87 protein-coding genes and 3 pseudogenes (1 of these 90 only partly in view) are annotated in these 89,830 nt (G+C 32.8%); 20 read left to right on the top strand and 70 right to left on the bottom strand.

Going from position 1 to position 89,830, the window contains the following annotated elements; genetic code table 11:
- A partial coding sequence (locus tag C683_RS02635) for an LPXTG cell wall anchor domain-containing protein (protein WP_040388598.1) occupies positions 1 to 565 on the top strand: 565 nt, incomplete at its 5' end.
- 42 nt (positions 566 to 607) lie between these two features.
- Here the strand turns inward: C683_RS02635 and C683_RS02630 are convergent.
- From C683_RS02630 to C683_RS02605, 6 genes are all read right to left on the bottom strand, one after another.
- Positions 608 to 1,033, bottom strand: a complete 426-nt coding sequence (locus tag C683_RS02630; RefSeq protein ID WP_152411682.1) for a hypothetical protein — start codon at positions 1,031 to 1,033, stop codon at positions 608 to 610.
- A gap of 12 nt (positions 1,034 to 1,045) precedes the next feature.
- Positions 1,046 to 1,360 carry a DMT family transporter gene (locus C683_RS02625; RefSeq protein ID WP_009489352.1) on the bottom strand — a complete coding sequence of 105 codons (315 nt, stop codon included), beginning with the start codon at positions 1,358 to 1,360 and terminating at the stop codon, positions 1,046 to 1,048.
- Between the two features lies 1 nt (position 1,361).
- Positions 1,362 to 1,691, bottom strand: a complete 330-nt coding sequence (locus C683_RS02620; protein WP_009489350.1) for a DMT family transporter — start codon at positions 1,689 to 1,691, stop codon at positions 1,362 to 1,364.
- A 51-nt stretch (positions 1,692 to 1,742) separates the two neighbouring features.
- Positions 1,743 to 3,005 carry a tRNA uracil 4-sulfurtransferase ThiI gene (gene thiI, locus C683_RS02615; protein WP_009489348.1) on the bottom strand — a complete coding sequence of 421 codons (1,263 nt, stop codon included), beginning with the start codon at positions 3,003 to 3,005 and terminating at the stop codon, positions 1,743 to 1,745.
- A gap of 18 nt (positions 3,006 to 3,023) precedes the next feature.
- Complete coding sequence (locus C683_RS02610; protein WP_009489346.1) at positions 3,024 to 4,187, bottom strand: cysteine desulfurase family protein; 1,164 nt, start codon at positions 4,185 to 4,187, stop codon at positions 3,024 to 3,026.
- A gap of 79 nt (positions 4,188 to 4,266) precedes the next feature.
- The gene (locus C683_RS02605; protein ID WP_009489344.1) at positions 4,267 to 5,460 is read right to left on the bottom strand and encodes a DUF5677 domain-containing protein; all 1,194 of its coding nucleotides are present in this window, start codon (positions 5,458 to 5,460) and stop codon (positions 4,267 to 4,269) included.
- Positions 5,461 to 5,573: 113 nt separating this feature from the next.
- Between C683_RS02605 and C683_RS02600 the strand changes: the two genes are divergently transcribed.
- Positions 5,574 to 5,831, top strand: coding sequence for a DUF896 domain-containing protein (locus tag C683_RS02600; protein ID WP_009489342.1), 258 nt, complete (start codon positions 5,574 to 5,576; stop codon positions 5,829 to 5,831).
- A 102-nt stretch (positions 5,832 to 5,933) separates the two neighbouring features.
- Positions 5,934 to 6,629 (top strand): DUF6550 family protein, encoded by a 696-nt coding sequence (locus C683_RS02595; RefSeq protein ID WP_009489340.1) that lies wholly within the window; start codon positions 5,934 to 5,936, stop codon positions 6,627 to 6,629.
- Positions 6,630 to 6,663: 34 nt separating this feature from the next.
- Here the strand turns inward: C683_RS02595 and C683_RS02590 are convergent, their stop codons facing one another.
- From C683_RS02590 to C683_RS02570, 5 genes are all read right to left on the bottom strand, one after another.
- Positions 6,664 to 9,759: an AAA family ATPase gene (locus C683_RS02590; RefSeq protein ID WP_009489338.1), complete on the bottom strand. Its 3,096-nt coding sequence runs from the start codon at positions 9,757 to 9,759 to the stop codon at positions 6,664 to 6,666.
- Positions 9,756 to 10,901, bottom strand: coding sequence for a metallophosphoesterase family protein (locus C683_RS02585; RefSeq protein WP_009489336.1), 1,146 nt, complete (start codon positions 10,899 to 10,901; stop codon positions 9,756 to 9,758). The genes C683_RS02590 and C683_RS02585 overlap by 4 nt, the downstream gene beginning before the upstream one ends.
- Before the next feature lie 100 nt (positions 10,902 to 11,001).
- Positions 11,002 to 12,717, bottom strand: a complete 1,716-nt coding sequence (locus C683_RS02580) for a bifunctional metallophosphatase/5'-nucleotidase (RefSeq protein WP_009489334.1) — start codon at positions 12,715 to 12,717, stop codon at positions 11,002 to 11,004.
- 30 nt (positions 12,718 to 12,747) lie between these two features.
- On the bottom strand, positions 12,748 to 13,143 hold the full coding sequence (locus tag C683_RS02575) for a hypothetical protein (RefSeq protein ID WP_009489333.1): 396 nt from the start codon (positions 13,141 to 13,143) through the stop codon (positions 12,748 to 12,750).
- Positions 13,144 to 13,267: 124 nt separating this feature from the next.
- Complete coding sequence (locus C683_RS02570; protein WP_040388597.1) at positions 13,268 to 14,554, bottom strand: conjugated bile salt MFS transporter; 1,287 nt, start codon at positions 14,552 to 14,554, stop codon at positions 13,268 to 13,270.
- A 400-nt stretch (positions 14,555 to 14,954) separates the two neighbouring features.
- On the opposite strand from C683_RS02570, the gene C683_RS02565 reads away from it, so the two are divergent.
- Positions 14,955 to 15,443, top strand: coding sequence for a PTS sugar transporter subunit IIA (locus tag C683_RS02565; protein WP_009489329.1), 489 nt, complete (start codon positions 14,955 to 14,957; stop codon positions 15,441 to 15,443).
- Between the two features lie 34 nt (positions 15,444 to 15,477).
- On the opposite strand, the gene C683_RS02560 is transcribed toward C683_RS02565, so the two are convergent.
- From C683_RS02560 to pgmB, 3 genes are read right to left on the bottom strand one after another with little or no spacing between them, the layout of a single operon-like run.
- Entirely contained in the window at positions 15,478 to 16,515 is a 1,038-nt protein-coding gene (locus C683_RS02560; protein ID WP_009489327.1) for a LacI family DNA-binding transcriptional regulator, read from the bottom strand.
- A 37-nt stretch (positions 16,516 to 16,552) separates the two neighbouring features.
- The gene (locus C683_RS02555) at positions 16,553 to 17,524 is read right to left on the bottom strand and encodes an aldose epimerase family protein (RefSeq protein WP_009489325.1); all 972 of its coding nucleotides are present in this window, start codon (positions 17,522 to 17,524) and stop codon (positions 16,553 to 16,555) included.
- Positions 17,514 to 18,185: a beta-phosphoglucomutase gene (gene pgmB, locus C683_RS02550; RefSeq protein WP_009489323.1), complete on the bottom strand. Its 672-nt coding sequence runs from the start codon at positions 18,183 to 18,185 to the stop codon at positions 17,514 to 17,516. Before pgmB ends, C683_RS02555 begins: the two co-directional genes overlap by 11 nt.
- A 260-nt stretch (positions 18,186 to 18,445) precedes the next feature.
- Between pgmB and C683_RS02545 the strand changes: the two are divergent.
- From C683_RS02545 to C683_RS02535, 3 genes and pseudogenes are all read left to right on the top strand, one after another.
- Positions 18,446 to 20,095 (top strand): annotated as a pseudogene (locus C683_RS02545) (PTS transporter subunit IIBC); the annotation flags it as partial.
- A 37-nt stretch (positions 20,096 to 20,132) separates the two neighbouring features.
- Complete coding sequence (locus tag C683_RS02540) at positions 20,133 to 20,996, top strand: endonuclease/exonuclease/phosphatase family protein (RefSeq protein ID WP_009489318.1); 864 nt, start codon at positions 20,133 to 20,135, stop codon at positions 20,994 to 20,996.
- Complete coding sequence (locus C683_RS02535; RefSeq protein WP_009489316.1) at positions 20,993 to 21,439, top strand: DUF805 domain-containing protein; 447 nt, start codon at positions 20,993 to 20,995, stop codon at positions 21,437 to 21,439. The genes C683_RS02540 and C683_RS02535 overlap by 4 nt, the downstream gene beginning before the upstream one ends.
- A 239-nt stretch (positions 21,440 to 21,678) precedes the next feature.
- Here the strand turns inward: C683_RS02535 and C683_RS02530 are convergent, their stop codons facing one another.
- Complete coding sequence (locus C683_RS02530) at positions 21,679 to 21,906, bottom strand: hypothetical protein (RefSeq protein ID WP_009489314.1); 228 nt, start codon at positions 21,904 to 21,906, stop codon at positions 21,679 to 21,681.
- Between the two features lie 65 nt (positions 21,907 to 21,971).
- On the opposite strand from C683_RS02530, the gene C683_RS02525 reads away from it, so the two are divergent.
- The 3 genes from C683_RS02525 to C683_RS02515 all read left to right on the top strand — a co-directional run bounded on the left by C683_RS02525 (position 21,972) and on the right by C683_RS02515 (position 23,607).
- Positions 21,972 to 22,559, top strand: coding sequence for a hypothetical protein (locus C683_RS02525; protein WP_009489312.1), 588 nt, complete (start codon positions 21,972 to 21,974; stop codon positions 22,557 to 22,559).
- A gap of 189 nt (positions 22,560 to 22,748) precedes the next feature.
- Positions 22,749 to 23,117: a hypothetical protein gene (locus C683_RS02520; RefSeq protein ID WP_040388596.1), complete on the top strand. Its 369-nt coding sequence runs from the start codon at positions 22,749 to 22,751 to the stop codon at positions 23,115 to 23,117.
- A gap of 211 nt (positions 23,118 to 23,328) precedes the next feature.
- The gene (locus C683_RS02515) at positions 23,329 to 23,607 is read left to right on the top strand and encodes a LexA family protein (protein ID WP_341871652.1); all 279 of its coding nucleotides are present in this window, start codon (positions 23,329 to 23,331) and stop codon (positions 23,605 to 23,607) included.
- Between the two features lie 68 nt (positions 23,608 to 23,675).
- Here the strand turns inward: C683_RS02515 and C683_RS02510 are convergent, their stop codons facing one another.
- From C683_RS02510 to C683_RS02465, 10 genes are all read right to left on the bottom strand, one after another.
- On the bottom strand, positions 23,676 to 23,873 hold the full coding sequence (locus tag C683_RS02510) for a hypothetical protein (protein ID WP_009489308.1): 198 nt from the start codon (positions 23,871 to 23,873) through the stop codon (positions 23,676 to 23,678).
- Between the two features lie 10 nt (positions 23,874 to 23,883).
- Positions 23,884 to 24,432, bottom strand: coding sequence for a sunset domain-containing protein (locus C683_RS02505; RefSeq protein WP_009489306.1), 549 nt, complete (start codon positions 24,430 to 24,432; stop codon positions 23,884 to 23,886).
- A 1,255-nt stretch (positions 24,433 to 25,687) separates the two neighbouring features.
- Positions 25,688 to 26,998, bottom strand: coding sequence for a ribosome biogenesis GTPase Der (der, locus tag C683_RS02500; protein WP_009489304.1), 1,311 nt, complete (start codon positions 26,996 to 26,998; stop codon positions 25,688 to 25,690).
- A gap of 121 nt (positions 26,999 to 27,119) precedes the next feature.
- On the bottom strand, positions 27,120 to 27,608 hold the full coding sequence (locus C683_RS02495) for a QueT transporter family protein (protein ID WP_009489303.1): 489 nt from the start codon (positions 27,606 to 27,608) through the stop codon (positions 27,120 to 27,122).
- A 72-nt stretch (positions 27,609 to 27,680) separates the two neighbouring features.
- A complete protein-coding gene (locus C683_RS02490) occupies positions 27,681 to 28,409 on the bottom strand; it encodes a 3-oxoacyl-ACP reductase (RefSeq protein ID WP_009489301.1) in 729 nt (242 codons plus the stop codon).
- Entirely contained in the window at positions 28,402 to 28,626 is a 225-nt protein-coding gene (locus C683_RS02485) for a DUF2829 domain-containing protein (RefSeq protein ID WP_009489299.1), read from the bottom strand. The genes C683_RS02490 and C683_RS02485 overlap by 8 nt, the downstream gene beginning before the upstream one ends.
- Positions 28,627 to 28,716: 90 nt before the next feature.
- Complete coding sequence (locus C683_RS02480) at positions 28,717 to 29,790, bottom strand: DUF5776 domain-containing protein (RefSeq protein WP_009489297.1); 1,074 nt, start codon at positions 29,788 to 29,790, stop codon at positions 28,717 to 28,719.
- 42 nt (positions 29,791 to 29,832) lie between these two features.
- The gene (locus C683_RS02475; protein ID WP_009489295.1) at positions 29,833 to 30,273 is read right to left on the bottom strand and encodes a universal stress protein; all 441 of its coding nucleotides are present in this window, start codon (positions 30,271 to 30,273) and stop codon (positions 29,833 to 29,835) included.
- 106 nt (positions 30,274 to 30,379) lie between these two features.
- A complete protein-coding gene (locus C683_RS02470) occupies positions 30,380 to 31,231 on the bottom strand; it encodes a DegV family protein (RefSeq protein WP_009489294.1) in 852 nt (283 codons plus the stop codon).
- Complete coding sequence (locus tag C683_RS02465; protein WP_009489291.1) at positions 31,228 to 31,755, bottom strand: shikimate kinase; 528 nt, start codon at positions 31,753 to 31,755, stop codon at positions 31,228 to 31,230. Before C683_RS02465 ends, C683_RS02470 begins: the two co-directional genes overlap by 4 nt.
- Positions 31,756 to 31,973: 218 nt before the next feature.
- Here C683_RS02465 and C683_RS02460 point away from each other — a divergent pair, with 218 nt between their 5' ends.
- Positions 31,974 to 32,177: a hypothetical protein gene (locus tag C683_RS02460; protein WP_009489290.1), complete on the top strand. Its 204-nt coding sequence runs from the start codon at positions 31,974 to 31,976 to the stop codon at positions 32,175 to 32,177.
- Between the two features lie 18 nt (positions 32,178 to 32,195).
- Here the strand turns inward: C683_RS02460 and C683_RS02455 are convergent, their stop codons facing one another.
- From C683_RS02455 to parE, 4 genes are read right to left on the bottom strand one after another with little or no spacing between them, the layout of a single operon-like run.
- Complete coding sequence (locus tag C683_RS02455; protein ID WP_009489288.1) at positions 32,196 to 32,735, bottom strand: flavoprotein; 540 nt, start codon at positions 32,733 to 32,735, stop codon at positions 32,196 to 32,198.
- Positions 32,732 to 33,421 (bottom strand): phosphopantothenoylcysteine decarboxylase domain-containing protein, encoded by a 690-nt coding sequence (locus tag C683_RS02450; protein WP_009489286.1) that lies wholly within the window; start codon positions 33,419 to 33,421, stop codon positions 32,732 to 32,734. Before C683_RS02450 ends, C683_RS02455 begins: the two co-directional genes overlap by 4 nt.
- Entirely contained in the window at positions 33,421 to 35,886 is a 2,466-nt protein-coding gene (gene parC, locus C683_RS02445; RefSeq protein ID WP_009489284.1) for a DNA topoisomerase IV subunit A, read from the bottom strand. The genes C683_RS02450 and parC overlap by 1 nt, the downstream gene beginning before the upstream one ends.
- A gap of 20 nt (positions 35,887 to 35,906) precedes the next feature.
- A complete protein-coding gene (parE, locus tag C683_RS02440; RefSeq protein ID WP_009489282.1) occupies positions 35,907 to 37,853 on the bottom strand; it encodes a DNA topoisomerase IV subunit B in 1,947 nt (648 codons plus the stop codon).
- Between the two features lie 194 nt (positions 37,854 to 38,047).
- On the opposite strand from parE, the gene plsY reads away from it, so the two are divergent.
- Positions 38,048 to 38,692, top strand: coding sequence for a glycerol-3-phosphate 1-O-acyltransferase PlsY (gene plsY, locus C683_RS02435; RefSeq protein ID WP_009489280.1), 645 nt, complete (start codon positions 38,048 to 38,050; stop codon positions 38,690 to 38,692).
- Positions 38,693 to 38,749: 57 nt separating this feature from the next.
- Here the strand turns inward: plsY and pyk are convergent.
- The 3 genes and pseudogenes from pyk to dnaE form a co-directional block, all read right to left on the bottom strand.
- Positions 38,750 to 40,162 (bottom strand): annotated as a pseudogene (gene pyk / locus C683_RS02430) (pyruvate kinase); the annotation flags it as partial.
- Between the two features lie 25 nt (positions 40,163 to 40,187).
- Complete coding sequence (gene pfkA, locus C683_RS02425) at positions 40,188 to 41,150, bottom strand: 6-phosphofructokinase (protein ID WP_009489277.1); 963 nt, start codon at positions 41,148 to 41,150, stop codon at positions 40,188 to 40,190.
- Positions 41,151 to 41,307: 157 nt separating this feature from the next.
- Positions 41,308 to 44,565, bottom strand: a complete 3,258-nt coding sequence (gene dnaE, locus C683_RS02420; RefSeq protein ID WP_009489275.1) for a DNA polymerase III subunit alpha — start codon at positions 44,563 to 44,565, stop codon at positions 41,308 to 41,310.
- Between the two features lie 123 nt (positions 44,566 to 44,688).
- Between dnaE and C683_RS02415 the strand changes: the two genes are divergently transcribed.
- Positions 44,689 to 44,868, top strand: coding sequence for a DUF2929 family protein (locus tag C683_RS02415; RefSeq protein ID WP_009489274.1), 180 nt, complete (start codon positions 44,689 to 44,691; stop codon positions 44,866 to 44,868).
- 51 nt (positions 44,869 to 44,919) lie between these two features.
- On the opposite strand, the gene C683_RS02410 is transcribed toward C683_RS02415, so the two are convergent.
- The 4 genes from C683_RS02410 to C683_RS02395 all read right to left on the bottom strand — a co-directional run bounded on the left by C683_RS02410 (position 44,920) and on the right by C683_RS02395 (position 49,771).
- Complete coding sequence (locus C683_RS02410) at positions 44,920 to 46,308, bottom strand: hypothetical protein (RefSeq protein WP_009489273.1); 1,389 nt, start codon at positions 46,306 to 46,308, stop codon at positions 44,920 to 44,922.
- Positions 46,309 to 46,320: 12 nt separating this feature from the next.
- Complete coding sequence (locus C683_RS02405) at positions 46,321 to 46,542, bottom strand: hypothetical protein (RefSeq protein WP_040388595.1); 222 nt, start codon at positions 46,540 to 46,542, stop codon at positions 46,321 to 46,323.
- Between the two features lie 81 nt (positions 46,543 to 46,623).
- Complete coding sequence (locus tag C683_RS02400) at positions 46,624 to 48,105, bottom strand: MDR family MFS transporter (RefSeq protein WP_009489272.1); 1,482 nt, start codon at positions 48,103 to 48,105, stop codon at positions 46,624 to 46,626.
- 244 nt (positions 48,106 to 48,349) lie between these two features.
- Entirely contained in the window at positions 48,350 to 49,771 is a 1,422-nt protein-coding gene (locus C683_RS02395) for an NCS2 family permease (protein ID WP_009489271.1), read from the bottom strand.
- Between the two features lie 271 nt (positions 49,772 to 50,042).
- Here C683_RS02395 and C683_RS02390 point away from each other — a divergent pair, with 271 nt between their 5' ends.
- A complete protein-coding gene (locus C683_RS02390; protein ID WP_009489269.1) occupies positions 50,043 to 50,732 on the top strand; it encodes a PepSY domain-containing protein in 690 nt (229 codons plus the stop codon).
- A 46-nt stretch (positions 50,733 to 50,778) separates the two neighbouring features.
- Here the strand turns inward: C683_RS02390 and C683_RS02385 are convergent, their stop codons facing one another.
- Both C683_RS02385 and C683_RS02380 read right to left on the bottom strand, forming a co-directional pair.
- A complete protein-coding gene (locus C683_RS02385; RefSeq protein ID WP_009489266.1) occupies positions 50,779 to 51,456 on the bottom strand; it encodes a YjjG family noncanonical pyrimidine nucleotidase in 678 nt (225 codons plus the stop codon).
- A 77-nt stretch (positions 51,457 to 51,533) separates the two neighbouring features.
- The gene (locus tag C683_RS02380; RefSeq protein WP_009489250.1) at positions 51,534 to 52,190 is read right to left on the bottom strand and encodes a hypothetical protein; all 657 of its coding nucleotides are present in this window, start codon (positions 52,188 to 52,190) and stop codon (positions 51,534 to 51,536) included.
- 59 nt (positions 52,191 to 52,249) lie between these two features.
- Between C683_RS02380 and C683_RS02375 the strand changes: the two genes are divergently transcribed.
- Both C683_RS02375 and C683_RS02370 read left to right on the top strand, forming a co-directional pair.
- A complete protein-coding gene (locus tag C683_RS02375) occupies positions 52,250 to 53,155 on the top strand; it encodes a CobW family GTP-binding protein (RefSeq protein WP_009489248.1) in 906 nt (301 codons plus the stop codon).
- 46 nt (positions 53,156 to 53,201) lie between these two features.
- A complete protein-coding gene (locus tag C683_RS02370; RefSeq protein WP_009489246.1) occupies positions 53,202 to 54,371 on the top strand; it encodes a glycosyltransferase family 4 protein in 1,170 nt (389 codons plus the stop codon).
- Here the strand turns inward: C683_RS02370 and C683_RS02365 are convergent.
- Together C683_RS02365 and map are read right to left on the bottom strand one after the other, a co-directional pair.
- Positions 54,368 to 55,336, bottom strand: coding sequence for a YihY/virulence factor BrkB family protein (locus C683_RS02365; protein WP_009489244.1), 969 nt, complete (start codon positions 55,334 to 55,336; stop codon positions 54,368 to 54,370). The genes C683_RS02370 and C683_RS02365 overlap by 4 nt on opposite strands.
- Positions 55,337 to 55,340: 4 nt before the next feature.
- The gene (map, locus tag C683_RS02360; RefSeq protein ID WP_009489242.1) at positions 55,341 to 56,099 is read right to left on the bottom strand and encodes a type I methionyl aminopeptidase; all 759 of its coding nucleotides are present in this window, start codon (positions 56,097 to 56,099) and stop codon (positions 55,341 to 55,343) included.
- Between the two features lie 185 nt (positions 56,100 to 56,284).
- Between map and C683_RS02355 the strand changes: the two genes are divergently transcribed.
- Complete coding sequence (locus C683_RS02355; RefSeq protein ID WP_009489240.1) at positions 56,285 to 56,752, top strand: flavodoxin; 468 nt, start codon at positions 56,285 to 56,287, stop codon at positions 56,750 to 56,752.
- A gap of 40 nt (positions 56,753 to 56,792) precedes the next feature.
- Here C683_RS02355 and C683_RS02350 read toward each other — a convergent pair whose 3' ends face one another.
- Positions 56,793 to 57,368: a TetR/AcrR family transcriptional regulator gene (locus tag C683_RS02350; RefSeq protein WP_009489238.1), complete on the bottom strand. Its 576-nt coding sequence runs from the start codon at positions 57,366 to 57,368 to the stop codon at positions 56,793 to 56,795.
- A gap of 180 nt (positions 57,369 to 57,548) precedes the next feature.
- Between C683_RS02350 and C683_RS02345 the strand changes: the two genes are divergently transcribed.
- Together C683_RS02345 and C683_RS02340 are read left to right on the top strand one after the other, a co-directional pair.
- The gene (locus C683_RS02345) at positions 57,549 to 58,778 is read left to right on the top strand and encodes an aminopeptidase (protein ID WP_009489236.1); all 1,230 of its coding nucleotides are present in this window, start codon (positions 57,549 to 57,551) and stop codon (positions 58,776 to 58,778) included.
- Between the two features lie 66 nt (positions 58,779 to 58,844).
- The gene (locus tag C683_RS02340) at positions 58,845 to 59,153 is read left to right on the top strand and encodes a hypothetical protein (RefSeq protein WP_009489234.1); all 309 of its coding nucleotides are present in this window, start codon (positions 58,845 to 58,847) and stop codon (positions 59,151 to 59,153) included.
- 34 nt (positions 59,154 to 59,187) lie between these two features.
- Here the strand turns inward: C683_RS02340 and tkt are convergent, their stop codons facing one another.
- The 23 genes and pseudogenes from tkt to C683_RS02225 all read right to left on the bottom strand — a co-directional run bounded on the left by tkt (position 59,188) and on the right by C683_RS02225 (position 86,090).
- Positions 59,188 to 61,191: a transketolase gene (tkt, locus tag C683_RS02335; protein WP_009489232.1), complete on the bottom strand. Its 2,004-nt coding sequence runs from the start codon at positions 61,189 to 61,191 to the stop codon at positions 59,188 to 59,190.
- A gap of 140 nt (positions 61,192 to 61,331) precedes the next feature.
- Complete coding sequence (bsh, locus tag C683_RS02330) at positions 61,332 to 62,291, bottom strand: choloylglycine hydrolase (protein ID WP_009489230.1); 960 nt, start codon at positions 62,289 to 62,291, stop codon at positions 61,332 to 61,334.
- A 93-nt stretch (positions 62,292 to 62,384) separates the two neighbouring features.
- Entirely contained in the window at positions 62,385 to 63,911 is a 1,527-nt protein-coding gene (locus C683_RS02325; RefSeq protein WP_009489228.1) for an ABC transporter permease/substrate-binding protein, read from the bottom strand.
- Positions 63,905 to 64,843 (bottom strand): ATP-binding cassette domain-containing protein, encoded by a 939-nt coding sequence (locus C683_RS02320; RefSeq protein ID WP_009488954.1) that lies wholly within the window; start codon positions 64,841 to 64,843, stop codon positions 63,905 to 63,907. The genes C683_RS02325 and C683_RS02320 overlap by 7 nt, the downstream gene beginning before the upstream one ends.
- 109 nt (positions 64,844 to 64,952) lie before the next feature.
- Positions 64,953 to 65,630: a phosphate signaling complex protein PhoU gene (phoU, locus tag C683_RS02315; RefSeq protein ID WP_009488953.1), complete on the bottom strand. Its 678-nt coding sequence runs from the start codon at positions 65,628 to 65,630 to the stop codon at positions 64,953 to 64,955.
- A 21-nt stretch (positions 65,631 to 65,651) separates the two neighbouring features.
- The gene (gene pstB, locus C683_RS02310) at positions 65,652 to 66,410 is read right to left on the bottom strand and encodes a phosphate ABC transporter ATP-binding protein PstB (RefSeq protein WP_009488952.1); all 759 of its coding nucleotides are present in this window, start codon (positions 66,408 to 66,410) and stop codon (positions 65,652 to 65,654) included.
- A gap of 9 nt (positions 66,411 to 66,419) precedes the next feature.
- Positions 66,420 to 67,229, bottom strand: a complete 810-nt coding sequence (gene pstB / locus C683_RS02305; RefSeq protein WP_009488949.1) for a phosphate ABC transporter ATP-binding protein PstB — start codon at positions 67,227 to 67,229, stop codon at positions 66,420 to 66,422.
- Between the two features lie 10 nt (positions 67,230 to 67,239).
- On the bottom strand, positions 67,240 to 68,127 hold the full coding sequence (gene pstA, locus C683_RS02300) for a phosphate ABC transporter permease PstA (RefSeq protein WP_009488947.1): 888 nt from the start codon (positions 68,125 to 68,127) through the stop codon (positions 67,240 to 67,242).
- Positions 68,127 to 69,047, bottom strand: coding sequence for a phosphate ABC transporter permease subunit PstC (gene pstC / locus C683_RS02295; protein ID WP_009488945.1), 921 nt, complete (start codon positions 69,045 to 69,047; stop codon positions 68,127 to 68,129). Before pstC ends, pstA begins: the two co-directional genes overlap by 1 nt.
- A 13-nt stretch (positions 69,048 to 69,060) precedes the next feature.
- Complete coding sequence (locus tag C683_RS02290; RefSeq protein WP_009488942.1) at positions 69,061 to 69,918, bottom strand: phosphate ABC transporter substrate-binding protein PstS family protein; 858 nt, start codon at positions 69,916 to 69,918, stop codon at positions 69,061 to 69,063.
- Between the two features lie 143 nt (positions 69,919 to 70,061).
- Positions 70,062 to 71,486, bottom strand: a complete 1,425-nt coding sequence (cls, locus tag C683_RS02285) for a cardiolipin synthase (protein WP_009488940.1) — start codon at positions 71,484 to 71,486, stop codon at positions 70,062 to 70,064.
- A gap of 106 nt (positions 71,487 to 71,592) precedes the next feature.
- On the bottom strand, positions 71,593 to 73,200 hold the full coding sequence (locus C683_RS02280) for an MFS transporter (RefSeq protein ID WP_009488938.1): 1,608 nt from the start codon (positions 73,198 to 73,200) through the stop codon (positions 71,593 to 71,595).
- A 98-nt stretch (positions 73,201 to 73,298) separates the two neighbouring features.
- Positions 73,299 to 74,183 carry a permease-like cell division protein FtsX gene (gene ftsX, locus C683_RS02275; protein WP_009488936.1) on the bottom strand — a complete coding sequence of 295 codons (885 nt, stop codon included), beginning with the start codon at positions 74,181 to 74,183 and terminating at the stop codon, positions 73,299 to 73,301.
- Positions 74,176 to 74,865: a cell division ATP-binding protein FtsE gene (gene ftsE, locus C683_RS02270; protein WP_009488934.1), complete on the bottom strand. Its 690-nt coding sequence runs from the start codon at positions 74,863 to 74,865 to the stop codon at positions 74,176 to 74,178. The genes ftsX and ftsE overlap by 8 nt, the downstream gene beginning before the upstream one ends.
- A gap of 10 nt (positions 74,866 to 74,875) precedes the next feature.
- A protein-coding gene (gene prfB / locus C683_RS02265) for a peptide chain release factor 2 (RefSeq protein ID WP_152411680.1) occupies positions 74,876 to 75,977 on the bottom strand; the annotation gives its coding sequence in 2 pieces (ribosomal slippage) (positions 74,876 to 75,904 and positions 75,906 to 75,977; 1,101 coding nt in all).
- A gap of 62 nt (positions 75,978 to 76,039) precedes the next feature.
- A pseudogene (gene secA / locus C683_RS02260) lies at positions 76,040 to 78,409 on the bottom strand (preprotein translocase subunit SecA); the annotation flags it as partial.
- A 154-nt stretch (positions 78,410 to 78,563) separates the two neighbouring features.
- A complete protein-coding gene (galE, locus tag C683_RS02255; protein ID WP_009488927.1) occupies positions 78,564 to 79,547 on the bottom strand; it encodes a UDP-glucose 4-epimerase GalE in 984 nt (327 codons plus the stop codon).
- 2 nt (positions 79,548 to 79,549) lie between these two features.
- Positions 79,550 to 81,046 (bottom strand): glycerol kinase GlpK, encoded by a 1,497-nt coding sequence (gene glpK / locus C683_RS02250; protein ID WP_009488925.1) that lies wholly within the window; start codon positions 81,044 to 81,046, stop codon positions 79,550 to 79,552.
- A gap of 23 nt (positions 81,047 to 81,069) precedes the next feature.
- Positions 81,070 to 82,254, bottom strand: a complete 1,185-nt coding sequence (rpsA, locus tag C683_RS02245) for a 30S ribosomal protein S1 (protein ID WP_009488923.1) — start codon at positions 82,252 to 82,254, stop codon at positions 81,070 to 81,072.
- Positions 82,255 to 82,377: 123 nt separating this feature from the next.
- Positions 82,378 to 83,049 carry a (d)CMP kinase gene (cmk, locus tag C683_RS02240; RefSeq protein ID WP_009488921.1) on the bottom strand — a complete coding sequence of 224 codons (672 nt, stop codon included), beginning with the start codon at positions 83,047 to 83,049 and terminating at the stop codon, positions 82,378 to 82,380.
- A 27-nt stretch (positions 83,050 to 83,076) separates the two neighbouring features.
- Positions 83,077 to 83,598 carry a LysM peptidoglycan-binding domain-containing protein gene (locus C683_RS02235; RefSeq protein WP_009488919.1) on the bottom strand — a complete coding sequence of 174 codons (522 nt, stop codon included), beginning with the start codon at positions 83,596 to 83,598 and terminating at the stop codon, positions 83,077 to 83,079.
- Between the two features lie 73 nt (positions 83,599 to 83,671).
- Entirely contained in the window at positions 83,672 to 85,075 is a 1,404-nt protein-coding gene (locus C683_RS02230) for a RecQ family ATP-dependent DNA helicase (protein WP_009488917.1), read from the bottom strand.
- The gene (locus C683_RS02225) at positions 85,068 to 86,090 is read right to left on the bottom strand and encodes a YpbB family protein (RefSeq protein WP_040388593.1); all 1,023 of its coding nucleotides are present in this window, start codon (positions 86,088 to 86,090) and stop codon (positions 85,068 to 85,070) included. The genes C683_RS02230 and C683_RS02225 overlap by 8 nt, the downstream gene beginning before the upstream one ends.
- A 37-nt stretch (positions 86,091 to 86,127) precedes the next feature.
- Between C683_RS02225 and C683_RS02220 the strand changes: the two genes are divergently transcribed.
- A complete protein-coding gene (locus C683_RS02220) occupies positions 86,128 to 86,340 on the top strand; it encodes a ferredoxin (RefSeq protein WP_009488913.1) in 213 nt (70 codons plus the stop codon).
- Here C683_RS02220 and C683_RS02215 read toward each other — a convergent pair.
- From C683_RS02215 to C683_RS02190, 6 genes are all read right to left on the bottom strand, one after another.
- Positions 86,337 to 87,056, bottom strand: coding sequence for a pseudouridine synthase (locus C683_RS02215; protein ID WP_009488911.1), 720 nt, complete (start codon positions 87,054 to 87,056; stop codon positions 86,337 to 86,339). The two genes, C683_RS02220 and C683_RS02215, sit on opposite strands and share 4 nt — an antisense overlap.
- A gap of 86 nt (positions 87,057 to 87,142) precedes the next feature.
- On the bottom strand, positions 87,143 to 87,712 hold the full coding sequence (gene scpB, locus C683_RS02210) for an SMC-Scp complex subunit ScpB (protein WP_009488909.1): 570 nt from the start codon (positions 87,710 to 87,712) through the stop codon (positions 87,143 to 87,145).
- Positions 87,703 to 88,422, bottom strand: a complete 720-nt coding sequence (locus C683_RS02205) for a segregation and condensation protein A (RefSeq protein WP_009488907.1) — start codon at positions 88,420 to 88,422, stop codon at positions 87,703 to 87,705. The genes scpB and C683_RS02205 overlap by 10 nt, the downstream gene beginning before the upstream one ends.
- Positions 88,423 to 88,425: 3 nt before the next feature.
- Positions 88,426 to 89,307, bottom strand: a complete 882-nt coding sequence (gene xerD, locus C683_RS02200; RefSeq protein WP_009488906.1) for a site-specific tyrosine recombinase XerD — start codon at positions 89,305 to 89,307, stop codon at positions 88,426 to 88,428.
- The gene (locus tag C683_RS02195; protein WP_009488904.1) at positions 89,307 to 89,771 is read right to left on the bottom strand and encodes a Fur family transcriptional regulator; all 465 of its coding nucleotides are present in this window, start codon (positions 89,769 to 89,771) and stop codon (positions 89,307 to 89,309) included. Before C683_RS02195 ends, xerD begins: the two co-directional genes overlap by 1 nt.
- Position 89,772: 1 nt before the next feature.
- Positions 89,773 to 89,830, bottom strand: partial view of a CvfB family protein gene (locus tag C683_RS02190; protein WP_009488902.1) — the 3' portion only. The gene runs 800 nt beyond the window's last position; only the last 58 of its 858 coding nucleotides appear in the window; its start codon lies off the right edge, out of view — the gene reads right to left on this strand; it ends in the stop codon at positions 89,773 to 89,775.

Genomic DNA, 89,830 nt, shown 5'->3' with positions numbered 1-89,830 from the left:
CGAAGAATCTTCTAAAGAAGCAGAAACTTCAAAGGATACTTCTTCATCCGAAGAATCTTCCAAAGAGGAAGACACTACTTCTTCTAATAAGGATAATTCTTCTATGGAAGTTCCCGTAATCTCTAAAAAAGAATGTGCTTCATCAACGGCTCATTGTGATACAACAAAAGAAGTAACTACTCCAGAAAGTACAGCTACTCAAGACCAAAAAAGTACTAATGAATTCGATTATTCCTCTTCAGTTGAAAATTCATCTCAAGAGGAAAAAATTACAGATTCTACTACAAATACAGATGATAAAGAAAACAATGTCTCTCATTTAGATCAAACAAATCCAAAAATAAAACTTCAAGATATCAAAGATGAAGTAATTGAAGACAAAATGATTTTAGAAGAGATAAATCACCATTCAGAATCAAAAGAAACTAAAGAAGATATAGAAAATGAATTACCACAAACGGGTAACAAAATTTCCTATTTGTTCCCTCTTTTAGGTACTTCACTATGTATTGTAAGTATTTCTCTACTTCTTTTATTAAAGAAACGTGCTCATAAAAAGAGATAACATAAAAAACCTCGGAAATTCATTTAGATTCCGAGGTTTTTATTATCTTCTACGTAGCCAAAAAATGAAAAAGACAATTATTAAAATAGCAAGGATTGTTCCACCACCAAAAACAATTCTACGCCACATCATTCCTGAAATAAAGCCACGGAAGAAAGCTCCTGGATGTAATCCATAACTACGATAGCGAGTATTAGTTGTTTTCTTTGTTGTTTTCTTTGTTCTTCCTGTTTTCTTTTGTGAAGATTTTGTAGAAGATCCTTTTTTAGGTGAAACAATCGTTCCTTTCACTTTAGGAACTGTTGTTTTAGGCGTACTGCGCACTCCTCCACTACGCATTCCTCCTACCTTCAATTGTGTTATCGATAAAGAGCTAGCTTCTCCTTGAGTAGAAAATATATTTCCTATCCCACAAAAGAGTAGCAAGCTCAGAACAAAGATGCCTATATTTTTTATCTTTTGTTTCATATATTTCTCCTTTTATACTGTCATTTTCAATCCAATCACAGCAATAATAATACAAATAATTCCTATCCATTGCCCTAAGTTTAAATGCTCTTTAAATAAAATTGTACCGACAAGAAGAGAACCGACCGATCCTAAAGCGACCCAAATTCCATAAGCAATTCCTACTTCTGTCATCGTCATGGCAATAGAAAGTAAAGTCAAACTACAAATTGCGACTAAAATCGTAAGGATACTCCAAGATTTCACTTTAAATCCCGCTGATTTCCGCATCGTATAGACCATAACGGTTTCACATAAACCGGCTAAAGCTAGTAATAATAAGTACACCCTATTCCTCCTTTGAATTCCATTTTACTAAAAGAATACCAAAGAATAGTAAGAGACTAAATCCAATCTTAGGAATTGTCACACTCTCATGTAAAATAAAAATACCAAATAATAGTGTACCGATGGCACCAATTCCTGTATACGTTGTATAAGCAATTCCTACTGGTAAATTTTCCATCCCTTTAGCAAAAATATAAAAACTAATTAGTAATAAAATAATAGTAATTATACTCCAAAAAGGTTGAGTAAATCCAACCGATAATTTCATTGTTAGTGCCCAAAAAATTTCTAATAAGCCGCCAACAATAATATAAATCCAATCTTTTTGCATACTTCTCCTTAAGAAAAAGAAGCACTCATGAAAGAGATGCTTCTTTATTATTTATAATAAATCTGAAAAATCTTCTTCTTCAAAAGTTTCTGCGACTAATTCTCCATCAATATTCCAAACTTTTTCTGCTTGGTGCTCATCATATTGAGCATCAATTTTTGTCACTTTAATTCCTTCTAAGGAGCGTTGAATCAATCCTTCAACATCCAATCTTGCTTCGTATTCACGAGCTTTTTCCACTTTTGGACGTGTTTTTGGTGCTGGTGGTGTAAAAATAGTACAGCAATCTTCAAAAGGTTGAATGGATAGATCGTAAGTATCAATTTGCTGAGCAATATCAATAATTTCCAATTTATCCATAGTAATCACCGGACGTAAGATTGGTGTATTTGTTACATCATTGATTGCCACCATACTATGCATGGTTTGTGAAGCTACTTGTCCTAAAGACTCTCCATTAATCATCGCTAATCCATGGCGACGTTCCACAATAGCATCACATAAACGAACCATCATACGACGAGTAACTGTCATTAAGTATCCTTCAGGAACTACTTTTTTAATTTCCTCTTGAATTTCTGTAAAAGGAACTTCTAAAAAGCTAATGCTACCCACATAAGGTGCTAGTTTTGCAGTTAATTGTTTCGTCTTCACTAATGCTTGTGGGCTTGTATAAGGTGGAGAAGCAAAATGTACTGCTTCAATTTTCACTCCACGCTTCATGGCCAAATAACCAGCCACTGGAGAATCAATTCCACCAGAAAGCATTAACATTCCTTTTCCGCTAGAACCAACTGGCAATCCACCCATTCCTTTAATCACTTGAGACATTAAATAGATTCCATCCATACGAACTTCAATACGCAATGTTACATCTGGATTTTTCATGTCTACTTTTGCATAAGGAAGATGTTCAAATAAATATCCTCCCACTTCTTGATTAATTTGGTGTGTATCCCAAATAAATTCATGGTAAGCACGTTTTGTAACGACTTTAAAAGTTTCTCCTGCAACATAATGATCTTTCATCATTGCTAGTGCAGTTTCTTTTAATTTTTCTTCATCTAATTCAATTTTCACTACTGGAGAGAAAGTTTGAATTCCAAAGATTTTTTGTAAAGGTTGCATTACTTGGTTTGCATCTGCACCATTTAATACTAAGTGCATACGGTCACGTAACGCTTGGATTTTTACTTCTGGGAAAGGACGTAATGCTTGACGTACGTTTTGTGCTAATTGTTGGATAAACGTTTTACGATTTTTCCCTTTCGTTGAAAGTTCGCCATAGCGAACCATAATTTCTGTATATTCCATCCTATTTTCCTTTCTTTTTTAAGAATGATCTTTTAATCGATGATGATATAAAGCAAAAGCTTGAATCATTTTATGTACTTCAGACAATGTATTTTCTGCGCAGAAACTTACACGAACGGCAGTGTCAGCTATGTCTTCTGGTACCTTCATTGCTTGTAGTGTATTCATTTTCAAATCTTTTTTACTAGAGCAAGCACTTGTCGTAGAAATAAAGATATGTTGCTGTTCTAAGGCATGAACTAATACTTCTCCACGAATTCCTTCTAATCCAAAACAAAGGATATGTGGAGCCGTAATCGTTTCATCAGCAGGTGTAAAGAAATGAACATCTTGATATTCACTCAATGCTTGTCGTAATGTTTGTTGTAATTCACGCTCATGTTGGCGCTTTTCTTGATTATTTGTAAATAATAGACGTAGTGCTTTTGCCATTCCTACAATTGCAGGTAGATTTTCTGTTCCGCTACGTTGATTTTGTTCTTGACCACCACCGGTTAATAAAGGAGCTAATCGGCGTCCTTCTTTCCAATAAATAAAGCCAATCCCGCGTGGTCCATGGAATTTATGGGCAGAAAAAGTTGCAAAGTCCACTCTTGGAACCAAATAATCTTTTGTTGGAATTTGTCCAATCGCTTGTACAGCATCTACATGAAAATGAATTTGTGGATAAGATTCTAAAATTTCTGCCACTTGAGCAATAGGTTGAATTGTACCAATTTCATTATTCACTGCCATGACAGATACTAAAATAGTATCTTCTCGCAATAAAGATTGAAAGGCTTCAATATCGATAATTCCTTCCTTAGTTACAGGAATTTCATCAATTTCAAAACCTAATTCTCTTAATTGAGCTGCAGTTTCTTTAATAGCTGGATGTTCGATTGCAGAGATTAGCATATGTTTTCCATAACGGCGCTTTTCAATCGCTGTTCCTTTTAAAACCCAGTTATCTCCTTCTGTTCCACCACTAGTGAAGAAAATCTCATTCGGTTGACAACCCATAGTTTCTGCAATTTGCAATCTTGCTTTTCGCAATAACAAAGAAGCTTGACTACCCAATTGGTGAAGACTACTTGGATTTCCCATAATTTGTTCACTTGTTTTTATATAAGCTTGCGCTACCTCAGGATGAATTTTAGTAGTCGCACTATTATCAAAATAAATTCGTTCTTCTAGACGCATGATGTCACGTGCCTTTCTTATATAGATTCTTTCCTATTATAACAAGGAAAAGTAAGAAAAGTAAGGGTAGTTTCTATTCCTACCCTTTTTGTTGATTGATTTTTATAAAATTTTTCTCCAACAAATGATAAAGCTCTTTATTTAACTTCGCAAGTGTTCGATGATGATACAATGTAAATCTTTGTTTTTGCATCGTATAAAAATAAGGGAAAGCAATGCCATGTGCTGGAACGGATAAATATTGTAATCCAATTTGCTTACACCAACGATCTTTGATTGGTAACCGATAAGGGGAAGAAGAAATATTTTCTAACTCTTCTTCATTTTCTTCTTTTTCTTCCCAGTAAAAAAGAAAAGGTACATTTAATTTATTCATTGTTTGGTTTAATCTTTGGATTTTCTGCTCTGCTTTTCCTTGCCATAACCCTTGATTTTGTTTTCCTTCACCATAGAAAGAAATCATGGCGTAAAGAGGACGTAACAAAACACTTATTCCATAAGAAACTCGTTTTTCTTCAATCCATTCTTTTACTGTTTGTAAAAGAGAATGAATATTTTTATTTAACATAACTAAAAACAAATCTTGATTTAAAAGAATAGATGCTTTCTCTCCTCTTTTTTTCAAAAAATCTTCTTGTTGTAGTAACTCTTCTTGCTCTTTCTCTTCGCCAAAAAGATATTTCCAAAGCCAGACAACACTTTTCTTTGTAGAAAAATCTTTCATTTCTGGAAAATAAGGACATCCATGGGTAAATTGACTATTTAAAGAATAAAAATAAGTATATAACCCCTCTCCCACTTCACCGCACAAAGCAGAAGAAACATCATGTAAATTCTCAATTGCTTGTCCTTGATAGATAGATCGATACCAACGACGAGTACGATAATCTTTGTCTAAGGTTTCCTTTTTCATATAATGCAGAGCAATTTCTGTAAATTGATCTCTCATTTGATCAGCTAAAGGCATGACAGAAAAAGAAATTTTTTTCAAAGGATAAGCAAAAATTTTACGATCATTACATTTCTCTAATTGTAATAATTGACGTCTCTTTACCGAATAATCTAACAATTTCTCTCTATCCTTAGCCTCTGATCCTGGTTGATAAATAAAAGCTAGTGAAATCAACTGTTCAAAAATCGTACGAGCTAAAAGACAACGCTCTAGCCCTTTTTCTTTTGGTAATTCCCAAAGTAATTCAGTTAATTCTTTTGCTTGTCGATAAAAAATATGGGTTCTTGCTTGTGTTTTGTTTTCTATTTGATACTTTTTCATTTTATGTCTCCTTTTCAATAAGAATAGCATGTTCTTTTTTCTTTAGCACAATTCTTGCAATTTAATAACAAAGGAACTAAACTAAAAACAAAAGAAATCAAGGAGGAAATTTTATGTTAAGTCAAGATAAATTAGATCGTATTAACGAATTAAGTCGTAAGAAAAAAGAAGGAACATTAACAGAAGAAGAAGCTCAAGAACGTAAAGGACTACACGAAGAATACTTAGCTGCTTTTCGTGGAGGAATGAGAAATACCATTGAAGGGATGAAAATTGTTGATCCTGATGGTAACGATGTAACTCCTGATAAATTGAAAAAAATCCAAGCAGAAAAAGGTATTCACCAACGTTCTGAAGAAGATAACCAATAATGTTATATTAAAAGAAAAGTCCACACTATTAGGGCTTTTCTTTTTTTATTCTTTTCATTAATGGTATAATTTTAATAGAGAATGAGAAAGGGTTGATAGAAAATGAACGAATCAAATCAAGAACCAAAAACACGTGAAGAGCAACATGAAGAAAAAGAAAAACAAAAGAAAAAGAAAATCATTATTGGTGTTATCGTTGCGATTGTTGTAATTATTGCCGGCTTGCTTCTTTACTTTGGATTGCATGCATCGGGCTCAAATTCTACCAATTCTTCTTCTACAGATACAATAAGTAGTGCGGAATCTTCTAGTAATGAAAGTACTTCTTCTACTATTGTAGAGGAAGAAACAGAGTCTTCTAGTGAATCCATAGAGCAAAAAGAAATACCTGCTTCTTCAGCAAAGGAAGAAATCGATATTCAAATTGAAGGACAACCTCAAAAAGAACAACAAAAAGAACAACCTAATAAAAAAATTGACTTAACAAAAGATGTAGATACAAAAGGATTAGAAAAAATTCCTGATTCTGATAAGGGATCAACAGCTTCCAATAATGTCCTAACCTTAAAAGGTCAAGAATTAGAAAATCAACATAATCGTATTCAAGTAAAAAATCAAGAGTTGGAAGTTACTCGATTAAATCAAGGAACAGAAATTATTCCTTTAAATCAAGTAGATTGCAATGTTGAGAAGGAAAGCAATAATCAATATAAAATTAATTTACAATGGAACAATGGAAGCTATCAGTTTGTAACGAATGATGCAGGAAAAGATTTCATTGAACAAGCTCTTAAATAAGAAAAAAGCTCAGAATAATTCTGAGCTTTTTATTTTATTTCCTCTGTTCAATTCGGCTTCCTTTTCTTTTTTTTATATCTAGTAAAGAATAATTCATTACTTGTAATTGATTAGGAATAGCTTCTTTCAATAAATCAATGTGTGAAATAATACCAATAATTCTTTCATTACCTTCTACTGCTAAATCATTTAATAGTGATAATACTTCATTTAGAGAATCTTCATCTAAAGAACCAAATCCTTCATCGATAAATAAAGAAGAGATATGGATTTTACTATGGCGATTCGTAATTAAATCACTTAATCCTAATGCCAGAGATAGAGTAAATTTAAACTTTTCACCTCCAGAAAGAGTATTAGGACTACGTAATTTTCCATTTTCATAGTCTAAAATCCAAAGAGATAATTCTTTATCCACTTTTAGCTCATAACGTTGATGTGTTAATTTTTGTAAACGTAAATTTGCAAAGTAAATAACCTGTTCAAAATATAAGTATAAAACATAGTCTTCAAAACTTTGTTGACCATTTTTACTAATCGTTAATAAAGAATAAATAGGTTCTAGCCATTGATAAATTTCGTCGTTTTCTTTTGTTTGCTCTTTTAATTGCCATATTTCTTGGAATTTGTTTTCACTCCACAATAAACGATGCATTCTTTCTCCAATAATCTTAGATAATTCTTGTTGTTGGAGCTGTAATTTTTCTTTTTCTTCTCTATCTTCTATTAACGAATGATGAGGTAAAGGTAAAGTTGTCTTCTCTAAAGCTTCTCGTTCTTCTTCTAATTGCTTTTTCTTTTGTTCATATTTTGTACACTCAATAATATAAGTAGATTCCAATTGTTTTTCTCTTGTTAGTTGCTCAATAATCTCTTTGGAAAAATGATGAATTCCTTCTTTGATCTGATATTTTTTCCAAAGGATTTCCCATTGCTCATCAATTTTTTCTTTTTTTTGTTTTAGTTCTTCTACTTGTATTGATAAGCTTTGGAATTGTCCTTCCATCAAAGTAATTTTTTGCCGTTTTTCTTCTAACTCAGATTCTTGCGTTTGTTTTCTTTGTTGTAATACTTCTTGTTGCTGAATAATTTTGGCAATTTCGTCTTTTTGTTCCTGTAAATGAATTTCTGTGATTTCTTTGTTTAATGCTTCTTGACTTAATTCTAAATGAATAGATTGAATTAATTCTTGTTTGGCATGGATGGAGCCTTCTATTTCTTGTATTTTTGAAAAAAGTATATCTTTTTGTATTTGGTAGTTTTTTGCCAATTCTTTTTGTTCTAGGTAGATACCCTTTTCTTCTTCTAATCTTTGTTCTTCTTGACTCAACTCTTTTTCTTGCATTAGTAATCTTTGTTTCTTTTCTTCTAAAAAAACATTAAATCGTTGAACAGGAGATTGTTTCTCCAATTGACAAGATATCACTTCTTGTTCTTGCACTAATTGTTGGAATTTTTCTTTTGCTTGCCACCATTGTTGTTGATCCTTTTCTGCTTGTTGACGATAAATTTGTAATTCTTCTTCGGTTACTCCTTCATTTTCATCTGCCTTGGCTTTTTTTGGATGCTCACAAGATCCACAAACAGGACATGGCTTTCCGTCTTTTAAATGTGCAGCTAAGATTACTGAATAATGTCTCAAATATTGTTCATTTTTCGTTTGCCAAAGAAGTGTACTTTCTTTCTGTTTCTCTTCTAATTTTTCTATTTCTAATAATTTTTCATTTTTCTTTTCTGCTAACAAACAATAGGACTCATAATTTTCTTTTAGTATTCTGTATTCTTTTTGTTCTTCTTGCCATTGCTGTTGTTGCTCTAAGTAAGCTTGCTTTTCTTTTTGGTATTCTTCTTCCCAAATAGAAAAATCAAGTAAAGAAGATATAAGATGATCTAAACGTTCCCATTCTTCTTTTTTACTTTTTAATTTTTCCTCTAAAAGAGCTTCTTCCTTTTCATATGCTACTTTTTTTTCTATGAATCGCAATTGTTCTTTTAATTTTTGATATTGTTGTTCTAAACTTTGTTGCTCTTTTTTTAAGGTAGCTTCTTTTTCTTTAAATGCTTCTTGGTCATAATTTTCTTGTAATTGACATAGAACTTCTTCTAGTAAAAGAAGTTGCTCTTGCTTTTCTTTCCAATCTTCTTCTTTCTTCAAAAAAGAGCTTTCTAATTCTTCTTTTTGACGATAAATTTCTACCAAAGGATAATCTTCTTCAATTCTTTTTAATACTATTTTTTTATTTTCATACTCTAACTTAGTATCTTGTAGTTGTTGCCATTCATTTACCCATTGCTCTTTTTTCTCTTGTAACTCTAAATATTTTTTCCACTCTTCTATTTCTTCTTCAATTCTTTTTTGCTGTGCTTGTTTCTTTTCTTTTTCTTCTGTTAGTCTTTGAATCTCTTCACTCTGTTTTTGATGTTGTTCTTCAATAAAATCTCTTAATTTTGATTGTGACATATGTTGCCAATTTTTCTCTTCAGATAAGAAAAATTCTTTTTGGATTTCTTGCCAGCGATCTTGCAATTGGACTTCTTGTTTTTTTCCTTTTTGTTGTATTTTTTTAAAATCTTCTTTTACACTCTCTTTTAACTCATCCAAAGAGAAAGATTTAAATAAATCCTTCAAAAATTCTTTTCTTTCTTTTTTTGTTGCAGTCAATAAATGATTAATCGTTCCTTGTTGCAACATAGCAATTTGTGAAAATTGCTTTTGTGTTACTCCAAGTTGTTCTGTAACAAATTGGGTTACTTCTGTTGCTCCTACAGCCAAGACTTCCCAATCATCGCCTTTTTGTTGTTCCAAATAATGTTTTTTCCCTTTTGCTAATCCTTTTCCACTATATTCTCGATGAATATGATAATTTGTCATTTCAATTTGGTAATACAAATCTAAAACCATACTTTCTTTTTCTTGCATGTACTTACTAACAAGATCGACCGGTTTTCTTTGATTAGAACCTTGTCCATATAAAGCACATAAAATAGCTGAAAAAATAGTTGTTTTTCCGCTTCCTGTTTTTCCATGAATTAGAAAAATATTATGTTCTTTTGTCAATTTAGCAAAGTCAACGGTTGTTTCTTCATAAAAGGAGCCAAATCCTTTTATTTTTAATTTCTGTATTCTCATAAAATCTCCTCATCTAATGACTGTAATTTTTCTTCTAAATAACTTTTTTGTGTTGAATTCAATTCTTCTCCCATCTTTTCTTGATAAAAAGTAGAAAAATAAGAAAAAAGATTATTTTCCAACGATGGTAATTCTTTATTTTCTCTCTCTTTCTCTATCCATTCTTGAGAAATTTCTTGTTCGATAGTTAATAAATTAGGGAATAGAGATTGAAATCGGTCTTTAGCGTTTTCTACAATATTTTTTTCTTGAATCACTAGTTTTACATAATCATTATCAGACACATTGAGTGCTTGTTGTTGAATTTCTTCGATTGTTCCTGTAATAGTGACTAGATTTTTTTTATATTGAATGGGAATTTCTTTATGACTAATTTGATGATTATCAATCGTTAATAAAGTAAAAGACTTTTCCATTTGTTCATCAAATGCATAAGGTAAAAGTGCTCCTGCATAACCAATTTTTTGATCAACACTCCACTGTGGTCGATGAATATGTCCTAGAGCAACATAATCAAAGTCAGAAAATAATTCTCTTGGTAATGCTTCTAAAGTTCCTACTTGTGTAATCATCTCAGATCCTGAAGCCAAATCAGAAAAGTCTTGGTTATCATATAAATCTACAAATAAATGTGTGACTAAAAGATTTATTTCGTTAGAGTTTAATGATAATTTTTGAATTTCTTTTCTTAACCAATCTATTTCTGACAATGTATCACTATATTCTTTTTTTACTTGTGTATAGTAATAGTATGGTAATAAATAAATATTCACGATATCATTACCTTTTTTTATTTGGTAATGCGCCCAAGGATATTCTAGTGTTCCAGAAATATAATATTGATGTTTAGCAAATAATGGAGAAAATAATTGTAATCCTTCTCCTTGATCATGATTTCCAGCAATGGCATATAAAGGACAATATTCTGTAATTTGTAGAACAAAATCTTCATATAGTTTTCGAGCAGCGATGGATGGACGTTTCGTATCAAAGATATCGCCAGCCAAAAGAATTCCATCAATTTCATGATTACTTACATATTGAATGATTTGCTCTAATGCTTCTTTTTGTTCTTCTAATCTAGATTGTCCATATAAAGATTTTCCTAAATGTAAATCTGCTAAATGTAATAATTGAATCATGCTTTCTCTTCCTTCAAGTGATATTTCCTTTATTTTAACATAGTAAATTAAAACAAAAAAAGAGAGTAGGAACAATCCTACTCTCTTTTCTCAAAATGACTTATTTTTGTAATTCTTTACGATTTGTTTTTGGAGCAGATACTTCCTTTGTTTTTTGTAAATGCTCAATAAATACATCAGTATCTGTTCCTAGACTACCAATAATTTTGTTATGTGCTAGAGAAGTATAACCATCTCCTCCACCACATAAAAAGTCATTTAATACTACTTGATAAGTCTTTTTATCATTTAGTGGTTGATCTTGAATACGAATTTCTTTTAATTTTTTATCTTTACCGTCTTTAATGGCAGTATATGTTAATCCTGAAAATTGTAGAGTTAACGCATCTGGTTGTTGTAATGAGCGTTCTACTGCTTTTCTAATATTTTCTCCAGAAATTTCAACGACTTGAAGGATATTGCCAAAAGGTTGAACCGCTTGAGCACTTCCCCATGTAATCGTTCCTTTTTTATCTACACCTAGATTAGCGCGAATCCCACCTGTATTAGTAATCGCTACCTGCGGATGGAATCCTTCTTTTTTCGCCATCGCTAATTGACCATCAGTGATTAAATCTCCTAGTGCAGATTCTGCATTAGTATTGCATTCTTCAGAAATTTCTTTTTTATCTTTCGTTACTGCTACTTTTTTGCTAACGATAGGTTGTACTTCTTTTTCAGCTTCTTTTACTAATTTTTCAATCTCTTGGTCTGGTTTTACTTTATCATCAACTGGAATAACTTTTGCTTTTGGTGTTGAAGAGAAATCTTTTGTTTTTGGATCGATTTCTCCAACAATATTCATTACTGCTTTCCCTTGATTTGCAGACTCAGTAACTAAAATATCTTGATAAGTTTTATTTTGTAATTGATGATCATGACCAGCAAATACAGCATCAACAGATGTTTTTGGATCTAATTTTTTCACTTGATCTAGCATTTTTTCTGTTTCTGTTTTAGACCCATCTTTATTATTCCCAGCTGCAGTGTGAGCCAAGACACAAATGGCTTTAACATCTTGTTTTTCTAACTCTTTTGAATATTTCACAATTTGTTTTGCTGGATCAAGGATTTTATATCCTTTTAAATTTTTCGACATCGTTAATGTTTTTAATTCTGGAGTCACTACACCAATGAAACCAATTTTAGCTGATTTTCCTTCTTTGTCCTTCACTTCAACGGTAGTATAAGGTTTCCATTGGAATGGAACCTTTCCTTTTGTTGTTTCGACATTTGAAACAACAAGCTGCATATGGTTTGGACCTTGTTTATAATTTTGTACAGCTTCTTTTGTCATTGGATGATTTCCATCCCATTCTTTATTGGTTAATAGACGATTAAACTCGGGTAGTCCTTCATCAAATTCATGATTTCCTAAGGTACCTACATTAAAATGAAGTTTATTCATAATTTTAATCACTGGTTCGTCTTGTAATAAGCTAGAAGCAGCAGGACTTGCACCAACAAGATCTCCAGATTCTACTCGAATGGTTTGATCTTTTGTTGCATGATATTGTTTTTCAAAATCCTTTTGCGCATTATTTAATACTGTAGCCATTCTTGCTACTAAACCAGCATCTTTCACTTCACTGCCATCTAACTGATGTAATGTACTTGTGGTATCAATTGCGCCATGAAAATCATTGATTGCTAGAACTTGTACAGGAATATTTTCCTGAGCAGCATTTTCTTTCTTTTCTTCTTTCTTCTCTTGTCCACATCCAGACAAAATAAATGTTGCTAATAAAGCACTAGATAACAAAACTACCTTTTTCATAAATCAACCTCTTTCTATGGATTTTCCATCTTATTCTTTTGGTAATAATTCTTTAGGAATCTCACAAAATGCTAGAAAATGCCAAAAATCACGACGTAAATGAGGGATGAGATGTTTTATATTGTAAAAAAGGACATAAAATAAGTCTCCAAAACCATCTGCATCCTTTTTCCAAAAAATGTGATAGGCTCCTAGCAAAATGTATAAAATTGAAACATACAAGAAAAAAAATAAAACGTACAATAACACTTGCTCTTTTAATGAAAAGTGAGACATTTGATAAAGAGCACGCAATGCTCCAACAACACAAAGGATATTAACAAAAGTTAATAAGCGTTGAAATCCTGCATCAAAATGACCTCTTTTCACTAAAAATAGTAACCCGTAACTTAAAACTAAAATACATAAACTACTAACAAATACCATAGCATCCCCTCTTTCATTAATATTAACTTAATTATATCATGGATATTTTTTATCTCCTATGATCATTTTAATTTTTGTCACAAAAAAAGAAGTTAGATAAATATCTAACTTCTTTTCATCATTACTATTTTGTTGGTAATGAATTCATATGAGCATAATCTTTACCTTGAATTTTCTTAATCATTGCGCATAAGATTAAGTATCCGATAACGATAAATACTAATGTCATGATCCAAGCTGATAAGTAACCTGCTTTGTCTACTACTAAACCAAAGACAAAGTTACCAACCGCAAATCCGACAGCAAAGAAAATACTGAATAATCCCAATGATTCACTTGATTCACGCATACCGAATAAGTCTTGGATAATAATCGCTGGACCTGACATATAAATGAATACTGTTAATCCATATAAAGCAGCCCAAATATATCCTAACCAACTCATATGTGTAAAGTAAAGAGCAATCATTGTTAAACATGATAATGTTTGTAATACAAAAGCGATTAATGCAGAGTGGAATACACCTAATTTAGCGAATAACACACCACCACTTACGTTACCAATTAAACATGCAATCGCAAAAGTAGAACCTACTGTACCTACAATTGCTGCTGGAATATGCAAAGCATCAAAGAAGTTTGCGTATTGTGAAGATTGTGCAGAAATGTTTAATCCGATAAAGAACATACCACAAGCTAAAATCCAGAAAGAAGATAATTTACGAACATTGGCAGCACCAATACCTTGTAATTGAGTCGTTTCTTCTTTTGCTTCAGCAGAAGCGTTCGCATTTTGAGCTGTAGCAACTTTATGATCGCGGATAATGAATAATAATACTACACATCCAACAACTAAAGCAGCAATCGCAGCAATTAAGTAAACATGATGTAATCCATCTACGCTATTTACTGCGTATTTGTGTAATAAGTTAGCGAAAATAGGTTGTAAGAAGAAATTACCAATTGAACCTCCAGCAAAAGCTACACCTAATGCTTGTGCTTTTGTCTTTTCATCAAACCAAGTACCGATTAAGTAAGGTACCCCTAAACCTGAATAAACAACACAACCAATTTGGATAATGGCATTCGCTAAGAAATACATAGGTAATGTTGTTACAAAGGCATTCATAAACAAACCTACACAAGAAACTAACATTGCACAAAACATAACCATACGAGTAGAGAATTTACTGTAGAACGCTCCACCAAAAGGAGAAACTAATGAAGAAGCGACAGCCCCTACTGTAAAGATTAAACCGACATTTGCTAAACTAAAACTAAAGTCTGTATGAAGATAGTGAATAAATAGTGGCGGTACGTTTTGAGCAAGCCCATAAGGAATCGCTTGTAATAACATACATCCGAAAACTATCATCATATGTTTAGCATCCATTTTCTTTTTTTCCGACATCTACAATCACCCTTTCCATCTTTAATTAAAGATGTCACATTCTTTACGGGAAAGAGGTGAGCTCTCTTTCCACTAATTATTGTATACCCAAACAATTATATTTTTCTAATAAAAACCACTCAAAAATGAGAATTTATTTTTCTTTTTATGTAATTTATTCTAATTTTAATTTTTTCACATATTAAAAGATTACCTTTAATTCCCAGTATTGCCTCTTTTATCTATCTAAATATCATCTCTGTATTCAATAATAAGTGTTATATTATTTTTGAAATTGCAATCGGTTGCTTTATCTAAAATAAAGGATTCTTACTGATATAAATATTGACAAAATATTTTATTATATTAGAATAGAATTATAAGATAAATTTGATTCTAAATGAAGAGAGAAGGATAAACCATGTTTGACTTTTTAAAACGTAAAAATAAACATAAAGAAGAATTATATGCTATTGCTGAAGGAACATTAATTCCGTTAGAGGAAGTCCCAGATGAAGTATTTTCTAGTAAAATGATGGGAGATGGATTTGCTATTCGACCAGCCAACGGAGAAATTTATGCTCCACTAAATGGTACAATCAAAACTTTATTCCCTACAAAACATGCAGTTGGAATTGAATCTGAAAATGGAATTGAAGTGTTACTACATTTTGGGATTGACACTGTAGAATTGGAAGGAAAACCTTTTGAAGTTTATGTTCAAGAAGGAGATCAAGTTACAAAAGATACTAAATTGGCTACTATGAATCTGGAAGAAATTGCAGAAGCAGGTAAAAATAGCGAATTAATGGTTATTTTTACAAATCCTGGTCAAATCGAAGAATTATCAATTCATCCAAATCATACTGTATCTGTTAAAGAATCAATCGGCGAAATCACATTAAATTAATAAAAAACAAAAAAGTGCCTTCAAGAAGGCACTTTTATTTTTTATTTGGAATTACTGTTTCTCTAACCACAATATGATGTGGGATAATATATTTTGTCAAAGAAAGTTCTGGATTCTTTAGAACATCTATAATCAATTTTGCGCTTTGTTTTGCTAATTCTTGAACATGAATATCAACAGTAGTTAGATATGGATGATATAAAGTAGAAAAGATAGAGTTGTTAATACTAATGCAAGAAAAGTTCTCTCCTACTTTATATCCATAAGTAGCTAATAAAGGAATCAATTTTACTGCTAAAATATCATCACTAACAACAATAGCTGTAAATTTCCCATCTTGTAATGCTGATACAAATTCTTGTACTTGTTTAGGATCTCGAACATCAAATCCTTCCATAGGCTGTAATTTTTGACGCTTCATTTCTAAGAAGTAGCCTTCAAATCTTTCCAAATGTACAGGTTCATGATTACGGAAACCTACAAATCCCACTTTTTCATGTCCCTTCTCAATCAAATACTGTGTTGCTGTTCTACCAACAGAAATATTATCATTATCTACGTAACGAATTTCATTTTCATACTGAGTTGGCATCCCTAACATTACAAAAGGAATTTGATTTTCTAGTAAATAACGAGTAATTTTATCATTTTCAGCAGAGTATAATAAAATAAATCCGTCTACTCGCTTTTGTTGATGCATAATTTGAACTACTTTTAGTAATTTCTCCATTGTATCTTCTGCAGCGATAGTAGCAGTATATTGTTCTTCGTTTAAATATTGACTAATCTGTGTAATGATATCCATAAAAAATGGATTTTTAATTCGTTCTGTTTCTGAATGTTCTTTTTGATCTTCCGAACTTGCAGGTGGCAAAATTAATCCTATATTTTTTGTCCATCGATTTGCTAAATTTTGCGCAGCTACGTTTGGTACATAACCTAATTCCTGCATTGCTTTTCGTACTTTATCCTTTGTAGCTTGTGAAATATTGGGATTATCTTTAATTGTTCTTGAAACTGTAGACGTTGCGACTCCAGCTCTTTTCGCTACATCTTTAATTGTAACTCCCATACTATCGACCTTTCCATAACCTATTGTTTCTTTTATTCTATATGCTAAACTGGTAATTTGTCCATTTATATAGAGATTCTTCTTTAGAATATTCAATATTCGATAATAAATTATGGTGAGCATCTGGAACTTCTTGGCATTCAATCGCTAAGCCTTGTTCTGATTGTAGAGGAACTCCATTCACTAAATGATTACTTGTCATTCCTGTTCCTGTAAATAAAACAACTGCCTCTCGATTGGTTGTGATTTCTAATTTTCTTCCACTTTCTTTTTCAAATAAGATCAATGAAGGAACAGAAGACTCTTTATTTAATAGGAAGCAATCATCTAATCCCGTTGGATATTGATTTAGAATCTCTGCAAAACTAGATTTTGTAAAAATTGGATCCAAAGGTAAAACTTTTCCTGTTGGGATTTTTTCTTCATTTAATTCTACTTGTCCTCTAGCATTTAATTGTAAAATATGAGAATGAATATTTTTTCCTTTACCACTTAAATTAAAATAGGTATGATTTGTTGGATTCCAAATTGTAGTTTCCAAAGGCTGTCCATGAAAAATAATCGATAATTGGTTATTATTTACATAATAAGTGACCATTGTTTCCACTTGAGGTAGCCCTAAATAAATAGAAGTATCTGCCTTATAAGTCACAAAAGCATAACGATCTGTACAATCCATTTTTTCTAATAAAAACTTTTGCTTGTGATATCCAAAAGATCCACTGTGAAGTGTATTTTTTCCATCGTTTTTTTCTAGTTGATAATTGCGATACTCGCCATTAGCAATTCTTCCAGCTACTGGTCCAACCGTTGCTCCAAAACAAAATTCATCTGCAATCCAATGAACTTCATCATCATAGTTAAGAACTACGTTTTCTTTTTTTCCTTTTTTATCTACAACATATAATTTTTCAATTCGAGCAGATTTAGGATGCGTAACTAAGGTTAAATATTCATTTTCAATAATAATTCGATGATCTTGTTGCTTTAAAGAAATATTATGACTCATACACTTTACTCCAAACAGAAAGAATTAACTCTGTATTTAATTGCTCTGTATTTTCTACAACATATTGTGCACCTTGTAATGTATCCTTATCTCCTACTCCAATTGCCACCATATTTGCAGCTAAAATCGCTTCGACCCCTGATTTTGCATCTTCAATGCCAACACACTCTTGTGGCTCAATATTTAATTGTTTCGCTGCAGTTAAATATAAATCTGGAAACGGCTTTCCACGTTTCACTTCTGCAGGATTTGCAATCGTATCAAAGTAAGTAGCAATCTCTAATTTTTCTAAGATCATTGGCCCATTTTTGCTAGCAGAAGCTAACCCAATTTTTATTCCTTTTTCTTTTAAATCTTCTAATAATGAATGGATTCCTGGCAAAATCGCTTTTGGCGTAAGTTGTTCAATCATCTCTAAATAAATGGTATTTTTTTCTTCCATTAAATCTTCTTTTTCTTCTGATGTATATTGATTTTCTTTATTTCCATGTTTCAAAATTAAATCTAATGAGTCTTTTCTACTTACTCCTTTTAGATTTTCATTAAATGCACGATCAAAGGAAATTCCCAATTGTTCTGCTAATTTTTTCCATGCGCGATAGTGATATTTTGCAGTATCCGTAATTACACCATCTAAATCAAATAAAACGGCCTTTACCATCTTTATTTCCTCCATTTCTTCTTTTATCTTATAGTAAGCATTTTCATCGTATCATGCAAACGGTTGCCAGTCAAACTTAGTTTTTAAAACTTTTTTTAGTTTAATATCAAAAAAATATTGAAATGTAAGCGTTTAATGTTTATAATCTAATTGTAATCACAAAGCAATCGTTTGCATTATAATCAAAAATTAATCTTATGTTTGCTAACGATTTTTTTGAAAACTTAATAAGTAAAGGAGCTTTTTATATGGGAGCGAATATTAAAAAAATCTTCTCCTTCGAATTTTGGCAAAAATTCGGGAAAGCATTAATGGTCGTTATCGCAGTTATGCCTGCTGCAGGATTAATGATTAGTATTGGTAAATTAATCGCTATGGCACAAGTAAGCTTAGCAGTTACCATTGGTGGAGTCACAGAAAATATTGGTTGGGCTATCATCGGTAACTTACCGATCTTATTTGCCTTGGCGATTGGTGGATCATGGGCTAAAGAAAGAGCTGGTGGTGCTTTTGCTTCAGGACTAGCATTTATTTTAATTAACCGTATTACAGGTGCAGTCTTTGGTGTGACTAAAGAAATGTTAGCTAATCCAGAAGCTACTGTTCATACGATTTTTGGTCAAAAAATTCTAGTAAATGGATATTTCACTAGTGTTTTAGAAGCCCCTGCATTAAATATGGGTGTATTTGTCGGAATTATTGCTGGTTTTGCGGGTGCAATCATTTATAATAAATACTATAATTTCCGTAAATTACCAAATTGTTTATCTTTCTTTAATGGGAAACGATTTGTTCCTTTCGTTGTCATTTTATGGTCTGTAATCATCGCGCTATTATTAAGCGTATTCTGGCCATTTGCACAAACAGGAATCAATGAATTTGGTAAATGGATTGCTCAATCTGGAGATTCAGCACCGTTCTGGGCACCGTTCATCTATGGTACACTAGAGCGTCTTTTACTTCCATTTGGTTTACACCATATGTTAACGATTCCGATGAACTATACAGATTTAGGTGGTACTTATCACATCTTAACAGGAGCACAAGCTGGACAAGCTGTATTAGGTCAAGACCCATTATGGTTAGCTTGGGTAACAGACTTAATCAACTTGAAAGAAAAAGGAGATATGACTCAATATCATCAATTATTAGAATCTATTCGCCCTGCTCGTTTCAAAGTAGGACAAATGATTGGTTCTTCTGGAATTTTAATGGGTGTTACTTTTGCCATGTATCGTAATGTTGAACCAAAACGTAAAAAAGTATATAAACAAATTTTCTTATCTGCTGCCTTAGCGGTATTCTTAACTGGGGTTACTGAACCGTTAGAATTTATGTTTATGTTTGCGGGTATTCCTCTATATGTAGTTTATGCATTACTACAAGGAGTTGCCTTTGGATTAGCAGATATTATCGACTTACGTTTACACGCTTTTGGTAATATTGAATTATTAACTCGCCTACCAATGTCAATCAAAGCTGGATTAGGTATGGATATTATCAACTTTATTATCACTTGTATCGTATTCTTCTTCTTAGCTTATTTTGTAGCAAACTTTATGATCAAAAAATTCCATATTGCGACTCCAGGTCGTCTAGGAAACTACATTGAAGGAAATGATGATAGTTCAGCATCAGATACAACAACTGCTACTTCTTCAACAAAACCTAGTGAAGCGAATAATCAAGTAATGAATATTATTCAATTATTAGGTGGTAAAGAAAATATTGTAGATGTCGATGCATGTATGACTCGTTTACGTGTTACTGTTAAAGATACAACAAAAGTAGCTGATGAGGAAGCATGGAAAAAAGAAGGAGCGATGGGACTTATTCATAAGAATAACGGCGTACAAGCAGTTTACGGTCCAAAAGCGGATGTCTTAAAATCAGATATCAATGACTACTTGAGTCAATCTTAATTTTAAATCATGAAAGGTGAATAAAATGAAGCTTTTAACATTAAATACACATAGCTGGTTAGAAGCGGATGCCTTAGAAAAAATGGATGAAATCGCTCAAATGATTGCTAGTCAATCTTTTGATGTGATTGCATTGCAAGAAGTGAATCAAAGCGTGAATGCACCGATTGTGCATTCACCTTTTCATTTTTCTCCTAATTCTCAAGGTCATCCAATTCGACAAGATAATTTTGCATTACAATTAGTTCAAAAATTAGAGTCCGATTATCATTGTACCTATTATTGGACGTATGCTTATAATCATATTGCTTATGATCGCTATGAAGAAGGAGTTGTCTTACTATCTAAAACTCCTTTCCAAAATGTGATGGTTTATCCATTATCAAAAATCACAGATCCAAATGACTATCATACTCGTGTTCTTGTTGGTGCAGAAATTAAAATTCAAAATCAGATTTTTGATTTTTATAGTTTACACGCCTCTTGGTGGGTATCTCCCGAAGGTTTCTCTTGCTTCCCTTATGAAGTAGAAAAACTAAAGGAAGTCCAACAAAATAGTTCTCATCCTGTATTCTTAATGGGCGATTTTAACAACCCTTCTCATATCCAAGGTGAAGGATATTCTGCTTTACAAAAAGATTGGTGGGATAGTTATTCTTTAGCTAAGGAAACTTGTGGCAAATATACAGTAATGAATAATATTGCTGGTTGGGATGATAATCAAGGAGGACTACGTATTGACTTCATTATGATGAGTCAAAAGTTCCCTATTTCTCTAGCAAAAGTTTATTTTGATGGGAAAAATGGAAAAATTGTATCAGATCACTTTGGCTATGGTGTAGATTTATTGTTAACAAATATGGACAAAAGAAAGGATGCTAAATTATGATACAACGCAAAATTAGAATCGCTTTACAAGATTATTTTTCACATTATTTTATTTTTTCTGGTTATGCGACAAGAGAAAATTATTGGTGGGCAATGGGAACGATTTATATTCTTACTATTATTTTTGGAATCTTATCTAGTTTCGTTCGCTTTCCATGGTTAATGGTGATTTGGTTATTAATGAATATTTTCCCATTAATCACTTTACAATTTCGTCGTTTACGTGATGTAGGATTTAATAATGTGGGATTGATTACTTTAGCTATTCTTTATCTTGCTAGTTTAGGTATCTTTTTAATAACAAATTCATCTTTCTTTGCTTTTGTTTTACAAATCATAGTTTTAGCTTTTGTTTTACTCCCTATTTTGAAAAAAGATGAATTGGCTATTCAACGAGTAAATAGCCCTTTCGCCCCTTTCATGCGTACAAAAACAAGCAGTTAATTTTTAAATAAAAAAGACACTACTTCACTGAAAAGTAGTGTCTTTTTTTGTTTAGTTCTATGTGCGACGACGTGGAATCACTCAAATTGGTGTTCCTTCAAAGTCAAACGCTGCTCGAATTTGATTTTCTAAGTCTTTCTTTGAATAAACTTATCGTCTTTTCAGTATCCAATCTTTGTAATTTTTTTCTCCTTTATGTTCCTTGTATTCACATCTATCTAAATACTTGATGATATTTCCTAATCTAAAATTCGATACTCTTTCAATGTCTTAATAACATCTTCTGAAAACCACATTCTATGACCCCTTGTTGGAATATAGGGTATTTCTGTATACCATTCTTGTTTTTTTAGCGTAGTAACTGACATTCCTAATGCTTTAGCCAATCCTTTTTGATTCCAAGAAGGTTTTAAATATAAAGCTAAAGAATCGATATTGGCCATTATTTCTTTTACTTCTGTAGTCATATTGATCACTCCTTATTTTTTGATATAATGTAATTATATTTTTTAATAATGGTAGGTAACTTATAATGTCAAAACAATTCTCCAATTATATAAAAATTGGTATCATCTTTCTAACTATTTTTCTTTTTCTTATATACCCCATTTGGCACATTCTAAAAAAAAGATATTATGATAAAAAAAATGAAGAAAATATATTAGAAATGAAGAATATTTTGAAAGAAATAGGCGAAGAAGTAACAAAATTAGAAGAATATATTAATTCCCACTTTCTTCCAAATGTCCGTTATTCTAATAAAGAACAAAGAATAAAACATCTAATTCATGAATACAATACAGATATGTTAATTAAATTAATTAAACAGCTATGCCATGAAATGGATTACTATAATTCAGATTTTCTAGTTCTATATTCTTATTCTTCAGAAATTCAAAAACTGGATCTAGTCTCTAAACTAGAGATTGTTAACAAAATTAGAGATGAAATTGATAGAGATTATGGAAGAATCAAAATTAATCGAAAATACTCCAATTTCAAGGAAGATTATGTATATGGAATCAAACAAGCTTTTTCCATAATTACACCAAAATCTATTTGGAATATCATAAAATCGGCGTTTAAATTTATAATTATTTTCTTAATAACAGCAATATAACTTCTATGAAGATAATTATTGTTAAGATACTATCTACAATTTGAAACATTTTCTTGTTATTTGTAACTAAACTTACAATCCAAAAAAGAAAAGCTATAAAAACAGAAATAAAAAAGATAGTTGTCATTCTTCTCATCTCTTTTTTGATATAATTTGTTTATCTCCTAATGAAAGGAGGTGAATTTCCTTTTGAATAATCCAATCAAGTATCCAGAATACAAAGAACAAGGTAAGAATATTTTAACCGTTGATGCCGATGAAATGTTAATCGAATTGTATAAAATACATTCAATGAAAAAATCTGATGGTACTTTATACGAACATAGATACTTAATCGATAAGTTATCTTCGATAGCTGAGCACTTAAATTTTTGTCATGAACAAGCGTTTCAAGCTATGTCTGAATTAAAGTCTCATGAATTAGTAACCTATGTTAAAGCTTCCAATACTTTACTAATGATTAATCTGACATCCAAAGCTATTGCCTATTACGATAAAGCAGTGGGTCGCCAAATAAAAGAATGGCTATCAAAAGGATTATCTTTATTTATAAAATAATCATTCATTAAGACGGTGCCCTACGTTCCGTCTTATTTCATCTTCAATTTTTTAAAGTTTAGGTATCATCTACTCTATTACAAGCAAAACTGCTGTGAGTTCATCCTTTTCAATTCCAAAAAACCATGAATTTTCTTCTAAAAATCTAAATAATGGACTATAAGTATTCAACAATTCTTCTAATTTTAATCATTGACTCTAATATGTCGCTCTGATTTCTCCTGAGCAAAATATAGTAAGATATTTACAAGTTGTTTCTAATGGTGTTAAAGATGGCGAATATTTCGCATTAATAGCTAAAGAAGATAGCATGCATGCTACTATCAAACATGGAAGTGAAGTACTAATTCGCCGTCAACCTGTAGTAGAAAATGGAGATATTGTTGAGGTCTGCATCGATGGAGAGATTACGCTTAAAAGATTTAAACAATCAGGAGAACAAATTATGTTAATTCCTGATAATCATTCTTATGACTGCATTCTATTTTAATAGTTTATAATTTTTAATCTTTGCGCAAGAACTAAAATAAGCACTAGGAAGCCCTAGTGCTTTTGTTTTTATTTGAAGAAATCTTTCCAAGAGAAAGTAGTTTTATTATACACTTTATTATACATAGCTTTCTTTGGATCTTTAAGCATTCCTGTTCCTTTTTTACCATATCCAGGAATAACAGCTTTTTTCATTTTTCTCTTTGCATTGCTTTTCGCTCTACTAATTGGAGAACGATAAGTAGGTTTACGCATTCCAAATTTCATATAAATCCCTCTATTTCTTAGATATTCTATATCCTGCAGCTTCTGCCTCTTGTGGACTATTGAAGACAACTAAATTTTCTGAATCGCTCATTTCATTATAAAACTGACCGCCTTTAACGTGATATATTTTAGATTTTGAGTTAGCGTAAACTTTATTAGAATTAGATTGAATAGTCTTTGTTTCAACTTTAGCATTCTGATTGCTAACACTACTTTTCGTAGCCGGTGTTGTTGATGCTGTATCGTTTTGAATATAATTTTGTTTCTTATTTTCTGATTGTAATTCTTTATTTTCTTTTTGGGCTTGCTCCAAACGATTTTCTAATTCTTGTACCCTTTTTTCTTCCTGTTTTAATTCTTCCGCAACATTTTTTAAATTCCTATTTTCTGCAGACAATTTCTTATTTTCATCACTCATCTTTACAATTTCTGAATTTTTAGTGTTTAACTCATTTTCTAGGTCAGCAATCTTATTTTCTTGCTCAGATTTTTCTCCACATCCTGTCAAAAAACCTAAACTTAATAATATACCTAATCCTAAAACTATCTTTTTGTTCATTCTTTGATCCTCCTAGATAAAAAATAACAAAAAAAAGTCTCAATGTAAACATTAAAATTATTTTAAAATCATGATAATATATTTTTTAAAAAGAATTACAAGTAAAAAAATTACAGATGAAAACAGAGATACTTACGTTCAAAAGAAACTTTTTAAGAAAGTATGATTTTAGGTCTTAATTGTTATTATTATTATCATTGGAATTGTTATAGTTGAAAGCGAAAAAAAACAACCGCTAAAAATGAAAGTAGTGCTGAACAAGCTTCAAAATCTAGTGATAGCAAAGATCAAGAAAAACTATTTAATCGTGATCAAACAGTGCAATATGATGGAATGAATTTAAAAGATGAAGATATTAAATATTTAAGTGCTAAGTACGAAAATTAAAGATAAATATTATATATTTCTTAACCTTAAGATTATTAATAATGAGGTAAATATTTTTCATCATAGTATTTAGGACATTCTGAAGCTGACGAAAATAATTTAGATGTAGGGAACTTAAAAAAGGAGATTCAACATATTGAATATACTGATTATGAAGTTAAATTTATCATTAATATCAAAGAATAAAAACAAAAGAGCAAGATTTATTTTCTACTCTTTTCATATTCCTATCCCTCTCTTCTCATCCTCAAATGTCGATATAATCTGAGCTTAGAAACTCTTGTTGTTTGTTTAAGGCATCTTAATTTATATTGTTAGAAAAGCAGTAAGCTCAACAAAAACATTTTAATCTTTGTGAAAAGACTAAAATAAGCACCAAGTTTTTTTGGCGCTTTGATTTCACAAATAGAGAAAAACTTTTATAAAAATAATTTATTATACACATAAAAGCATGTGTAATATATAAACATAAGGAGGTAAAAATGGATAATAAAAGAACCCAAAGAATTCCACATTTTACTGGTACTGTTTGGAATTAAAATCTTTGAGTTCAAACTAAAATATTGAGAGTACGGGGAGACTTCTCCCCTACCTCCTATTATCCATTATAGAGAATGAAAATAAAAAAAGAAAACCCAAAAGTATGAAATGAAACTTTATATTAATTGGATCGGAATCTTTATTTTGATATTGATGGCCTTTCTATTAATTCAATTAATTTAGTATCAATTCGCAAAGTTTTATTGTCAAATATGCTACTATTGAAGATGTAGAAGAATTCGAGTATTTGTTTAAACAACGTAAAAATGAATGAAGGAAATAAAAAGACACTACTTCACTGAAAAGTAGTGTCTTTTTTTGTTTAGTTCTATGTGCGACGACGTGGAATCACTCGAATTGGTGTTCCTTCAAAGTCAAACGCTGCTCGGATTTGATTTTCTAAGAAACGTGTATAAGAGAAGTGCATTAGCTCTTCATCATTTACAAAGACAATAAAAGTTGGTGGTTTTACTGCTACTTGTGTGCAATAGAAAATCTTCAAGCGGCGTCCTTTATCGGTTGGAGTTGGATTAATCGCAATCGCATCCATAATTACATCATTTAATAAGGCAGATGGAACGCGAAGATTTTGATTCATACTTACTTTTTCAATTAATGCTGGTAATTGATTTAAACGCTGTTTCGTTTTAGCAGAAACAAAAATGATAGGCGCATAGCTTAAGTATTGGAATTCTTTACGAATATCTTCCTCAAATTCTTTCATTGTATGATTATCTTTCTCAATGGCATCCCATTTATTGACAACAATAATCATGCCTTTCCCTGCTTCATGTGCAAATCCAGCAATTCGTTTGTCATATTCACGAATTCCTTCTTCTGCATTTAAAACCATTAGGACAACATCACTACGGTCAATGGCTTTCATCGAACGCATTACGCTATATTTTTCTGTATTTTCATATACTTTCCCACGTTTACGCATTCCAGCAGTATCAATCATGACAAATTTTTGTCCTTCTTCATCTACAAAAGAAGTATCAATCGCATCACGAGTTGTTCCTGCAATATTAGAGACAATTACACGATCTTCTCCTAAAATGGCGTTGATTAAGGATGATTTCCCAACATTTGGGCGACCAATTAAACTAAATTTAATTACGCCTTCTTCTTCCTCTTCTTTTTCTTCTGGGAAGTATTGAATCGCTTTATCTAAAACATCCCCCATTCCGACACCATGAGCACCAGAAACTGGATATGGATCTCCCAATCCTAGTGCATAGAAATCATAGATATCGTTTCTCATTTCTGGGTTATCTACTTTGTTTACGACTAAAATTACTGGTTTATTTGAACGGTAAAGCATATGAGCGACAGCTTCGTCTGCGTCTGTAACATGTTCACGACCACTTGTTACAAACAAAATGACATCTGCTTCATCCATCGCGATTTGTGCTTGTTCTTTAATTTGTGACATGAATGGTTCATCACCAAGATCAATCCCCCCAGTATCAATAATACTAAATTCATGTCCTAGCCATTCTCCAGTCGCATAGATACGGTCACGTGTTACACCAGGTTCGTCTTCTACAATAGAAATACGATCTCCAGCGATACGATTAAATAAAGTTGATTTTCCAACATTTGGACGACCGACAATGGCAATCGTTGGTTTTGTCATAGTTTTAACTCCTCTCTTTATCTGCATGTACTAGTCTACCATAATTCTTTTTTCTTGGGGAGTTTTCTCGTATATTTCTCTACACATACAAAAAGTAGCATCCATAAGATGCCACTTTTCGTTACGCTAATAATTTTAAATGATTGGTTTTTTTCAAAAGTAATAAAATTACTCCACCTAATACTAAAGATAAAACTTCTCCTGCAGCTACAGTACCATAAGTCATCCAAAATGGTAGATGAGAAATGTAATATAGTTCTGCTGCCACTGCAATAGTACCTAATGTTACACATGCTCCAATAATTAACATACGTGTAAGTAGTGAAGGTTTATTTTTAGACAAATGATAACCAATAAAAAGAGCAACAAAAGTTGATCCTCCACCAATGACTACATCGACAATTCCCAGTGGAGAAAAGCAATTTGTAATCATACAACCTAAAGTTACTGCAATAATATAACGCTTATTCACTGCAACTAATAAGTTTAACATTTCTGCTAAACGAATTTGAATCGCTCCAAAGCATAAAGGTGCAGTAAATAAAGACAGTACGACATAAATTCCGGCAATTAGTGCCATTTTTGTTAATTCTTTTGTTTTGATTTTCATTTTTTCCTCTCCTTTATAAGCAATGCTTACTTCTTACTATGACCAAAGGATGATAAGTGTCATAGGGTTTTTTTAAGAGCGGTTCATCCATCCGCCATCTACAGGAATAATATCTCCATAAATATAACGAGCATCATCACTCGCTAAAAACAAAGTCACTTGAGCAATTTCTTCTGGTTCTGCGTAACGACCACAAGGGGTCTCTTTAGCGATTTCTTTAGCAATCTCTCCACCATTTAAAAAATCTTTTTGATTCATTGGAGTACGAATTGCTCCAGGAGCAATCGCATTAGCTCGAATTCCCTTTCTTGCATAATCATAGGTTAATTGCTTAGTATATCCATAAATGGCATGCTTTGAGGCGGTATAAGCAGCACCACCACCGCCAGGAATTAAACTAGCAATCGAGGCCATATTAATAATGCACCCTTTCCCTTGTGCTAGCATTTTAGGCAAACAGGCATTACACAAAAGAAAAGTTCCTCGCACATTTACCGCAAAGATGCGATCAAAAAGTTCAACAGAAGTATCTAGACTAGGAGCAAAATCATCTAAAATTCCAGCTGTATTACATAAGATATCTACTCGTTCTATCTTTTGTAATACTTTTTCTACTTCTTTTTCTTTTGTAATATCACAAAGAGAAAAAAAGAAATTTGGATGCTCTAACGGACAAGGTTGACAATCTAGCCCATAAACCATCGCTCCTTTATCTAAAAAAGCTTCTGCTTGCGCTTTTCCAATTCCAGAAGAACAACCCGTGATCACTACTGATTGATTATAAAATGATGGATTAGTCATGAACTTCCGCCCAATCTGTAGCTAATACATCACAACTTGTGGGTTCCCAAACGCTAAAGGCTTCGTCTTCTGTTTTGATTACAAAATAGGGATTCATTGTTTCCCCGTGATAAGTAGTTGCTGGAACTAACTCCACCCATAATTCTGTACCTTCCCAATTTGTACGAACCATTTTTTTGCCTGCTTTTAATCCAGGTAACATTTCTTCAAAAGTCATTTTATTCCCTCCTTTCTTTTCTGTCTTCTCTATTATAACACAAAAAGAGATGAGCTAACGCTCATCTCTTCCTTATTCTCATCTCTATTTCTATTTATCTAATACTGTGAATACTTCTTTGCTTGCTGTAACGTATAATGGATGACCATCTTTCTTTTCATTAATTTCAAAGCGTGGTTCTCCAGAATGAGCATGAGCTAATCCAACAATTTTCAATTGTTTTCCAGCATGATATTCATCCATGCGATTTTGATCATCAAATTCTGCTGCAGAATAAACCGTTACAGGAACTTTTGCTTCAATTTCTTTACCTACTAGGCATTCGCATTGATAGTAAGTAGAAGCTAACAAGTTACGGTCAGCTAAAACCCACGTTCCTTCTTTTGTTTCTAAAGCAGCACGGTGTCCTTCACAACTATGGATACCTTTCAATTGTAATAATTGACCTGTTTCATAAGTTCCTTTTTCTTTTGTTAATTCCGCATCTTCATAGAAAGGAATTGTATCCAATACCTTCACTTCATAAGGTGCTTTTTTATAAAATGCATCGCAAACACGGGCATTAACTAAAGAATGAATGTTAAATCCATTTTCACAATGACCTTCTGTTACATGTACAGGTAAAGCAGATACATGACTATCCTCTGTAAATTCATGCATTCCTGGATTGTGGAACAAATGATTTTCAATATGATGTGCTTCTTCATTAGGTTCAATTGCATCTACAACATCAAACATATTTAAGTCTAACATTGCTTTTTTCATTACGTTTTTCTTAATACGTAAACCGACACGTTCTACTCCGTTTTCACGTAAAACACGTACAAAATGATTTACACCATTACGCATGGTAGGCATTGTTTCTGCTTCGACTTCTACGAAGAACCATTGTTGATTTTCTACACCTAATCCTTCAGCACGTTTGTAATAACGAACTGCTTCATCGCGTGCATCATGTTCTTCTGTAGAGTTGAAAGTTGCACTTATCCCAAAAGGTAATCCTACACTTTTCAAACCTTGAATGATTTCTTTTTCAGCATGAGTTTCATGATCTAATCCATCTTGGATAGGAACAATTACATAAGAAACTTCTTCTGCTAGTTTGTGATAATCAATAGATGCGACTCCACTTTTTGGTAAAACAATAAATTCTTTCTTTTCCATTTTTATAATCCTTCTTCCTTTAAAAACACTACCAACGAAACACTACATTGTCTTTACAACAATAACATCACATCTTGCATCCGCAACAATTGCTTTTGCAGTACTACCGATAAAGATTTTATCCATTAAAGAAGTCTTTGTAGTCTTCCCAATCACAATTACATCAATCCCTAGTTCATCAGGAATTTCTCTTGCTAACATTTTGTGTGGATTTCCTACTTGGACTTCAGCGACAAAACTCTTCACTAGTAATTTTAAATCTGGGTGACGAGCAATAATCTCAGCCAAGTCTTTCTCTGCTTTTTCATAATCCGATTCGATGATTGCATCTTCGTTAATTGCTCCTAAGGTTCCAGGATAATCAACGATTGTCTCTACATAAACATTAGAATCTTCATGGATAATTTCTTTTGCTGCTTCCATAACAGCATCAGACATTTCAGATCCATCAATGGCAATCAATATATTTTTATATTTACTCATTGTCATCTCCCCCTTACAACTTCATTATAGCGAGTTTGTTAGTAAAAAGAAAAAATAATGACTTTTTAAGTGAAAAAGACACATCTTTACAGATGTGTCTTTCTTTCTATGCTTTACGCATAATCCCAAAACCTAATGTTTTTTCACCAGTATGCGTACCAATAACATTTCCTAAATCTACAATACGAACAGGGTATCCTGTTTTTTCTTCTAAAATTTTAGCATAATCTGCTGCTCGATCTTCAATATTTGTATGAGCAATCCCAATCTCAGGTACCCAACCTTTCATCTTGTATAATTCTAATTCTTCCAATACTAAATCAATAGCTTCTTTATATGCTTTTTTCGCTGTACGTACTTTTTTGAAAAGAACGATTTTGCCCTCTTCATCAAATTTCAAAATCGGTTTGATTTGTAATAAACTTCCGATTAAAGCAGTACCATTGCTCAAGCGTCCAGTACGAACTAAATGTTGTAAATCATCTACTACTAAGTAAATACATTGAGCAATACGCATTTTTTCTAACCAATCTAAAATACTTGCTGCATCTTCTCCTGTTTTTGCTTTTTCTACAGCAGAATCCACCATTGCTCCCATTGGTAGACTCGTAGATAAGGAGTCAAAAATGTGTACTGGAATTGGACTTAAATCATCGATATTTGCTTTTAATGTATTGCAAAATCCAGAAATCCCAGATGAAATATGAATACTAATTACTTCATCATATCCTTCTTGCGCTAATGATTCATAAATATTTGCCATTTCCCCAATACTTGGCTGAGCGGTACTTGGAAAATTCTTTGTATGCTTTAATTTTTCATAATATTCCGCAGGTGCCAAATCATTTTGCTCTACTCCGTCAATAATTAATGGGACTGTTACTACACGTAAACAATCACTATTTTTTGTTTCTTCTTTTAGAACAGCTGTACTATCTGTTACAATTGCAATTTTCAAAGTATTCCCTCACATTTCTTAAGCCAAATCATGCATTCTTGTACTTGCTCTGCTATTGTTTTTTTCTTTTGTCTTAAAGTATACGTAGCTACCTCCTCATATAAAGGTAAACGTGCTTGATACTTTTTTTGTAATTCATCTTTTGTACTTTGTAAAAATAAAGGACGCTTTCCATCATCATAACGTTTCAAACGATGATAAATTAAAGAAAAAGAATTTCGTAAATAAATTACCGTTTGTTTTTTTAAAAATAAACGATTTTCCTCTCTTTCAATAATTCCACCACCTGTAATGATGATTGTATCCTCTGTTTTTTCTTCTGTTTGATGTAATAATTCGGTTTCTTTCTCTCGAAAAGCTGGAAATCCATATTTTTCTACATAATCATTGATACTCATTTTTTCTTGCTCTTCGAAAACTTGATCTAGGTCATACACTGCCCAACGTAATTTTTTCGCTAAGCGAGAGCCAATGCTAGTCTTCCCTACTCCCATAAAACCGACTAAGTAAATTTTCTTTGCCATTATTCATCTCAACTCTTCTATTATATCATAACTTATAAAAGAACAGAGTGTTCTTCTAGATGATTTCTAAAAAAAAGAAATATCTCTTTTATTTTAAACCTTCGTTCTTGCAAATTCTAGCAAATATAGAATAATCGTGTAAATTAATAACAAAATAATTAAAAATGTGGTATATTATGTTAGACATCATGATTTGTCTAACATTGGAGGGTAACTGTATGAAAAGTAGTAGTATTAAAGTTGACAATGTATATCAATGTACATCTCCACTACTAAAAAACAATTTTTCAGCCAAAGTAATTAATAAACTCGATCATTCTTGTATCGTTGAAATGACTGATGTAGCTAAAGAAGATGAAAATGTGGCCAAAGAATTACAATACAAAACGGTCGTCAATTTCCAAAATTTTAAAGAAAAATAGGAGAAGGAATTCCTTCTCCTATTTTTTGTTATTTTGTTTAACCGCATCAATAATCGTAGAGATTTCTGCCAAAGCTCCTTTTCCTGTAACTCCACAAGCCAATTCCCCAGAACGAGGTTCAATTTCTTGATATCCGTCCTCTTTTAATTGTTGGAGATTTCTTTGCACAGCTGGATTTTGATACATTACAGTATTCATTGCAGGAGCAATATATTTGGCCGTGCGTTGAGGAACTGCTAATGCCATCGTCGATAGTAGATCATCAGCAATGCCATTGGCTAGTTTTCCAATAATATTTGCACTTGCTGGTGCAATGACAAAAACATCACAGGTTTGAGCAAAAGTAATGTGTTGAATTTCAGAGGGATTTTCTTCTTCCATCATAGAAATCCCTACTTCTTGTTTTGAAAGAACCTTAAGAGTTAAAGGAGAAACTAATTCTGTCGCATGTTGAGTCATAATGACCTTTACTTCATGCCCTTCCTTAGTCCATTGTCTTACTAAATCACAAACTTTATAAGCAGAAATACTTGCCGATATTCCTAATAAAATTTTCATTTTATTTCCCCTCTTTGTTTAGCAATTGTAGAAAATAGTTGTTCTACCAATTCTTGTTTTGTTTGTGCAGTCGCTAAAATTTTTCCTTCATGAACAATATCTGCTTGATGTTTTGTTTCAGAAATTTCCGATAAATTATTAATTACAACTAAATCACTTTTCGCTGCTACTTCCTGTGCTTTTGCTTTTTGGATTAGTTCATCCTTTGTTGCATCGACTAAAAGTTTAAAACCAACTAAGAATACATCTTTTTGCCATTGTTTAATTTCTTGAATGACTTTGGGTGCTTTTTCTAATTTCAACCAAAGCACTTCCTCATCTGAAGAAATTTTACTTCCTTGCAATAATTGTTGATCTTGATTATAAGCTCCTGCTACAAAATAATCACTCACTGCCATCGTATGGATGACAATCTCAATGGTATTTTGTTCTAAAATTTTTTTCAACGTGGTTTGTAAGTCTAATACACCTTGAATACGATGGACTTGCACACAAGAAGGTAAAGATTCTAGTAAAGCAGAATCTACAGTAGTACTTACTACAACAATGACTTGATAGCCTAATTGTACTGCTTTTTTAGCACAAAGAATTCCTAGTTTTCCTGTTGCTTGATTTCGAATCTCTCTTACAGAATCAATCGGTTCACTTGTTCCTCCTAAAGTAATTAGAACGATTTCTTGTTTCATTAAATAATCTCCTCCGCTTCATTTTGCGGTAAAACTTGAGCAGAAATAATTTCTCCTTCTACTTTTTCATCAATCATCATCGTTCCATTGCTTTCTCGTTGATGATTACGAATATTTTCAACTTCTACTTTAGCAATATAACCATTTTTTGTTTCATAAGTAACCACTTCATTTTCTTGAATCGGTGCAGCATACACTAAGAAATGAGGTTGGCTCTTAATTTTTTTCAAAACTAAAATTCCTCGTTGTGCTCTTTTCTGAATCGGAATTTCTAATAATGGCATTTGTTTCATCGCGCCACGTTGCGTTACCGTTACTAGAGATGTAGATAAAATGCCTTCATCTTCCATTACAAAAGCAGATACTAAATCATCTCCATCTTTTAAATTTATTGCTTTAATGCCACTAGCTTTTGTTTTTGTTAAAGCAATTTCTGTGGTAGGATACGCTAAACTATATCCTAGATGAGTAAACAGATATAAAGTAAAGTTTTTTTGTTGTGAAAGACTAGTTACCCAAAGGAAAGATTCATTCTCTTCTTTCCATTTATAGCAAATTTGCGCTTTTGTTCGATAGGTACGCCAAGGACGTAATTCTTCCCAACTCATTTGTTTAACTAGTCCTTGACGGGTAACAAATAATAATCGTTCTTCAATTGGCAAACTAGTAAAATGGAAGACATATTGAATTTCTTCCTCTTCTTCTAAATTACTAATACTTTCTGTAATATGATCTCCAACTTCTTTCCATTTGGTATCAATCACTTCATAAACAGGACGATAAATCATTTTCCCTTTATTTGTTAACAGATATAAGAAGTCTCTTGTATTCACTTCTTCCATAAAAATAAAGTCATCTTCTTCTCGTTTTCCGCAAGCAGTTACTCCACCAGAGGATTGGACACTACGTAAACTACTACGTTTCAAATAACCGTTTTTCGTAATTGCAACCATGGTATTTTCAGAAGGAATTAATTGTTCCTCTGTAATGGTTAACTCTGCAATTTCTGCTTCAATTTTTGTTTTACGCTCAGAAGCATACTCTTTAATGATTTGTTTCCATTCTTTAACAAGTACTTTTTCTAATTCTTTCTCATCTTGCATAATTTTTTCTAGTTGTTGCAATTCTTTGGTTAATTGCTTTTGCTCTTTTTCCAACGTAGTTACATCTGTATTCGTTAAACGATATAATGGCATCACAATAATTGCTTCAGCTTGTACTTTAGTAAATGAAAAATCAGTCACTAAGTGCTCTTGAGCTTCTTTACGATTTTTACTACCACGAATCATCGCAATAATTTCATCTAAAATACTTAAAGCTCGAATTAACCCTTCAACGATATGTAGACGATGTGCTTTCTTTTCATGGTCAAAAGCAGTGCGTTTATAGATTACTTCTTTACGATGCTCAATATAAGCAGATAAAATTCGTTTTAATCCTACTTGAACGGGACGTTGGTGATCAATAGCTACCATATTAAAGTGATAATTGATCTGTAAATCCGTATTTTTAAATAAATAGTTTAAAATATTCTCTGCTTCTGCATCTTTTTTTAGTTCTACAACGATTCTTAATCCAGTACGATCGGTTTCATCGCGAACTTCCACAATGCCATCAATTTTCTTTTGTAAACGAATTTCATCTATTTTTTTAACTAAGTTTGCTTTATTTACCTCATAAGGGATTTCAGTGACTACAATTTGTGTCCGATTGCCTTTCCCTTTTTCAATCTCTGTTTTGGCACGTAAGATAACTTTTCCTTTTCCTGTTTCATAAGCTTTCTTTAATTGCTCTTTTCCCATTAAAATTCCACCCGTTGGGAAATCAGGTCCAGGAATATAATTCATTAATTCATCTACTGTCGCGTCTGGATGTTTTAAAAGATAAATCAATCCTTCGATAACTTCTTTTAAATTGTGCGTTGGAATTTCTGTCGCATATCCTGCAGAAATTCCAGTAGAGCCATTAATTAATAAATTAGGAAATTTTGCTGGTAATACTGTAGGTTCTTTTGCTGTATCATCAAAGTTCCAAACCATATCTACGGTTTCTTTATCAATTTCTGTTAATAACTCACTGCTCAACGCAGATAAACGAGCTTCTGTATAACGCATCGCCGCAGCAGGGTCTCCATCCATACTTCCGTTATTCCCGTGCATTTCAATTAATGGCTCACGTAATTTCCAATCTTGACTCATACGGACCATAGCTTCATAAATACTGCTATCTCCATGTGGATGATAATTCCCCATAATATTTCCGACAGCTTTAGCAGACTTACGGAAACCTTTATCAAAAGTATTACCATCTAAAAACATCGCATATAAAATACGGCGCTGTACAGGTTTCAACCCATCGCGAATATCCGGTAACGCTCGCTCTTGAATAATATATTTTGAATAACGACCAAAACGATCGCCCATAACTTCTTCTAATGTTTTTTCTTTAATGCCACTATGATGCATTGATATTTCGCTCCTCTTAATTAATCTAAATCTCCTTGTTGGTCATCTAAAGTAAAAGAAACATTTTTTTCAATCCATTCTCGGCGTTTTTCTACTTTATCTCCCATTAAAGTAACGACTTGTTTTTCTGCTAGTACTGCATCTTCAATTTTCACACGAATTAACGTTCTTGTTTCAGGATCCATCGTCGTTTCCCATAATTGTTCTGCGTTCATTTCACCTAATCCTTTATAACGTTGTAAGTGATAATTCTTCTTAATCCCAATCACTTCTTTTAATTCTTCTTCCGTCCAAGCATAAGCAATTTTTTTCTCTTTTTTAACCGTCCACTCCACTTTGTATAACGGAGGAAGGGCAATATATACTTTTCCTGCTTCCAATAAAGGACGCATATAACGATAAAAGAAAGTTAATAATAGAATTTGAATATGGGCTCCATCTGTATCCGCATCGGTCATAATGATTACTTTGTCGTAATTACTTTCTTCAACATTAAAATCATTTCCTACACCAGCACCGATGGTATAAATCATTGTATTAATTTCTTCATTCTTTAAAATATCTGCTAATTTAGCTTTCTCTGTATTAATGACTTTTCCACGCAGCGGTAAAATCGCTTGGAATTTGCGATCTCGTCCTAATTTAGCAGATCCTCCTGCTGAATCCCCTTCGACTAAGTATAGTTCATTTTTTGTTGTATCCTTTCCTTGCGCAGGAGTTAATTTTCCAGAAAGAGATGTTTCTTTTCCTTTTTTCTTCTTCCCATTACGACTTTCTTCTCGTGCTTTACGGGCAGACTCACGTGCATCACGAGCACGAATCGCTTTTTGGATAATCGTTTGAGCAATCGAAGAATTTTCTTGGAAATAATACATTAACTCTGTACTTAATAAACGATCAACAATCGTACGGGCGATTGGGGTTCCTAATTTTCCTTTCGTTTGACCTTCAAATTGTAGTAAAGCTTCTGGAATACGAACAGAAATAATCGCTGTCAATCCCTCACGTACATCGGTACCTTCTAATTTTTTATCTTTTTCTTTTAAAAGGCCACTACGTTTTGCATATTCATTGATAGTTTTCGTTAATGCTCCTTTCATTCCAGCTTCATGTGTTCCTCCATCTTTGGTTCGCACATTATTAACAAAAGAAAGGACCTGCTCATTATAACCATCATTATATTGTAAAGCACAATCTACTTCGATTCCTTCTTCTGCGACAGAAAAATCTAAAATAGGAGAAATCGTCTGTTTTTCCTCATTTAGATATTCCACAAATTGCTTAATTCCTTCCTCATAACAGAATCGTTCAATTTGTTCTTTGCCAGGAGTTTGGTCTTCAATTTGAATCGTTACTCCTTTTAAAAGGAACGCCGCTTCTCGTAACCGCTGTGCCAATGTGTCAAAAGAAAAATGAGTGGTACTAAAAATTTTATCATCAGGTAAAAAATGGACAGTGGTTCCATTCGGTTCTTCGCATTTTCCTTGACATGTTAATTCTTGAATGGGTTTTCCTCCATCTTTAAAGGCTTGATAATATTTTTCCCCTTCACGCACAACGGTAACTTCTAAAAAACTAGAAAGAGCATTGACTACGCTAGCTCCTACCCCATGGAGCCCTCCAGAAGATTTATAAGCTCCAGTATCATTAAATTTTCCTCCTGCATGTAAAACAGTGAAAATCACTTCAATCGTTGACTTACCAGAAGGATGCATTCCTGTTGGCATGCCGCGCCCAAAGTCACGTACGGTGACACTATGATCAGGATGTAATTGAACTTGAATTTCATTTCCATATCCAGCTAAGATTTCATCAACGGCATTATCAACAATTTCATACACTAAGTGATGTAATCCACGGCTATCTGTGGAGCCAATATACATTCCTGGACGTTTTCTTACTGCTTCTAATCCTTCTAATACTTGGATCGAAGAATCATTATATTCATTTTGAATTTTTTTTGACATACCTTGTATTCCTCTCGATCTTTTGATAACAAAATTTATTCTAACATAAAATACTATTTCTTCTACTATTCTTTAGATAATTTATTAGGATTCTCTTGCTCTTTTCTTACAAAAAATAGAAGAAATGAAAATCTCTCTTGCATCTTAAAAACACTATGATATAGTAAAAAAGAACAATGAATAGGAGAATAAGCATGAAAATTATATTACTTTTTATTGTTGCTTACTTATTAGGTTCTATTCCTTCTGGATTATGGATTGGAAAATTTTTCTTCCATATTGATTTAAGAAAACATGGTAGCGGAAATATGGGAACCACGAATACCTTTCGTGTATTGGGAAAAAAAGCAGGATTTGTAGTATTTATTTTAGACGTAGCTAAAGGAACTATTGCGACTTTACTACCTACTTTTTTCCATATCACTACAATCAATCCACTTTGGTTTGGTGTTTGTGCAATCATCGGACACACTTTCCCTATTTTTGCTCACTTTAAAGGAGGAAAAGCAGTAGCAACAAGTGCTGGAATGTTATTAGGGTACGCCCCTCATTTCTTCCTAGTCGCTTTTTTATTATTTATTACCATTATCTATCTTACTTCGATGGTCAGTGTAGCCAGTATTTTATGTATGATTATGGTATCTATTGGTAGTTTTATTTTTCCAAAATATGTACCTTGGATTCTACCACATTTTAATTCTTTATTTTCAACGATTGCGATTGTTTTAACTATTTTTATTATCTATCGCCATCGCGATAACATTAAACGTATTATGAACGGAACAGAAAATAAAGTCTCTTTTGGATTAGGATATAAAAAAGAAAAGAAAAAATCATAAAAAAAAAGCAACTTGTAATAAGTTGCTTTTTTTATATTCCAATCGTAGAAATTATTCTACTTCTTGAATTTTCATTAAGTTTGTAGTTCCTTGTTCACCTACACCAGCTGTCACAATAATTGTGTCGCCTTCTTTAGCAAATCCTGATTCTTTTGCTACTTCGTTAGCTAATGCGAACATTGCATCTGTATTTGATGGATGTTCTTTCACTTGTGGGTAAACACCCCATGTTAATGCTAATGAACGAGCTTTTTGTTCAGAGAATGTTAACGCTACGATGTAAGCATTTGGACGGTATTTAGAAATTTTACGAGCTGTATAACCTGAAACTGTTGCTGCTACAATTGTTTCGATACCTGTATTTTTCGCTGTATGTACTACTGAACGACCAATTGCTTCAGTGATATCATTTTTATCTCCTGGTAATGAGAATTTATTAATACCCATTTCTGCAATTGCTTCTTCTGTACGTTCTGCAATACGAGCCATTGTTTGAACAGTGATTACTGGGTAGTCCCCTGCAGCTGTTTCTCCAGATAACATAATTGCATCTGTACCATCGTAAATAGCGTTCGCTACGTCTGTTACTTCCGCACGTGTTGGACGTGGGTTACTTTGCATTGAGTCTAACATTTGTGTAGCTGTTACGACTGGTTTACCTAATTCGTTACATTTTTTAATTAACATTTTTTGAACTGAAGGTACATTTTCTACAGGAATTTCAATACCCATGTCACCACGAGCGATCATTAATCCGTCAGATACAGCTAAGATTTCATCAGCGTTATCAATACCTTCTTGGTTTTCAATTTTAGGGATGATTTGAATATGTTGTCCGTTATTTTCTTCTAAGATTTCACGGATAGCTAAAACGTCGCTAGCACGACGAACAAAGCTGGCAGCGATAAAGTCGATACCTTGTTCAATACCAAAGCGGATGTCGTTTGCGTCTTTTTCTGTTAAAGCTGGTAATTTAATAGAAGCGTTTGGTACGTTAACCCCTTTTCTATTTTTCAAAATACCTTCATTTTGAACTTCACAAACGATTTCGTTGTTAGCGTTGTCTAATTCTTGAACTAATAAGTCAATTAATCCATCGTCTAACATGATATGCATACCAGGTTCTACGTCATTGATTAATCCTTCGTAAGAAACTGAGAATTTTTCACGAGTTCCTTCTACTTCTGTCATTGATACACGTACGATGTCACCAGTAGAGAATTCTACTTTTCCATCTTTCATTAAGTGTGTACGGATTTCAGGACCTTTTGTATCTAATAATAAAGCAACACGTTTTCCTGAAATTTCCATTGCTTTACGGATATTTTGGATACGATTTCCTTGTTCTTCATGATCACCGTGTGAGAAGTTTAAACGGCAAACGTTCATACCAGCGTTCATTAATTCAACTAATGTATCTACAGATTCTGAAGCTGGTCCAATTGTACAAATGATTTTTGTTTTTTTCATAGACATTTCTAATGTTCCCCCAAAATTAATTTGAAATTTCTTGATTTAATTGATATAAACTCATGTCTGGATGATGTTTATCGTTTTCTAATGTTTCGATGATATCGTTGGCAACGATTTTGTTATCTTTAATACCAACGCAAAGTCCACCTTTACCTTCTAATAATAAATCTACAGCGTAAGCACCTAATTTAGAAGCTAATACACGGTCGCGAGCTGTTGGTGTACCACCACGTTGTACGTGACCTAATACAGTTACACGTGCATCAAAATCACCATGTTCTGCTAATTTCTTAGCGAATTCATCTCCGCTCATTACACCTTCAGCTAACATGATAATGCTATGTTTTTTACCACGTTCTTGACCATCTTTTAGACGTTTAGCTACATGAGCCATGTCAAAGTCATGTTCTGGGATGATGATGTCATCGGCACCACCTGCAACACCTGCCCATAAAGCGATGTCACCAGCACCACGTCCCATTACTTCGATGATAAATGTACGTGTATGTGATGTTGCTGTATCACGGATACGGTCTACAGATTCTAATACTGTATTGATTGCTGTATCAAATCCGATAGTAAAGTCTGTTCCTGGAATATCATTATCAATAGTTCCTGGTAAACCAATTGTTGGGTAACCATGTTCTGTTAAGCGCATAGCACCATGGTAAGAACCATCTCCACCGATAACTACTAAAGCATCGATATTGAATTTTTTCAATTGTTCAATTCCTTTTAATTGTCCTTCGCGTTGAGCGAATTCTGGATAACGTGCAGAATATAAGAATGTTCCTCCACGTTGGATTTTATCGCCTACATCAGCGATATCTAAACGATGAATATCTCCTGCTACTAATCCAGCATATCCATAGTTAATTCCATATACTTCTAATCCTTCGTACATTGCTTTACGAGCAACCGCACGAATTGCAGCGTTCATACCTGGGGCATCTCCGCCACTTGTTAAAATAGCGATACGTTTCATTTTGTTCACCTCTCACTTTTTTTCGGCTTTCATAATCATGAAAATAAATGTAAATCATTTCAAGCCTCTCACTTTTCCTATTTTAACATTTTTGGCCGTACTTGTCTTTACCTATTTTTTTATATTTTTAAATTTTTTCATTTTCCTTCATTTTCACTCATTGTTTTTTCACGTTTTCCTCACCTAAGTTATTTTGCAAATCTTGGATCATATCTGGATTTCCATTACACCAATAAATTTCTGGTAATAAATGTCCTTGATTTTGATCTATCGGAACGATAATAACTGGTAAATATCCAGGATTAGATTGTAATAGACGATAGATAGGATACAATGAAGCTTTTATATTTACTCGCAAATACAATTTTTCTCCCTTTAATGCAGTTAATAAATCTTCATACTGCCATAATTTTTGCAAGATAACTTTTTTCCCATATTGATTTACTTGCCAATATCCATGAACAAGTAAAATATTTTCTTCCTTTATATAGTGCTGATAACGTAAATATTCTTGAGTGAAAATGGTTGCTTGAAATGTATTCCCTTCTACATCTTCCATTGTTAACATTGCCATTTGTTCTTTTTTCTTTGTTCTAATTTCTTTTACTTCTTTAATCCAGGCTAAAAAACGTAGTTCATATTTTTGTTGAGAAAGAGGTTGTATTTGTAATCTCTTCAAGTTATCAACAGCTTGTGTTAAAGGTAAAGATTGTAAATACATACCTAAATATTTTTTTTCTTGTAACGCATTATAGAAAAAATTTTCTTCTTTAGTGATTGTTTCTTCTTCTAAAGTTAGTCCAATCCCATATTTCATTTTAGTAATACAAGAAGGTAATTCTTCTATTAATTGTGCCCTTGAAGCATGAAAATCGTCCAAAGCTCCACTATAGATAAGTGCTTCTCCCACAGAAACTTGTTGTGCTTCAGGAATTACACTTAACACTTCCTCTAATGAATGATACTTTCCTCTTTCTTTTCGTGTATCTACTATTTTTTGCGCTAAATTTTGAGAAACTCCTTTAATACGAGAAAGTCCTAGGCGAATTCCATTTTTATCTAGTGAATTTTCAACTATACTTTCATTAATATCTGGACGTAATAGATGAACTTGGAAGAATTTCCATTCTTCTTTAATTGCATCTAATGATTTTCCTTCATTTAATTCTAGCCAAGCGCTATAAAACGCCAAAGGATAATGTACTTTTAAATACATTAAGCGATAAGCAAAAATAGAATAGGCAATGGCATGAGATTTATTGAAACCATATCCAGCAAAAAGGGCAATACGATCAAAAATCTTTTTTGCATTTTCTCTAGAGTGACCCATTTTTTCAGCATGCTCAAGAAAAGGTATTTCTTCTTGTTTCATGGCTGCTTCTTCTTTCTTGCTCATCACTCGGCGTAGATGATCTGCTTCTAATAAAGTATAATTGGCATATTTTTGTGCTACCTGCATCACTTGTTCTTGATAAATCATCAACCCATAAGATTCTTGTAAAATTGCCTGAAATTCCGGAGCAATATGATAAGGTTTTCTTCCTTCTCTACGAGCGATAATTTCATTTTGAAATTGACTTGGTCCTGGACGATACAGAGCATTTACTAAGGATAATTCTTCAATTGAAGTCGGTTTAAATCGTTGCAATAGTGATTTCATACCAAAGGATTCAAATTGAAAAATTGCTTCTGTCCATCCTCTGGCAAATGCTTGGTAGGTTTTTTCATCATTTAAAGGAATATTTTCTACAATAAAAGAAGAAGGTAAATAAGAAAGAATTTTTTCTAAAAAAGTAAGATTACGCAAACTTAAAAAATCTACCTTTAAAAAACCAAGACTTTCTAGTTGCTTCATTGGCCACTGCGTACATAAGACACCCTCTTCTAAAGCTTCTGTAGGAATCATCGTTAATAAAGAGCGATTGGTAACGATCATTCCTGCAGCATGGACACTCGCATTTTTTGGTAAATCTTGTAGGCGACAAGCATAACGATAAATCATCTTATTTTTTTCAGAGCGATTGACATATTGACGAAAATAAGGAGAAGTTTCATAAATTTCTTCTAATTTCCAATGATGATGGCGATTCTTGGCTTCACATTCACGAATTCGTTCTAACCACTCATTTTGTTCTAATAATGAATTTCCACAAGCCTTCGCTACATCGCGAATCACCTGTTTTGCCTTAAAGGTATTAAAAGTAACAATCCGTGCTACATTTTCATAGCCATATTTTTGTACCATGTATTGATATACTTCATTTCGTCGATTATCTGGAAAATCTAAATCAATATCAGGATACCCTTGTCGGTTTTTATTTAAAAAGCGCTCAAAAAGAAGATGATAAACTAGTGGATCAATGTCAGTAATTCCCAATACATAAGCCACTAAAGAACCTGCTGCTGATCCTCTTCCTGGAGTTGTTTTAATATTCTCTGCTCGACAAAATGTTAATACATCCGCGATGATTAAAAAATAATCTGAAAAATGTAGTTCCGTAATCACTTTCCATTCATGATATAATCGTTCTTCATAAGTTTGATTCCATTGTGGAATTCGTTTTTTTCCTTCTTGACACCAAGCCCATAAAAGTTCTTCTGACTTTTGTCCATTTAAAGTTGGAAAAGTTGGGAAAAGTTCTTTAGGTACAGAATAAGATAGAGTATGAGTAGATAAAAATTGTTTTTGATTTTCTAAGGCTTCTTCCCATCCTTGATTTCGATAAAATTGAATCCATTTTTCTTTTGGCCAAAGAAATTCGCTCTCTTTCATTTCACGTTTAGCATAAGGATGATTTTGTTTCATTCGTTCTAAAACCACCCCTAATTCTGCATCTTCTTCTGTAAAAAAAGTACTACTTTGACAAGCAATGATTGGCCATGTATTCCATTCTAAAAAAGAATGTAATGCTTCATAATTTTCGTTCTGACTTGCTGCAATGCCTAAAAAAGGAAGACTACCAAAAATATCTTCATAATAAATATGTAATTGACGAATAGCATCAATTTGATTTTGTCCTAATAAAGAGAAAAACTCACCACGAACCATAGGACAAATTACAATATAGTCTTCACTCTTTAACGAAGCATATTGGTCTAATGAGACTAGTCCTAATTGACTTCGTTGTTCACTTAATAAGAAAAGTTGTTGTAATCCAGTCAAATTTTTAGCTAAAAATAGAAGTTCATATTCTTTTTCATCCATTCCTATATAGGTTAACGTCATCCCTAATAAAGGGGTAAATTTTTCTTTTTCGGCTAATTTTAACCACTCATAAGCTCCATATAAATGATCTTTATCTGTTAATGCAATGGCTGAATATCCATATTCTTTATGTACTTCTATGATTCGCTCTAAGGACTGTGGACTTTCTAAAAAGCTATAACTTGAAAAATTTTGTAAACTACCAATCATTACCTTCTTCCTTTCTGTTCTATTTATGGATTTCATTTTATCATATTATAAAAAGAGGGACTATTTCTCTTTCTTTCCTTTTGTTAATTTTATGTTATACTTAAAAAGAAAGAAGGGAAAAGTATGCGCTATTTAGTAATCTTATTCTGGTCTTTAATTTTAGGCCAAGTCGTTGGATTTATTGGTGCTAAATTAACAATGAATGCCTATGCATTTATTCCAACAGTAATTGCTTCTATTGTTGTCGCTCTTATTGTTATGTTAATTGATGCAATTGCTATTCCAACACCAAAAAAACAGTAAAAAAAATCCTTACTAATTATCTAGTAAGGATTCTTTTTTTACAAAATATCTCTACATATTCAAACTTTTAAAAAATTTATAAGCAAATAGAGCTTTCAGTGCTATTTTTTCAGAAATAATATTTTCACTATATATTCCGGCATTTACCATTTTTTGACATAATGATAAATCTCCCAAATCATTTCTATACATACCATCATTTTTTTCAAAATTACTATAAATTTTAGATATTGGTTGTTGATCGAAGAATAATTCTAAAATTTTTAAAATTGAGTTATTTGCGTTTTTTATTCTTCCTACCAAGTCCTCTTGTTCCAGATTTGTTGTAGAGAGAATCTTATGTTTTTTCAAAATATTCATCAATTGGTAGTTTATATTATTTAAAGATAAAATAACAACCTCTGAATAATAACCTTGACTATAGAGATAATACAAACTTAAATCTGATTCAGAAAATATATCTATAAATTGTGTCTCTGAGCATAGTTCTTTTTGTAAAGCATAAAATAATTCATCATCTAACATCTGTAATATAGAAGTAGCCATCCCTTTATTATTTTCTAATATTTTTAACAACGTTAGTATGTGAGTGTTTAAACTTGTTGGTAAATTCCATAAAGGAATATACCAATCAATTTTATATAAATTAGTAATAAAGTTTTGATATTGATACATAGTTATTGCTGAAAATGAAGTTGCATTTTCTGAGGAGCTAGACATTGTTATTACACTCTTTAAAATATCTGCAATTATTTTTATACTTTTATTTATTTTTTTATTTATTTCTTCTTCTTGTTTAGATACAAATATCTCATCTAAAAATTCTTTATGCGAATAAAAATTATCTTCATTGTTAGAATCCAATTCTATGGAGATAATATCATTTTGATTATTCATAGATGAAATATTTTTCTTCGAAGCAATTTTTAATTTTTTTTCTTCAAAGATAGAACTTATTTTTTTTGAAGTTTGGTTAATTTTTTGCTGAATCACTTTTTTTTCTTCATTATTAATAATGTAATATAAGCAAATATAAGATAATTCCCCTTCTTTAATCTCATTATTTAAAACGGATAAAGATTTTGCTTTCCATAGATCTTTATATACATCTATCCTTACTTTATCAAAATGATAAGTAATAATTCCTTGTTTTCCCTCTGTATAAATAGAATATGAAATATCGCCATTATTGAATATACTTATTTTATTACTTATATTGTATGATTCTAATTCATTAAGATAATCGTTAACTACATCATCTAATGTCGTATATCTTTTTTTATCTATAGTAATATTGTTTTCTAATATATAACAATCAACAATTCCTATGTGATTTTCGATATCTTTTTTTATAATATTTCTAGATAATTCTCGCAATGCATTTTTTAATTTAGGAAAATCTTGTATACATTCTAAAGTTAGTTCAATTTTTGTTAACATCAACTTCTCCTTTTATCTGTAATTTATATCAGTAAATGAAGGCCCATTAGCTTTTTTATCATTAAATGTAATACCAAATTCTTCTTCAACCGTATTCAATGGTATATATTTTGTCATTCCATCTACCATTCGAATAATACAATACTTTTCTTCATTTCTAATAATGTATCCTTCTATAGAAAGGATCAGCCCTTCATTTATATACGTACTATTATCCACTTTTATCAGTTTCATCATTTTCCTCCTTCTAAAAATATATATCTTAATAAAAAAGAATTCAGAAATTAAGCTGAATTCTTTTTTTGATATTAATCATTACTTTTCATTCTTCTCATTTTTATTAGTATTTTTAGCTTTCCATAGTAATAAAAACACTAAAGATAATAACATAATTACAACAGACGTAATAAAAATATGATGTAATCCATTATACATAATAGAACGTAAAGATTGTAAAATACCCGTTGGAACATTGTGTACTTCTTGTACATTCATAAATCTATTTAAATCTTCTTGATGAATTTGAGGATATTTTGTCATTTCACTATTCATACTCATATTTAACACTGTACCGTAAATTGCAACCATGATTGATTGCCCTAATGTACGGAATAGCGTATTTAAAGAAGTGGCACTTCCAACTAATTTTGTTTCTACACTCTCTTGTATAGCTACTGCTGAAGTAGTAATGCTCATTCCAAATCCAATTCCTAAAAGAACACCTATAATACAAAATACAAAATATGGTGTTGAAATTGGATAGATACTATAAATTATAGTAGAAACAAATAACAGACTAGAACCTATCAATAAAATTTTCTTAACTTCTAATCTAGATAATAATTTTCCAGCTAAAAATGATCCCACCATCCAAAAAATAGACATAGGAGCCAAGGCTAACCCACTTAATGTAGCAGAAGAACCGTTCAATGTTTGTAACCACATAGGTGTATAAACATCAATTCCTGTTAAAAATCCACTAACACATAAAGTAACACAATTTATAATTAAAACTGATTTAGAATTAAATAATTTTGGAGAAATAATTGGATTTTCGGTTACTTTTTCTATTCTAATGAATAAAAGCAAGATAATTACACTAATAATTAATAATAAAAATACAGGAGCTTTAAACCCTTGATCTCCGAAAAGTTGGAAAGCGTACAAGAATAAAAGTAAAAATATCATTAATAATGCAGCTCCCTTTATATCAAGTTTTCCTACACTATTAAAATTATTTCGATTCTCTTTTAATCCAAAAAATACCATTCCAATGACAATAATACCAATTGGGACATTGATTAAAAAGATCCAATGCCAATTCAAATATTGAACAATCATTCCTCCTAATAGAGGAGCAATAATACTAGCAATCCCCCAAGCCGCATTATTTAATCCCATAATATTAGCTCTTTCTTCTGCTGTATATAGATCTGCAATAATCGTCAAAGATAATGGTAAAATAGATCCAGCTCCAATCCCTTGAATTGCTCTAGAAAAAATTAAAAATTCCATGCTTTGTGACAATCCACAAAGAGAAGAGCCAATAATAAAGAATAATATACCAATAATAAAGATTATTTTTCGCCCTTTTAGATCAGCTAATTTCCCATAAATAGGTGTCATAATAGCACTCATTAGTAGATAAATAGAGAACACCCAATTCATAACAGATAAGCCATCCAAAGAAGAAATAATGGTTGGCATAGCTGTTGTAACTATTGTTCCTTCAATTGCTGACATAAATGTAGCAATAAATAAAGCAATAGTAACTATTAATTTCCTTTGTTTTGTCATTTTAATTCTCCTATCTTTCATATTTTTTCGAGGAGATAATTTATGACTCAAGAATTACGACAGTTCATATACTAATTGCCTAGAAATATATTGTCAAAAAAATGTAAAGGTTATGAAAAGCTTTCTGAAAGCGTGTTGATTTTTTTAAAAAATATTGATAGAGTTAAATTAACTATTCTTTTTATCATCGAATCTTTTTAGCATCAAAAAAATCCTTACTAATTATCTAGTAAGGATTCTTTTTTTATAAGAATGCTTGAAGGATAAAGTTTAATACAAATAAAATTGTAACAATCCAAAGCATTGGTTTAATTTCATTTGCTTTTTTCATCGCAATCTTCACGAAGCAATACATAATAAATCCACAAGCAATACCATAAGAAATGCTATAACATAGTCCCATGAAAATCGCAGTAAAGAAAGCTGGAATGGCTTCTTCAAGATCATCCCAATGAATTTCTGTAAAGGAACCAGCCATCATAATTCCTACAATGATTAAGACAGGTGCTGTCGCTTGTGCAGGTACAATACTAATTAATGGAGCAAAGAAACTACTTAAAGCAAAAAGTACAGCCACAGTTACTGCAGTTAATCCCGTTCTTCCTCCTGCTGCGATTCCTGCAGCACTTTCAACATAGGTAATTACGTTAGAAGTTCCAAATACAGATGCTGTCATCGTCGCAATAGAATCAGCGACCAACGCTTTATCCATGCTTGTATATCCTTCTTTTTCTTCATCATCTGTAAACGCTTGTGACTTACGATTGGTTCCAATTAATGAACCAATGGTATCAAAAATATCAGATAAACTAAAAGCTAAAACAGTCATTAATGTCTGCGGCAGTTTTTGCCAATCCATAAATAATGATGGTAATCCTTCGCTAGAAAAAGCAGCTAAAAAGGTTGTTTTCAAATCATGAATCGCTGATCCTAAAGAATTATTCGCCCAAGAAATATGACTGACATCAATCACACCAAAAGGAATCGCTAATAATGTAGTTACAATAATCCCAATTAACATCGCTCCTGGAACCTTTTTCATTACAAGAACAATAGTCAACAATAATCCAATTAATGCTAATATCACAGCGGGTTGGTTAAACAAACTTAAGCTAGGAGTAATATTCCCATTACTAATAACTTCAATTGCTTTTCCACCGCTTACTTTAGAAGAAATAATACTACTTGCATCCGAAGTAAAGTTTAAAAAGCCAGCATTTTTAATTCCAACATAAGCAACAAAGACGCCAATTCCTGCACCAATTGCATGTTGAATTACACTTGGAATCGCTTCTAAAATCTTTTTACGTAAATGAGTAACCGTAATTAATAAGTTAATCAATCCACATAAAAATACAATTCCTAGCGCTTGCTTCCAAGAATACCCCATACCAAAACAAATGGTAAAAGTAAAGAAAGCATTAAGCCCCATACCAGGAGCTTGAGCATAAGGAACATTGGCAAATAGTCCCATAATTAATGTCCCTACTACTGCTGCAATAATCGTTGCTAAAAAGATAGCTTGGAAAGGCATTCCTGTTTCTGACAACATTGCTGGGTTAACAAATAAAATATAACTCATTGCAAAAAAAGTAATACATCCAGCAATAATTTCTCGACTAACGGTTGTATGATGTTCTTTTAAATGAAAGATTTTTTCTAACAAAATAATTCCTCCTCAAATTTCTCCGTGTTTTATTATAGAAGTAATGTTCTATTCTTGTAACAAAAATAGGAAAAAAAATCATTTTTTCTCGTTCATCGTTCGCTATTTACGAACAATATATCTATTAATTACAAAAATAGACCACTACGTACTCAATAAAGCATTTTCTTTTACTAAATTAGAAAAACAAATTATAATAAGACTGTAAGAAATTTTTAATAATTATTTTTCGATATCTCGGAAAAAGGGTATCATGTTGGAGGTTATGAAAATGAAAAAGAATTGGTTAGCTCTAGGAACAAGTGCATTATTATTATTTACTTTAGCTGGTTGTGGTAACAGCGATCAAAAAGATACAAGTGATAACAGTAATAACGCAAAAGAAGAAGAAAAAGCAGATCAAAAAGAACAAGACAAAGAATTAAAAGAAGATAAAGAAAAAGAGAAAAAAGATGAAGATGATGGTGGTGCTTTAGAAACTAAGAAATTTGACGTTTCTATGGAACAAGCAGTAAAAGATTTCCAAAAGAACAATCCTAAAGCAAAATTAGTAGAAGTAAGCTTAAGCCATTCTGACGTGGATGATTATCATTATCGTGTTTATGGTGTAGAAGGTAAAGACGTTTATCGTGAAAAAGTAAATGCGAATACAGGTCGTGCAGATAATACTTTCCATATGCCAATGTTAACAAAAGACCAAAATGAATTACCTAAAGAAACATTTACTTTAGATGGAGTAAAATCTCCTAAAGAAGCTATCAAAGCTGCAATGACTGCTTTAATCGATAAAGAAGGCTTGAAGAAAGACGCAAAAGATGTCCATGTAGCAGAATGGGAATTAGTAAAAGAAAATGGTACTGTTGTTTATAAAATGCGTATCCGTCATATTTTACGTGAATACCATGTTACTTTAGACGCTCAAAACTTAAACGTAATTTCTACAGAAAAAGATTTATACTAATCTTAGTGATAAAAGAAAAGACTTCGGAAATTTCCGAAGTCTTTTTTTATTTCAATAATGTTTCCAAATCTTTTAATTGATGAATTCGATAAGTACTTTCTACCTTTGCTTCTGGATTTTTCCAATCAAAGAAAACTGTATCGATATTCGCTGCTCTTCCACCAGCAATATCAGAGCTTGGCGTATCACCAATCATTAATGCTTCTTTTTCTGTAATTTTTTCTTGCTCTAAGATATAACGGAAAAACGCTACATCTGGCTTTTGCACCCCTAATTCCTCTGAAATATATAAACGTTCAAAATAGGATAATACTCCAGCTTCTCTTAAACGACGATATTGTGTGTGTTTCACGCCATTTGTAGCTGCTAACAAATGATACCCACGTTCTTTTAATGTTTGTAATACTTCTTTTGCTTGTGGTAATAAATCATGCCCTTCATCTAAAAATAGACGGTACATATAATCCGCTTCCTTTCCACAAGCATCCACACCAATTAATGCAAAAAAGCGAGTAAAACGTTGCTCGAAAATGACAGAGCGATCAATCATTCCTTGTTCATATTGTTGCCATAAGGCATGGTTCTCTCTTTGATATTGCGTAATTTTTTCTTCTGTATAGGGAATTCCATATAGATAAAACAAACGGCGTAAAGCTTGTTGCTCATTTGTTTGAAAATTCAAAATCGTATCATCAATATCAAATAATAAATGAGTATATTCCACAATCTTTCCCACTTTCTTTTTTATTCTTTTTCATTTTATATGTTCAAAAATACACAATGAAATTGTATCATATTCTTCTATACAAAGGAATGATTTTCTGTAACAGATAACTTATGGACGGCTAAAGAAGTAAAAATTTCTTCTCTTAATCCTAAAAAAATCATTCGACTACGCAATGAAGGAACTGCATATAAATATCCTTCTTTCCAAATCCCTTTTCCTTCACTAGAAAGTGTCCATATCGTATCTTCTTTCCATCGTTTTCCTTGTTTAATACCTTGATAAATACGTTCTTGAGTAACTCCTCTTTCTGTTAAAAAAGATTGTAGTTTTTTTCTTGGAACAAAGAATCCATGAACACCAGTAATTTCTCCGTCTTGTTCTTGATAGAAACAATAGAAATCAATATGATTCTTAGCATCTTCTTCTAGTAGAAAACTATAATATTCTTTTTTTAACCCTCGTTTTTTCTTCACTGCGTAAATAGGTAAAAGAAAAGTTAATTCTTCTGTATAAGGGCAGATATGTTCATGTAAATAATATACTTGTTCTTTCGTTTCAATTTTAATTTCTGATCCTTCAAAAGGAGAAGTCTTTTTAAAATTTCGGACCCAATGATAATAAGGTTCTTTTTGGAACCAATTTTCTATTTTCTGTGGATAAATATTTTGATCTAAAAATTTTGCTACTTGAATCCCTCTTCTTTCTCTTGCCTCTAAATCTGAAGTACGCATGTTCTTCTCCTTTTCCTATGTTATACTAAAATTATAACAAAATGAGATGAGGAAATGATATGGAAAAAATAAAAATTTCTATTTTATGTGGCTTTTTAGGTAGTGGAAAAACAACATTATTAAAACAACTATTAACACATACTACAGCAAAACATCCTATAGTTTTAATGAACGAATTTGGTGAAGTATCCATTGATCATTTTTTACTTCCAACAACAGTAACCGTCCAAGAAATCAACAATGGTTGTGTTTGTTGTTCAAGCAAAGATGAGTTTTGCCAACAATTAGAACAAATTGCTAAAACCAAAAAATGGGATCACGTTTATATTGAATGTTCTGGAAATGCATTACCTTTTGAAATCATTGATTTACTATCTGATCCACAATATGTCCCTTATTTTACTTTAGAAACCGTTTATGGAGTCTTGGATGCTCCTTACTTTTTAACAATAAAAAAAGAAAATGAAGAGCAGTACCAATTTATGTTACAACAAATTGCTTATGCTACTCGCTTATTGATAACTAAAAGTGAGCAACTCTCTGCAGATGATTTATTAACTCTTTCTGAAGAATTAGGTTTTTTAGGTTTTTCACAAAAAGAAATTGCTTACGATTTCTCAGAATTAGAAAAAAAGCAAGAAAAAGAATTACCTGCTGAAAATCTTTTCTATCAAAGTCATTCACATTTACATTTGCAAAGTTTTGTTTATCATTTTCAACATCCAATAGATCAAAATGCTTTTGTATCTTTAATAGAAGCAATCTCTCCTTCTCTTCTTCGGATGAAAGGATTTATCTACTTTACCCAACAACCAGAGCAATGTTATGTGTTACAAAGTGTCCATGGAAATCTTTGGCTTGAACCTTATGTTGAAGATGCTCCAGCGAATATTGTTTTTATTGGGCAAAATCTACCCGTCGAAAAATTAAAAGAACAGTGTAATTTTTTAGAAAACCGTTGGTAAACCATTTTGTCTATGCTAAAATAATAGAGAATGGAAGGTGGATAAAATGATATCATTAGCAACATTTATCCGATTATTATTAACTTGTGCCTTCGTCTTTATTTTAACCCCTCTTGTGAGACAATTAGCATTCTTAATTGGTGCTGTAGATAAACCTAATCAGCGTCGGATTAACAAAATTCCGATGCCTTCAATGGGTGGATTAGCTATTTATATTGGCTTTGTGGTTGCTGGTTATACGCTTTTTCGTTCTGTCTTGCCGCAACCAGTATTTACTCATATTGTAATCGCAAGTGGAATTATTGTAATTACGGGAATTATCGATGATATTTTTGAATTAACACCAAAATGGAAACTGTTAGGAATCATTCTTGCTGCACTATATCTGTTCTTTTTTGCTCAAATTCGAATGAGTCGAATTAAAGTTTTTGGCTTTGACGAATTTATTTTACCTTGGTGGTTAAATTTAATTTTTACTATTGTTTGGGTAGTAGTAATCACCAATAGTGTCAACTTAATTGATGGATTAGATGGATTAGCAAGTGGAGTTTCTTTAATTAGTTTAATTACCATGGGGATTGTAGCATTATTCCACTTCCAAGGATATTTGAGTTTTATTGCTACTTGTATTTTTATGCTTGTCGCAGCGATTCTTGGATTTTTACCTTATAATTTTTTCCCAGCTAAAATTTATCTTGGAGATACTGGAGCCCTCTTCTTAGGCTTTATGATTTCGTTATTCTCCTTGATGGGATTAAAAAATGCTACTTTTATTATGTTATTAACACCAATCATTATTTTAGGTGTTCCTATGGTGGATACTTTTTTTGCGGTAATTCGTAGGAAAGTTCATCGAAAACCAATTTCTTCTGCAGATAAAATGCATCTACACCATCGTTTACTTGCTATGGGATTTACCCATCGTGGTGCAGTGTTAACCATTTATGGATTAGCAATTTTATTTTCAATGGTCGCCTTGATTTATAATTATATCAGTTTCTGGGGTGTCATCGTTTTAAGTATTGCTCTTTTCTTCTGTATTGAATTATTTGTAGAAATGATTGGCTTAATTGGAGATAAGTATACTCCACTATTACATACGTTAAAATTTATTGGAAATCGTGCTTATCGCTTACAAGTAATCAATAATTGGAAAGAAAAACAAGCCAAGAAAAAGAATAAAAAGTGGAAACGAAGAGAAAAAAGAAGAAGCTAGTGAGCTTCTTCTTTTTTTTGTCTATTTTGCTTATTTCGTTGTTTCCATTGCTTTAATAAATGATCTAAAGAATCATTACCTTCTGTGATAGTTTTATATTTTATCTCCGTAGATACCGCATTGATGATACCTCCAAAGACAATAACAATTGCCGCTAATTTTAACCAAAGAATGATAACCATCATCGTCCCAATCACACCATAGCTACTATATTTTGCTAACAGATGATGAGCAAAACGCCCAAATAATTGAGCTAAAATTACCCAGCCAATCGTTGAAAATAAAGCACCACGCCATACTTGATGAAAAGTAATACGTGCGTTCGGAACTAAACGATAGACGACAATCATAATTAAAAACATCATCACGATCGTTACTGGCCATTTAATCGTTGTAAACCAGTAGATAATTCGTTCATCAAAATGAATATATTGATGGACATAGTCGAGTAATTGAGTTCCTAAAGAAAAAATCGCAATTAAAAATAAAACAACGAAGAAAAGGAAAACGATAAAGACGAAGGAAAAAAGACGAGAAATAATAAAATTTTTTCGTTCTTCTACCCCATACGCTTTATTCATTGCTCGTTGTAATCCATTTACACTTTTACTTGCGGCCCAAAATGTCACAATCGCAGCTACTGTAAAAATCCCACCTTTATTTTGCACAGTTAGTAAACGAACAATAGTATTCTCTAACAGGTGATAAATACTACCTGGGAATAGCTCTTGAATATAAGGCAAAATTTCTGTGGGATCTAAATGCATAAAACTAATTGCACTTCCCAACATAATAATCAGTGGAAACATGGATAAAAGAAAATAATACGCCACAACACAAGAAGAATTTCCTACTTCTGCGTCTTTAATTCTTTGACGTACCACCAAGAAGAATTGTAGCCATTTTGGATGTTGTTCAATCCATTGTTCTCCTTTTTCTTTCCAGCGTAGCCATTCCTTTTTCAAACTATTATTCTCCTGGTTTTTGTTTTGTTAAAATGCGTGGACCTTCTTTTGTAATTGCTAATGTATGTTCGTATTGACAGCTTAAACTTCCATCAATTGTACGAGCTGTCCAACCATTATCATCTACAGTTGCTGGCCAATCTCCTGCATTTACCATTGGTTCAATAGTAATTACCATACCTTCTTTTAAGCGTAGCCCATGATGAGGTAATCCATAATGTGGAATCATTGGTTCTTCATGAATTGTAGGCCCGATACCATGACCAACAAATTCACGAACGACACTATATCCTTTACTTTCAACATAACTTTGAATCGCATGTCCAATATCCCCAATACGATTTCCTACTTGAGCTTCTTGAATTCCTAAATATAACGCTTCTTTTGTTACATCCATTAATTCTTTTGTTTTCGCGTCACCTTCTCCTACTAGGTAAGCCCAGCAAGAATCAGACATTGCACCATCTAATTCAACGCACATGTCTACTTTTACTAAGTCTCCATCTTTTAAAACATAATCTGTAGGAAAACCATGACAAATTTCATCATTAATCGAAATACAAGTTGCATATTTATATCCCTCAAATCCGATTTGAGCAGGAATTCCGCCATGACTTTCGATATAATCACGAACAAAGTTCTCAATATCCCAACCTGTAATTCCTGGTTTAATAAAATCGCGTAAGTGTTCATGTACGCTTGCTAATAAATCACCAGATTTATCCATTAAATCAATTTCTCGTGGGGATTTTAATGTAATCATAGTCTCTTCTCCTTTTATATCTTTCTACACTTTTACTATTTTAACACAAAAGTAAAAAAATCGTGGGGTTGTCTTTAAGAAAAAAGAAAATTGTCGAAAAGCTTTCCCTCCTAGGCATTTGATATTCCCATTCATTTTGTTCTATGATATACTGAGCTAAGTTAAAAAAGAAAGGATGATTCATAATGGAATTTAATCCATCAGCAAAAATTGTATTTGCAAGTTTAACTGGAAATACAGAAGAAATTGCCGAAGTAATCTGTGATGCTTTAACAGATTTAAACGTAGATGTCACAATGGCTAACTGTGACGAAGCTGAAGCTTGCGACTTCCAAGATGTCGATATTTGTGTAGTTGCTACTTATACTTATGGAGATGGAGACTTACCTGATGAAATCGTTGATTTCTATGAAGATTTAGCCGATGAAGATTTAGATGGTAAAGTCTATGGTGTAGCAGGCTCAGGAGATACTACTTATGATCATTTCTGTAAATCTGTCGAAGATTTCGATGCTCAATTTGCTAGCACAGGAGCAACAAAAGGAGCAGAAAACGTCAAAGTAGAATTAGAACCTGAAGCAGAAGATATTCAACACTTAGAAGCTTTTGCTAAAAGTTTAGTAGAAAAAGCTCAAGAATTACATGAAGCATAATGAATAAAAAAGCATTACGAAATTCGTAATGCTTTTTTATTTAGTCAAACACGTCTTTTAAGGAATCTTTTTCTAATAAAAATTGAATTTGGTTTTCCAATAATTCGCGACACGTTTCTTTATCTAAATCTACTAAATGACTAGCTGTAGCTGAAGCAATCCCTGTTGTTAACAACCATAATTGAGATAAAATTGCTTCTTTCTTTTCACGTGGTAGAGTCGCATATTTTTCGTCCTCTGTCATCGCGCTTAAAAATGTCGTACGAATAAAATCTTGGAATAAAGGTTTAATTTCGCATTGATCTACAGATATCGTTTTGTACAATCCTGTTTCTACATTGGCAAACTCGATATAACCAAAGCAAAGAGAAATTAATGGATCTGAATCATAAGGTTCTTTACGAATCATCCATCCCATCATTTCTTTTTCAATTCGATAGTACACTTGTTGTTTTAAATCAACCATATTGGCAAATTCCAAATAAATAGGCTGAGTAGAACAATGCATATCATTTGCGATATGTCTTGCTGTCAAACGATGGAAGCCACTTGTTTTCACAATGTGATACGCCGCATCTAAAATTTGTTCACGCAATATTACTTTTTTTCTCGCCATAATGATTACTCCTTTTCTTTATACATCCAACAAAATCATTATCTACTGTTATTATTTTATCATCTTTATTATTTTTATTGTAATAAAAACACTTATTTTCTTTTGTTTCTTTCTATTTTTTGGTATTTCTTTTGTTTTGTATTATAATATTCATTAATTAGGACAAAGGGAGTGTCTAAGATGGAAAACTTTGAACATTATTTAGAAAAATATGCTGAATTAATTATTAAAACTGGAATCAATGTCAGTGAAAATCACACTGTTATTATTCAAATCGCTGTAGACCAAGCTCCATTAGCTCGTTTATTAACAAAAGAAGCGTATAAACAAGGAGCAAAAGAAGTAATCGTCAAATGGAAAGACGATGCCATCCAAAAAGAATTTTTACAAAATGCAGCCGAAGAATGCTTAGAAAATATTCCAACTTATGTTGTCGATGAAGCAGATAGTTGGATTGAACGTGGTGCAAGCCGTATTTCTGTTGTTTCTTCAGCTCCTGATGCATTAGAAGGAGTTCCTGCTGATCGCTTAGCAACATGGCAAAAAGCAACAAATACAGCATTATTCAATTCTCGCAAAGCAACTCAATCCAATCAAGTTTCTTGGACTGTCGTTGCTGCAGCTGGTAAAGAATGGGCTGCGGCTGTTTTCCCAGATCTTCCTGAAGAAAAACAAGTTGATGCTTTATGGAATGAAATCTTTAAAGATACTCGTATTTATGATGAAGATCCAATTGCTGCTTGGGAAGCACATGACAATAAATTAGCAAGTAAAGCCAATGAATTAAATGAAATTCAATACGACGCTTTACACTACACTGCTCCAGGAACAGACCTAACAATTGGTTTACCAAAAGACCATGTTTGGAAAGGTGCAGGTAGCTTTAATAGTCGTGGTGAAGAATTTATGGCTAATATGCCAACAGAAGAAGTCTTCACTGCTCCTGATTTCCGTCGTGTTGATGGTTATGTCACAAGTACAAAACCATTAAGTTATGCTGGTAACTTAATTGAAGACTTTACAATCACATTTGAAAATGGTCGTATTGTAGATGTTAAAGCGAAAAAAGGAGAAGAAGTATTGAAACATCTTATCGATACAGATGAAGGTTCACATTACTTAGGTGAAGTGGCTTTAGTACCTGATCCATCTCCTATTTCTCAATCAAACATCATCTTCTTCAATACTTTATTTGACGAAAATGCATCTAACCACTTAGCCATTGGTGCAGCTTATGCCTTTAACGTTGAAGGTGGTACAGAAATGTCTGAAGAAGAATTAAAAGAAGCTGGATTAAATCGTAGTGCTACTCACGTAGACTTTATGATTGGCTCTGACAAAATGAATATTGATGGAATTCGCAAAGATGGAACTTGTGATCCTATCTTCCGTAATGGAGATTGGGCATAATTCCTTCTCATTTATCAAAAAAAGAAGGGTTTTCCCTTCTTTTTTTATTGGCGGTGAGAATTAAAAATGTTAACAATTATCACAATGTATTATGGATTCCCTCTTTTATTCTATTCAGCAAAGGAAGTTTACCATTTATTCTTTTTTCTTCTTTTATTGGGAATTGGAATAGATGTTCTATTCATTTACCAAATTCTCCCATTCTTTAAAATGAAGAAGCAAAGACAAAAAAATAGAAATATTTCTAAAAGAAAACAGTATGATCCATTAGATGATGATGAAATAGAGGATATTACTTTTAAAAATTCTTCTACTTCATCTTATGAAATACACGATGAAATGAGTTATCAAAATTACCATCATTTTCATAAATAAAAAAAGAAGGGTCTCCCCTTCTTTTTTTTATGGTTTATTTTTCTAATTGTTTTGCAATTGCTACTACTTCTTCTGGAGTAAAACCAAATTCTTTTAATACTTCATTTCCTTTACCGCTAGCACCAAAACGATCAATACCAATCATACGACCATTTGAACCAACATAACGTTCCCAACCAAAAGTAGATCCCATTTCAATAGAAATACGTTTTGTAATATGAGAAGGAAGAACAGATTCTTTGTATTCTAAAGATTGTTCTTCAAATAAATTCATTGAAGGCATAGAAACAACAGAATAATCAATTCCTTCTTCACGTAACATTGCTTGCGCTTGTAAGGCTAAGTTTACTTCAGAACCTGTTGCAATAAAGATTCCATCGGCTTCTTCTTTTTGCGCTGGAGAAACAACGTAAGCTCCTTTTTTCACTTCAGTAAAGGCTTTTTCTTCTGTTCCTGCAATTACCGGTAAGTTTTGACGTGATAAAACTAAAGCAGTTGGACGATTTTCACTACGAACTGCAATTTCCCAAGCAGCAGAAGTTTCATTTCCATCTGCAGGACGGATAACATTTAAGTTTGGCATTGCACGTAAACTTGCTAGTTGTTCAATTGGTTCGTGAGTAGGTCCATCTTCTCCTACAGCAATAGAATCATGAGTTAATACATAAGTTACTGGGCATCCTTGTAAAGCTGCTAAACGAATTGCTGGACGTAAGTAATCTACAAAGACGAAGAATGTACCTCCGTATACTTTTGTACCTCCATGTAAAGCAATTCCGTTCATCATTGCCGCCATACCAAATTCACGCACACCAAACCAAATATTGCGACCCGAATAATTTCCAGCTTCAAAGTCTTCTTCTGCTTTTGCCATAGTGTTATTAGAAGCAGATAAATCAGCACTTCCTCCCCAGAAACTTGGAATTTCTTTTGATAATGTTTGAATTGCATTTTGACTTGTCACACGACTTGCTTTTGCATCATCTTCCACAGAATAATGTGGTAATTTTTCTGTTAGATCAAAAGGAACTTCATTTTTGAATCCAGCAATTAATTCTTTCGCTAAATCTGGATAATGAGCTTGATAACCATCAAATAATTCATTCCATTTTTGTTCTAGTTCTGCACCACGTACACCAATCGTTTCATAGTAACGACGTTGTACTTCTTCTGGTACAGTAAATTCTGGATATGGATAGTTTAAACGTTCTTTTAGAGATTCAATTCCTTCTTCCCCTAAAGGAGCACCATGAACTTTATTTGTTCCTTCGTTTGGAGCACCAAATCCGATAGTTGTTTTAATTTCAATTAAGCTTGGTTTTGTTGTTTCTGCTTTTGCAACTTCAATTGCTTGAGCAATTTCTTCTAAATCATTTCCATTTTCTACACGAACATAGTGCCAATTACTTGCTTCAAAACGTTCTTTAGCACTTTCTGTATTTGCTTTACATAATGGACCATCTAAGGAAATATCGTTTGAATCATATAAGAAAATCAATTTTCCTAATTTTAATTGACCGGCTAAACTAATTGCTTCTTGTGAGATTCCTTCCATTAAGTCTCCATCTCCACATAAAGCATAAGTATAATGATCAATAATTGGGAACCCTTCACGGTTATATTGGGCAGCTAAATGAGCTTCAGCCATTGCCATCCCTGTAGCCATCGCTACTCCTTGCCCTAAAGGTCCAGTTGTAGCTTCTACTCCATCCGTATGGTTTACTTCTGGATGCCCTGGAGTTTTACTATTTAATTGACGGAAATTTTTTAAGTCTTTAATGGATACATCATATCCTGATAGATGTAATAAACTATATAATAACGCAGACCCATGTCCTGCAGATAGAACAAAGCGGTCACGGTTAATCCATTTTCTAGAAGTTGCTGGATTAACATTTAAAAAACGACTCCATAACACATAAGCCATAGGCGCAGCCCCTAATGGTAAGCCTGGATGTCCTGATTTTGCCTGTTGAATAGCTTCAACACTCAAGACACGAGTCGCATTTACACATAATTCATCAATTTTATCAAACATAAGTTCATAACTCCTTTTTTACGCTTGGTAACGCATACAATTGTTATCTTTATTTTAGCATAAGATAAAGGTAAGATGCCACTTTCTTTTCATTAAAAAAGAGAGAGATAAAATTTACCTCCCTCTACTTCTTTGTGAATTTATTTTAAATCTACAATTTCTGTCCCTACAGAATTTTCTTCTGTTAAAGAACAAGAATGAATCATTGCTTCTTTAGCACGACGATAATAATATGTCTTTGTTGCTTGAGAATAACAAGAAGAATAAATAGTATACTCTACTGCTCCATTCTCATTTACAACGCTACCATAAGGCATAGCGACATTCCAAAGAATATTGAATAATTTAGCGACATTCGCATTTTCCCCTTCTTGTGTTGGATAATTAGCGTTTAAAAAAGCCGCTTTTACAAAACGAGATTGTGTAGAACTATCTCCACGTAATCCCAATTGTCCTGTTCCAATTCCTTGGAATTGTAATTTTTGTCGGTTCCAAGTAGTATTTGTGACATCTTGACTAGATAGACCTAAATAATTATTTAGGTTTTGTAAGTGCCACCAAAAATCAGGACTATTTGTCAAAACATCTACTCCATCATCATATGCTACTAATCCTAGTTCTTTTGTTTGTTCTACCACGATTGTATCTTTTCCATCAGAAATTAACCAATGAACAGGAGCAATAGGCATACTTGGAGCAAATGGAGTTCCCACTAAATAAGTATCTTTCAATGCTTCTTTTAATTCCTTTACCGAAGAAAATGAATCCAATACCCAAATCATAAATTCATATGGGGTTACATTATATTCTTTATCTGTTTGCACTTCTTCTGAAAAATAAGCATGTTTTGGGAAATTTAGATTAGCAATACACATTCCATCTTCGTTTCCAGCTTCAAATAACAGTGGATAATTTCCAACATTCATTCCCATACCAATGATTGCTTTAGAAATTTCTTTTGCTGGCATATGACGATATTGCATGTGATAACCACGGGGCACAATCAAAGGATGTTCACCATAGTTATTATCATCTAAATCTAAGTTACGACCAAAATAAACTTGTCCTTTTTCATCTGTAAAAGTAATTCCAGTACACATAATACTCTCCTCCATTTCTATATTCTCATCATAGCACCTTTGATGAGAATACTCTAATAATTAGAAAAGGAGCTGAATGATTCAGCTCCTTTTTTATATTAAATGATGAGATTGTAAATAATTTTTCGCTACCACTGCAGGATCTTTCTTTTGAACAATCACTTGATAATTCATTTTTTGCATTTCTTTTTCAGTAATTTTTCCACCTAAACGATTTAAAGCTTTCACCACTTTTGGATGTTCTTTCGCAAAATCATCGCGCATTAACGGTGCTCCTTGATAAAAAGAAAAGGCATGTTGATTATCTTTGAGCACTGCTAGATGATATTGTTCAATCCAAGCATCTGTAGTGAACACATCAATCACATTCACATTATGATTGATTAATGCTTTATATTTCAAACTTGGATCCATCACTTTAATTTGAGGAAAGTTCAATCCATATACTTTTTGCACACTTGGATATCCATCCGGTTGATGGTCAAAATCAGAATCAAATCCAGCGATACATTGATTTTCCAATGAAACTAAATCGCCAATATTTTCTAAATGGTGCTGTTTAGCAAAATTCTTTTCTACCGCAATACCATAAGTATTTTGGTATTTCATTGGAGATAGATAATCCATATGGTATTTTTGTTGAACTCCTTTTTTGGCTAATTCATAAGTTTCTTTTTCTGTTTTTGGAATTTCTTTTGATTTTAAAATGGATTTCAACAATGTTCCACTAAATTCAGGATAAATATCAATTTGTTCTTTCTCTAATGCATTAAATAAAAACATCGTCTTGCCAAAATTAGGCTTTAAAATCACCTCTGCTTTAGGATCTTCCTGTTCAATTAATTGCTTATACATTTCAATTAAGATGCTAGGCTCTGAACCTAATTTTCCTGCAATAATAATTGGTTTTTCTTCTTTTGCTTCCGGACGATTTTGCCACATCGTACCAAAAAAACTACCTAAGAAAAGAACTAGAATTCCTAAAATTCCAAGCCAACGTTTCTTCTTCCCTTTTTCTAATAAAGAGAAGAAAAAGCTAAATAGTAATGCTAGCACGGCTGCACTAATCGCTCCGATTAATAAGAGTTGATTATTATTACTATCAATTCCTTGAACAATAAAAGTCCCTAATCCTCCAGCTCCTACTAAAGCTGCAAGTGTCGCTGTACCAATAATCATCACTAAAGAAATCTTGACTCCTGATAACACCATTGGCCAAGCCATCGGCAATTCAATTTTCCATAAAGCAAATCGACTCGGTAACCCTAACGCTTTAATCGTAAATTGATAGCTAGGATCAATCGTTGTTAATCCTGTATATGTATTTTGAAAAATCGGTAAAATTGCATATAAAACCAAAGTGATTAATGCTGGGACAGAGCCTATCCCTACTAGAGGAATTAACAATCCTAAAATCGCCAAGCTAGGTATTGTTTGAACAATATTTGCTAACTGTAAAAAGATATTAGCTACTTTGGGATGTTTTCTTACGGCAATCGCCAATGGAAAAGCAATACAAAACGCAATGAGTAACGCTCCTAAAGATAAAAGAATGTGTTGCTCTAAACTTTGAATCCATGTACTTCCTTCTTCTATCCATAATTCTTTCCAACTTACCATTGTCTTAACTCCTTACTGATAAACTGTAAAATAGCAGAAAAAGTAGTTTGATATCCACAATGATTAAATTGAAACAAAATGGGATCATCTTTTCTAACTTTAGTTAATTCTAATAATTGAGAGAAATTTTGAATCACAGGTATTTCATTTTTTACAGGTACCTTAGATATAGTAGTAAGGAAAGTTCGAAACCAAAATGCATCTAAGTTCTTACCAGCAAATAATTCTTCTACAAAAGCGGTCTTTGGTTGATCCATGATTTCTTTTGGAGAACCTACTTGTTCTAGCTTTCCTTCATGTAATACTGCAATTCGATCGCCTAACTTCAGTGCTTCTTCCATATCATGAGTCACCATAACAAAAGTAATATCTAAATGTGTTTTATGTAATTCTAGTAATAAATCTTGTAATTGTTTACGAATAAAAGGATCTAAGGCGCTAAAAGGCTCATCTAATAAAATAAATTGTGGCTGATTGGCTAATGCACGAGCAATAGATACTCGTTGCTGCTGTCCTCCTGATAGTTCCTTTGGATATTGTGTTAAACAAGAAGGATCTAATTGCACTTGTTGACACAATTCTTTTCCTTTCTCCATTTGTTCTTCTTTCGTCCATTTTTCTTGACGAGCTCTTGGTTGAATAAATAAGTTTTCTAACACCGTTAAATGAGGAAAAAGAGAAGAAGATTGTAAAACATAGCCACTTTTCAATCGTAATTGTTCTGCATCTTCCATAGTTAATTTTTGTTGATTATAAAATATTTCTCCACTTTCTGGCGTAATGATACCACTCATCATATTTAATAAAGTTGTCTTTCCACTGCCACTCTGCCCTACAATCACCAACAATTCTCCATTTTTTATTTCTAAGGACAAATCTTGGATGACAACATGATGTTCATAACTTTTCTTAATATGTTGTAATTGAATCATATCCATCCCTCTTTTTCATTTGCTTACATTGTAACATAGGACTTCATTTTTCTTAGAAAATATGCATAAAAAAAGGAATGAAGTAAACTCCATTCCTAAATAAATTCTACTAATTATTATTATCTGTATTATCTGTTAATTCAGCAATACGCCCTGTTTTTAAGTAAACAATCCATTCACAGATATTTGTTACATAATCCCCAATGCGCTCTAAGAAACCGACAACTTGTAAGTAATCTGTTCCTCCAACAATGGTTTCAGGATTTTTTTTCATTTCTGCAATCGTATCATGTGTAATCGTATCATAATATTGATTGATAATTTCATCACGTTTGGCAATTTCTTCTGCTTTTTCTTCATTATTTTTAACATAAGCAGTTAAGACTTCATTCACCATACCGATAACTTCTTTACTCATTTCTGATAAACGAGCTTCGATTTCTGGAATTCGTTTATTCCCTTTTACGCGAATAGTTGCTTTAGCAATAGCTACTGCTTGGTCTCCTAAGCGTTCTAAGTCAGAACTTGCTTTTAAGACAGTAACAATCATACGTAAATCTGTTGTTACTGGTTGCTGTAATGCGATCATTTCAAAGCTTTTCTTCTCTAACTTAATTTCCATTTCATTAATATTATGGTCGTTTTCAATTACTTCTTTTGCTAACACCTTGTCATGATTAACAAAAGCTTGCACAGATTTATAAATGGCATCGCTTACCATTGTTCCCATTTCATAAAATTGGGAGTGTAATTTTTGTAAGTCTTGTTCAAATTGTGTACGTAGCATAATCTTCTCCCCTATCTAATTTTAACCAAATCGTCCACTGATATAATCTTCGGTTTCTTGTTTTTTTGGATTTAAGAAAATGTCTTTTGTACGATCATATTCAATTAAATCCCCATTTAAGAAGAATGCAGTGCGATCTGAAATACGTGATGCTTGTTGCATATTATGTGTAACAATAATCATCGTATAATCATCTTTCAAATCATATAACATATTTTCAATTTTTCCACTACTAATTGGATCTAAAGCACTTGTAGGTTCATCTAACAAGATAATATCTGGTTGTACTGCTAATACACGGGCAATACAAACGCGCTGTTGTTGACCTCCAGATAAAGCTAATGCACTATCATGTAATTTATCTTTCACATCATCCCATACAGCTGCTTGACGTAAAGAACGCTCTACAATTTCATCCATTTCTTCTTTTGATTTTTTTTGATCCCCTAATTTTAAACCAAATGTCACATTGTCATAAATAGAAAATGGAAACGGGTTTGGTTGTTGGAATACCATTCCAATTTCTTTTCTCAATTCAACAACATCCTGATTAGGACTATAAATATCTTGATCACGATACAAAACGCTTCCTGTAACACGAGCAATCGGAATCAAATCATTCATGCGGTTTAAGCAACGTAAAAACGTAGATTTCCCACATCCAGAAGGTCCAATTAGAGAAGTAATCCCTTTTTCTTCAATTTCCATAGAAATTCCTTTTAGCGCTTCTTTTTGCCCATAGTATAAACGCAAATCTTTCGCTTCTAAAATTGTTGACATAAGTTCCTCCTATCCAAAATGACCTGATACATAGTCTTCTGTTGCTTTAATACTTGGATTTGTGAAGATTTTCTTTGTATCATCATATTCAATACAATCGCCCATGTAAAAGAAAGCTGTACGGTCAGAAATACGACCTGCTTGTTGCATGTTATGTGTAACAATGACAATTGTATAATCTTTTTTCAAGTTTAATAGTGTTTCTTCTACTTTAATTGTAGAAATTGGATCCAACGCACTTGCTGGTTCATCCATTAATAAAATATCTGGTTGCATAGCTAGTGCTCGAGCGATACATAAACGTTGTTGTTGACCTCCAGATAAAGCAAGTGCACTTTTATGTAATTCATCTTTTACTTGATCCCATAGTGCAGCTTGTTTTAAAGTTGTCTCTACAATTTCATCCATTTTTTGCTTATCTGTCATTCCATGACGTTTTAGTGCAAATGTAATGTTTTCATAAATCGATTTGCTGAATGGGTTTGGTCGCTGGAATACCATCCCAATATGTTTACGCATTTCATAAACATCAACTGCTGGATCGTTAATATTAATTCCTTTGTAATTAATTTTCCCTTCCACACGACAAATATCGATTGTATCGTTCATACGGTTTAAAGAACGTAAATAAGTAGATTTCCCACATCCAGAAGGTCCAATTAAAGAAGTGATTTTGTTTTCTTCAAATTCTAAAGAAACTCCTTTAATCGCCTCTTTTTTGCCATAATAGACATGTACATCTTCTGTATCTAAAGCGATTTTTTTTCCTTGTTCGCTTGGTTTAATAATATGTTTTTGCGTTAAATCATATTCTTTCATTATGTTCCTCCTAAGATGCAGATGTCATTTTTTTGTATAATTTCTTCCCAACATAACGAGCTAAGAAGTTGAATAATAATACCGCAATAATTAAAACAGCTGAAGAACCTGCAGATACTGCTAAACTATCTGGTAAGTTTCCTTCACTATTGATTTTCCAAATATGAACCGCTAATGTTTCTGCTTGACGGAAAATATTTAATGGACTTTGAATATCCATTGGATTCCAGTTCGTAAAATCTAAAGCTGGAGCAGATTGACCAGAAGTATAAATCAACGCTGCTGCTTCCCCAAAGATACGTCCTGCTCCTAAAATAATTCCTGTTAAGATTCCTGGTAAACATTCAGGAATAATAACACGAGTTACCGTTTCCCAACGAGATAAACCTAAAGCTAATCCGGCTTCGCGTTGCATAAATGGAACTGTTTTTAACGCCTCTTCTACATTACGTGTTAATAATGGTAAGTTAAAGAAAGTTAATGCTAAGGCTCCTGATAAAATAGAGAAACCAAAACCAGCTTGTAACACAAATACTAAGAATCCAAATAAACCAACAACAACAGAAGGTAAAGAACTTAAGATTTCAATAGAAGTACGAATTAAATTTGTTACCCAGTTGTCTTTTGCGTATTCTGCTAAGTAAATTCCAGCTCCAATAGAAAGTGGAACACTAATTAACATCGTAATAATTAATAAATAGAAAGAATTGAATAATTGAATTCCAATTCCTCCACCAGCTTCATAGCTTTTTGACGGTGAAGTTAAGAAATGCCAAGAAATATGCGGCAATCCACGAACTAAAATAAATAGTAATAGTGCAGCTAAAATCGCAACAATGATTCCAGAAATCGTATATAAAACACCGGTTGCAATTTTATCCCAACGTTTTGCGTTCATTATTTCATTGCTCCTTTCTTACCAATAAAGCGAATTACAATGTTAAAGATCAAACTCATCACTAATAAGATTAATGCTAATGACCATAACACGTTGTTTTCTAATGTACCCATAACTGTATTACCGATACCCATAGTTAAAATTGAAGTTAGAGTTGAAGCTGGAGTAATTAAGTTATGTGGCATTAAGGCCGCATTACCAATTACCATTTGTACAGCTAACGCTTCCCCAAAGGCACGAGCCATTCCAAAAACAACTGCTGTTAAAATTCCAGGAACTGCTGCACGAAGAACAACTTTATAAATCATTTGCCAACGAGTTGCCCCTAACCCTAACGCTGCTTCACGGTAATGTTTAGGAACAGATTTTAAAGCATCTACAGTCATTGAAGTTACTGTTGGTAAAATCATAACAAATAAAACAAAAGTTCCGGCTAAAATACCAAATCCTGTGCCACCAAAGAAATGACGAATGAATGGCACGACCGTAGTTAGACCAATAAATCCATAAACTACAGATGGAATTCCGACTAATAATTCAATAACGGGTTGTAAAATTTTTGTTCCTAATTTTGGTGAAATTTCAGTCATAAAGACTGCAGCTCCAATCGCAAAAGGTGTCGCAATAATAGCTGCTAAAAAAGTCACTAAAAATGAACCAACAATCATTGGTAATGCACCCACAAGTGGTTCGCCATTTTCACCTACAGAACCAGGCTGCCAAACTTTACCAAATAAAAAATCACTTAACTTCACATGATCCGTGAAGAAAGTAGCTAATCCTTTGCTAGCTACAAAATAAAAAATTGCTAATACGACCAATACAATTAAAGCAATACAACAAAGGCTAATAATTTTTCCTTTTTGTTCTAATTTTGCTTTTTTTGATTTCGTCAATAATTTCTCTTGAATATTTTCCAACGAATGTTCCTCCTTACTGACGTTTAGTGATATCTCCTTTGGCATTACGTTCCACCGTCATTTTCGTCATTGGAACATAACCCAATTTTGGAATTAGATTTTCTTGAACGGGTTTTGATTGAACAAAATCTAAATATTCTTTCGTTAATCCTGTTGGTTTTCCTTTGGTATACATATGTTCGTAATCCCAAATTGGCCATTTATTATCAGCGACATTTTTATCTGTTGGCGCAACATGGTCAATATCTAAAGTTTCTACATCATCGCGAATGTAAGGAAACGCTAAATAACTAATCGCTCCTGGTGTGTCAGCGACAATTTGACGCACCATTCCATTAGAATCTTGCTCTTGTGCACGAACCATTTTTTCGCCTTTCATTACCCATTTTTCAAAGGTAAAACGAGTTCCACTTCCTTGCGCACGGTTTAGTAAGACAATCTCCTGGTCTTTTCCACCTAATTGTTTCCAGTTTGTGTATTTACCAGAAAAAATACCGCGTAATTGAGCTAAAGATACGTCTTTTACTCCTACTTTTTTATTTACAATAGGGGCAATACCCACAACACAAACTTTATGGTCTACTAATTCTTTCGCATTGATTCCTTTTTTATCTTCTGCGAATAAATCTGAGTTCCCAATTTGTACTGCTCCGGCTTGAACTTGTGATAATCCCGTACCACTTCCTCCACCTTGCACGTTTACAAATTTTCCAGGATGTTTACTAGAAAATTCTTCTCCAGCCACTTCTGCTAATGGCTGCAAAGCTGTAGAGCCCACAATATTAATTTCTTCTCCTTTATTGCCACAACCGCTTAGAAATAACATTCCTAGCAGGGAGCAAGCAACGCCAAATCGTGCTAATTTTTTCACGATAATCCTCCTTTAACTGACGTATTCCTATTCCCACTTTATAAGAAATGATATAAAAATACAATCATAGGATTGTAAATCTTTTTGTATCTTGTAATATTTTTGTAATAAAAAAAGGAATCTATTTCTAGATTCCTTTGCTGTTATAAAATTGGAGCAATTAAGCGAGCCAATCCTTCTTTGAAACGAATAAATGTACTTCGTTCATCATACAATTCTTTTGTTAATACATGACATTGTTGACTGGTCATCATAATTGTATTACGAACATATTGAGCGAATTCTTCACTATACATTACTGCATTAATTTCAAAGTTTAAATGTAAAGAACGAATATCAAAGTTTGCAGAGCCAATCGAAGTAATCTTACCATCAACAACAATGGTTTTCGCATGCATAAATCCGTTGTCATAGATTTCAATTGTTGCTCCTAATTGCATTAATTCTGCTACAAAAGAATAAGTTCCCCAATATACTAGCATATGGTCTGGTTTATTTGGAATTTGCATACGTAGTTTCACTCCAGAATTTAACGCTAGTTTTAATGCCTCATGAATAGCATCATCTGGAATATAATAAGGAGTTTGAATAATGATTTCTTCTTTTGCCATATTGATCATTTTTAAATAAACCATTTTAATCTGTTCATGATCACTATCTGGACCAGAAGCAATCACTTGAATATCAATATTTCCTTGTTTTTCCATATGTGGGAAGTATTCTACCTGATAAGTTTCTTTGTTATTTTTAAATTGTGAATTCCAATCCATTAAAAAACGATTTTGTAAAGAATGAACAGCTGGGCCGACAATACGTAAATGATTATCACGCCAATATCCCATCTTAGGATTTAATCCTAAATACTCATCGCCAATATTGAATCCACCGACGTAACCAATTTTTCCATCAATAATTGCAATTTTGCGGTGATTTCGATAATTTACTTGAGTAATATATGGGAAGAAGCGTCCTACGGTAGCTCCTGCTTCTTTTAACGGTTTGAAAAATTCATCTTTTGTACCAATACTTCCCCAACCATCAACTAATAATTTCACTTTTACACCACGTTGCGCCGCTGCTATTAAATAATCACGAAGAACTGTTCCTAAGCGTTTATCTTCATAAGCAAAGTATTCCATATGTACATGGTCTTGTGCTTGTTCAATATCACGCAATAAATGTTCAAATTTATCAATTCCATCAATAAATAAATCCACATGATTATCTTTAGTATATAAAGATCCACCATCGACCGTCATCATATAAATCAACGGATCTACATCCATTCCTGGGATTACAGGAGCTTGAAATGTCTTATTTTGTAACTCTTCTTTTTGTTCTTGTAATTCCTCAATAATCCCAACTTTTTCTTCATCACGCAAATCAAAAATTCGCTGTGAAACGCCACGTCCAAACAAAACATATAGGGGTAAACCAATAATTGGCAAGAAAGTTAATACTAGAACCCAAGCCCATGTTTGTGCTGTTCGATGACGTCCTCGAAAAACAATGACTAAAATAGTTAATAAATTGATTACATATAATAATCCTAATACGAACGTCGCCATAAAAAATCCTTTCCTACTTCCTGTATTTTATCCCTATTATACCAACATTTTTCTTATAGATAAATAAAAAGCCATCTAGTAATTTACTAGATGGCTTAATTTTCTTTTATTCGTCTTCTTTTTTCTTATTCTCTTTTGGTAAAAAGAAAGTCAAGATAAAGCTTAAGAATAAAATACATCCACTAATCCCTACACATTTATCAATACTCTTTGTAAATTGAGCATCTAATTGTGTAAAGGCTTTGTTACGATTTTCTTTTGGTACTAAATCTAATTCTTTATTATGTTTTAATACATTAATACTTGCACCTGCACTTTCAATGACACTTGTTTCAATGCCTTGTTCTGCTTGAGGTGGTAAGTTTAATGGTTGTAAAGAACCTGGGATATCATGCCATAAGAAAGTAGCAAACATTGTACCTACTACTGCAATTCCTAAGGCAGATCCCAATTGACGAACTGTAGATTGAATAGCAGAACCTTGTCCCGCTTTTTCATTTGGAATTTCACACATCACAATTGAAGTCAATTGAGCAGAAGCAAATCCTAATCCTACTCCATAGATTAAAATGAATAATCCAATTAACCAAGTAGAGCAACCAGGTTGAATAAAGAAGAAGAATAAGAATAAGCTTAAGGCTTCTAAGGCTAATCCAGTAGAAACTACTACTTTTGGACTTGTTTTCTTAACAAATGGTGTTGCCATTCCACCAGCAAAGAATGCTCCTACTCCCATTAGAGATAGTAATAAACCAGCATTCATTGCACTTAATTGTAAAATATTTTGTAAGAATAATGGTAAAACAAATAATAAACCAAATTCCCCAACAGCAACGACAATCGCAATAATATTTCCTAAACTAAATGAACGTAATCCAAATAGTGAGAAGGAAACTAATGGATCTTTTCCTTGTTTTTCTAATCGACGTTCCCAAAGAACAAATAAAGCTAAAGTAATTACACCTAAGGCTAAGAAATAAGGAATCACAGAAATACCAGCAATCGTTGGTGATCCTGTTTTTGGTGTCCACCAACCATAGTTTTTACTTTCAATTAAAGCATAAACTACGCTAGCAAAACCAATGACAGATAAAATAAATCCTAACCAATCAAAGTGTCCACTAAATTTTTTCCCTGTACTTTCAGGAATAAAACGTAATGCTCCTAAAATAATAATAATTCCTAGAGGTAAGTTAATCCAAAAGACCCAATGCCAAGTCGCAAAAGTAGTAAATACTCCTCCTAATAATGGACCAACTGCAGCCATACCAGAGATTACAGAACCCCAAACGGCAAAGGCAATAACACGGTCTTTTCCTTTAAAGAATTGGTTAACGGTTGATAAAGTAGTTGGCAATACCATAGCTCCTCCAACCCCTTGAATGAAACGAGCACATAGCATAAAGCCAATATTTGTGGCAAAACTTGCCATCATAGAACTGATAATAAATACGATAACCCCAGCAATCAACATTTTTTTACGACCAATCGCATCGGCAATACGACCTGTAGTAATTAATAAAGATGAAAAGACAAGAGAGTAAATCGTAATCATCCATTCTGCATTTGTAAACGTAAAGTGTAGGTTTTTCATAATCGATGGTAATGCCACGTTTACGATAGTACCGTCAATAACAATCATTGAAACTGCTAAAGCTAAAGTACCAAGCATCCACCATTTTTTGTTGTCATTTGTAGTTTTTTCTTGTACCATAATGATTTCTCCTTTCTCCAATATAAATATATAACACAACCAATAAGGAAAAGACGAATCATCTGCTCCTTACTGATTGTGTTTTTAGTAAGTTCTCATTAAATTTTTAGGAATCTACGCATAGATAGTGTAGAACCAAGGGCACCAATCACCATTCCAAGAATAGCAATTCCTACACTTAATCCAATTACCCATGAGCCTGGAGTTAATAAATGATAACCTGCTTGTTGTAAAGTTGGCATTAACATTTGATAGATTTTTGGATAAATAAAACTCATTCCTAAAATCGGAATAATTGAGCCTAATAATCCAATCCATGCTCCTTCTAGGAAAAATGGCCAACGAATATAAGTGTTTGTTGCTCCTACTAAACGTTGAATTTGGATTTCTTGTTTTCGAGAAAGAATCGTTACGCGAATCGTATTAGAAATTAGAAAAATCGCAATAATTAGTAGAACGACCGCAATAATCACACCCCAAAGTTTTACTTTATCTGCTAAATGAAGTAAGCGCTCTGCTTCTGCTCCTCCATAGCTAGCGTCGATTACTTGAGGCATTTTTTTCGCAGCATCTTGGATTTTTTGCGTTTCTTTTGGATTATTGGATTGAACCATATAAACATCATATAAAGGATTATCTTCTTTGCTAAAGACTTCCCATTCTTTCCCCATCGTTTGAACTAATTTTTTATATTGTTCTTCTTTACTAGAGTAAGTAACCTTACTTACTTCCGGTAAATCTTCTAGTTTTTCTTTTAAAATTTGTTTTTGTGAGTTGGTAATTTTGGGATCCATAAACACGGAAACGGTAACATTTTTTTGAATGTTCGCTGCAATTTCGTTCATATTAAAAATAAATGTTAGAAAAGCAGCAAATAAAGTTAAAGTGACCGTTACTGCTGCAATGGAAGCAAAACTCATCCAACCATTACGTTTTAAATTCTTTAAACTATCTACAAAGTGACGGAAAAAAGTTCTAATCATAAGTGTACACTCCTTCCATCTCATCATGCACAATACGTCCATTTTCAATCGTTAATACACGGTGACGAATCGTATTTACAATGCTACTATTGTGCGTTCCCATAATAACAGTGGTTCCTTGTTGATTAATTCGTTCCAAAATCTTCATGATTTCCCATGTATTTTCTGGATCTAAGTTTCCAGTAGGTTCATCGGCAATCAAAATTTTAGGAGTATTTACAATAGCTCTTGCAATAGCAATTCGTTGTTGTTCTCCACCAGATAATTGATTTGGAAACATTTTTGCTTTATGGCGTAAACCAACCAAGTCTAATACTTCTTGCACACGCTTTTTAATTTCATAGGGCTTTTTCCCAATGACTTGCATCGCATAAGCAATGTTCTCGTATGCAGTTTTATTTGGTAATAGTTTGTAATCTTGGAAAATTGTCCCCATTTTACGGCGCAAGAAAGGAACTTTTTTATTTTTTAATTTCATCAAGTTTTCCCCAGCGACAACGATTTCTCCACGGTTTGCTTTTTCTTCACGATAAATTAGTTTTAAAAAAGTTGATTTCCCAGACCCACTTGGACCAACTACATAGATGAACTCTCCAGGTTCTACAGAAACTGAAACATTACGTAACGCAGTGGTTCCATTTTTATATTTTTTACTAACATCGCGCATTTGAATAATTGGCATATTTTTCCTCCTATCCTTGGTTCATTTGTGAACGTAGATACTCATTCATAAAGGCATCTAAATCACCATCCATTACAGCTTGGCCATTTCCAGTTTCGTGCTGTGTACGATGATCTTTAACCATTGTATATGGATGGAAAACATAAGAACGAATTTGTGAGCCCCAACCATTTTCCATTTGTTCGCCACGTAATGCTGCTTGTTCTTCTGCTTTTTTCTCCATTTCTTTTTGGTATAATTTCGCCTTTAACATATTCATCGCAATTTCCCTATTTTTCAATTGCGAACGTTGAGCTTGTGAAGCAACAACAATCCCTGTAGGTAAGTGCGTAATACGAACTGCAGATTCTGTTTTATTAATATGTTGCCCTCCAGCTCCACTAGCACGGTAAGTATCGATTTTCAAGTCTTCATCTTTAATTTCAATATCGATATCTTCATTAATTTCTGGCATCACTTCTACAGAGGCAAAAGAAGTATGACGACGATTAGCTGCATCAAAAGGAGAAATACGAACTAAACGATGGACCCCATGCTCACTTTTGAGATATCCATAGGCATTTTCTCCTTTGATCAGTAAAGTAACACTTTTAATTCCTGCTTCATCTCCTGGTTGGTAATCCATTGTTTCAACTTTGAAATGATGTTTTTCTGCCCAACGTTGGTACATACGAAGTAACATACTTCCCCAATCTTGAGACTCTGTTCCTCCAGCTCCAGGATGAATTTCTAATAACGCATTATTATGATCATAAGGATCATCTAATAATTGTTCTAATTCATAAGCACCCAATTGTTCTTCAAACTGTGGCAATTGTTCTTCTAACTCTTGTTGAAAATCGGCATCGGTTTCTGCTAATTCCACCATCATTTCCAACTCTTCTTGTTGTTGTTCTAATGATTGGAAGGTTTCTAATTGTTTTTTGGCTAGATTGACTTCAGCAATGATTTTACGCGCTCTTTCTGCATCATCCCAAAAGTCAGGAGCGCTCATCTCTGATTCTTTTACAGAGATTGTCTCTTCTAAACCATCAAAGTCAAAGAGACCCCCTAAAATCTTTTAATTTATTTTCTGTCTTTTCTAAACGACTTTTCACTTCACTAAGTTCCATAATTTTCCTCCATATTTAGGAAAAGAGGCAAGAACTCTTGCCTCTCCTTTTTTCTATAATTGTTCACTACGTGTCATATCATTATGAATACGTGCTTTTAAGAATAAACGAGTAACTTCAAATTCGATATCTGCAATCATTTGATTGTACATTTGATATCCTTCTTGTTGATACTCTACTAATGGGTTATTTTGTCCATAAGCACGTAAACCAATAGATTGACGTAACTGATCCATCTCATCGATGTGGTCTGTCCAATCTTCATCTACTACACGTAAAATAACAACTTTTTCAAATTCTAATAATGCATCAGCATCTAATTGTGCTTCTTTGTTTGCATATTCTTCTTCTACTTTTTGGAATAACATTTGTTTCATTTGATCTGGTGTCATTCCTTCAAAGTCAGCTGCTGTTTTTTCTTCTGCTTCAGAATAAATCGTTGTATTCGCAAAGTTAGCAATTTGTTCGTAGTTCCACTCTTTTTTATCTCCACGAGTAAAAGATTTAATAGAGCGTTCAATCGTACGATGCATCATACCTAAAATAACGTCTTTTAGTGAATGTTCTTCATTAATAACTTGTAGACGTTCACGATAAATCGTTTCACGTTGTTCACGCATTACATCATCATATTGCAACACTTGTTTACGTGAATCATAGTTGTTTCCTTCTACACGTTTTTGTGCTGCTTCTACTTGTTTTGTAATCATTTTATTTTGGATAACGATTTCTTCATCATCATCACCACGTAAATGCTCTAACATCGCACGAACACGATCAGAACCAAAACGACGCATTAAATCATCTTCTAAAGATAAATAGAATTGAGAAACACCAACGTCTCCTTGGCGTCCGCTACGTCCACGTAATTGGTTATCGATACGACGACTTTCATGACGTTCTGTTCCGATAACTGCTAAACCACCTAATTCTTCTACTCCAGGCCCTAATTTAATATCGGTACCACGACCAGCCATGTTAGTAGCGATAGTTACTGCTCCAGGTTGACCTGCATTCATAATAATTTCTGCTTCTTTAAAGTGGTTTTTCGCATTCAACACTTCATGAGGAATACGTGCTTTTGTCAACATATTAGATAATAATTCTGAAGTTTCTACCGCTACTGTACCTACTAATACAGGTTGTCCTTTGGCATGGCGTTCTTTAATATCTTCTACTACTGCATGGAATTTAGCTTTCAATGTTGGATATAATAAATCATCTCGGTCTTCACGCGCAATTGGTTTATTTGTTGGGATTTGAATAACATGCATATTATAAATTTCACGGAATTCATCTTCTTCTGTTTTCGCTGTCCCTGTCATTCCCGCTAATTTATTATACATACGGAAATAGTTTTGGAAGGTAATATTTGCCATTGTTTTTGTTTCATCTTCAATTTTAACACCTTCTTTAGCTTCAATCGCTTGGTGTAATCCATCAGAATAACGGCGACCATCCATAATACGACCTGTAAATTGGTCAACGATCATTACTTTTCCATCTTGAACTACATAATCAATATCACGAATCATAATGTAGTTTGCACGTAAAGCTTCATCTAAATGGTGAGTTAATGCTGTATTTTCTACATCATATAAGTTTTCTAAATGGAAAACTTCTTCTGCTTTGTTAATTCCTTCATCGGTTAATCCAATGGTTTTGCTTTGAATATCAATGGTATAATCGATTTCTTCTTTTAATTTTTTAACAAATTTATCCGCACGAATATATAAAGCAGTTGATTTTTCTGCTGGTCCAGAAATAATTAATGGCGTACGAGCTTCATCGATTAAAATAGAGTCTACTTCGTCGACAATCGCATAGTTTAAAGGACGTTGTACCATATCCTCTTTATAAGTCACCATGTTATCACGTAAGTAGTCAAATCCTAATTCGTTATTTGTACTATAAGTGATATCGCATAAGTAAGCTTCGCGCTTTTCAGCTGGCGTTTTAGCATTCGTATTAATACCAATCGTTAAGCCTAAATATTCATATAATTCACTCATCGCTTCTGCGTCACGTTGTGTTAAATATTCATTAACAGTAACCACGTGTACCCCTTTTCCAGAAAGCGCATTTAAATAAACAGGCATTGTCGCCGTTAATGTTTTTCCTTCCCCTGTTTTCATTTCTGGAATATTACCATCATGTAATACAATTCCACCCATAATTTGTACATGATAAGGGAATAAACCTAGCACACGTTTCGCTGCTTCACGTACGACAGCGAAAGCTTCATATAACAGATCATCTAACGTTTCTCCTTTTTGAAGACGTTCTTTAAATTCTGTTGTTTTTGCTTGTAATTGTTCATCACTTAAAGCTGCCATTTCATCAGCTAAAGCTTCAACTTTACAAGCCATTCGGTCTAGGCGTTTTAATTCTTTTTTATCGTTTTCGATTACTTTTTTCAAAAAGTTTGCCATCGCTATAATCCCTTTCTTCTCTTTCGTCCATGAGGTATGATCACCACAATCATACATTATTATAACACAGTAAGTGATATAAACAACATGAAACCCTTTCTCTTCCGTTGATAAAAGAAATTTATAAAAAAGAAAAGAGTGCTAAGCACTCTTTTTAATATCCATAAGGATGTTTTTGATGCCATGTCCAAGCGGTTTCAATAATGGATGCGATATCTGTATAATCTGGTTCCCAGTGTAATACTTCTTTAATTTTATTTGGGGAGGCAACTAATTTTGCTGGATCTCCTGCTCGTCGTGGTGCAATATGGGCCGGAATTTCTTTTCCTGTCACTTTGCGCGCCGCTTCTAACATTTCTTTTACTGAGTATCCGTTTTCACTACCCACATTAAAGACATCACTCTCTCCACCAGCAAATAGATACTCTAAGGCTAAAACATGAGCTTTGGCTAAATCCATGACATGTACATAATCTCGAATACATGTTCCATCTGACGTTGGATAATCATCTCCATAAATAGATAAAGCTTCTCTTTGGCCTAATGCCACTTGTAAAATAATAGGAACTAAATGCGTTTCTGGACGGTGATCTTCACCAATGGTCCCATCTGCTTTTGCTCCAGCAACATTAAAATAGCGTAATGCTACGTAACGTAGACCATAAGCTTCATCACACCAATGCATCATTTTTTCCATAAATAATTTTGATTCTCCATATGGATTTTTTGGTGTCGTTGGCATATCTTCAGTAATCGGTACACGTTCTGGCTCACCATAAGTCGCTGCCGTACTAGAAAAGATGATTTTGTCTACTTGGAATTCTTTCATTACTTCTAATAGTACTTGAGTTCCATAAACATTATCATTGAAATATTCTAAAGGTTTTTCTACTGATTCTCCTACTTGAGAAAAGGCTGCAAAATGAATTACTCCTTCAATTTCCTCTTTTTCAAAAACAGAAGTTAAAAAATCTCGATTACGAATATCCCCTTCATAAAAACGTGCTTTAGGATGAATCGCTTCTTTATGACCTAAACATAAATTATCTACGACTACTACATCATAGTCTCTTTCGATTAATGTATCGACCATATGAGAGCCAATGTAACCAGCTCCCCCTAATACTAAAATTGACATAACTAATCCTCACTAAATTGAATCGTTGCTTCAATTGCTTTTTTCCAACCACGATACAATTTTTCTCTTTCTTCTTCTTGCATATTTGATTTAAAAATACGACCTGTACTGTTTAATTGCTTAATTTCTTCAATATTATTCCAAAATCCAACCGCTAATCCAGCAAAATAAGCTACACCTAAAGCTGTCGTTTCAAAAATCGGTGCTCGTTCTACGTTTAGTCCTAAAATATTGGCTTGGAATTGTAATAATAGATTGTTATTGGCTGCTCCTCCATCGACACGTAAAATAGATAAAGGCAGTTGAGCTTCATGATTCATCGCATCAATAACATCTCTTGTTTGATAAGCAATCGATTCTAAGGTTGCACGAATTAAATGTTCTTTTTTCGTACCACGTGTCAAACCAAAAATAGAGCCACGTACTTTTTCATTCCAATAAGGAGTACCTAATCCTGTAAAAGAAGGAACGATGTATACTCCATTTGTATCTTTTACTTTACGAGCTTCTTCTTCAGAAACTTTAGCATCGGCCAAAATTTCTAAATTATCTTTTAACCATTGAATTGCACTTCCAGCAATAAAGACACTACCTTCTAAAGCATAATGAATTTCGCCGTCTAAAACATAGGCAATTGTTGTCAATAAGCCACAACGTGAATAAATACGTTCTAAGCCTGTATTCATCATAATGAATGCTCCAGTACCATATGTACTTTTTAGCATCCCTGGCTCTAACATCCCATGACCAAATAAAGAAGCTTGTTGGTCTCCAGCCATCCCACTAATTGGAATTTTTTGTTCATAAAAATGATGTGGCGCTGTGTAACCAAAGATATGAGCATTATCATGAACTTCTGGTAATAAAGATTTAGGAATATCTAGGCGACGTAAAATTTCATCATCCCATTTTCCTTCGTTAATATTGAATAACATTGTACGGCTGGCATTTGTATAATCTGTCGCATGAACTTCTCCATCGGTTAATTTCCATAATAACCAAGTATCAATCGTACCAAATAATAATTCTCCACGTTTTGCTTTTTCCCTAGCTCCTTCTACATGGTCCAAAATCCAACATAGTTTAGAAGCGGAAAAATAAGCATCTAACACTAACCCTGTACGTTCATAGAATAAAGTAGCATATCCTTGATTACGCCACTTCTCAGTCAAAGAAGTAGTTTGTTTAGATTGCCAAACAATCGCTGAATAAATAGGCTGTCCTGTTTTTTTGTCCCAAACTACAGTTGTTTCTCGCTGATTGGTAATCCCAATCCCTGCAATTTCACTGGCAGTAATTCCTGATTTCCCTAAACATTCAGAAATTACAGCTAACACCGAATTCCAAATTTCATTGACATCTTGTTCGACCCATCCTGGATGCGGATAATATTGAGGAATCCTCTGTTGACTTTTTTTTACCACTTGGCCATTTTTATCAAATAAAATTGCACGAGTGCTTGTTGTCCCCTGATCAATTGCTAAAATATATCTTTTCATAAATAATCCACTATTTTTTATCTTTATTTTTCTTCAAATTGAACGGCATCTGCAATCGTTGTTTTTGGTTCCTCAGTTTCATAAACCATTGTTTCTTCTTCTTTTTCACCAACGAATGCTTCTGGTTGCTCTTCTAATGCTTTTAAAGATAAACCAATACGACGTTCTGCTGGATTCATATCTAAAACTTTAACTTTTACTTCTTGTCCTGGTTTTAATACTTCGTGTGGAGTAGCAATATGTTTATGAGAAATTTGAGAAATATGAACTAATCCTTCTACTCCTGGGAAGATTTCTACAAAAGCACCAAAGTCAGTTAAACGTTTTACTACACCTTCTAAAACATCGCCAACTGCAACTTCATCTGCTAATTTTTCCCATGGTCCTTTTTGTGTTGCTTTCATTGATAATGAAACACGACCTTCTTCAGGATCAACAGATAAAATTTTCACAGTAACTTCATCGCCAACTTTTAATTCATCGCTTGGTTTTGCAACGTGATGATGAGCAATTTCAGAAACGTGAACTAATCCATCAACGCCACCTAAGTCAACAAAAGCACCAAAATCAGTTAAACGAGCAACTTTTCCTGTTAATACTTCATCTGCTACTAATTCTTGTAAACGTTTTTGACGTGCTTCTTCTTTTTCTTCATTCATCACTGCGACATGAGATAAAATTAAACGATTTTCAGAAGGTTCAATTTCCATAATTTTTAATGGTAAAACTCGACCTTTGTATTCTGAAAAATCTTTAATATAGTGATCAGTAATCATAGAAGCAGGAACAAAGCCACGAACACCAAGATCAACGACTAAGCCGCCACGTACGACATCGGTCACTTTTCCTTCAACAATTTCGTTGTTTTTAAATTTTTCTTCGATGTCAACCCATGCTTTTTTGGCATCTAGACGGCGTTTAGATAATAAATAGTTGCCATTTTCTTTATCACTGATTGTAGAAATAACGACTAAATCTAAAACGTCTCCTACTTTGACGATATCTTCAATTTTTTCAAAAGGTAAAGTAGAAAGTTCACGACTTGGAATTACTCCTTCTACTCCTGCTCCTTCAATTCCTACGATGACTTGTTTTCCATCTTGAATAGAAAGAACTTCTCCTTTTACTGTATCTCCTACAGATACTTCTTTTACACTATTTAATGCATCTAACATTTCATTTTCTTGATCTTTAAAATTTTCCGTCATGACATTTGTCCTCCTAACAGCATTAACGTATTTCTATACTAAGTTTATTATACAGAAAATGAATTCGTTTTACCAATGAAACACCTATTACAAAAGAAAGACAAAAAGAAGAGTAAGAAAAACTTACTCTTCTTTTTCTTTCATAATTCCTTCAATTTTTGCAACTACATCTTCAATGGACATTCCTGTAGTATCCACTAAGATTGCATCTTTTGCTTTGGTTAATGGAGAAATTTCACGCGTCTCATCTAAATGATCACGACGAGCAATATCTACTTTTAATTGTTCTAAGTCTGATGGAATTCCTTTTTCTAAATTTTCTTTGTGGCGACGTTCTGCGCGTTCTTCTACACTTGCTACTAAGAAAATTTTGACATCAGCATTAGGGAAAACACAAGTACCAATATCACGTCCATCCATAACTAAGCCACCTTTTTCTCCATAAGCTTGTTGTAGAGAAACAAGATAATGACGTACCTCTTCTAAAGAAGCTACTTCGGATACATGAGCATTAATTTCTGGCATACGAATAGCCAAAGTAATATCTTCATCATCAAAATATACATGTTGTCCATCTGCTTCTTGACGGAAAGTTAAATTTCCATTTTTCAAAACTTCAACAATAGCCTTTCCATCATTAAAAGCAAGATGATTTCGTTCTGCTAATAAAGTTGCACAACGATACATCGCGCCAGTATCTACATAAATATAATTAAAATCTTTAGCAATTTGTTTTGCTACAGTACTTTTCCCTGCTGAAGCAGGTCCATCAATTGCGACCACTAATGGTTTCATGAATCATATTCCTCTCTAAGTTTCTTCTTATTGTTTTACCTTTAATACTTGTCCTACATTCACATCGGTTGAAGTCAAGCCATTTAAATCCATTAATTCTTGTTGTGTCATTCCATGATTTAATGCAATACGATATAAATTATCTTGTGGTTGTACGGTATAAGTACCAACATTTCCATCTACATTTTCTGTGGAAGAAGGAGTAGTATTTTGATTCATATCTTCTGTACTCATCGTACTTTCTGACATCGCTGTATCTTGCATCATTCCTTCTGAATTTTCATCATTGGTTTGTGTACTTTCTAATAAACCATCAGAAGTTTGATCTGTACTATCTGAGTAATCTTCAGAAGAAGACTCTGCTGATTCAGAACTTTCCTCTTTCGTACTAATTACTTGTTCACTTGGTGGTGTTTTTTCATTTTTTTGTTGACTATGAGATAAATATAGATATCCTGCCACAGGGACAGTACAAATCAAAAGTACAAAAATAATAATTAATGTCATTGTCATTTTTGTATTCTTTTTTTGTTTATTTGAATTCGTCATGTATTTGCCTCCTTTTTCATTCCTTTACCATCATATCATAATTTTTTCCTACGCCAACCAATATTTTTCGATTCTATGTGGTTTTCTCTGTTTTTTCTAACATTGGTTGAAATAATTGATATAAAATATGACGCACTGAAAATTCTTGAGGTTGCGTTAATGATTCTCTTCTTGATTCTAAAATATCATCGATAGCAACCGTTTCTTGTTCATATTGAAAAACTTGCGGTTCTGCAAAATAGCGTTGAATAAATTGAATTCTTGAATAGGGCGTTTCTACAAATTCCACCATCGCTCTTAACTGTTGATAACGCTCTTTTTCTTTCTTTTTAAAAAGTCGAATAAAATCTTCTTTTTGATAGCCAATATCTTGCAAACAATGTAACCATCGTTTTTGTAAATCACTTTGCCACTTTGGATCAACAATAAAAAGATCAAATAATTCTTGGTATGCCTCTCGAATGAATAGACGTTGTAAAGAAATATCTTCTTCTTTATAAAGTAAAATTGAAAGAGCTGGCTTCCCATCTCTCCCTGCTCTTCCTGATTCTTGTACAAAATTTTCTAAGGAAGCAGGCAAATGATAATGAATTACAAAACGAATATTTGGTTTATTTACACCCATTCCAAAAGCAGTAGTGGCGCATAAAATTTCCAATTGGTTTTGTAAAAATTGCTGCTGAATTTTTAAACGATCTTCCGTCATCATATCTCCATGATAATACGCAGCAGCATAACCTAATTGTTTTAATTCTAAGGCCATTTTTTGAGCTTCTTTTTTACTAGAAAAGTAAATAATGCCCGGCCCTGCATATTTGGCCAAAAAATCAACGATATATTTTCTCTTATCTACTTCTTTTTCCACTAAATAATGTAAGTTAGAGCGATATACAGAATATTGGATTTCCACTGAATTTTTTTTCGCAAATAAAATCGTTCGAATATCTGCAATTACAGTAGGTGTTGCTGTAGCTGTTAAGGCAATCACTTGCGGTTGGCCTAAAGATTCTAGAATATAAGGTAATTGATAATAATCAGGACGAAAATCCACTCCCCATTGAGAAATACAATGAGCTTCATCTACCACTATCGATTGAATTTCTGTTTTTTTCAACGTTGCTAACACCTCTTCCTGACGAATTAATTCAGGACTAATGAAAAAAAAGCGATAAGAAGAAAGATTACGCAAAACTTCTTTTTTCTCTTGATAGGTTAATTGACTATTAAAAGCAATCGCTCTTTTTTCTCCTCGCAGTTGCATTTGTTCAATTTGATCATTCATCAAAGAAATTAAAGGACAAATAATAACAACTAATCCAGAGCGAACATAAGCTGGATATTGGTAACATAAAGATTTTCCATTTCCTGTAGGTAAAATTGCTAATACATCTTTATCTGCTAAAATTTGTTCAATAATCTCTTTTTGTCCTTGACGAAAAGAGTCATAATGAAAAATCTCTTTTAAAATCTTATCCATAAAATCCCTTCTTTATTTGAAATAACCGATAGGTATAAAAAGAAATTTCACCGATTTCTTCTTGTACGACTTGATAATTCCAACTACCAATATTCGTATTTTTTTGATAATAACTCATCAGTTTTTCTTCTTCTCCTTTAGTTATCCAATGCTGGTAAGGAAACGTAGGATCTACTAAAGCTACTTCAACAATATAATCAAAAATCGTTCCTTTTTTCTTACGCAAGTATCTTTCCATTTCCATTAAAGATAGAGGATAATGCACCGCTTTTTGAATCCATTGTAAACGCAGAGATAAAGTAGGTAATGGTAATTGAAGAATTGACTGTAGTTCCTTAGATTGCTCATAGAAAGTGGCTAATTGTATCCATAACTGTGTTTTTAATAAAAAAAGTGAAAAATCATCGAGTTGATACTCAGCTTTTAATTCTTCATCAGAAAAACCATAAAATTGGTGACCTATCCATTGACTAGCAAATATTTTTTGTTCTAAAGGATTTAAACCATCTAGCACTGTTTCCATAATTACTACATAGTTTTCAATGACTTCTTGTACTGGTTTTTCCCATCGTTGGAGGATCTGTTTTACTTCTTTTTTTTCAGTATAATTTTTCGTTAATGGTAAATAACGTTGATTCTTATAGCTATATTCAGAAAGAATTTGTTGAATAAAAAGCCAACGTCGCTGTAGAGAAAATAGCCATTGATCATATTTACCAAAACATCCTTTTAAAAGAACAGGTGTTTTTTCCAATTCCTCTTGTCCCTGTTCTGTTAATTGAATCCATGGGTCGGTATAAATCACTTTTCCTTCTTTTACTAATTGATCGATTGCTTGCCAATAGTCCTCTTTCGTTAATTGAGGGAGTAAATGGTAATACGAAAATAAATGGTAGCAAGCCGCATAGGTCAAAACAGAATTTGTTTTCTTTCCTACTAATACAAAATAAGCGGTACTAGCACGACACTTGCGACCATGTCGAAATAGATTTAAAATAAAGCATTGAAATGACATCTGAAACCTACTTTCTATAAAAAATAAAGGAGACAACATGAGTTCATATTATTTAAAAAAAGAAGAATGCATTATGTGTGGTCTTTGCCAAAGAAAGGCCCCTACTTGCATTGATTATGATGACAATAGCATTGTTTGTTGGAAAAATACAGATCAAGATGAATACTTGCCAACAAAAGAAGAAGAGCAGCCTTTAGCAAACGCTGCCAAATGCTGCCCTACTCACGCGATTCGTCAAAGAAAAAATTAACGTTTTGTTTCTGCCATTAATTTTTTCACTTCTTTTGGAGTTAATGCACGATATTGACCTGGACGTAATCCTTGCAGTGTTAAAAATCCATATTGTTCACGACATAATTTTTGCACCGGTAATCCACAAGCCTCAAACATACGTTTTACTTGATGGTAACGACCTTCATGAATCGTTAAAGAAACAACACTTGAACCTTTTGTTTCATCTACAGATAAAATTTCGTAACGAGCCGGTGCTGTCTTTTTACCATCTAATTTCATACCATAAGCAATCGGACGTAAATTATATTTGTCTGCAATTCCTTTTACTTTTGCCACATACACTTTATCCAATTCATATTTAGGGTGTGTCAAACGCTGAGAAAATTCTCCATCATTGGTTAATAATAATAAACCAGAAGTGTCATAATCTAGACGTCCGACTGGATAAATACGTTCTGGGACATCTGTGAAATAATCAGTAACTACTGGGCGACCTTTATCGTCAGATACAGCAGAGATTACTCCTCTTGGTTTATAAAAAAGATAATAAACTGGAGCTTCTTTACTAATTGGGACTCCATTTACTTCGATTCGATCTTGTGTAGACACTTTATATCCTAATTCTGTCACTGTTTTCCCATTAACTGTAACTACTCCTTGCGTAATTAAATCTTCACATTTTCGACGTGAAGCGACCCCAGCATGAGCCATTACTTTTTGTAAACGTTCCATATACCTTTCCTCCTATAGAAAAATGATTCTGATTCCTTTCTATAGCTTCCTTTCTTTATCTTTTTAATTATCCATTATATTTTTCTTTATATTTCTTCTTCGTTTTCTTCTGAATCTTTAGTAGCAAAAAAGGACTCTGTTTCTTTTCCTTTTTCTTCTTGCGTTAATGGTGGTAAGTCTTCTAAAGAATTTAGTTCAAAATAAGATAAGAAATAATCTGTAGTGCCGTAAAGTTTTGGCCGACCAATTTGTTCTAAACGCCCAATCTCTTCAATCAATTGATAAGATAATAATTTTTGAATTGCTCTTTGCGAACTATTTACTCCTCGAATTTCATCAATGGCAATCTTAGTAATTGGTTGCTCATAGGCAATGATAGCCAACGTTTCTAAACAAGGCTTTGTTAATTTCGAATTTAAATCAAAATTTGCATAATCTTCCACTAATGTCGCATATTCCGGTTTCGTTCCTAATACGTAATAGCTTCCTTTATCAATGATTTGTAACGCTCGATTTTGATTTTCCTTTGACCATTGCTCCACAAAAGAAGTTAATTCTTTTTGTGTGCAATGTAATAATGCTTCTAGTTCTTCTTTTTCAATCCCTTCTTCTCCTGCTACAAAAAGAAGTGCTTCTAATTTCTGAATCACTCGCATTCCCTTCCTCTAATGATAATTTCGCCAAAATTTTTCTCTTGTATTGCGACCATTTCATCGCGTTTTACTAGTTCTAATAAAGCTGAAAAAGTAGTTACTTTATAAAGAGAAGGTTTTCCTTGCCAACTTTTTTGTAAACTAAAAGAAGAATGATGTCGCAACTGTTCTTCTAGCCAACGCATTTGTCCACCAATCGTCCAGTGATCTTTCCAAATAAATTTTTCTTGTGCTTCCCCTTCTGTTTTCGCACGTAATTGTAAATGAGCAATTGCCTGATATAGTTGTTGAGCTTGATATTTTCCCATTTCTAACTGAACTTCTTTTTGATAAGGTTCTAAATTATAACTATCATGACTAAAACAGCCATATTTTCCCTCTTGCTTTTCATCTAACCATTCTGCGGCTTCTTGATATTGCTGATACGTCAATAATTGCTCTACAAGTTCTTTACGAGGATCTTCTTGTTCCTCTTGTTGCTCAATAGGTAATAACATTTTACTTTTAATCGCTAATAAAGTTGCTGCCATCACCATATATTTACTCGTCTGATCCCAATCTTCTTTTGGTAATTGCTTCATATATTGTAAATATTGTTCCGTAATTAAAGTCATAGGAATATCATAAATATCAATTTCTAATTTTTTAATTAGATGTAGCAATAATTCTAAAGGGCCTTCAAAACTGCCCACTTTCACATTTAATTCGTCCATTGCTTACTCCCTTGGGAAAAATTCTTGATAAATCTTGGCCATTCTTTGTTTTGTTACATGGGTATAAATTTGCGTAGTTGAAATGCTCGCGTGTCCTAATAATTCTTGAACCATACGTAAATCTGCTCCATTTTCTAATAAATGAGTCGCAAAACTATGGCGTAACGTATGCGGAGTAACATTTTTTTTAATTCCTGCATCTCGCACAATCGCTTTAATATTTTTCCAAATTCCTTGTCGAGTTAATGGTCTACCATGAGCATTAACAAATACTTCAGGCACTTCTCCTTTAACTAATCGTGGTCTAGCCTCAGAAAAATAACGTTCCAACCAACGTACGGCTACATCTCCAATCGGGATAATTCTCTCTTTATTTCCTTTCCCAATGGTTTGAATAAAGCCCATTGCTAAATGAAGTTCTTTTTGTTGTAAATGAATTAATTCCGATACTCGTAATCCTGTCGCATACATCACTTCCAAAATCGCACGATTACGCAATCCTAAAGGGTCTTTTGTATCTGGAGTTTCCAAAATTCGCTCCACTTCTTCTAAGGTCAAAGTATCAGGAAGATGTTGCACTTTTTTTGGTGTATCAATATACTGCATCGGATTTTCTTCAATCCATTTATCTTGTCGCAAAAATAAATAAAACTGACGTAAAGCTGAAATATATCGATTCACTGAACTGGCTGCATAGTTTTCTTTTTTTTCTTCTAAAAACGCTAAAATATCGGTTCTTGTCACTTCCGACCATTTTGTTTTCTTTTTTTCTTGCATCGCTTGCATAAAATGCAAAAGGTCTCTTTGATAGCTTTCTAATGTATTTTTAGATAACCCTTTTTCTACTTTTAAAAAATGTAAGTAATCTAAAATTGCTTCTTCCATTATTTTTCCTCTTTTTTATGCTTACAATCTGCACAGACTCCATATAATGATAAAGGATGATCTTCTAAATAAAACTCATACTTATCTCGAATCACACGATCAAGCATGCTTAATAAATCATCATCTAATTCAATAATTTTTCCACATTCAGTACAAAACAAATGATGATGAGCACGATTTAAGCTTTCTTTTCGCCACTCATAGCGAACAATATGATCGCCAAAGGATACTTTATCTACGACTTTAATATCATAAAGAATATCCATTGTTCGATATACAGTTGCTAGTCCAATATTCAAATTTTGACGTTTTAAAATAGAATAGATATCTTCCACAGATAAATGATCTCTAGTATGTAATAACACACGAATAATTTCTTCTCGCTGTGGTGTCAGCTTATATCCATGTTGATGTAAATAGCTTTGAATGGTCGTTAATAACACTGGATTTTCCTTTTTATCCATCTTACTCCTCTTTCAAATAAATCCAACCATCTTTTTGGTAGACTTTTCCTTCTTTCAAT

It is taken from the genome of Catellicoccus marimammalium M35/04/3 (assembly GCF_000313915.1).
GTDB lineage: Bacteria > Bacillota > Bacilli > Lactobacillales > Catellicoccaceae > Catellicoccus > Catellicoccus marimammalium.
Note: the sequence above shows the minus strand (reverse complement) of the source record. Positions and strands in the feature narration are given on the sequence as shown.

Coding starts and splice junctions, on each gene's coding strand:
- plsY (WP_009489280.1), top strand. CDS start 38,048: ATGAAAATTATATTACTTTTTATTGTTGCTTACTTATTAGGTTCTATT.
- C683_RS02610 (WP_009489346.1), bottom strand. CDS start 4,187: ATGCGTCTAGAAGAACGAATTTATTTTGATAATAGTGCGACTACTAAA.
- C683_RS02525 (WP_009489312.1), top strand. CDS start 21,972: ATGTCAAAACAATTCTCCAATTATATAAAAATTGGTATCATCTTTCTA.
- C683_RS02390 (WP_009489269.1), top strand. CDS start 50,043: ATGAAAAAGAATTGGTTAGCTCTAGGAACAAGTGCATTATTATTATTT.
- C683_RS02455 (WP_009489288.1), bottom strand. CDS start 32,735: ATGAAAATTTTATTAGGAATATCGGCAAGTATTTCTGCTTATAAAGTT.
- C683_RS02585 (WP_009489336.1), bottom strand. CDS start 10,901: ATGATTCAATTATTACATTTAGCAGATTTACATTTAGGAAAATCTTTA.
- C683_RS02340 (WP_009489234.1), top strand. CDS start 58,845: ATGTTAACAATTATCACAATGTATTATGGATTCCCTCTTTTATTCTAT.
- C683_RS02415 (WP_009489274.1), top strand. CDS start 44,689: ATGCGCTATTTAGTAATCTTATTCTGGTCTTTAATTTTAGGCCAAGTC.
- C683_RS02600 (WP_009489342.1), top strand. CDS start 5,574: ATGTTAAGTCAAGATAAATTAGATCGTATTAACGAATTAAGTCGTAAG.
- galE (WP_009488927.1), bottom strand. CDS start 79,547: ATGTCAATTTTAGTATTAGGGGGAGCTGGTTACATTGGCTCTCATATG.
- C683_RS02480 (WP_009489297.1), bottom strand. CDS start 29,790: ATGGAAAAGAAAGAATTTATTGTTTTACCAAAAAGTGGAGTCGCATCT.
- pfkA (WP_009489277.1), bottom strand. CDS start 41,150: ATGAAACGTATCGCTATTTTAACAAGTGGCGGAGATGCCCCAGGTATG.
- pstB (WP_009488952.1), bottom strand. CDS start 66,410: ATGTCAACAATTTTAGAAGCGAAAGATTTGCGTTTATACTATGGGCAA.
- thiI (WP_009489348.1), bottom strand. CDS start 3,005: ATGGAATATACAGAAATTATGGTTCGCTATGGCGAACTTTCAACGAAA.
- scpB (WP_009488909.1), bottom strand. CDS start 87,712: ATGCGAGTGATTCAGAAATTAGAAGCACTTCTTTTTGTAGCAGGAGAA.
- C683_RS02380 (WP_009489250.1), bottom strand. CDS start 52,190: ATGCGTACTTCAGATTTAGAGGCAAGAGAAAGAAGAGGGATTCAAGTA.
- map (WP_009489242.1), bottom strand. CDS start 56,099: ATGATTACATTAAAATCCCCACGAGAAATTGATTTAATGGATAAATCT.
- C683_RS02485 (WP_009489299.1), bottom strand. CDS start 28,626: ATGACTTTTGAAGAAATGTTACCTGGATTAAAAGCAGGCAAAAAAATG.
- C683_RS02575 (WP_009489333.1), bottom strand. CDS start 13,143: ATGGTATTTGTTAGTAGTTTATGTATTTTAGTTTTAAGTTACGGGTTA.
- C683_RS02195 (WP_009488904.1), bottom strand. CDS start 89,771: ATGGATAAAAAGGAAAATCCAGTGTTATTAACGACCATTCAAAGCTAT.
- C683_RS02620 (WP_009489350.1), bottom strand. CDS start 1,691: ATGCAAAAAGATTGGATTTATATTATTGTTGGCGGCTTATTAGAAATT.
- C683_RS02325 (WP_009489228.1), bottom strand. CDS start 63,911: ATGGTAAGTTGGAAAGAATTATGGATAGAAGAAGGAAGTACATGGATT.
- tkt (WP_009489232.1), bottom strand. CDS start 61,191: ATGTTTGATAAAATTGATGAATTATGTGTAAATGCGACTCGTGTCTTG.
- phoU (WP_009488953.1), bottom strand. CDS start 65,630: ATGCTACGTACACAATTTGAACAAGACTTACAAAAATTACACTCCCAA.
- C683_RS02530 (WP_009489314.1), bottom strand. CDS start 21,906: ATGACTACAGAAGTAAAAGAAATAATGGCCAATATCGATTCTTTAGCT.
- C683_RS02215 (WP_009488911.1), bottom strand. CDS start 87,056: ATGGAACGTTTACAAAAAGTAATGGCTCATGCTGGGGTCGCTTCACGT.
- C683_RS02510 (WP_009489308.1), bottom strand. CDS start 23,873: ATGAAATTTGGAATGCGTAAACCTACTTATCGTTCTCCAATTAGTAGA.
- C683_RS02555 (WP_009489325.1), bottom strand. CDS start 17,524: ATGAGTCATAATATTTCTTTAAAGCAACAAGATCATCGAATTATTATT.
- C683_RS02570 (WP_040388597.1), bottom strand. CDS start 14,554: ATGTCGGAAAAAAAGAAAATGGATGCTAAACATATGATGATAGTTTTC.
- C683_RS02410 (WP_009489273.1), bottom strand. CDS start 46,308: ATGTTAACAAAAATTGAACTAACTTTAGAATGTATACAAGATTTTCCT.
- C683_RS02505 (WP_009489306.1), bottom strand. CDS start 24,432: ATGAACAAAAAGATAGTTTTAGGATTAGGTATATTATTAAGTTTAGGT.
- C683_RS02630 (WP_152411682.1), bottom strand. CDS start 1,033: ATGAAACAAAAGATAAAAAATATAGGCATCTTTGTTCTGAGCTTGCTA.
- ftsE (WP_009488934.1), bottom strand. CDS start 74,865: ATGCCAATTATTCAAATGCGCGATGTTAGTAAAAAATATAAAAATGGA.
- ftsX (WP_009488936.1), bottom strand. CDS start 74,183: ATGATTAGAACTTTTTTCCGTCACTTTGTAGATAGTTTAAAGAATTTA.
- C683_RS02605 (WP_009489344.1), bottom strand. CDS start 5,460: ATGAAAAAGTATCAAATAGAAAACAAAACACAAGCAAGAACCCATATT.
- C683_RS02350 (WP_009489238.1), bottom strand. CDS start 57,368: ATGGCGAGAAAAAAAGTAATATTGCGTGAACAAATTTTAGATGCGGCG.
- C683_RS02490 (WP_009489301.1), bottom strand. CDS start 28,409: ATGACTAATCCATCATTTTATAATCAATCAGTAGTGATCACGGGTTGT.
- C683_RS02495 (WP_009489303.1), bottom strand. CDS start 27,608: ATGAAAATCAAAACAAAAGAATTAACAAAAATGGCACTAATTGCCGGA.
- dnaE (WP_009489275.1), bottom strand. CDS start 44,565: ATGATTGGTAGTTTACAAAATTTTTCAAGTTATAGCTTTTTAGAAAGT.
- C683_RS02345 (WP_009489236.1), top strand. CDS start 57,549: ATGGAAAACTTTGAACATTATTTAGAAAAATATGCTGAATTAATTATT.
- C683_RS02535 (WP_009489316.1), top strand. CDS start 20,993: ATGATACAACGCAAAATTAGAATCGCTTTACAAGATTATTTTTCACAT.
- C683_RS02375 (WP_009489248.1), top strand. CDS start 52,250: ATGGAAAAAATAAAAATTTCTATTTTATGTGGCTTTTTAGGTAGTGGA.
- rpsA (WP_009488923.1), bottom strand. CDS start 82,254: ATGACGGAAAATTTTAAAGATCAAGAAAATGAAATGTTAGATGCATTA.
- cmk (WP_009488921.1), bottom strand. CDS start 83,049: ATGAAACCATTAGTGGTCGCAATTGATGGACCTGCTTCAGCAGGGAAA.
- C683_RS02320 (WP_009488954.1), bottom strand. CDS start 64,843: ATGATTCAATTACAACATATTAAGAAAAGTTATGAACATCATGTTGTC.
- C683_RS02355 (WP_009489240.1), top strand. CDS start 56,285: ATGGAATTTAATCCATCAGCAAAAATTGTATTTGCAAGTTTAACTGGA.
- xerD (WP_009488906.1), bottom strand. CDS start 89,307: ATGGAAGAAGCAATTTTAGATTACTTACATTTTTTAAAAGTAGAAAAA.
- C683_RS02560 (WP_009489327.1), bottom strand. CDS start 16,515: ATGGGAGTTACAATTAAAGATGTAGCGAAAAGAGCTGGAGTCGCAACG.
- glpK (WP_009488925.1), bottom strand. CDS start 81,046: ATGAAAAGATATATTTTAGCAATTGATCAGGGGACAACAAGCACTCGT.
- parE (WP_009489282.1), bottom strand. CDS start 37,853: ATGTCAAAAAAAATTCAAAATGAATATAATGATTCTTCGATCCAAGTA.
- C683_RS02400 (WP_009489272.1), bottom strand. CDS start 48,105: ATGACAAAACAAAGGAAATTAATAGTTACTATTGCTTTATTTATTGCT.
- C683_RS02450 (WP_009489286.1), bottom strand. CDS start 33,421: ATGAAACAAGAAATCGTTCTAATTACTTTAGGAGGAACAAGTGAACCG.
- C683_RS02370 (WP_009489246.1), top strand. CDS start 53,202: ATGATATCATTAGCAACATTTATCCGATTATTATTAACTTGTGCCTTC.
- parC (WP_009489284.1), bottom strand. CDS start 35,886: ATGCATCATAGTGGCATTAAAGAAAAAACATTAGAAGAAGTTATGGGC.
- C683_RS02460 (WP_009489290.1), top strand. CDS start 31,974: ATGAAAAGTAGTAGTATTAAAGTTGACAATGTATATCAATGTACATCT.
- C683_RS02280 (WP_009488938.1), bottom strand. CDS start 73,200: ATGGTACAAGAAAAAACTACAAATGACAACAAAAAATGGTGGATGCTT.
- C683_RS02235 (WP_009488919.1), bottom strand. CDS start 83,598: ATGACGAATTCAAATAAACAAAAAAAGAATACAAAAATGACAATGACA.
- C683_RS02465 (WP_009489291.1), bottom strand. CDS start 31,755: ATGGCAAAGAAAATTTACTTAGTCGGTTTTATGGGAGTAGGGAAGACT.
- C683_RS02590 (WP_009489338.1), bottom strand. CDS start 9,759: ATGAGAATACAGAAATTAAAAATAAAAGGATTTGGCTCCTTTTATGAA.
- cls (WP_009488940.1), bottom strand. CDS start 71,486: ATGGCGACGTTCGTATTAGGATTATTATATGTAATCAATTTATTAACT.
- C683_RS02540 (WP_009489318.1), top strand. CDS start 20,133: ATGAAGCTTTTAACATTAAATACACATAGCTGGTTAGAAGCGGATGCC.
- C683_RS02230 (WP_009488917.1), bottom strand. CDS start 85,075: ATGGATAAGATTTTAAAAGAGATTTTTCATTATGACTCTTTTCGTCAA.
- C683_RS02225 (WP_040388593.1), bottom strand. CDS start 86,090: ATGTCATTTCAATGCTTTATTTTAAATCTATTTCGACATGGTCGCAAG.
- C683_RS02565 (WP_009489329.1), top strand. CDS start 14,955: ATGTTTGACTTTTTAAAACGTAAAAATAAACATAAAGAAGAATTATAT.
- C683_RS02580 (WP_009489334.1), bottom strand. CDS start 12,717: ATGAAAAAGGTAGTTTTGTTATCTAGTGCTTTATTAGCAACATTTATT.
- C683_RS02405 (WP_040388595.1), bottom strand. CDS start 46,542: ATGAAACTGATAAAAGTGGATAATAGTACGTATATAAATGAAGGGCTG.
- C683_RS02205 (WP_009488907.1), bottom strand. CDS start 88,422: ATGGACGAATTAAATGTGAAAGTGGGCAGTTTTGAAGGCCCTTTAGAA.
- C683_RS02475 (WP_009489295.1), bottom strand. CDS start 30,273: ATGAGTAAATATAAAAATATATTGATTGCCATTGATGGATCTGAAATG.
- C683_RS02220 (WP_009488913.1), top strand. CDS start 86,128: ATGAGTTCATATTATTTAAAAAAAGAAGAATGCATTATGTGTGGTCTT.
- bsh (WP_009489230.1), bottom strand. CDS start 62,291: ATGTGTACTGGAATTACTTTTACAGATGAAAAAGGACAAGTTTATTTT.
- pgmB (WP_009489323.1), bottom strand. CDS start 18,185: ATGGTAAAGGCCGTTTTATTTGATTTAGATGGTGTAATTACGGATACT.
- der (WP_009489304.1), bottom strand. CDS start 26,998: ATGACAAAACCAACGATTGCCATTGTCGGTCGTCCAAATGTTGGAAAA.
- pstB (WP_009488949.1), bottom strand. CDS start 67,229: ATGAAAGAATATGATTTAACGCAAAAACATATTATTAAACCAAGCGAA.
- C683_RS02595 (WP_009489340.1), top strand. CDS start 5,934: ATGAACGAATCAAATCAAGAACCAAAAACACGTGAAGAGCAACATGAA.
- pstA (WP_009488947.1), bottom strand. CDS start 68,127: ATGAACGCAAAACGTTGGGATAAAATTGCAACCGGTGTTTTATATACG.